99 protein-coding genes and 1 pseudogene (2 of these 100 cut by a window edge) are annotated in these 115,343 nt (G+C 73.0%); 59 read left to right on the top strand and 41 right to left on the bottom strand.

Translation table 11 applies throughout. The features are described 5' to 3' along the window. Positions 1-1,126 carry the 5' end (the start) of an ATP-dependent helicase HrpB gene (gene hrpB / locus ABT345_RS00780; protein WP_345083010.1) on the bottom strand. Its footprint begins 1,481 nt before the window's first position, so the window shows 1,126 of its 2,607 coding nt (coding positions 1-1,126); the start codon lies at positions 1,124-1,126; its stop codon lies off the left edge, out of view. Positions 1,127-1,183: 57 nt separating this feature from the next. After that, the gene (locus ABT345_RS00775) at positions 1,184-2,011 is read right to left on the bottom strand and encodes a class I SAM-dependent methyltransferase (RefSeq protein WP_345083008.1); all 828 of its coding nucleotides are present in this window, start codon (positions 2,009-2,011) and stop codon (positions 1,184-1,186) included. 371 nt (positions 2,012-2,382) lie between these two features. Here ABT345_RS00775 and rpsA point away from each other — a divergent pair, with 371 nt between their 5' ends. Beyond that, a complete protein-coding gene (gene rpsA, locus ABT345_RS00770) occupies positions 2,383-3,897 on the top strand; it encodes a 30S ribosomal protein S1 (RefSeq protein ID WP_345083006.1) in 1,515 nt (504 codons plus the stop codon). 164 nt (positions 3,898-4,061) lie between these two features. On the opposite strand, the gene ABT345_RS00765 is transcribed toward rpsA, so the two are convergent. Then, positions 4,062-5,051: a right-handed parallel beta-helix repeat-containing protein gene (locus ABT345_RS00765; protein ID WP_345083004.1), complete on the bottom strand. Its 990-nt coding sequence runs from the start codon at positions 5,049-5,051 to the stop codon at positions 4,062-4,064. Between the two features lie 442 nt (positions 5,052-5,493). Between ABT345_RS00765 and ABT345_RS00760 the strand changes: the two genes are divergently transcribed. The 3 genes from ABT345_RS00760 to ABT345_RS00750 all read left to right on the top strand — a co-directional run bounded on the left by ABT345_RS00760 (position 5,494) and on the right by ABT345_RS00750 (position 7,837). Next, the gene (locus ABT345_RS00760; RefSeq protein ID WP_345083002.1) at positions 5,494-6,441 is read left to right on the top strand and encodes a PAC2 family protein; all 948 of its coding nucleotides are present in this window, start codon (positions 5,494-5,496) and stop codon (positions 6,439-6,441) included. A 120-nt stretch (positions 6,442-6,561) separates the two neighbouring features. Continuing rightward, positions 6,562-7,152, top strand: a complete 591-nt coding sequence (gene coaE, locus ABT345_RS00755) for a dephospho-CoA kinase (protein WP_345082999.1) — start codon at positions 6,562-6,564, stop codon at positions 7,150-7,152. 277 nt (positions 7,153-7,429) lie between these two features. After that, entirely contained in the window at positions 7,430-7,837 is a 408-nt protein-coding gene (locus tag ABT345_RS00750) for a tetratricopeptide repeat protein (RefSeq protein ID WP_345082996.1), read from the top strand. Between the two features lie 95 nt (positions 7,838-7,932). Here ABT345_RS00750 and ABT345_RS00745 read toward each other — a convergent pair whose 3' ends face one another. Both ABT345_RS00745 and ABT345_RS00740 read right to left on the bottom strand, forming a co-directional pair. Beyond that, on the bottom strand, positions 7,933-8,247 hold the full coding sequence (locus ABT345_RS00745; RefSeq protein ID WP_345082993.1) for a DUF6343 family protein: 315 nt from the start codon (positions 8,245-8,247) through the stop codon (positions 7,933-7,935). 218 nt (positions 8,248-8,465) lie between these two features. Next, positions 8,466-9,972: pseudogene (locus ABT345_RS00740) on the bottom strand (UvrD-helicase domain-containing protein). Between the two features lie 402 nt (positions 9,973-10,374). Here ABT345_RS00740 and ABT345_RS00735 point away from each other — a divergent pair. The 4 genes from ABT345_RS00735 to ABT345_RS00720 all read left to right on the top strand — a co-directional run bounded on the left by ABT345_RS00735 (position 10,375) and on the right by ABT345_RS00720 (position 19,156). Beyond that, a complete protein-coding gene (locus tag ABT345_RS00735) occupies positions 10,375-13,344 on the top strand; it encodes an SCO1167/SCO6262 family helicase (protein WP_345085025.1) in 2,970 nt (989 codons plus the stop codon). Further along, a complete protein-coding gene (locus ABT345_RS00730) occupies positions 13,341-15,014 on the top strand; it encodes a hypothetical protein (RefSeq protein WP_345082990.1) in 1,674 nt (557 codons plus the stop codon). Before ABT345_RS00735 ends, ABT345_RS00730 begins: the two co-directional genes overlap by 4 nt. A 14-nt stretch (positions 15,015-15,028) precedes the next feature. Beyond that, on the top strand, positions 15,029-16,933 hold the full coding sequence (locus tag ABT345_RS00725; RefSeq protein WP_345082987.1) for a helicase-associated domain-containing protein: 1,905 nt from the start codon (positions 15,029-15,031) through the stop codon (positions 16,931-16,933). A 90-nt stretch (positions 16,934-17,023) separates the two neighbouring features. Next, the gene (locus ABT345_RS00720; protein WP_345082984.1) at positions 17,024-19,156 is read left to right on the top strand and encodes an ATP-binding protein; all 2,133 of its coding nucleotides are present in this window, start codon (positions 17,024-17,026) and stop codon (positions 19,154-19,156) included. A gap of 56 nt (positions 19,157-19,212) precedes the next feature. Here the strand turns inward: ABT345_RS00720 and ABT345_RS00715 are convergent, their stop codons facing one another. After that, a complete protein-coding gene (locus ABT345_RS00715) occupies positions 19,213-21,090 on the bottom strand; it encodes a CDP-glycerol glycerophosphotransferase family protein (protein WP_345082981.1) in 1,878 nt (625 codons plus the stop codon). Positions 21,091-21,397: 307 nt separating this feature from the next. Continuing rightward, a complete protein-coding gene (locus tag ABT345_RS00710; RefSeq protein ID WP_345082978.1) occupies positions 21,398-22,975 on the bottom strand; it encodes an FAD-dependent monooxygenase in 1,578 nt (525 codons plus the stop codon). A 714-nt stretch (positions 22,976-23,689) separates the two neighbouring features. Between ABT345_RS00710 and ABT345_RS00705 the strand changes: the two genes are divergently transcribed. The 4 genes from ABT345_RS00705 to ABT345_RS00690 all read left to right on the top strand — a co-directional run bounded on the left by ABT345_RS00705 (position 23,690) and on the right by ABT345_RS00690 (position 26,980). Next, positions 23,690-24,664: a quinone oxidoreductase family protein gene (locus tag ABT345_RS00705; protein WP_345082975.1), complete on the top strand. Its 975-nt coding sequence runs from the start codon at positions 23,690-23,692 to the stop codon at positions 24,662-24,664. 123 nt (positions 24,665-24,787) lie between these two features. Next, the gene (locus ABT345_RS00700) at positions 24,788-25,708 is read left to right on the top strand and encodes an IclR family transcriptional regulator domain-containing protein (protein ID WP_345082971.1); all 921 of its coding nucleotides are present in this window, start codon (positions 24,788-24,790) and stop codon (positions 25,706-25,708) included. Positions 25,709-25,859: 151 nt separating this feature from the next. Then, a complete protein-coding gene (locus ABT345_RS00695) occupies positions 25,860-26,300 on the top strand; it encodes a hypothetical protein (protein WP_345082968.1) in 441 nt (146 codons plus the stop codon). 41 nt (positions 26,301-26,341) lie between these two features. Beyond that, positions 26,342-26,980 carry a nucleoside/nucleotide kinase family protein gene (locus tag ABT345_RS00690; protein WP_345082965.1) on the top strand — a complete coding sequence of 213 codons (639 nt, stop codon included), beginning with the start codon at positions 26,342-26,344 and terminating at the stop codon, positions 26,978-26,980. A gap of 37 nt (positions 26,981-27,017) precedes the next feature. Here ABT345_RS00690 and ABT345_RS00685 read toward each other — a convergent pair whose 3' ends face one another. Next, positions 27,018-28,448: a WGR domain-containing protein gene (locus tag ABT345_RS00685; RefSeq protein WP_345082962.1), complete on the bottom strand. Its 1,431-nt coding sequence runs from the start codon at positions 28,446-28,448 to the stop codon at positions 27,018-27,020. 139 nt (positions 28,449-28,587) lie between these two features. Here ABT345_RS00685 and ABT345_RS00680 point away from each other — a divergent pair, with 139 nt between their 5' ends. Continuing rightward, positions 28,588-29,049, top strand: a complete 462-nt coding sequence (locus ABT345_RS00680) for a type II toxin-antitoxin system PemK/MazF family toxin (protein WP_345082959.1) — start codon at positions 28,588-28,590, stop codon at positions 29,047-29,049. A 102-nt stretch (positions 29,050-29,151) separates the two neighbouring features. Here ABT345_RS00680 and ABT345_RS00675 read toward each other — a convergent pair whose 3' ends face one another. The 3 genes from ABT345_RS00675 to ABT345_RS00665 form a co-directional block, all read right to left on the bottom strand. Beyond that, positions 29,152-29,694, bottom strand: a complete 543-nt coding sequence (locus ABT345_RS00675; RefSeq protein WP_345082956.1) for a DUF1697 domain-containing protein — start codon at positions 29,692-29,694, stop codon at positions 29,152-29,154. Positions 29,695-29,731: 37 nt separating this feature from the next. Next, the gene (locus tag ABT345_RS00670) at positions 29,732-30,310 is read right to left on the bottom strand and encodes a methylated-DNA--[protein]-cysteine S-methyltransferase (RefSeq protein WP_345082953.1); all 579 of its coding nucleotides are present in this window, start codon (positions 30,308-30,310) and stop codon (positions 29,732-29,734) included. A 91-nt stretch (positions 30,311-30,401) separates the two neighbouring features. Then, positions 30,402-31,286, bottom strand: coding sequence for a glycerophosphodiester phosphodiesterase (locus tag ABT345_RS00665; protein ID WP_345082950.1), 885 nt, complete (start codon positions 31,284-31,286; stop codon positions 30,402-30,404). A gap of 654 nt (positions 31,287-31,940) precedes the next feature. Here ABT345_RS00665 and uvrB point away from each other — a divergent pair. Together uvrB and ABT345_RS00655 are read left to right on the top strand one after the other, a co-directional pair. Continuing rightward, positions 31,941-34,076 (top strand): excinuclease ABC subunit UvrB, encoded by a 2,136-nt coding sequence (uvrB, locus tag ABT345_RS00660; RefSeq protein ID WP_345082947.1) that lies wholly within the window; start codon positions 31,941-31,943, stop codon positions 34,074-34,076. Between the two features lie 273 nt (positions 34,077-34,349). After that, a complete protein-coding gene (locus tag ABT345_RS00655; protein WP_345082944.1) occupies positions 34,350-35,333 on the top strand; it encodes a TerC family protein in 984 nt (327 codons plus the stop codon). A 96-nt stretch (positions 35,334-35,429) separates the two neighbouring features. On the opposite strand, the gene ABT345_RS00650 is transcribed toward ABT345_RS00655, so the two are convergent. From ABT345_RS00650 to ABT345_RS00640, 3 genes are all read right to left on the bottom strand, one after another. Continuing rightward, on the bottom strand, positions 35,430-36,086 hold the full coding sequence (locus ABT345_RS00650) for an MBL fold metallo-hydrolase (RefSeq protein WP_345082942.1): 657 nt from the start codon (positions 36,084-36,086) through the stop codon (positions 35,430-35,432). A 9-nt stretch (positions 36,087-36,095) separates the two neighbouring features. Beyond that, a complete protein-coding gene (locus ABT345_RS00645) occupies positions 36,096-36,827 on the bottom strand; it encodes a maleylpyruvate isomerase family mycothiol-dependent enzyme (protein ID WP_345082940.1) in 732 nt (243 codons plus the stop codon). Between the two features lie 252 nt (positions 36,828-37,079). Beyond that, positions 37,080-38,666 (bottom strand): FAD-dependent oxidoreductase, encoded by a 1,587-nt coding sequence (locus ABT345_RS00640; RefSeq protein WP_345082937.1) that lies wholly within the window; start codon positions 38,664-38,666, stop codon positions 37,080-37,082. Between the two features lie 75 nt (positions 38,667-38,741). On the opposite strand from ABT345_RS00640, the gene ABT345_RS00635 reads away from it, so the two are divergent. Both ABT345_RS00635 and uvrA read left to right on the top strand, forming a co-directional pair. Beyond that, positions 38,742-39,443, top strand: coding sequence for a TetR/AcrR family transcriptional regulator (locus ABT345_RS00635; protein ID WP_345082934.1), 702 nt, complete (start codon positions 38,742-38,744; stop codon positions 39,441-39,443). Positions 39,444-39,706: 263 nt separating this feature from the next. Next, complete coding sequence (uvrA, locus tag ABT345_RS00630) at positions 39,707-42,730, top strand: excinuclease ABC subunit UvrA (RefSeq protein WP_345082931.1); 3,024 nt, start codon at positions 39,707-39,709, stop codon at positions 42,728-42,730. 148 nt (positions 42,731-42,878) lie between these two features. On the opposite strand, the gene ABT345_RS00625 is transcribed toward uvrA, so the two are convergent. Beyond that, positions 42,879-43,847, bottom strand: a complete 969-nt coding sequence (locus tag ABT345_RS00625) for a carbohydrate kinase family protein (RefSeq protein WP_345082929.1) — start codon at positions 43,845-43,847, stop codon at positions 42,879-42,881. Beyond that, a complete protein-coding gene (locus ABT345_RS00620) occupies positions 43,844-44,941 on the bottom strand; it encodes a LacI family DNA-binding transcriptional regulator (protein ID WP_345082926.1) in 1,098 nt (365 codons plus the stop codon). The genes ABT345_RS00625 and ABT345_RS00620 overlap by 4 nt, the downstream gene beginning before the upstream one ends. Before the next feature lie 353 nt (positions 44,942-45,294). On the opposite strand from ABT345_RS00620, the gene ABT345_RS00615 reads away from it, so the two are divergent. After that, complete coding sequence (locus tag ABT345_RS00615; RefSeq protein WP_345082922.1) at positions 45,295-46,302, top strand: zinc-dependent alcohol dehydrogenase family protein; 1,008 nt, start codon at positions 45,295-45,297, stop codon at positions 46,300-46,302. 84 nt (positions 46,303-46,386) lie between these two features. Further along, a complete protein-coding gene (locus tag ABT345_RS00610; RefSeq protein WP_345082919.1) occupies positions 46,387-46,794 on the top strand; it encodes a Rieske (2Fe-2S) protein in 408 nt (135 codons plus the stop codon). A gap of 173 nt (positions 46,795-46,967) precedes the next feature. On the opposite strand, the gene ABT345_RS00605 is transcribed toward ABT345_RS00610, so the two are convergent. After that, positions 46,968-47,906 carry a hypothetical protein gene (locus ABT345_RS00605; protein ID WP_345082916.1) on the bottom strand — a complete coding sequence of 313 codons (939 nt, stop codon included), beginning with the start codon at positions 47,904-47,906 and terminating at the stop codon, positions 46,968-46,970. 237 nt (positions 47,907-48,143) lie between these two features. On the opposite strand from ABT345_RS00605, the gene ABT345_RS00600 reads away from it, so the two are divergent. From ABT345_RS00600 to pgi, 12 genes are all read left to right on the top strand, one after another. Beyond that, positions 48,144-48,773, top strand: a complete 630-nt coding sequence (locus ABT345_RS00600) for a papain-like cysteine protease family protein (RefSeq protein WP_345082913.1) — start codon at positions 48,144-48,146, stop codon at positions 48,771-48,773. A 4-nt stretch (positions 48,774-48,777) separates the two neighbouring features. Beyond that, complete coding sequence (locus tag ABT345_RS00595; protein WP_345082910.1) at positions 48,778-49,620, top strand: hypothetical protein; 843 nt, start codon at positions 48,778-48,780, stop codon at positions 49,618-49,620. Between the two features lie 132 nt (positions 49,621-49,752). Next, positions 49,753-51,837, top strand: a complete 2,085-nt coding sequence (gene uvrC, locus ABT345_RS00590; protein ID WP_345082907.1) for an excinuclease ABC subunit UvrC — start codon at positions 49,753-49,755, stop codon at positions 51,835-51,837. Next, entirely contained in the window at positions 51,834-52,796 is a 963-nt protein-coding gene (gene rapZ / locus ABT345_RS00585) for an RNase adapter RapZ (RefSeq protein ID WP_345082904.1), read from the top strand. The genes uvrC and rapZ overlap by 4 nt, the downstream gene beginning before the upstream one ends. Further along, positions 52,793-53,848, top strand: a complete 1,056-nt coding sequence (locus ABT345_RS00580; RefSeq protein ID WP_345082901.1) for a gluconeogenesis factor YvcK family protein — start codon at positions 52,793-52,795, stop codon at positions 53,846-53,848. The genes rapZ and ABT345_RS00580 overlap by 4 nt, the downstream gene beginning before the upstream one ends. Next, the gene (gene whiA / locus ABT345_RS00575; RefSeq protein ID WP_030282946.1) at positions 53,839-54,828 is read left to right on the top strand and encodes a DNA-binding protein WhiA; all 990 of its coding nucleotides are present in this window, start codon (positions 53,839-53,841) and stop codon (positions 54,826-54,828) included. Before ABT345_RS00580 ends, whiA begins: the two co-directional genes overlap by 10 nt. Positions 54,829-55,056: 228 nt before the next feature. Beyond that, positions 55,057-56,061, top strand: a complete 1,005-nt coding sequence (gap, locus tag ABT345_RS00570; RefSeq protein ID WP_345082896.1) for a type I glyceraldehyde-3-phosphate dehydrogenase — start codon at positions 55,057-55,059, stop codon at positions 56,059-56,061. A 140-nt stretch (positions 56,062-56,201) separates the two neighbouring features. Further along, complete coding sequence (locus ABT345_RS00565) at positions 56,202-57,413, top strand: phosphoglycerate kinase (RefSeq protein ID WP_345082892.1); 1,212 nt, start codon at positions 56,202-56,204, stop codon at positions 57,411-57,413. A 6-nt stretch (positions 57,414-57,419) separates the two neighbouring features. Next, on the top strand, positions 57,420-58,196 hold the full coding sequence (tpiA, locus tag ABT345_RS00560; RefSeq protein WP_345082889.1) for a triose-phosphate isomerase: 777 nt from the start codon (positions 57,420-57,422) through the stop codon (positions 58,194-58,196). Between the two features lie 158 nt (positions 58,197-58,354). Then, positions 58,355-58,591 (top strand): preprotein translocase subunit SecG, encoded by a 237-nt coding sequence (secG, locus tag ABT345_RS00555; protein ID WP_345082886.1) that lies wholly within the window; start codon positions 58,355-58,357, stop codon positions 58,589-58,591. Positions 58,592-58,747: 156 nt separating this feature from the next. After that, positions 58,748-59,083, top strand: coding sequence for an RNA polymerase-binding protein RbpA (locus ABT345_RS00550; RefSeq protein ID WP_078653942.1), 336 nt, complete (start codon positions 58,748-58,750; stop codon positions 59,081-59,083). Between the two features lie 210 nt (positions 59,084-59,293). Beyond that, on the top strand, positions 59,294-60,946 hold the full coding sequence (gene pgi, locus ABT345_RS00545) for a glucose-6-phosphate isomerase (protein WP_345085022.1): 1,653 nt from the start codon (positions 59,294-59,296) through the stop codon (positions 60,944-60,946). A 102-nt stretch (positions 60,947-61,048) separates the two neighbouring features. On the opposite strand, the gene pgl is transcribed toward pgi, so the two are convergent. The 5 genes from pgl to tkt are packed head-to-tail and all read right to left on the bottom strand — an operon-like array spanning position 61,049 to position 67,677. After that, positions 61,049-61,831, bottom strand: coding sequence for a 6-phosphogluconolactonase (pgl, locus tag ABT345_RS00540; RefSeq protein ID WP_345082880.1), 783 nt, complete (start codon positions 61,829-61,831; stop codon positions 61,049-61,051). Beyond that, a complete protein-coding gene (opcA, locus tag ABT345_RS00535; protein WP_345082877.1) occupies positions 61,828-62,892 on the bottom strand; it encodes a glucose-6-phosphate dehydrogenase assembly protein OpcA in 1,065 nt (354 codons plus the stop codon). Before opcA ends, pgl begins: the two co-directional genes overlap by 4 nt. Next, the gene (gene zwf, locus ABT345_RS00530; protein ID WP_345082874.1) at positions 62,889-64,421 is read right to left on the bottom strand and encodes a glucose-6-phosphate dehydrogenase; all 1,533 of its coding nucleotides are present in this window, start codon (positions 64,419-64,421) and stop codon (positions 62,889-62,891) included. The genes opcA and zwf overlap by 4 nt, the downstream gene beginning before the upstream one ends. 4 nt (positions 64,422-64,425) lie before the next feature. Next, entirely contained in the window at positions 64,426-65,544 is a 1,119-nt protein-coding gene (gene tal, locus ABT345_RS00525) for a transaldolase (RefSeq protein ID WP_345082871.1), read from the bottom strand. Positions 65,545-65,589: 45 nt separating this feature from the next. After that, positions 65,590-67,677, bottom strand: coding sequence for a transketolase (tkt, locus tag ABT345_RS00520; RefSeq protein WP_345082867.1), 2,088 nt, complete (start codon positions 67,675-67,677; stop codon positions 65,590-65,592). Positions 67,678-68,108: 431 nt separating this feature from the next. Between tkt and ABT345_RS00515 the strand changes: the two genes are divergently transcribed. Then, entirely contained in the window at positions 68,109-69,065 is a 957-nt protein-coding gene (locus ABT345_RS00515) for a heme o synthase (RefSeq protein ID WP_345082865.1), read from the top strand. Positions 69,066-69,183: 118 nt separating this feature from the next. Then, a complete protein-coding gene (locus tag ABT345_RS00510) occupies positions 69,184-69,561 on the top strand; it encodes a hypothetical protein (protein ID WP_345082862.1) in 378 nt (125 codons plus the stop codon). A 95-nt stretch (positions 69,562-69,656) separates the two neighbouring features. Here ABT345_RS00510 and ABT345_RS00505 read toward each other — a convergent pair whose 3' ends face one another. The 3 genes from ABT345_RS00505 to ABT345_RS00495 form a co-directional block, all read right to left on the bottom strand. Continuing rightward, positions 69,657-70,649, bottom strand: a complete 993-nt coding sequence (locus ABT345_RS00505; RefSeq protein WP_345082859.1) for a COX15/CtaA family protein — start codon at positions 70,647-70,649, stop codon at positions 69,657-69,659. Positions 70,650-70,795: 146 nt separating this feature from the next. Continuing rightward, positions 70,796-71,566 carry an ABC transporter permease gene (locus ABT345_RS00500; protein ID WP_345082856.1) on the bottom strand — a complete coding sequence of 257 codons (771 nt, stop codon included), beginning with the start codon at positions 71,564-71,566 and terminating at the stop codon, positions 70,796-70,798. Further along, positions 71,563-72,531: an ABC transporter ATP-binding protein gene (locus ABT345_RS00495; protein ID WP_345082853.1), complete on the bottom strand. Its 969-nt coding sequence runs from the start codon at positions 72,529-72,531 to the stop codon at positions 71,563-71,565. The genes ABT345_RS00500 and ABT345_RS00495 overlap by 4 nt, the downstream gene beginning before the upstream one ends. Positions 72,532-72,820: 289 nt before the next feature. On the opposite strand from ABT345_RS00495, the gene ABT345_RS00490 reads away from it, so the two are divergent. From ABT345_RS00490 to ABT345_RS00435, 12 genes are all read left to right on the top strand, one after another. Beyond that, the gene (locus ABT345_RS00490) at positions 72,821-73,657 is read left to right on the top strand and encodes a helix-turn-helix transcriptional regulator (RefSeq protein WP_345082850.1); all 837 of its coding nucleotides are present in this window, start codon (positions 72,821-72,823) and stop codon (positions 73,655-73,657) included. Continuing rightward, entirely contained in the window at positions 73,654-75,075 is a 1,422-nt protein-coding gene (sufB, locus tag ABT345_RS00485) for a Fe-S cluster assembly protein SufB (RefSeq protein WP_345082847.1), read from the top strand. The genes ABT345_RS00490 and sufB overlap by 4 nt, the downstream gene beginning before the upstream one ends. An 86-nt stretch (positions 75,076-75,161) precedes the next feature. Next, positions 75,162-76,343 carry a Fe-S cluster assembly protein SufD gene (sufD, locus tag ABT345_RS00480; RefSeq protein ID WP_345082844.1) on the top strand — a complete coding sequence of 394 codons (1,182 nt, stop codon included), beginning with the start codon at positions 75,162-75,164 and terminating at the stop codon, positions 76,341-76,343. Beyond that, positions 76,340-76,669, top strand: a complete 330-nt coding sequence (locus ABT345_RS00475) for a non-heme iron oxygenase ferredoxin subunit (RefSeq protein ID WP_345082841.1) — start codon at positions 76,340-76,342, stop codon at positions 76,667-76,669. The genes sufD and ABT345_RS00475 overlap by 4 nt, the downstream gene beginning before the upstream one ends. 7 nt (positions 76,670-76,676) lie before the next feature. Continuing rightward, complete coding sequence (gene sufC, locus ABT345_RS00470) at positions 76,677-77,441, top strand: Fe-S cluster assembly ATPase SufC (protein ID WP_345082838.1); 765 nt, start codon at positions 76,677-76,679, stop codon at positions 77,439-77,441. Between the two features lie 88 nt (positions 77,442-77,529). Further along, complete coding sequence (locus tag ABT345_RS00465; RefSeq protein ID WP_345082835.1) at positions 77,530-78,786, top strand: cysteine desulfurase; 1,257 nt, start codon at positions 77,530-77,532, stop codon at positions 78,784-78,786. A 54-nt stretch (positions 78,787-78,840) separates the two neighbouring features. Next, on the top strand, positions 78,841-79,299 hold the full coding sequence (gene sufU / locus ABT345_RS00460; protein ID WP_345082832.1) for a Fe-S cluster assembly sulfur transfer protein SufU: 459 nt from the start codon (positions 78,841-78,843) through the stop codon (positions 79,297-79,299). Continuing rightward, positions 79,296-79,637, top strand: a complete 342-nt coding sequence (locus ABT345_RS00455) for a metal-sulfur cluster assembly factor (protein WP_030282991.1) — start codon at positions 79,296-79,298, stop codon at positions 79,635-79,637. Before sufU ends, ABT345_RS00455 begins: the two co-directional genes overlap by 4 nt. 117 nt (positions 79,638-79,754) lie before the next feature. Then, a complete protein-coding gene (locus ABT345_RS00450) occupies positions 79,755-80,075 on the top strand; it encodes a DMT family transporter (RefSeq protein ID WP_345082826.1) in 321 nt (106 codons plus the stop codon). Then, a complete protein-coding gene (locus tag ABT345_RS00445; protein ID WP_345082823.1) occupies positions 80,075-80,614 on the top strand; it encodes a TetR/AcrR family transcriptional regulator in 540 nt (179 codons plus the stop codon). Before ABT345_RS00450 ends, ABT345_RS00445 begins: the two co-directional genes overlap by 1 nt. 173 nt (positions 80,615-80,787) lie before the next feature. After that, positions 80,788-81,777, top strand: coding sequence for a 2,3,4,5-tetrahydropyridine-2,6-dicarboxylate N-succinyltransferase (gene dapD, locus ABT345_RS00440; RefSeq protein WP_345082820.1), 990 nt, complete (start codon positions 80,788-80,790; stop codon positions 81,775-81,777). Between the two features lie 122 nt (positions 81,778-81,899). After that, positions 81,900-82,790, top strand: coding sequence for an EI24 domain-containing protein (locus ABT345_RS00435; RefSeq protein WP_345082817.1), 891 nt, complete (start codon positions 81,900-81,902; stop codon positions 82,788-82,790). 21 nt (positions 82,791-82,811) lie between these two features. Here the strand turns inward: ABT345_RS00435 and ABT345_RS00430 are convergent, their stop codons facing one another. Beyond that, the gene (locus ABT345_RS00430) at positions 82,812-84,659 is read right to left on the bottom strand and encodes a DUF8508 domain-containing protein (protein WP_345082814.1); all 1,848 of its coding nucleotides are present in this window, start codon (positions 84,657-84,659) and stop codon (positions 82,812-82,814) included. 220 nt (positions 84,660-84,879) lie between these two features. On the opposite strand from ABT345_RS00430, the gene ABT345_RS00425 reads away from it, so the two are divergent. The 3 genes from ABT345_RS00425 (at position 84,880) to ABT345_RS00415 (ending at position 89,607) form a co-directional block, all read left to right on the top strand. Further along, entirely contained in the window at positions 84,880-86,367 is a 1,488-nt protein-coding gene (locus ABT345_RS00425) for a hypothetical protein (protein ID WP_345082811.1), read from the top strand. Between the two features lie 694 nt (positions 86,368-87,061). Continuing rightward, complete coding sequence (locus tag ABT345_RS00420) at positions 87,062-88,516, top strand: alkaline phosphatase PhoX (RefSeq protein WP_345082809.1); 1,455 nt, start codon at positions 87,062-87,064, stop codon at positions 88,514-88,516. A gap of 59 nt (positions 88,517-88,575) precedes the next feature. After that, positions 88,576-89,607, top strand: a complete 1,032-nt coding sequence (locus tag ABT345_RS00415; protein ID WP_345082806.1) for an MsnO8 family LLM class oxidoreductase — start codon at positions 88,576-88,578, stop codon at positions 89,605-89,607. 48 nt (positions 89,608-89,655) lie between these two features. Here the strand turns inward: ABT345_RS00415 and ABT345_RS00410 are convergent, their stop codons facing one another. From ABT345_RS00410 to ABT345_RS00400, 3 genes are all read right to left on the bottom strand, one after another. Further along, entirely contained in the window at positions 89,656-90,885 is a 1,230-nt protein-coding gene (locus ABT345_RS00410) for a TerD family protein (RefSeq protein WP_345085019.1), read from the bottom strand. A 115-nt stretch (positions 90,886-91,000) separates the two neighbouring features. Continuing rightward, the gene (locus ABT345_RS00405; RefSeq protein ID WP_345082803.1) at positions 91,001-91,273 is read right to left on the bottom strand and encodes a GlsB/YeaQ/YmgE family stress response membrane protein; all 273 of its coding nucleotides are present in this window, start codon (positions 91,271-91,273) and stop codon (positions 91,001-91,003) included. Positions 91,274-91,425: 152 nt separating this feature from the next. Continuing rightward, complete coding sequence (locus ABT345_RS00400) at positions 91,426-92,235, bottom strand: NAD-dependent epimerase/dehydratase family protein (RefSeq protein ID WP_345082800.1); 810 nt, start codon at positions 92,233-92,235, stop codon at positions 91,426-91,428. A gap of 337 nt (positions 92,236-92,572) precedes the next feature. Here ABT345_RS00400 and ABT345_RS00395 point away from each other — a divergent pair, with 337 nt between their 5' ends. Together ABT345_RS00395 and ABT345_RS00390 are read left to right on the top strand one after the other, a co-directional pair. Next, positions 92,573-93,550: a 5-dehydro-4-deoxyglucarate dehydratase gene (locus tag ABT345_RS00395; protein ID WP_345082797.1), complete on the top strand. Its 978-nt coding sequence runs from the start codon at positions 92,573-92,575 to the stop codon at positions 93,548-93,550. Next, positions 93,550-94,758, top strand: coding sequence for a hypothetical protein (locus tag ABT345_RS00390; RefSeq protein ID WP_345082794.1), 1,209 nt, complete (start codon positions 93,550-93,552; stop codon positions 94,756-94,758). The genes ABT345_RS00395 and ABT345_RS00390 overlap by 1 nt, the downstream gene beginning before the upstream one ends. 67 nt (positions 94,759-94,825) lie before the next feature. Here the strand turns inward: ABT345_RS00390 and ABT345_RS00385 are convergent, their stop codons facing one another. Together ABT345_RS00385 and ABT345_RS00380 are read right to left on the bottom strand one after the other, a co-directional pair. After that, entirely contained in the window at positions 94,826-95,362 is a 537-nt protein-coding gene (locus ABT345_RS00385; protein ID WP_345082791.1) for a hypothetical protein, read from the bottom strand. A 498-nt stretch (positions 95,363-95,860) separates the two neighbouring features. Then, on the bottom strand, positions 95,861-96,631 hold the full coding sequence (locus ABT345_RS00380) for an IclR family transcriptional regulator (RefSeq protein WP_345082788.1): 771 nt from the start codon (positions 96,629-96,631) through the stop codon (positions 95,861-95,863). A gap of 120 nt (positions 96,632-96,751) precedes the next feature. Between ABT345_RS00380 and ABT345_RS00375 the strand changes: the two genes are divergently transcribed. From ABT345_RS00375 to ABT345_RS00350, 6 genes are all read left to right on the top strand, one after another. Then, positions 96,752-98,305, top strand: coding sequence for an aldehyde dehydrogenase (NADP(+)) (locus tag ABT345_RS00375; protein ID WP_345082785.1), 1,554 nt, complete (start codon positions 96,752-96,754; stop codon positions 98,303-98,305). Positions 98,306-98,371: 66 nt separating this feature from the next. Then, positions 98,372-98,866: a GNAT family N-acetyltransferase gene (locus ABT345_RS00370; RefSeq protein ID WP_345082782.1), complete on the top strand. Its 495-nt coding sequence runs from the start codon at positions 98,372-98,374 to the stop codon at positions 98,864-98,866. A 111-nt stretch (positions 98,867-98,977) separates the two neighbouring features. Beyond that, positions 98,978-99,574, top strand: coding sequence for a GNAT family N-acetyltransferase (locus ABT345_RS00365; protein WP_345082779.1), 597 nt, complete (start codon positions 98,978-98,980; stop codon positions 99,572-99,574). Between the two features lie 430 nt (positions 99,575-100,004). Continuing rightward, the gene (locus tag ABT345_RS00360; RefSeq protein ID WP_345082776.1) at positions 100,005-100,172 is read left to right on the top strand and encodes a hypothetical protein; all 168 of its coding nucleotides are present in this window, start codon (positions 100,005-100,007) and stop codon (positions 100,170-100,172) included. A 117-nt stretch (positions 100,173-100,289) separates the two neighbouring features. Next, a complete protein-coding gene (locus ABT345_RS00355) occupies positions 100,290-100,994 on the top strand; it encodes a DsbA family oxidoreductase (RefSeq protein ID WP_345082773.1) in 705 nt (234 codons plus the stop codon). Positions 100,995-101,076: 82 nt separating this feature from the next. After that, complete coding sequence (locus ABT345_RS00350; protein WP_345082771.1) at positions 101,077-102,144, top strand: aminotransferase class V-fold PLP-dependent enzyme; 1,068 nt, start codon at positions 101,077-101,079, stop codon at positions 102,142-102,144. A gap of 60 nt (positions 102,145-102,204) precedes the next feature. Here ABT345_RS00350 and ABT345_RS00345 read toward each other — a convergent pair whose 3' ends face one another. From ABT345_RS00345 to ectA, 5 genes are all read right to left on the bottom strand, one after another. Further along, positions 102,205-103,524, bottom strand: a complete 1,320-nt coding sequence (locus ABT345_RS00345) for an alpha/beta fold hydrolase (RefSeq protein WP_345082768.1) — start codon at positions 103,522-103,524, stop codon at positions 102,205-102,207. Between the two features lie 166 nt (positions 103,525-103,690). Next, complete coding sequence (thpD, locus tag ABT345_RS00340) at positions 103,691-104,590, bottom strand: ectoine hydroxylase (RefSeq protein ID WP_345082765.1); 900 nt, start codon at positions 104,588-104,590, stop codon at positions 103,691-103,693. Between the two features lie 80 nt (positions 104,591-104,670). Then, on the bottom strand, positions 104,671-105,087 hold the full coding sequence (locus ABT345_RS00335; protein WP_345082762.1) for an ectoine synthase: 417 nt from the start codon (positions 105,085-105,087) through the stop codon (positions 104,671-104,673). 58 nt (positions 105,088-105,145) lie between these two features. Next, a complete protein-coding gene (gene ectB, locus ABT345_RS00330; RefSeq protein ID WP_345082759.1) occupies positions 105,146-106,414 on the bottom strand; it encodes a diaminobutyrate--2-oxoglutarate transaminase in 1,269 nt (422 codons plus the stop codon). Between the two features lie 107 nt (positions 106,415-106,521). After that, positions 106,522-107,085, bottom strand: a complete 564-nt coding sequence (gene ectA / locus ABT345_RS00325) for a diaminobutyrate acetyltransferase (RefSeq protein ID WP_345082757.1) — start codon at positions 107,083-107,085, stop codon at positions 106,522-106,524. A 454-nt stretch (positions 107,086-107,539) separates the two neighbouring features. On the opposite strand from ectA, the gene ABT345_RS00320 reads away from it, so the two are divergent. After that, complete coding sequence (locus ABT345_RS00320) at positions 107,540-108,640, top strand: amidohydrolase family protein (protein WP_345082754.1); 1,101 nt, start codon at positions 107,540-107,542, stop codon at positions 108,638-108,640. 215 nt (positions 108,641-108,855) lie between these two features. On the opposite strand, the gene ABT345_RS00315 is transcribed toward ABT345_RS00320, so the two are convergent. Next, positions 108,856-109,800, bottom strand: a complete 945-nt coding sequence (locus ABT345_RS00315) for a bile acid:sodium symporter family protein (protein WP_345085016.1) — start codon at positions 109,798-109,800, stop codon at positions 108,856-108,858. Between the two features lie 418 nt (positions 109,801-110,218). Here ABT345_RS00315 and ABT345_RS00310 point away from each other — a divergent pair, with 418 nt between their 5' ends. Then, a complete protein-coding gene (locus ABT345_RS00310) occupies positions 110,219-111,415 on the top strand; it encodes an SCO1860 family LAETG-anchored protein (RefSeq protein WP_345082751.1) in 1,197 nt (398 codons plus the stop codon). 362 nt (positions 111,416-111,777) lie between these two features. Here ABT345_RS00310 and cobC read toward each other — a convergent pair whose 3' ends face one another. The 3 genes from cobC to ABT345_RS00295 are packed head-to-tail and all read right to left on the bottom strand — an operon-like array spanning position 111,778 to position 114,162. Then, positions 111,778-112,851, bottom strand: a complete 1,074-nt coding sequence (gene cobC, locus ABT345_RS00305; RefSeq protein ID WP_345082748.1) for an Rv2231c family histidinol phosphate aminotransferase CobC — start codon at positions 112,849-112,851, stop codon at positions 111,778-111,780. Then, positions 112,835-113,656 (bottom strand): sirohydrochlorin chelatase, encoded by an 822-nt coding sequence (locus ABT345_RS00300; RefSeq protein ID WP_345082745.1) that lies wholly within the window; start codon positions 113,654-113,656, stop codon positions 112,835-112,837. The genes cobC and ABT345_RS00300 overlap by 17 nt, the downstream gene beginning before the upstream one ends. Beyond that, complete coding sequence (locus tag ABT345_RS00295) at positions 113,653-114,162, bottom strand: cobalamin biosynthesis protein (RefSeq protein WP_345082741.1); 510 nt, start codon at positions 114,160-114,162, stop codon at positions 113,653-113,655. Before ABT345_RS00295 ends, ABT345_RS00300 begins: the two co-directional genes overlap by 4 nt. Before the next feature lie 128 nt (positions 114,163-114,290). Between ABT345_RS00295 and ABT345_RS00290 the strand changes: the two genes are divergently transcribed. Then, the gene (locus ABT345_RS00290) at positions 114,291-115,013 is read left to right on the top strand and encodes a ZIP family metal transporter (RefSeq protein ID WP_386461459.1); all 723 of its coding nucleotides are present in this window, start codon (positions 114,291-114,293) and stop codon (positions 115,011-115,013) included. Positions 115,014-115,033: 20 nt separating this feature from the next. Here ABT345_RS00290 and ABT345_RS00285 read toward each other — a convergent pair whose 3' ends face one another. Then, positions 115,034-115,343 carry the 3' end of a VOC family protein gene (locus ABT345_RS00285; protein WP_345082735.1) on the bottom strand. The gene runs 350 nt beyond the window's last position, so only the last 310 of its 660 coding nucleotides appear in the window; its start codon lies beyond the right edge, outside the window — the gene reads right to left on this strand; its stop codon occupies positions 115,034-115,036.

Raw genomic sequence — 115,343 nt, 5'->3', positions numbered from 1 at the left:
ACAGCTCCGCCACCTTGATCTCCGGGTCGGGGAACCGCGGCAACCGCCCGTCCTCCCCCTCCGACCAGCAGCGATACACCGCACCCGGCGCCTGGCGCCCGGCCCGCCCGGCCCGCTGCCGGGCCGCCGCCCGCGATGCCCGCACTGTCGCCAGCGCCCCGAGGCCCCGCGCATGATCCGTCCGCGGCACCCGCGCCAGCCCGCAGTCCACCACCACCCGGACCCCCGGAACCGTCAGACTGGACTCCGCGACCGCCGTCGCCAGCACCACCCGGCGCACCCCGTCCCCACCGGCCAGCACCGCGTCCTGCACCTCCGCCGGGGCCCGCCCGTGAACCTGCAGCACCTCCGCGTCCACCCCGGCCAGCAGCCCCGCCACCCGCCCGATCTCCCCGGCGCCCGGCAGAAAACACAGCACATCGCCCGACCGCTCCCGCAGCGCCCGCCGCACCACCCCCGCCACATGCGCCAGCAGCGCCGGATCCACCCGCATGCCGTGCGCCGGCCGCACCGGACGCTCCGGCGGCGCCCACACGACCTCCACCTCGTGGGAGGTGCCCTCCGCCGTCACCACCGGAGCCGGCCCCTGCGAACCGCCCAGCAGCGCCGCCCACCCCGCCGCGTCCGTCGTCGCCGACGCCGCCACCAGCCGCAGCTCCGGCCGCAGCGCCGCCCGCACGTCCAGCAGGAACGCCGCCGCCGTGTCCGCGTCCAGATGCCGCTCATGGCACTCGTCGAGCATCACCACATCGACGCCGGCCAGCTCCGGATCCCGCTGCAACCGCTGCAGCAGCACCCCGGTCGTCACCACCTCCACGGCCGTACGCGGCCCCACCCGCCGCTCCCCGCGCACCGTGAACCCCACCCGCTCACCGACGCGTTCCCCCAGCAGCCACGCCATCCGCCGCGCCGCCGCCCGCGCCGCGATCCGCCGCGGCTCCGCCACCAGCACCCGCCGCCCCGGGCCGCGCCCCACGAGCCCCGCCAGCTCCAGCGGCACCAGCGTCGTCTTGCCCGTACCGGGCGGCGCACACAGCACCGCGCTCCCCGGCCCCTCCAGGGCCTCACGCAGCGCGGGCAGCGCGGAACGGGCGGGCAGCAGACTCAGTACGTCATCGCGGATCACCCGCCCAGTCTGCCGCCCCGCCACCCGGACGGGCCCGCCCCCGTCAGCGCCGCCGACTCACTCCGCCACGCACACGAAGATCGCCGTCCCCGGGATCAGATACCCGCGCAACGGCGACCAGCCGCCCCACTCCTGCGTGTTCTCGTCCGGCCACTCCGGCTCCACCAGATCCACCAGCCGGAACCCGGCCGCCACCACGTCGCGCACCCGGTCACCCACCGTCCGGTGATGCTCTACGTAGACCGCGCGCCCGTTCTCGTCCTGCTCCACGTACGGGGTCCGGTCGAAGTACGACGCCGCCACCGACAGCCCCTCGGGCCCCGGCTCGTCCGGGAACGCCCAACGGATCGGATGCGTCACCGAGAACACGAACCGCCCGCCCGGCCGCAGCACCCGCCGCACCTCGCGCAACACCCGCACCGGATCGGCGACGAACGGAATCGCGCCATAAGCGGAGCACGCCATGTCGAACGCGCCGTCCCGGAACGGCAGCGTCCCCGCGTCCGCCTCCACCAGCTCCACACGGCCCGCGCCCGCACCGTCCGCCGCGTCCCCGATCCGCAGTGCGTGCTGCAACTGCCGGTGCGAGAGATCCAGGGCCACGGGGTGCGCACCCTGCGCCGCCAGCCAGCGCGCGCACTGCGCCGCGCCCGCACCGATCTCCAGGATCCGCAGGCCCTTCAGCCCCGCGGCCGGACCGAGCAGCCCGGCCTGCTCCTCGTCCAGCCCCTCCGGTCCCCAGACGAACCGGTCGTCCCCGAGGAACGCGCCGTGCTCGCTCTGGTACTCGTCGGCGTTCCGGTCCCACCAGCCGCGGCTGGCCTGGCTGCTTTCGGTTGCGGAGGCATGACGTCGGGTCGCCTCCGGCTCGTACTCTTGGTTCATCGCGCCCGTCGTCGTAGTCTTCGCTGAGCTTGCAGCAGTAGGGACGGCGGGGTCCTCTGGGCCCCGCGGAACATCACGCGTGCCGGTAATCGGGCGTTCTGCCCTGGGTGTGCGGCTTCGCGCATTGACCCTGCCCGGCTGCCCCCGTATGCTACAAGTTGCGCTGCGGGCTTGTGCGCCTCAGACGGAGCAGGTCGCGCTCGCATCTGTATGTATGTCCCCTCGGTTTTCGAGGCGTTTCGGTTGGCTCCGGTCTGTGCGGGGCTTCCGGGGAAATGCCTCTGACGCTGTCCGGCTTGTGCAGAAGCGATAACGGCTCTCGGCGTAGCAGTACCTACGACTTCAATGTCCGTACCGGAGCCCTTTCCCACATGACGAGCAGCACCGAGACCACCGCCACCACCCCGCAGGTTGCGGTCAACGACATCGGTAACGAGGAAGCCTTCCTCGCCGCGATCGACGAGACGATCAAGTACTTCAACGACGGCGACATCGTCGACGGCGTCATCGTGAAGGTCGACCGGGACGAGGTCCTGCTCGACATCGGTTACAAGACCGAAGGCGTGATCCCCAGCCGCGAGCTGTCGATCAAGCACGACGTCGACCCCAACGAGGTCGTCGCCGTCGGCGACGAGATCGAGGCCCTGGTTCTCCAGAAGGAGGACAAGGAAGGCCGCCTCATCCTGTCCAAGAAGCGCGCTCAGTACGAGCGTGCCTGGGGCACGATCGAGAAGATCAAGGAAGAGGACGGGATCGTCACCGGTACCGTCATCGAGGTCGTCAAGGGTGGTCTCATCCTCGACATCGGCCTCCGTGGCTTCCTCCCGGCCTCCCTGGTCGAGATGCGTCGCGTCCGCGACCTCCAGCCCTATGTGGGCAAGGAGCTCGAGGCCAAGATCATCGAGCTGGACAAGAACCGCAACAACGTGGTCCTGTCCCGCCGTGCCTGGCTGGAGCAGACCCAGAGCGAGGTCCGCCAGACCTTCCTCACCACCCTCCAGAAGGGTCAGGTGCGCTCCGGCGTCGTCTCCTCCATCGTCAACTTCGGTGCCTTCGTGGACCTGGGCGGCGTCGACGGTCTCGTCCACGTCTCCGAGCTGTCCTGGAAGCACATCGACCACCCCTCCGAGGTCGTCGAGGTCGGCCAGGAGGTCACGGTCGAGGTCCTCGACGTCGACATGGACCGCGAGCGCGTCTCCCTGTCGCTCAAGGCGACCCAGGAAGACCCGTGGCAGCAGTTCGCCCGGACCCACCAGATCGGTCAGGTCGTCCCGGGTAAGGTCACCAAGCTCGTTCCGTTCGGTGCGTTCGTCCGCGTCGACGAGGGCATCGAGGGCCTGGTCCACATCTCCGAGCTGGCCGAGCGCCACGTGGAGATCCCGGAGCAGGTCGTCCAGGTCAACGACGAGATCTTCGTCAAGGTCATCGACATCGACCTGGAGCGTCGCCGGATCTCGCTGTCGCTGAAGCAGGCCAACGAGTCCTTCGGCGCCGACCCGATGGCGGTCGAGTTCGACCCGACCCTGTACGGCATGGCCGCGTCCTACGACGACCAGGGCAACTACATCTACCCCGAGGGCTTCGACCCCGAGACCAACGACTGGCTGGAGGGCTACGAGGCCCAGCGCGAGGCCTGGGAGAACCAGTACGCCGAGGCCCAGCAGCGCTTCGAGCAGCACCAGGCGCAGGTCGTCAAGTCCCGCGAGGCCGACGAGCAGGCTGCGGCCGAGGGCGCTGCGGCGCCGGTGGCCGGTGGCGGCAACGCCGGTGGCGGCAACGCCGGCGGCGGCTCGTACTCCTCGGAGTCGGCGGACAACTCCGGCGCCCTGGCGTCGGACGAGGCCCTGGCCGCGCTCCGCGAGAAGCTGGCCGGCGGCCAGAGCTGAAAAGCTCCCCGCTAGGCACTAGCCGATAGGCGAAGGCCCGCCCCTCTTGGGGCGGGCCTTCGTCGTTCCCGCGACCGGCCGGTGACGGATGTCCGGGGCTTCGCGCACGACGGGTCCGTCGCGGCCGCGGTCCGGTCTCACCGCGAGTGTGCGGTTTCCGCAGGTCAGCCCACCGGAATGCCAGGATTGGCGACGCCGCGTCCGCCGGTCACGGTGTTGTCGCCCGCGATCGTCACCGGGCACTTCTTCGCGTCGTAGTTCGTGATGTTGAAGCCGTAGCGGCCCTCTCCGGAGGCACCGCTCAGGTCGGACTTGTTGCCCTTGAAGACCGTGCCGCATCCCCAGCCGGACTCCTGGGAGTGCGTCTCGTATCCGTTGTTACTGGTGTGGCGGCCGGTGTTCTTCTCGACCAGGACGTCGTTGCCCTTCACGTCGACCCAGGAGTCGTCGAAGTTCGCGCCGGTCAGTCCGCTGCCGTCGAAGGTGTTGCCGACGATCTTCGTCCCCGTCGTCCCTTCCTTCACATCGACGTTCTCGCCGCCGACGCCCGGACCGATGGTGTTGCCGAGGATCTGCACGTGATCACTGTGATCGTCCGTGCCGCCCGCGCTGCCGACGTACACGCCCTCGCCCATTCCGCTGCCGCCCTTGCCGGTGTCGCGGATCGTCGAGTTCTTGATGACCCCGTCCTTGCTGGACTTACGGAAGTGGACGCCCTCCATGTCCAGGTCGTGCACGGTCACCGAGTCGATCACGACGCCGTTCGCGCCGTCCATCATGATGCCCTTCTGCCCGCCGGTGACGGTGATGCCCTTGATCGTCCAGTACGAGGCGCCGTTCAGATGCAGCCCATAGCCGCCACCGGCGGTGAGGATCGCCTTGGATGATCCGGTGAGCGTGATCCGTGATCCGGAACTGCCCGCAGCCGACGTCTTGAAGTTGCCTTTGTACGTACCGTCGGCGAGTTGGATCGTGTCGCCGGGCTTCGCTTCCGCCAGGGCGGACTTGAGCTGCGATGCGTTCGAGACCTCGATCGTGCGGGTGGCGGAGGCGGTGGGCGATGCCGTGGGGGAGGCGCCCGCCGTGCCGGTCAGGGCCGCGCCGGCGGCCAGTGCCAAAGCGGCCGAGGCGGCGAGAAGGGGTCCGGTGCGCATTCATCTGCCTTTCCGTATATGAACGTGGGGCGGAAATGTGAATCGCGAGGGTGGTCGAGAAGCTAGGGGCGCGGCAGTTCGAGCGTCAAGGGTGCTGCATGGGCATGAACGAAGACGCGGTTCATAAGAGTGAACGCAAGGTGATGTGCGGGTGCACACGCGGTCTCGTGGTGCGCCTCATGGTGACGCAGGTACGCCGGGCCCCGGAAGGATGGGAGACTCAGGGCCGCCCAGGACCCCGCCGACCGTGTAGCTTCCCTGGCCGGGGCCCCGGACACCCGGACGCCGGAGTGCTGCGGCCCGACGGTTCGGAAGGACGGTCCCGCCAGGGCACGCCGGTGGGGAAATCCTGGCCGGATGCTGTCGGGCCCGCGGTCGCAACCGGGAATGTGGCATCCCGGCCGGATGTTGTCCCGGACGGACACACGAAGGAGCGGACACTGTGTTGGATCCCCAGGGGTTGTACGAATGGGAGCCGAGCGGGCTCGCCGAGGTGGAAGCCATCACCGCCGAGGACACCGCCGGACTGGTGCTGCTGTACCACTTCGACGGCTACATCGATGCAGGTGAGACCGGCGACCAGATCGTCGAGCGACTGCTGGACGACCTCCCGCACCGCGTCGTCGCCCGCTTCGACCACGACCGGCTCATCGACTACCGCGCCCGCCGCCCCCTGCTGACCTTCGACCGCCACCGCTGGACGGACTACGAAACGCCCCGCATCGAGCTGCGGCTCGTCGAGGACACCACCGGCGCGCCCTTCCTGCTGCTGTCCGGGCCCGAACCCGATGTCGAATGGGAGCGGTTCGCCGCCGCCGTCCGGCAGATGGTGGAACACCTCGGCGTACGACTCTCCGTCAACTTCCACGGCATCCCGATGGGCGTCCCGCACACCCGCCCCGTCGGCATCACCCCGCACGGCAACCGCACCGACCTCATGCCCGGCCACGCCGACGTCTTCGAGGAGGCAAAGGTCCCCGGCAGCGCCGAATCCCTGATCGAGTTCCGGCTCGCCGAAGCGGGACACGATGTGCTCGGCGTGGCCGCGCACGTACCGCACTACATCGCCCGGTCGCCCTACCCGGACGCCGCGCTCACCGCGCTGGAAGCCGTGACCGCCGCCACCGGCCTGGTTCTGCCCGGCGCCGCACACTCCCTGCGGACCGAGGCGCTCCGCACCCAGGAAGAGATCGAGCGGCAGATCTCCGAAGGCGATGAGGAACTGGTCGCCCTGGTCAGTGGGTTGGAACACCAATACGACGCGGTGGCGGGCGCCGAAACCCGCGGCAACCTCGTGGCGGAAGCGGTCGACCTGCCCTCCGCCGAGGAGATCGGCAACGAACTCGAACGCTTCCTGGCGGAACGCGAGGCGGACGGCGGAACCGCCTGACACCGGGTGCGTACGGGGCCGAGGTTCGGGGCGCGCCGCGAGTCCCGGTCCAGCCCCTGCGGGCCTCGGATCCGGGCGGCCCCTGAGCGGGTCGGCGAGGCCGGCGTATAGCGTGGGCTCATGGTGAAGGTCGGACTGACAGGCGGAATCGGCGCCGGCAAAAGCGAAGTCTCGCGACTGCTGGCCTCCTACGGCGCGGTGATCGTGGACGCCGACAAAATCGCACGCGACGTCGTCGCCCCCGGAACCCCCGGACTGGCGGCGATCGTGGCGGAGTTCGGCGACGGCGTACTCGCGGAGGACGGGAGCCTCGACCGCCCCAAGCTCGGCGGCATCGTCTTCTCCGACCCCGCCAAACTGCAAGCCCTCAACGCCATCGTTCACCCCCTCGTCGGAGCCCGCTCGGCCGAACTGGAAGCCGCAGCCGGGCCCGACGCCGTCGTCGTCCACGACGTACCGCTGCTCACCGAGAACGGCCTGGCACCCCTCTACGACCTGGTCGTCGTCGTCGACGCGACCCCCGAAACCCAGTTGGACCGGCTGGTACGCCTGCGGGGCATGTCCGAGGACGAGGCGAAGGCCAGGATGGCGGCCCAGGCCACTCGCGAACAACGCCTCGCCGTCGCCGATGTCGTCATCGACAACGACGGGCCGCTGGATGATCTGGAGCGGCAGGTGCGTGAGGTGTGGGAGAGGTTGGGGGAGGGGTGAGGACGGGGGGGCTCTTCGGGGCGGGGGCTCCCCCTCCCCCCTCCCCTCCCCCCCCGCCCCACCCCGCCCCGCCCCTCAGCTCTTTCCGCTCTCCGTGTCGCATCCGTTTCGGTTGTCCTGGCCTCGCGCAGGTCGCGAGCTGAGGCGACGGCGCCGTCACCTCGCCCGCCTACATCCCGTCGGGAATGCAGCGGCAGGCGTTGTCGTTGTGCGGTGAGTATCCGACCGGGTGGCCCCGACCAGGCGACCACCCGGTACCCGCCGGAAGGAGGCAGCCGTGCAGCAGCGCAGCCCCGCGACCTTTGTCATCGATTACCGCACCGCGGAGCAGTTGCTCGACATCCGTGACCCCCGTGGTGCGATCCGGCTGCTCGATTCGATCATTGCGGTGCACCCGGAGAACACCGCGGCGCGGCTGCTGCGTGCTCGCTCCTACTTCCTCGCGGCTCAACTCCGTCCGGCCGAGTTGGAGTTCCAGGTCGTGCTGGAGCGTGAACCGGACAACGCGTTCGCGCACTTCGCTCTGGGACGGACCTTCGAGCGGGCCGGCCGCCCGGAAGAGGCGCAGCGCCACTTCCGTCTCGCCGCGGCCCTCGAACCGAGGCCCGACTTCCTCGAAGCGGCGCGCTTCGGGACCGGTGCCGACGACGTCGGCCCTGATCTGCCGCCTGCGCCCGCTGCCTGATCCCGGTGATCCAGGAGACCGGAGGCGGGCCCGGCCTCGGGTCTGCCTCCTCTCCATGGGATGACGACGTGGACGGGATCACGAGTCCGGTGAGGCTATGGATGTGGTCGGCCCTGCGGCCCCGAGGGGCGGGGCCGGGCGAGGGCCTTGTTCCGGCCGTGGTCAGGCTCGTAGGGCGGTATGTCTTTGCCCGGTTGGTAGTGCGGGCCCTGATGGATGTGCCGGATGACCATGGCCAGGTCCATCAGGGTCACCACGGCCAGAGCGGCGCAGGCGGCTGCCCAGCCGGGCCTGCCGGCCATGACGAAAGCCACGGTTCCGGCGACGGTCCAGACCAGCCCCCAGACGATCAGTCCGAAGCGTATTTTCAGCGGACTGCGAGCGTGAAGGGGCTCATTTCCCGTGCGCATGGCCATCCATCTCCTGCCTCCATGGTCCTCCTGAATCGTGGGGCCGTCACTCACCGGTGCGTAGCTCCGCATCACCCTGCGTAGAAAGGGCGAGCCCGTGCGGGGGCGGCTGGCGAGATGCGAGCCGAGGCGCCTCCGTCAGCGATTCGGTCTCCTTCCGTCCGTTCTGGCTGTGCCCATCGGTCCGCGCTTCGTGTCCTGGTCGGGCGCGGATGTGGTCAGGGGCGGGGATCGCCTGCCGGGTGTCTGTTGATCCAGGACAGTCCGCCGATATCGAGCCGGGAGCGCGCTCGGGTCACCGCTACGTAGGCGAGGCGGGCCTCGTCGGGATCGACGGGGCCGGGGAGCGGTATCCCGCGGTCGTCGTGCTCGTCCAGATCATCGGGCTCCGTGAATCGTCGCCGATTCGTACGCTGTCCCATTCACGTCCCTTGGCGCGATGGGCCGTGGAGACGGTGACCTCGGCGTGCTCCTCGGGTGAGAGTTGGTCCAAGGTGGCCAGGACCGCCCCGCTTCCGTGGGTGTCGACGAGCTCCACCAGTGGCAGCAGATCCCGGCCCGCCGGGTCGTACTCGGCGTACTCGCGCAGCTCGCCCCACGAGGCGAAGAGCATCAGCTCCGGGTGTGCGGTGGACCGGCCCGATCCCAGATCGTGCGCGGCCTGGGCCAAGGAACGCAGCGGCCCGCTGCCGCCGGCGAGCGCCACCGTGCGGCCCGTCGCCAGCTGCCGTTCACCTCCCTCATCGCACCCGCGTTGGACCGGCAAAGGATCGCCCGAGGCGCATGGACCGCCGCGAGTTCTGTGGTGCGCCACGGCGCTCCGGTGAGGCGTAGGGGCGCGTTCGCCAGGGTCAGCCAGCGGTTCGCCTCATGAGCGAGTGCCGGGCCGAACCGGAACGAGTGGGAGAGGCGGAGATGCTGGCCGGGGGATCCGGTCATGATGTCGCGGGCCCCGCGCCAGCCGTAGACGGCCTGTGCGGAGTCGCCGACCAGCACCACCTGGGCGTGGTCCCGCTGTGCATCGAGGAGGTGTTCCACGACCGGGTTGGTGTCCTGGGCTTCGTCCAGGAGGAGGTAGTCGGTCGAGATGACGGGATCCTGCAGTGCCCACATCTTGAGGTAGTGATCGTGGAGGAACCGCACCGCACCCCGGTCCGGGTTCTGCAGATCGGCCCATGCCTTGCGTGCGTAGGGGAGAACGGCATCGGCGAGTCGGCTGTGCAGCGGCTCGGCCTCGGCTCCGCGCAACGGCGGAACATGATGGTGCGCGAGATCGGGGTCCGCGGACTGGCAGAAGCGGTTGACGGTTCGCAGGGCTGTGCAGGACAGGGCCCGGTTGGTGATCTTGCGGGGGCCGAGTCGTAAGGACATCTCCGTATCGATGCCGAGAGCTGCGCCGGTCCGCCATCCCGAGCGTCGGGGGGCGTCCATACGGGCCCGGTATTTTCTGCCGACTTCGGCGTAGGCGAGGGCGTGCGCGGTGGTGCAGGTGGTCTCTGCGGGGAAGTGGTGGGCGGCGTCCTTGGCGATGGATCTGTTGAAGGCGAGGTAGCGGCCGCGGCGGCCTTGGGCGCGCGCCTCATGCGCCAGCATGGCGAGGGTCGTGGTCTTTCCCGTGCCGGCACCGGCCTGGACGACGAGGTGTGAGCCGGTCCGGAATGCCTTCGCCGCCGCGAGCTGTTCGGCGGTGGGAGTGGGGTGAGTGGTGGTGCCGTGGGCGCGCATGAGCCTCTCCTCAACGAGACGAGTTGGTCACGGAAAGTGATTTCGTGACTCACTGTAATCCCTTCGCTGTCGATGTGCGAGACCTTTCGCGGGCTGTGGAAAACCCTCGCGAGAGACGAGGTGGCGAGGTGGGCGCGCGCGGGGACGCCGCGTGGAAGCGGATTGGAGAAGCTGCAGCTCAGGCGTGATTGTCAGTGGTGTCTGGTTTCATCGGCGGTGGATCGATCGCATCGATCCGCGGAGGGAGAGCGCTCGCGTCGGAGGGGCGGGGAGCGGAAACGGAGCGAGGGAGGAGGGGCAGTGCGGACGACCGTAGACTCGCAGGCTGGGGCCGTGCGGCGGAGGGGAGCCGCCGCACCGGCGAAGCATGTGACAGTGAGTGATCAGTGGGGAGAGGTGGGCATGGCGGCGGGCGGTGAGCGGGCAGGGCGTGCCGGTTCGGCCGTCGGTGCCTCGCCGAGTGCGCCTTCTGCTGCCGGGGTAGCGAAGCGCAGAGAGCTGGCGACGTGCGCTGCGATCTTCCTGCCCGGCTCGCCACCGCGGGCCGGAACCGTCGCGTTCTGGCGGCCGGACGGAGGCGCGTTGCCACGCCGGGAGGCCGACGGGCGCGGCGGCGGAGAACGACGGGCCGGGGCGGCGCCCGGCGACGATCCGTCCGACGGCACCGGAGAGCTGACCGTCGCCCGACGCCACGGCAACGGCGCACGGAGCCGCACGGTGCCCGCCGTACTCCTGCCGATCGCTGACGCGCTTCCCCTGCTGCTCGATGCCCGGGACGATCCCGGGGCGCATCCGGCGGCCGCCTGTTGGGGCGCGGCCGCCCGCCATGCGCTGCACCTCGTGGCGCGCGGACGGCTGCTGCCCGGCCTCACCGAACACGACGTCGATGCCTGGCGCGCGGGGCCGCTCGATCCGGACGACGCCGCTCACCTCGCCGCCATCGCCGCCGCCATGCCCGGCGAGGCATACGCGACGCCCCTGCCAGGCACCCGCCCTCTGCAGCTGCCCGATCCGGTCACGCTGGTCCGGCTCTTCGCCGACGCCGTCGCCGACACACTGCCCCGCACACCGGGCGCCGCGCTCCTCGCCGGGCCCGCCTACACGGCCCAGAAGCCGCAGGCGATCCCCGGCGCGCGGGAATGGGCGGCCGAAACCGCGGCCGGCGCGGACGCCGGAGTACGTCTCTCCCTCCGGCTGGACCTCGCCCCCCACCGGCTCTTCGACAGCCCGGACACACCGCCGTCCGCAGATGGACACGACACAGCGGGCTCGGCGCCCGAGCGGAACGCCGGTGCGGCCATCCTCCAGGTCCACAGCCTCACCGACCCCACCCTGGTGGCCGACGCGGCAGACCTGTGGGACGGCACGGGCGCCGACCGCTTCGGCCCCCGCGCCCGCGTCGACGCTCTCCTCGCGCTCCGCCGGGCCGCACGGGTCTGGGATCCGCTCGGCCGGCTCCTCGACCGGCCGGTCCCCGACGTCCTGCCGCTGGACGAAGATGAACTCACCGACCTGCTCGGCGCGGTGGCACCTCGGTTGAAAGCCGCCGGAGTGGCCGTCCACTGGCCCAGGGAGCTGGCCCGCGGTCTCACCGCCACCGCCGTCCTGCGCCCCGCCCCCGGCACCGCCGCCGACGGATTCGGCTTCTTCGACACCGACCAACTCCTGCAATTCCGCTGGCAGCTGGCCATGGACGGGGCGCCGCTCAGCGAGGCGGAGATGGACGAACTCGCCGAGGCCCACCGCCCCATGGTCAGACTGCGCGACCGATGGGTCCTGGTCGACCCCGCCCTCGTCCGTAAGGCCCGCAAGCGGGAGCTCGGCCTTCTGAAGCCGGCCGACGCCCTCGCCGCCACCCTCAACGGCACCACAAACATCGACGGCGAAGAGGTGGAGGTCGTCCCCCTGGGGGCGCTCGCCGCACTGCGCGACCGCCTCACCGACCCCACCCGCCACCTGCCGCAGCCACCCGCACTCCGCGCCACCCTCCGCGACTACCAGCTCCGCGGCATGACCTGGCTCGACACCATGGCCTCCCTCGGCCTCGGCGGCTGCCTCGCCGACGACATGGGCCTGGGGAAGACCGTCACCGTCATCGCCCTCCACCTCCACCGGCGCCCCACCGACCCGGTGCTCGTCGTCTGCCCCGCCTCCCTCCTGGGCAACTGGCAACGCGAGATCGAACGCTTCGCCCCCGGCACCCCCGTACGCCGCTTCCACGGAGCGGGCCGCAGCCTCGACGGGGCGGACAGCGGATTCGTCCTCACCACCTACGGGACGATGCGGAGCAGCGCCACCCAACTGGCCGACCACCCCTGGGCCTGGGTCGTCGCCGACGAGGCCCAGCACGTCAAGAACCCCGGTTCCGGCACGGCCAGAGCGCTGCGCGGCATCAAGGCACCCGCCCGCATCGCCCTCACCGGCACCCCCGTCGAGAACAACCTCTCCGAACTCTGGGCCCTCCTCGACTGGACCACCCCCGGACTCCTCGGCCCCCTGAAGACGTTCCGCGCCCTGCACGCCAGAGACGTCGAGGGCGGCGAAGTCCCCGGGGCAGCGGAGCGCCTCGCACGGATGGTGCGGCCGTTCATCCTGCGCCGCAGAAAATCCGACCCCGGCATCGCCCCGGAACTCCCGCCCAAGACCGAGACGGACCACCCGGTGGCGCTCGGCCGCGAACAGGCCGCCCTCTACCGGGCGGTCGTCCGGGAAACCCTCGCCGCCATCGAGGGCGCAGAGGGCATCGCCCGCCGCGGCCTGATCATGAAGCTGCTCACCGCCCTCAAGCAGATCTGCAACCACCCCGCCCAGTACCTCAAGGAGGCCGCACCGGGGCTCGTCGCCCGCTCCGGCAAGCTCGAACTCCTCGACGAACTGCTCGCCACCATCCTCGCCGAGGGCGGCGCCACCCTCATCTTCACGCAGTACGTCGAGATGGCCCGGCTGCTCGAACACCACCTCCGTACCCGGGGCATCCCGAACCAACTGCTGCACGGAGGCACCCCCGTCGCCCGGCGCCAGGAGATGGTCGACCGCTTCCAGTCCGGCGACGTCCCGGTCTTCCTGCTCTCCCTCAAGGCCGCGGGCACCGGGCTCAACCTCACCCGAGCCGGTCATGTGATCCACTACGACCGCTGGTGGAACCCGGCGGTCGAGGAGCAGGCCACCGACCGCGCCTACCGCATCGGCCAGACCCAGCCGGTCCAGGTGCACCGCCTCATCACCGAGGGCACCGTCGAGGACAACATCGCGGACCTCCTCACCGCCAAGAGAGCCCTCGCCGACTCGGTGCTCTCCACCGGGGAGACCGCACTCACCGAACTGTCCGACGCCGACCTCGCCGACCTCGTCTCGCTCCGGAGGCCCGCATGAGCCCCCGCCCCGCCTCCGGATACCCCGACCCGTTCGCCGCAGGTCCCCGCCGTCGCCCGCCGGGCCGGCAGGGAGCCCCGGGTATCGCGCCGTTCCGCGGCCGGCACGCCGACGCCGGGCGCAGAGCAGCCGCGGACCGCCTCACCCGCGCCGACCGCTCCCGCACCTTCCCGCCGCTGCCACCGCACACCACGGGCGAGACCTTCGCCACCACCTGGTGGGGCCGCGCCTGGCTCGACGCCCTCGAAACCACCGCCCTGGACCCCGCGCGGCTGGCCCGCGGCCGCACCTATGCCCGCGACGGCCACGTCGACACCGTCAACATCACCCCCGGGCGCATCCTCGCCACCGTCCGCGGCAGCCGACCCCGCCCCTACAGCGCCGAGATCCGCCTCCGCACCCTCCCGGACGAGGAGTGGGACACGCTCCTGGAGACCGTCGCCGCCCAACCGGACCAACTGGCCGCGCTCCTGGCCAAGAAGCTCCCCGAAACCCTCGCGGACGGCGCCGTTCCGCTGCTGCCGGGGCCCGGAGACCTCACGCCCCGCTGCTCCTGCCCCGACCACGGTCGCCCCTGCAAACACGCCGCCGCCCTCTGCTGCCATGTGGCCCGCCTCCTGGACGCGGACCCCTTCGTCCTCCTGCTCATGCGCGGCCGGGGCGAACGCGAACTCCTCGACGAACTCACCCGCCGCAGCGCCGTCCACACCGTCCGCGAGACCCACCCGGCCCCCGAGAACCACGAGGCCCACCGCGCCGATGCGCACCGGGAAACCGCTGAACCTCACCCCACGCGCCGCTCCCGCCCGATACCGCAGTCCCCGACCGGCCCCGGCACCTCCGGCGCGGCCGACCCCACCACCTCTACGCCGCGGCCTGCCCCGCGCCGAACGCCGCCGGACAACTCCGTCCCGGCAACAGCGGAGGCCGAGGCCTCACCCGCTCACGCGCTCCATTCCGGCCACCACCAGGACCCCGCATCCCGATCCGCGCACAGCCGGCGCGGGGTGCTCGCCCGCGAGGCCCTCGCCGACCGCCCTCGCCCACCGCTCCCACCACCCTTGCCGCTCCCCGACGCACCGGGATCCGCCCCGGCGCTCCCCGACGGCGCCGGCCTCCCCTTCGACCCCGCCGCCCTCGAATTCCTCGCCACCGACACCGCCGCCCGGGCCCACGCCCGCCTGACCGCCCTCGCGCAACCCACCGCCTGGCGCCGTACGGAGTCCGACCCAACCGCCGCACTCACCCCCTGGCAGGACGCCCTCCGCCTCGCGGCCACCGCACACCCCACCGCCGGGCTCACCTCCGCCACCCGCGCCCTCTTCCGCGACCTCGCCGCTGCCACCGGCCGCAGCACCGAGGACGTCGCCCGCTCCGTCGCCGCATGGCGCCAAGGAGGACGCGAAGGGCTGGCCCTCCTCGAAGCACCCTGGGACCCACCCGCCGGCGACTTCGACCGTGCCCGCAGCGCCCTGCTCGCCGCCGGCCACCCGCCGCTGCGCCCCGAACACAACCGCCTCACCGACGCCGCCCGCCGCCACCAGCTCCGTTTCGGCCACGACGGCCGCTGGTACCCCTACGAATCCGACCCAGGAGCCGAGGTCTGGTGGCCCACCGGCCCCGCCGACCCCGACCCTCTGACCGCCCTCCGCAACCTCCTCACGCGATGACTAACCTCCATACGGTGGAAGGACTCGACGCACTCACCCGCTCTCTCGCCCAGCGCACCCCCGAGCAGCTCGCCGCGCTCCTCACCCGGCACGCGGCCCCGCTCTCCCTGCGCCCCGCCGCCACCGGGCTACGGGACCTCGCCACCGCGCTGTGGTCGTACGAAACCCTCCACCTCCTGGTACTGCACCTCGACCACCCACAGCTCCAGGTCCTCGCCGCCACCGCCCGCATCAGCCAGGACCGCGCCCGCCAGGACGCCCCGGCCCCCGCCGCACCGTCATCAGGCGCCGACTACCAGTCCCTCATGGCACACCGGCTCTCCTTCGCCCGGCTGGCCAGCGCACCCGTCCCGCCCGACGTCACCTGCGCCGAACTCGGAGCCACCGCCGGCACCGCCCGCGCCACGGCCGAAGCCGCCCTGCGCTCCCTCTGTGACGACGGAATCGCCGCCCGCACCGAGGACGGCCACATCGTCGTCCCTCCCCGGACCGCACAACTCCTGGCAGCCGCACCCCTCGGACCGTTCACCGCCGAGCCTCCCCGCCCCACCCCGCACCCCGCCCGCCCCGGTACCGGCCCCCTCACCCCCACCTCCCTCCGCGACGAATCGGCCGCCGCGGCAGCCACCCTCGCCACCACCGCCGAACGGCTGCTTGCCGCGCTCGCCACCCAACCCGCCGCGCTCCGTAAATCCGGCGGCCTGACCGTCCGCGAGACCAAACGCCTCGCCAAGACCGCCGGAGCCACCGAGGCACACACCCGTCTCCTCCTCGACCTCGCCCTCGCCGCCGACCTGATCGCCCTGACCCGCACCCCCTCCGGTATCACCGCCCTCCCCACCGCCGCCTACGACGACTGGCTCACCCGCACCCCCGGCGAGCGCCTCGCCCCGCTGCTCACCGCCTGGTCGTCCCTGTGGGGCCTCCCCACCCACACCCCGTACGGCGAAACCCCGACCGCCCTGGTCCGCGGCCACGACCGGCACGCCCCCGCCCTCCGGTACGCGCTGCTGGCCGCGCTCGCCGCCGTCCCGCTCGGCAGCGGAGCCCCCCTCCCACCGCTGCCGGACACCTCGCAGACGGACGCCGACACCACCCCGCTGCGGGAACTCCTTGACGCCGCCCGATGGCACCGCCCCCTCGCCTTCGACGCCCAGCCGCAGATCGAGGACCGCGCCGTCCACACCCTTCACGAAGCCGCCTACCTGGGGCTCGTCGCCCACGGCACGCTCACCCCGCTCGGCGAAGCCCTCCTCGCCGGCCCCCGGCACCTCGACGCGGCACTCCACGACCTGCTGCCGGCCCCCCTCGACCACGCCCACTTCCAGGCCGACCTGACCGCCGTGGTCCCTGGCCGCCCCACCACCACCCTCACCGACCTGCTCGCCGCCACCGCCGACCGTGAATCCGAGGGCCACGCCGTCACCTGGCGCTTCACCCCCGCATCCGTACGCCGCGCCCTCGACGGCGGCCACCGCCCCGCCGACCTCATCGCCGCCCTCACCGCGGCATCGGCCGACAGCCGGCTTCCTCAACCCCTCACCTACCTCATCGAGGACACCGCGCGCGCCCATGGCCGGATGCGGGTGGTCCCCGCGGCCTGCTGCCTCCGCTCCGACGACGAGACCCTCATCGCCGAACTCGCCGCCCACCGCGCCCTGCACCACCTGGGGCTCCGCGCCATCGCCCCCACCGTGCTCGTCAGCAGCCGCCCGCCCGCCGACACCCTCGAAGCCCTCCGCGCGGCCGGTTACGCCCCGGCCCTCGAATCCGACACCGGCGTCACCGAGGTGGAGCGCCTCCCCACCCACCGCACCCGCACTCCCGTCCCCGCCCGCAACCCCGACGCCACGCTGGCCCTCGCCCGCCGTCTTCTCGGGACGCCCGACCCCGCCACCGAGGGTTGTCCACAGCCCTGACGAGCCGCTGCTTGCGTCAAGTAGCGTTTCACCGTACGGAGTCGAGCACGGCACAACGGGGAGGATGAGGCCGGAATGGGGACACACGGCGTGAGCGGCGGAAACGTGTCGAACGGCGTCTCGGGCAACGTCCAGGGCACGGTGATCCAGGCCGGAGTGATCGAGGGCATCTGGCAGGCCCCGCCACCCCCGAGAGCCCCCACCCCGCGCCAGGTCCCACCGGAGCTCGCCCAGTTCGTGGACCGCGAGCCGGTGCTGGAGGCCATCGACAGCTGGACCGGTGACCTCCACGGGGCGCCACGCGTCGCCGTCCTGAGCGGTATGGCCGGAGTCGGAAAGAGCACCACCGCACGCCGATGGGCACACCGCGACGAAACCCGCTTCCCCGGCGGCGCCTTCTACGTCGACTTCGCCGAGCTGCGAAGAGAAGCCGGAGGAGACATCTCGGCGGGGGTGAGCCAGTGCCTGCGGGCCCTCGGCGTGGAGGACCAGTACCTGCCACGCTCCCTGGGCGAGCTGTCCGCCATGTTCCGCAGCCGCACCGCCGGTGAACGCGTGCTGCTGGTGCTCGACGACGTGACCGAGCCCGCCCAGGTCCGTGCCCTGATTCCGGGCGCCCCCGGCAGCGTGGTGCTCGCGACGAGCCAAGGGCGGCTCGGCGAGCTGATGATGGACGGAGCCCAGCTGATGCCCCTGGAACCGCTGACCCCGCACCACGGCCTCCAACTGCTACGACGCCTGTGCGGAGAGGCCCGCATCGCCCCGGACGACGAGGACGCCCGGCGCATCGTGGAGTACTGCGGCGGCCTCCCCGTGGCCCTCCACGTCGCTGCCGCCCGGCTCGCGACCCACCCCCGGCTGACCACCACGGCCCTCGCCACCGAACTCGCCGACGAACACCGCCGCCTGCAGGCCCTGCGCATCGGTAAGGAACGCACCGTCTCCGCCGTCTTCTCCATCGCCTACGACGGCCTTCCCACGGAAGAAGCCCGGCTCTACCGGCTCCTGGGCCTGCACCCGGGCCGCAGCTGGGACGCCACCTCCGCCGCCGCACTCACCGGAACGACACCCGCCGAGGCCCAGGAACATCTCGACAGCCTGGAGCACGCGAGCCTGGTCACCGTCGCGCCCGATGGCCGCTACTCCTTCCACGACCTCGTCCGCCTCCACGCCCGCGAGCAGACCACCCACACCGACCCCGGCGCCGAACGCACGGAGGCGGTGCGGCGGGTGGTGGACCACCTCCTGGCCCGCGCCGCGCAGGCCGACCTTTCCGTGATGGCCACGAGGATGCGCATCGGGACGTACGTCGAGCGGCTGGACGGCACCGAGGGCGCCCCGCCCTTCGAGGACCGGCAGCAGGCCCTGGACTGGCTGGATGCCTGGCGCAGCGACCTTCTCGCCGCTCAGCGCACCGCCGCGGACCACGGCTGGCACCGGCCGGTCTGGGAACTCGCAGAGGCTCTCACCGCGCTCTACCTCAACAGGCGTTACCTCCACGACTGGGTCCGGTCCGGAGAACTGGGCGCCGCCCACGCCGCCGCCGACGGCAATCCGGCCGCCGAGGCCCGGCTGCGCGCCCTCCTGTCCCGCCCGCTGATGGACCGCGACGAACCGGAGCGCGCCCGTGGTGAGCTGGAGACCGCCATCGCCAAGGCCGACGCATCGGGCCACACCCTGCTCCGGGCCTCCGTCCGGGAGTTCTACGGCCGGTATTGGGACCGCTGCGATCCCGCCCGGGCCATCGCGACGTACGAGGAAGCGATGGTGTTCTACCGCGCCGCGGGAGACGCGCGGGGTATCGCCATCGGCCGCTACTTCATGGGGTGCGCCGAAGATGCCGCCGGCCGTACACAGCAGGCCCTCGGCACACTGCGGGACGCCTACGACCGGTTCATGACGCTGGACGACCGCAGGATGGGTGCCCGTGCCCTGGCGGCCATCGGCAGCGCCCAACACCGCCTCGGCCGGAGCGATGAGGCCGTTGCCGCGCTGGAGGAGGCGGTCGGCATGCTGCGGGAGCGAGGTGCCCTCCACTACGAGGCACCGGCCCGCGAGATGCTGGCCGCGATAGCCGAGGAGCGGGGCGACCGCGAGCTGTGGCGACGCCACCTGACCGCGGCACTCGCCATCTATGAAGCGGGCGGCGGGCCCCGCGCGGAAGAACTGCGCCGCCGCCTGGCCCACACCGAGGAGGAATCCGAGGAGCCGCCCCAGGGCTGACAGCACCTCTTCGGCCTCGTCGGCCACGAGGCCGTGGCGGCACGGCGCGGTTGTGCTCAGGGCCGGTCTGCGAACTCCCCGGTGATCGGCGCCTCCTGGCGGGCACCGAGTAGCGCGGCGGAGTCCGGGGCCGCCGTACCACCGCCCCGCTGGACGACGTGGAGTTCGGCGTCCCCGGCGAGATCGCCGATCGTGAAGGCGACGGTTTCCGGGGGACGCCCTGCGCGCAGCAACGCGTAGACGAGCGCTGCCGCGATCTCCGCGCCGGGGCGGTCGTCCGAGAGCGCTACCGCGACGGTCCGGCCGTCGCGGAGCCCCACCCGGCAACCCGCACCGGCGACGGCTGCCGAGGCGAGCAGACAGCCCGGGTAGCGGGAGAACACGTCCGTGATCCACCGGTCGGCGACGGCAACGGACCCGGCAGTGGCATCCCGGACCAGCACGGACGCGTTCTCCGTCAACTCACGGTCCCGCTCCAGATCGCTGCAGGACAGATGGCGGTACGTGTCGGCAGAGGACGACGGTCCCGCGGAAGGAGAACCGTCTTCGGCCCCGGGCGTGATCTCCGGGTCTCCCACGTCCGCGAAGTGACCCACCGCGGCGGGCGTCCGGCTGATGGCGACCCGCGGGCCGACGGGAGTGTCACGGACCTCGGTCGTCACGTGCACCGCGGTGATGTCCGGGAACGGGTCCGCCGGGCGCGGGTCCGCGGGGGCGGCACGCGGCAGGGGAGCGGGGCGTTCGGGAAGGGCGAGGCGGAGGAGGCCGTAGATCGCGGTGCGCAGTCGGTGCAGCGCGTGGCCCGGACGGATGAGGGCCTTCGCCCCGAGCCGGCTGAGGGAGTCGCTGTCGGCCGGTCCGGGGACGTTGCCGGTGGCCAGGGCGCGTTCGATCTGCGGACGGAGCGGAGCACCAGGGGCGAGGCGTGGCACCTGCCTGCCGAGTTCCGCCATGGGTGTGCCGGGCACCGCCTCTTCCTCGCTGAATGCGCCGAGCAGCAACGGCTTGCCCAGCGCGGCGCCGTAGAACGTCACTGAACCGTGGTCGCCGATCAGCAGGTCGCCGGCGATCAGCGTGGCCTGCCAGCCGTCCGTCGGCGGGATGCGCAACAGGCCCGCGCCCAGAGGGGAGGCGAGCAGGGAGCGGAGCTGGTAGACGCCGTGCGCGGAAACGATGTTGGGGTGGGTCACCAGCGCCACCGCGTAATCGTCCATCGGCAGCTCGGCGAGCAGCCGGGCGGGGAGCGTAGGGTTCTGCCCCAGAAGCGACCGGTCACGCCAGGTCGAGCTGAGCACGATCAGGCGGCGGTTTCCGGTGATCCCGAGGGCCTCGCGGTATGCGGCGCGCAGATCCACGCCGTTGACCAGTGTGTCGTGGCAGGGATCGCCGATGAGCAGCGTCCGGCCCTTGGTCAAGGGGTGAGCGGCGGCCAACTGCTCGGCCTGGTCGGGGTGGGAAACGGCGAGCCAGGCCCGGCCGCTGCGCAGCAACGCGTCAGGGACGACACCGGCCAGACGGTCCTGGTCACTCCGGGAATCCGGTACGACCTTGTGGAATCCGACGCCGTGCGGCAGCACGAGGACGGGAGCGGTGTGGCCCCCGACGGCGAGATCGGCGTTCTCGGTGGCCGTGATGACCAGATCGGGGGAGAGATACCGGTACTGGTGCCAGGGCAGCACCCGGGCGCCCACGGACCGGATCAGGTCGTGGACCCCGTCGTTGAAGGCGGAGCTGGGGTCGAAGGCGAAGACCAGATCGACACGGGACTCGTCACGGAAGACCGGCCCCAGGATGTCGAGCACCCGGACGGTGGAGGTGACGGTCCGGGCGATGACGACGACGGTGCGCTCCGTGGGGAGCGTCCGCCAGCGCTCGGGATCCGCGCCGACCGGCACCCGCAGCGGAGGTATCAGACCATGACTGGTGTCGAGCATGTCTCCGCACCGGCAGCCGCACGTCTCGCGGGTTCGCGGGTTCGCGGGTTCGCGGGTTCGCGGGTTCGCGGGTTCGCGGGTTCGCGGCCAGCCTGTCATTAGCGCCTTCCACCGGTCCCCGCAACCCCTGTCCGTTCCTTGACGCTTCCGTGAATCCACCACCGTAAGGCAGTGGCTTAGGCATCGTCGGGGCAGGTCCGTTCCCCTCCCGTGCCGGGCCACGCCAACGGGAACGGACCGGAAGACAGGCGGAACCGCGGGCGGGGGCCGGGGCGAGGCGGAAGGAAGACAGGAAGGCGCCCGTCCCTCACCGCTCCGCCGCGGGCTCGCCTCCCGGCCCCGAAGACGATCGCGGGGGCCGCTGCTGAGGCGGGCCCGGCGGAAGGGGCGGATTTCCGTCCGCCGACGACGGCGCCTCGCCGTCCGTGGTGCGCGGCCCGCCCGGGAGCGGATCGGTAGGGGAGACCGAACGGCCCGGTGGCAGAGCCGTTGACGGGAGGGACGACGAAGGCGGCGGCGTGATCAGCGGTCGGGGGGAGACGACGGGCAACCGGCCTCCGGACAGCGGAGAACGCCCCGGGCGGGTGCCGAGCGTGGCCGGAGGCGTGAGTTCCGGGCGGCCGTCGCGTGCTGAGGGGCGGTTCGTGGCCGAACGGAGCAGGCGGTGCACCGAGCCCCGGGTGAGGCGGGCGACGGCCGAGGAGCGCGGCCCCGCGGTACCGGGCCGGCGCACGTCCTGGCCGGTGGCGAGCGCCCACGGCGTGTGGACGAGACGGCCGACGGTCCGCTGCAGGCCCCGGGCCAGCGCCGGATCGTCCAGACCGTGGCGGTGCAGCCCGTCGCGCAACGCCACCGCGGCGCGCGCGGTGACCGACAGCCCCTGGTCATGCGTGGACGGGAACACGGCCGCGGCATCGCCCAGGACGACGAACCCCGTGGGCCAGGACTCCAGCTCCTCGTACCGGAGCCGGTGGCCGGTCGCCTGTGGTGAGACCCGCACCTCGCTCAACGGCTCGGCACCGGCGATCAGTTCCCCGATGGAACCGTCGCCCACCTCACGGGCGAAGGGAACGAACCGGTCGGCGGTGTGCGACGGCTCCTCGCCCGGCGCGCCCGCGAGCGTCACCAGCCAGCAGCCGTCCTCGATCGGAACCAGGGTTGCGTACCGGCCGAGCGCACTTCCGCCGGCGTCGTGGCCCGTGCTGAGCGCGGCGGTGTCGCTGCCGGAGGGGGCGCGGAAGACGCGGGTGGCGCAGGTGAACCCGGCGTCCACGACCAGCCGCTGGGCCTCCGGCAGCCCCAGGGCGACCAGGTGCTCCGCGGTCAGGGAACGCCGCCCCGTGGCATCCACCACCAGATCCGCATCGAGCCGCCGGGCTCTGCCGCTGAGCGTCTCCCGGATCCGTACGCCCGTGACGTCCTCCGGCGTGCCCGTCAGCCCCTCGGCCTCGGTCCCGTCGAGGAGGGTCACGCCGGGCAGGGTGAGCACCTGCTCGCGGATCACTCGTTCCAGCAGGTCGTGGGAGGAGGACAGGAGGCTGCCGGGTGGTGTCCGGCGCCGGATCCGGCTCGCCGCGGGGGCGAGGTCCGCGGCCGGCGGCAACCTGCGGGCGCCGACCTCCAGCAGCCGCCCGGTCACGCCGGGCAGCAACTCCTCGATCGTGTCGGCAACTGCGGTGGTGAGCAGCGAGGCCTGCCGCGGGTGAGGGAGCGCACGCCGCGACGCCGGTCCCCGGGACACGGTCTCCTCCTCGACCACCACCACATCGGCGTGCCCGGACAGCGCCGCCGCCGCGAGCATGCCCGCGACGCCGCCGCCCATCACCACGGCGAGATACGGGTGGGTGAAGTGGAGCCCGCCGCTCATGCCGTTCGGCGTGTTCATGGGCAGCCTCTTTCTCCACAGGTGCGCGCGATGGCCGGGCGGGCGAGGGGCGCCGGAAGGAACGGTGGCACCGCCGCCGGGCGCGTCCGTCGTCGTGCGGCGGCCAGCACGGCGCCGGAGACGGCCGTGAAGGAGGCCGACACCGACGGGAGGGCGGACAACCTCGCGCGCACGCGGCGGACCTGCGCCGCCAGGGGTAACTCCGGTTGCTGAACGTCCTGACACCGCGGCGCGAACGCCGGTACACCGACGGATTTCCGCATCATGACTCCCCCTCAGCCCGTGCACACCCCGCAACCCGCCCGGCGGTGCGCCCCGTCGTCCACCCGTCGCGCACCCGGTGGGCGGACACCGCCCCGTGGCGGAGTGCGCGCAACCCAGGGGAGCGCGGCCGTCCCGGCCTGGCGACGGCGGACACGACTCCGGATCGTAGGCCGCGGAGATCACATGCGATACCCACAAGTATCCGAGGGGCGGGCGGGAGCCACACCGCGGATACCGGCGCGTAGATCTGATGCAAAACGACGTAATGGGCAGAAAGCGTATGGGTAGTTTCTCGCGTGGAGAGATACCGCGGCATTCTTTCTCGTCTGCCGCGGCACAACGGGCCGGTAATCCCACCGGGGTTGGCGCGAAATGGTCGGACGGCCGCCCGAACACAGGCGGCGTGCCTACCCTGTCCGGGCACAGCACCGAGACCCTTGAGGGAGAGTCGTGCACGCGATCGTGATGCGGGAATTCGGCGGCCCCGAGGTGCTGCGGACCGAGGACGTCCCCGAACCCGAACCCCGTGCCGGGCATCTGGCGGTCGAGGTGAGCCTCGCCGGCATCAACTACGCGGACATGCACGTCCGGGGCAACACCTACCTGGCGCCGGTCGACCTGCCGTACATCCCCGGCAACGAGGTGATGGGGACGACGGACGACGGACGCCGGGTCGTCGGGCTGTCCCGGGGCGGCGGCTACGCCGAACGCGCACTGCTGCACCGCCGCGTCACCTGGGACGTCCCCGACACCATCGGCGACGAACAGGCCGTCGCCCTCGCGCTCCAGGGCAACAGCGCCTGGCACCTGCTCTTCACCACGCTGTGTGTCACCGCCGGGGAGACGCTGGTGGTGCCCGCCGCCGCGGGCGGGGTCGGCTCGCTGGCCGTCCAGCTCGCCGCGCACGCCGGGGTCAAGGTCATCGCCCTCGCCGGCAGCGAGGAGAAGCGGAAGCTCGCCGTGGAGCTCGGCGCCCACGCGGCCGTCGACTCCACCGCCGACGACCTGACCGAACGGATCCTGGACGCCGCCGGCGGGCCCGTTCGCGCGGCCCTGGAGATGACCGGCGGCGACACCTTCCACCGCACTCTCGACGCCGTTGCCCCGCGCGGCCGCCTCGCGGTCTACGGCTACGCGAGCGGAGAGATGGCGCAGGTGCCCACCCGCCTCCTGATGGAGCGGTCCCTGACCGTCTCCGGCTTCTGGCTGCCGCAGCTCTACGGCGACCGCAACGCCCTGCCCACCTCGATGCGGGCGCTGTTCGACGCGGTCGAGGCCGGCACCCTCACCCCGCTCACCGGTGCCCGCTACCCGCTCGACCGGGCGGCGCAGGCCCACCGCGATCTGGCTGCCCGTACCCCCACCGGGAAGCTCACGCTCGACGTCAGGCGCCGCTCCACCGCGGCCGAGGACAGCACGATCTGAAACCGGCCCGGGCGGCCGCCACCGGCGGGCCCCGCGGCACCCGGCGCCGCCCGGCGCCGCGGACGGTACCGCCACCACCGTGCGCCTGCGGGCGCTGATCACTGCCAGGGGAGAGAGCACACGATGGGCAACCACCTCACCGCGCCCGACGCCGCCGGGGCGGCGACCACCGCCCTGCCCACGGGCAGGGCCCCGAAGGGCACTCCCGTCCGCAGGAGGCCCGTGTGCCGTCCGCGCGACACCGCACGGGCGACAGGATCCGGCCATGCGGAGCGGGTTTTCCTCGTCCAGGCCGCCTTCGCCGAGCTCGGCGGCTCCGCCCACGGGCCCGGCAAGATCGCGGAGTTCACCGGCCTGGACGACTCCGTCGTCTACCGCATCCTGCAGTCCGGCATCTACCAGCGGATCTTCGAGCGCGTCGACCGCGGCCTCTACCGGCTGCGCACCTCGACGGCCCAGCTCGCCTTCACCGCCCTCGATCATCGCCTCGACGGCGCCGCCGCACAGACGGTGCTGCGCGAACTGCGGATGGCCACCGACGGCGGCCTGGTGTTCCTCTACATGGTGGCGCCGTTCTCGGGGGCGCAGCGGCAGTGCGTCGACATGGCCGTCGGCGACTCCGACCTCGCCGAACTCGGCATGACGACCCGCGATGTGCTGTCCGTGACGCGCTCGCTGCGCACCGGTGCCTCCGGCCGGACGATCCTCGCGTACCTGCCGCAGAAGGTGCAGCAGCGGGTGCTGGCCGAGCCCGTGCCCGACCAGGCCGGACCCGGTGTCTACCGGGACAACGACGCGCTGAGCGCCTCCCTGGCCGAGGTCCGCGACGTCGGCCACGCCCTGGGCTACGAGGAGTGCATGGCCGGGTGGAACTCCTGTGCGGCGCCCATCATCTGGGACGGCGCCATCATGGGGTCGGTGCTGCTGCTCAAGCCAAAGCCGGTGATGCCGGAGGCGCCGGAGGCCTACATCGAGGCGACGAAGGAGGCGGCGGCCGAACTCAGCCGCCACGGCGCGGCCCGTCCTTCGGCCGACGAGGCCTGAGCCGCCGCCCGGCACCACCCCGGGAAGTCGCGGTGCCGGCCCGCCGCCCGGCGGGCCGGATGCCGTGACGCGGGAGCGCGGCGCGGCGTACGGTCGGACGGCCGCCGTGCCGACGGCGGCACCGGAACGGCAACGGGGACAAGGGGAACCGATGGACGCGGAGTTGACGGCACTCGCGACGGCCGGGGCGACGGCGCTCGTACAGCAGATGGCGACCGACGGCTGGACGCAGGTGCGGGGGCGGTTCGCCGCCTTCCTCGCCCGGCGTCGCGGCACGGATGACGAGGAGACGCTGCGGGGCGAACTCGATGCGTCGCGGGACGATCTGCTCACGGCCCGGCAGGACGGGGACGAGGAGTCGGCCGCCGATGTCCTCGCCGCCTGGCGGGGGCAGCTGCGCCGCCTGCTGCGCGAGGATCCGGACGCCGCCGGGGAGTTGGCCGCCCTGGAGGAGGAGTGGCGGCCCGCGCCGGAGGGGGTGTCGGTCCGCGATGTGCACAACTCCATGAGCGGCACCATGCAGCAGGGCGTCGTGATCCAGGCCGGGGTGATCTCCGAGCTCACCAGCGGGAACGGGCCCTCCCCGCGCTGATCCCCGGGAGGCCGCGCCCCGTCGACATGCACAATGGCGGGGTGCGGCTCCAACCGATCACCTGGGAACGACTGACCGATGCGCTCGCCGAGCGCATCGCCGCCACCCCGGCGCCGGACGGCGGCCCCTGGCTGCGGATCGCCGTCGACGGCGCGCCCGCCGCCGAGCCGGAACAGCTCGCCGGACGGCTGGCAGAGGCGCTGCGGCTGCGCGGCCGGGCGGCCCGGTGCGTCGACGCCCACGGTTTCCTCCGCCCCGCCTCGCTGCGGCTGGAGTACGGGCACACCGACCCGGACGCCTACCACGACGAGTGGTTCGACCGGCGTGCCCTGTGGCGGGAGGTGTTCCAGCCGCTGGACGCCGGCGATACCGGGCGGGTGCTGCCGGATCTGTGGGACCCGGTCGCCGACCGGGCCACCCGCAGCGACTACGTGGCACTGCCGCCGGGCGGGGTACTGCTGCTGCACGGGCCGCTGCTGCTCGGCCATTGGTTCCCCTTCGATCTCACGGTGCACCTGGAGCTGTCCGCCGCGGCCCTCGCCCGCCGTACCCCGCCGGGGGAGCGGTGGACGCTGCCGGCCTTCGCGCGCTACGAGGACGAGACCCGCCCGGCCGATGCCGCGGATGTCGTCGTACGGGCCGACGATGCGCGCCGGCCGGCCTGGAACGGACCGGTCTGAGCCGGGCGCCGCGGGGTGCTCCGTGCCGGGGCCCGGCTCAGACCAGCTGCCGGATCTCGCCCCGCACGCGGTAGAAGCCCCCCGACGCCGGCGCGAGGCCGTCGACGACGTAGCGCGCTCCGGGGCGGCGTATGTGACGGGGGAACTGCACGTTCCAGGACGGTTCGAAGCCGTCCGACACGACGTGCACCCGCAGCCGCCCGCTCTCCTGGACGCACTCCACGACGATGCCGGAGGCGGCGGTGGCCGTCACCGTCTGCACCGCGGCCGACGGGGTGTAGGTGGGCAGCGCGGCGGCCGACTTCACGTCCCGGGCGACCGGGACCGTACCGGCCCGGGCGGCCGCCACGGCGGCGTCGCTCGCGTCCACGCAGACCAGCGAACCGTCGGTGGTCACCATGTACAGCTTCTCGTCGAGGTACTGCATCGACAGGGCGGAGCCGCCGCCGGTGCCGAGCTTCCACAGCCGGGTGCCGTCGGCGGCGAAGCAGTACACCGAGGAGGCCGAGTCGCCCGCGAAGACGTAGCGGCCGCCCGGCGCCGTGGCGCAGGAGTAGACGACCGTGTCGCAGGCGTACGTCGCCTCGATCGAGCCGTCCTGCTTCGCCAGCCGCTGCACCACGCGACGGTCGGTGCCGGCGTAGACCGAGGCGTCCTCCTGCCAGCCGAAGAGCACCGCGCCCTGGGTGGGCGTGTGCCACAGCTCCCGGCTGCCGTCGGCGGCGTACGCGGTCACACCGCGGCTGTGGCCGTGGTGGACGGCGCGGTCGTCGCGGCGCACCATCCAGGCGGCGCTGCCGCTGCTGCGGCGCGACCACTGGTACTCGTCCTCGTGGTCGATGACCGTCAGACCGCCGTCGCGGTCCGCGACATGGAGGATGCCCTCGCGGATGTCCAGCCAGAAGATGTCGACGTCGGGGGCGATGTCGTACGCGGCGAACGGCAGCTTCGAGGAGAGGTCGTACACCGAGCCGTCGTCGCAGCCCGCGTAGATCCAGAAGTCGTCCGCCACCAGGCACTTGACGCCCGCCGGGAGCTGATAGCGGGCCAGCACCTCGCCGTCGTGGCCCAGGGTGTGGACGTCGCCGTTCTGATTGCCGACCCAGCAGCGGTCGGCGTCGACGTGGATGCCGAACGCGGCGGAGCCGGTGCGGAACCGCCACAGGACGGGGGCGACCACACGCGCCGTCGACGGCGCCGAGGTGACCTGGCGGCGCGTCACCGGCCGGGCCGCGCGCTGCCCCTGGACCGCCGGGGCGTACCCCTTGCGGACCTTTTCGCCGATCTTCTTGGCTGCCGCCGCCTGTGCCTTCTCCACCGTCGGGAACGTCGAGCGCTGCGACTGACCTGCCGCGCCGATCCGCCCGTAGCGGACCGCGACCTCCGTGCCGCTCACCGACACCTCGTAGAACTTGTGGGCTCCGCCGCCCTCCTGGGACAGCTCCAGATACGTCGTGGATGCAGACATGGCGATCCCCTCCCCGGGCGGTCCCGCTGACCTTCCCCGCTGCTGAAAACCGTACGGCCGACCACTGACAACGGGCCCTGGCCGCGGCCTGCGCACGGCCCCTGACGGGTGTTCACGGGGCTGCCGTTAGCGTGAGCCCGTGACGTTTTCGAACCATGCGACCGGCGACAGCCCGGCGCTCCCCGGCAGCCACGGCCCTCACGCGACGACGGACGCCCTGCCCGCCTCCGTCGGCGCCGTACGGATGTCGTACGCGCCCGACCCCGACCGCGACCCGGACCCGGGCGAGATCGTGTGGACCTGGGTGCCGTACGAGGAAGGAGACGGGCGGGGCAAGGACCGCCCGGTGCTGGTGGTCGCCCGGGAGGCGGCGGGCACGCTGCTCGCCGTGCGGCTGTCCAGCAAGCCGCACGACCAGGACCGGGAGTGGATAGCCATCGGCGCCGGGCCGTGGGACCGCGCGGGCCGCGACTCCTGGGTCGACCTGGACCGGGTCCTGCGGCTGCACCCCGAGGGGATGCGCCGGGAGGCGTGCGCCCTGGACCGGGGCCGCTTCGGTCTCGTCGCACGGCGGCTGCAGGAGCGCTACGGCTGGCGCTGAACCGTTCGGGACCGCCGTGACCGGCCACGCGGCCGGCGGCCGGTCACGGCGGGCGGTGCCCGGTGCCGGCCCGGAATGACCGGGGCGGCCCGGAAGCGCAGGTCAGGCCCCGGTCAGCGCCAGGATCTTGGTCACGGTGTTCCAGTTCCGGGAGGTGGCGACGACACCGAGCGGGACCCGGCCCACCGCCTGTGCGAGCCTGGAGCGGCCGATGCCGTCCGGGCAGTGCAGATACAGCTCCCGCCCGAGCAGCCGGAAGCTGTCCGGGGCGAACGCCGCCTCGTCCAGGGCGTCCAGCCGCGAGGTGTCACCGGGCGCCCCGGACAGGAACGTGACGTGCAGGGTCCGCGGCTCCGCCACCGCCTGCGGGTACGGATTCGCCGCGACACTCGCGGCGAACTCCGCACCGGTGCGGACCACCACCGGCACCGTCAGTCCCAGATCGGCGAGGATCCGCTCCCGCAGCAGGCGTGCGGTCTCCTCGGGCGGCGTGCCCGGATCGGCGAAGACGAGGTTGCCCGTCTGCAGCAGGACGGTGACCTCCCGCAGCCCCAGCGACCGTGCCAGCTCCAGCTGGCGGGCCTTGGGGAAGGCGTTGTGCCCTCCGACGTTGATGCCGCGCAACAGCGCGATCTGCGTGGACATGGTGCCGCCTTTCGTGCGCCCGCTCGCGGCCGCTCGGTCAGAACAGGGGAGCGGGCAGGACGCCTTCCAGGGCCAGCAGGATGCGCTTGGCCTCCAGACCGCCGCCGAACCCGCCGATGCCGCCGTCGCTGGCCACCACCCGGTGGCAGGGGACGACGAGGGACAGCGGATTGGCGCCCATCGCCGCGCCGACCGCCCGCGCGCCGCCCGGCTCACCGACCCGGTCGGCGAGGTCCTGATAGCTGACGACACTGCCGTACGGCACGCCCGCGGCGAGCTCATGGAGTACCCGGGCGTTGAACCCCGAGGTCAGCGACCAGTCCAGCGGCACGGTGAAGGCCGTCGACGCACCGGAGAAGTACGCCGCCAGCTCCGCCACCACCAGGGGCAGATGGGATATCTCCGCGCGCGGCGCCGTGCCGAAGATCCCTTCCAGCCGGGCCAGGGTCCGCCGGGTCGTCCGCTCGCCGGCGTGGAGGGTCACCTGAGCCAGCCCCCGCTCCGTCGCGGCGAGCAGCAGCGGTCCGATGGGGGAGTCCGTCCGTGTCCACGCCCAGTCGCGCCGCGGGGTCTGCGCTGATTCCTGCGCTGCATCTTCGTGCGCTGCATCCGTCACGCCTTCAGCGTAGGGCGTGGCACCGACAACACGGCCGCGGGCGGATCCGGGAACCGCGTCCCGAATCCGCCCGCCGGGCCGTGCGAACAGGTCAGAGACCGTTCTTGCGCAGTGCGGCGCGGATGGTGTCCGCGGTGTTGCTGATGACGCCGTCCGCACCGGCCCCGGCGAGCTTCACCGCCGTGGCGGTGTTGTCGACGGTCCAGGTGTAGACCTCCATCGGGCGCCCGTGCGGCCCGCGCAGCGCGTGCACCGCCTTGATGTACTCCGGGGTGGTCACCGTGTACGAGGGGTTGATCTGGTCGCAGAACCGCGCGTACTCGGGCAGCTGGGCGACGGTCGGGTTGCCGAGGAACCCGGTCTTGATGTCCGGCCGCAGCAGGTGGACGGTCTTCACCGAGTCGCCGTTGAAGCTCTGGACGATCAGACGGTTCTTGACGTGGTCACGGTCGAGCCACCCCTGGCGGCGCAGCTGGGACAGGACCTGCAGCTCGATGCCCGGGTACAGCTCCGGGGACTTCAGCTCCAGCAGGAGCCGCTGGTGGTTGTGGGTGACCGCGTTCATGTACTGCTTGAGGGTGGGCACCCGCTCGCCGGTGAACTTCGCGTCGAACCAGCTGCCCGCGTCCAGCTTCTTGATCTCGTTGAGCGTGAAGTCGGCGACCTTCCAGGGCGCGCGGTCCGGGAACACCTTCTCGACGTCGGTCGTCCGGTTGAGCGTCGTGTCGTGCATGACGATCAGCTGACCGTCCTTGGTGCGCTGCACGTCGTTCTCCACCCAGCGGGAGCCGCGCCGGCGGGCCTCGTCGATGGAGGCCAGGGTGTTCTCGGGCGCGTGGGTGGGGGCGCCGCGGTGGGCGACCGTCACGGTTCTGTGGCCGGCGGTGGCTGCCTGTGCGGTGGCTGGGGGGAGGACGAGCGTGGACAGACCCAGGAGTGCGCCGGAGAGGGCGGTGGCGGCGGTGCGAAGACGCATACGGACTCCTCGTGGACGTCGTGGACGTGACCGGGTGTGAGGTGTGCGAGGAACGGGTGTGACGTGGCCTGACGCCGTGCCGGACGGCCAGAGGTTCGCAGCCGGGGGGTACGGAGAGGGAGGCGAGGGATGGACAGAGATTGAACGAGAAGTGGCCGGTGTTCCGTGTTTGAGACGCGCGGTGACAGGTTGTCCGGAATCGCCATGCAACAGATGGACGCTCCGGCGCCGTCCAACTTGCCGGAGTGACGGCGAACCCGCATCCCGGCCGACGGTTCGTCACCCTTCGTGCCCGTGACCGGTTTTGGTCTTCCCGGAACTCCGGAGCATGCGATTCCGGAAGCCGGGCGGGGAGCGGAGCGGCCATGGGGGCGGACGGGGCTCACGGGGCCGGACGGGCCGGCCCTCACCGCACGGCTCCGGACGGCTCAGGCGCCGGCCGTGCCCCTGCCGGTGCCGGTGCGCCTCCCCGCGGTCCGCCCCTTCCTCGTACGGGCGTGCGGCCGGGGCCGGAGGCACGCCCGGGCCCGATGATCACCCAGGCCCCTCCCCGGGCCCGGCCGCCTCCCGGCGCGAGCCGCGCCGAGCGGAAGAAAGTCCTGGTCGGACAGGTTTCCCGGCCGGATGTCAGTGGGGGGTCGTACGGTGGATTCCATGCGGCCCGTATCGAAGATCGAACGCACGGTGGCGCCTTTCGAGGTCGTCAGCCCCTATCAGCCCAGCGGCGACCAGCCGACGGCCATCGCCGAGCTGGAGCAGCGCATCCGCGGCGGTGAGAAGGACGTCGTCCTGCTGGGCGCGACCGGCACCGGCAAGTCGGCGACCACCGCGTGGATGATCGAGAAGCTGCAGCGCCCGACGCTCGTCATGGCGCCCAACAAGACCCTCGCGGCCCAGCTCGCCAACGAGTTCCGCGAGCTGCTGCCGAACAACGCCGTCGAGTACTTCGTCTCCTACTACGACTACTACCAACCCGAGGCGTACGTCCCGCAGTCCGATACGTACATCGAGAAGGACTCCTCGATCAACGAGGAGGTCGAGCGGCTGCGCCACTCCGCGACGAATTCCCTGCTCACGCGGCGGGACGTCGTCGTGGTCGCCTCGGTCTCCTGCATCTACGGCCTGGGTACGCCGCAGGAGTACGTCGACCGTATGGTCCCGCTCAAGGTCGGCGACGAGATCGACCGCGATCAGTTGCTGCGCCGCTTCGTCGACATCCAGTACACGCGCAATGACGTGGCGTTCACCCGCGGCACCTTCCGGGTGCGCGGGGACACCATCGAGATCTTCCCGGTCTACGAGGAGCTGGCCGTCCGGATCGAGATGTTCGGCGACGAGGTGGAGGCGCTGTCCACCCTCCACCCGCTGACCGGCGAGGTTATCAGCGAGGACCAGGAGCTGTACGTCTTCCCCGCCAGCCACTACATCGCCGGTCCCGAGCGCATGGAGCGCGCCATCGCCGGCATCGAGGCGGAGCTGGCCGACAGCCTCGCCACCATGGAGAAGCAGGGCAAGCACCTGGAGGCCCAGCGGCTGCGGATGCGCACGACCTACGACATCGAGATGATGCGCCAGGTCGGCTCCTGCTCCGGCATCGAGAACTACTCCATGCACATGGACGGCCGCGAGCCCGGCTCCGCGCCGAACACCCTGCTGGACTACTTCCCCGATGACTTCCTGCTGGTCATCGACGAGTCGCATGTGACGGTGCCGCAGATCGGCGCGATGTACGAGGGCGACGCCTCGCGCAAGCGGACCCTTGTCGAGCACGGCTTCCGGCTGCCGTCCGCCATGGACAACCGCCCGCTGAAGTGGGAGGAGTTCCTGGAGCGCGTCGGCCAGACGGTCTACCTCTCGGCGACCCCGGGCAAGTACGAGCTGGCGCGGGGCGACGGCTTCGTGGAGCAGATCATCCGCCCGACGGGGCTGGTGGACCCGGAGGTGGTGGTCAAGCCCACCGACGGGCAGATCGACGACCTGGTCCACGAGATCCGGGCGCGGACCGAGAAGGACGAGCGGGTCCTGGTCACGACCCTCACCAAGAAGATGGCCGAGGACCTCACGGACTACTTCCTGGAGCTGGGCATCCAGGTCCGCTACCTCCACAGTGACGTGGACACCCTGCGCCGGGTGGAGCTGCTGCGCGAGCTGCGGGCGGGCGAGTACGACGTCCTGGTCGGCATCAACCTCCTCCGCGAGGGGCTGGACCTCCCGGAGGTCTCCCTGGTCTCCATCCTCGACGCCGACAAGGAGGGCTTCCTGCGGTCCGGTTCCGCGCTGATCCAGACGATCGGGCGCGCGGCACGGAACGTCTCCGGCCAGGTCCATATGTACGCCGACAAGATCACCCCGGCGATGGAGCGGGCGATTGACGAGACCAACCGCCGCCGCGAGAAGCAGCTCGTCTACAACAAGGCCCACGGGATCGACCCGCAGCCGCTGCGGAAGAAGATCGGCGACATCGTGGCCACCCTCGCGCGCGAGGAGATCGACACCCAGGAACTGCTGGGGACGGGCTATCGCAAGGGCGACGCCGGGGCGCCGGCCAAGGCTCCCGTCCCGGAGCTGGGCGGCAAGGCGGCGAAGGGCGGCAAGCGCGCCAAGGCGGGCAAGGGCGCGACACCGACCGACCGGCCCGCCGCCGAGCTGGCCGAGCTGATCGAGGAGATGACCGAGCGGATGCGGGCGGCCGCCGCGGATCTGCAGTTCGAGGTCGCGGCCCGGCTCCGGGACGAGGTGGGCGAGCTGAAGAAGGAGCTGCGCCAGATGCGGGAGGCCGGGGTGAGCTGATCGCCGGGCGTCGCGCTGCCGCGTCGGGCATCCGCCGGCGTGGCAGCGCACCCCATCCCACCAGCAATTTTACCTTTTCATTTACTTTCCCTTGGCAGTGCTTTACTCTTGCTCCGCGGAGGGGAGTATTCCTGCCACGACGTCCCCGTCATCACGGATCACGAGTGTGACGAGATCCCGGGGCGTCGGTCCGGTGGCCTTCGGGCACCGGGCGGAAGAGACCTCCGGCAGCCACGACGCTGTTATGTGCCGTACGACTCTGCCGGAGGAGCAGTGGACGTTTCCCTGACCCTGTGGGCGCTGACCATCCTTGGTCTCGGCGCCCTGATCGCCGCCGATTTCTTCATCGGCGGCCGCACCCCGCACGAGGTCTCCCTCAAGGAGGCCGGAATCTGGACCGGCGTCTGGGTGACGCTCGCCGCGCTCTTCGGGCTCGGACTGCTGCTGTTCGGCGGCTCCGGTCCGGCCGGTGAATTCTTCGCCGGCTTCATCACCGAGAAATCCCTGAGCGTCGACAACCTCTTCGTCTTCGTCCTGATCATGGCGAAGTTCGCGGTGCCGTCGATCTACCAGCAGCGGGTGCTGATGGTCGGCGTGCTGATCGCGCTCGTGCTGCGGGCCGGATTCATCGGTGCCGGCGCCGCGATCGTCGCCAACTTCTCCTGGGTCTTCTACCTCTTCGGCGCGTTCCTCATCTGGACCGCGTGGAAGCTCGTCAAGGAGGCCATGGCGGATGAGGAGGAAGAGGAGTTCGAGGAGAACCGCTTCCTGAAGACCGTCGGGAAGCGCTTCCCGTCAACCGGTGCGTACCACGGCACGAAGCTGTTCGTCATCGAGAACGGCAGGCGGCTGATGACGCCGATGCTGGTCGTCATGCTGGCGATCGGCACCACCGACGTCCTCTTCGCCCTGGACTCCATACCGGCGATCTTCGGCCTCACCCAGGACCCGTACATCGTCTTCACGGCCAACGCCTTCGCCCTGATGGGGCTGCGGCAGCTCTACTTCCTGATCGGCGGACTGCTCAAGAAGCTGGTCCACCTCTCGTACGGCCTGTCGGTCATCCTCGGCTTCATCGGGGTGAAGCTGGTGCTGCACGCGCTGCACGAATCGGGGGTCGCGGTGCCGGAGATCAGCATCCCGGTCTCGCTGGGCGTGATCTGCACCGTCCTCGTCGTCACCACCGTCACCAGCCTGCTGGCCAGCCGGAAGCAGGCGGAGCGGGAGACGGAGCCGTCGGAGACCGCAGGCGTCTGACCGGCCGCGCCGTACGGGGGCGGAGCGCGACGGGGCCCGCCACCGGACGGCACGGCGGACCCCGCACTCCCGGGTGCGGGGCCCGCCGTCAGCCGGCTACCAGCCGCGCTCGCGCCACTCGGTGAGATGCGGCCGCTCCGCGCCCAGCGTGGTGTCGGCGCCGTGCCCCGGATAGACCCACGTCTCGTCGGGGAGTTGGTCGAAGAGCTTGTGCTGTACGCCGTCGATCAGGGTGGCGAAGTGCTGCGCATCGCCCCAGGTGTTCCCGACGCCACCGGGGAAGAGGCAGTCCCCGGTGAACACATGGGGGGCGCCGTGCGGGTCGTCGTAGATCAACGCGATGCTGCCCGGGGTGTGGCCGACCAGATGCCGCGCGGTCAGCTCCACCTGACCGACGCGCAGGACGTCGCCGTCCTCGACCGGCACGTCCGTGGGCACCGGGATGCCCTCGGCGTCGTACCGCCCGGCGTACGTCCGCGCGCCCGTCGCGTCGACCACCTCGCGCAGGGCGCCCCAGTGGTCGCCGTGCCGGTGCGTGGTGACCACCGAGGCGAGTCCGCTGTCGCCGATCAGGGTGAGCAGCGTGTGCGGCTCCGCCGCCGCATCGATCAGCAGCTGCTCATCGGTCGCCCGGCACCGCAGGACGTAGGCGTTGTTGTTCGTCGGACCGACCGCGACCTTCGAGATCATCAGGTCGGTCAGCTCGTGCACGTCGGCCGGTCCGCCGACCTTCACTGCTCCGCTGTAGGCCATGACGCCAGCTTAGAGCGGGGGTACGACAGGCAGCGCGCCGCCGTCGGCGGTCAGCTCGTCCCCCTCGGCGCGCCCGGTGAGCCACCCGAGCAGCGCCGTGGCCGGGCCCGTCACCACCAGCGGCGCGGTCCCCTCGGTGGTGCGACCGGTGCGCCGCGGGCGTCCGTCCGCGGTCCGCAGCTCCAGGGCCGGGAGCCCCGGGTGTCCCGCGAACTTCACACCGGTCAGGAAGTCCAGCTCGGCGGCGACGAAGGCGGCGGGCAGCCGGTCGAGGGTGTAGCCGATCCCCAGGTCGACGTGGTGCAGCTCCACCTCGCCGAGCCGCCGCAGCGGCAGCCGGTCGGCGCGCTCCACCACGCCGTTGCGCATCTCGACCCGGAAGTCCCGCCGGTCCGCCGGGAGCGCCCGTGCCGCGGCGGTGAACCGGTCCCCGCTCGCCCGCAGATCGTCCAGCTGCGCCGCCAGCGGGCGGCCCGCGTCCCGCCGGATGTCGGCGTCCCGGGTCGCCGCGTCGACGTACATCGGGGTGGGGACGTCCGTCCGGGCCCAGGTGAGGAGGTTGACCAGGGCGTCGGCGTTGCGGGACAGATGGGCCAGGACGTGGCCGCGGGTCCAGCCGGGGAGCAGGGACGGTTCGGTGACCGCGGCGTCGTCGAGACCGGCGACGGCGGTGAGCAGCCGCTCGGTGGCCTCGTGGACGGCGGCCACATCATGCGCGAAATCAGGCGCGGTATCGGTCATGCCCCTGACGCTAGCGCCGCAGGCGCGACTGCGGGAGACCACCGGAACCGGCCACACCGCGCCCCCGCGCGCCCCGGGACGAGACCGGTGCGCCCCGGGTGTGTGCCCGGCACCGTGAGACCGCGGCGCCACGGCCCACCAGGCCCGGCGCTCCTTCCGCGGCCGATCGGCCGCGGAAGGAGCGCCGCGCGCGGCGTACCGGAGTGCGCCCCCTTCCGAAGGGGTGCGCCCCGCCGGCCACCGGGTGCGCCGCTACATCGCGCCTTCACACGGCACGCCGAACCATCGGTGCAACGCGTCGTCCAGCCCGTCCAGCGGCGCAGCGGAGCCCGGAGCGGCGTCCACCGCCCATGCCGTGCAGCCGTCGGGGCGTATCAGCAGCGCGGCGGGGGCGGGCCCGGTGGGGCGGACGGTCAGCACCCGCAGCCGGTCCGCGTAGCCGGCGGCGCGGGCGCGCAGCGCGGAGTCGTCCGTCAGGTCGAGCAGCAGACCGCCCCCGGCACACAACCGGTCACCGAGCCGGGTGCCGTCGGAGAACTCCAGGTCGGGGGCGCTGCGGCCGATCAGCGGATGGTCGCCGGGCAGATCGAGGCGGTGCCGGACGCCGGAGATCCGCTTGACGAAGAAGGTGGTCGCGCCGGCGGTCCCGGCCAGCTCCGTGAGGACGGCGCGCAGCGCCCGGGCGTGCGACTCCGGCCGCATCAGCGCCACCTGGGCCCGCGTCCAGTCCAGCACCCAGGCACCGAGCGGATGCCGCTCCGCGGTGTACGTGTCCAACAGGCCCTCCGGGGCCCACCCCCGGACCGTCGCGGCGAGCTTCCAGCCGAGGTTGACGGCGTCGCCGATCCCGAGGTTCAGCCCCTGGCCGCCGAAGGGTGCGTGCACATGGGCGGCGTCCCCCGCCAGCAGCACCCGGCCCCTGCGGTAGTCCGGGACCTGCCGGGCGTTGTCGGTGAAGCGGGTCGCCGAGTGCACCTTGGTGACCGTGACGTCGACACCCGAGGTGTGCCGCAGCGACGCCTGCAGCTCCGCGGCGGTGACCGGCGCCCCGCGGTCGGCCGGCGGGCCGTCGAACTCCACGGTCAGGATCCGCCCCGGCACCGGCCCGTGCGCGTAGATGCCGGTGTCCGTGCCGTTCCACCCGGCCTTCAGCCCCTCGCCGCCGGTCATCTCGACGAGCGCCTGATGGCCGGTGATCTCCGGTGCGGTGCCCGGGAACGGGAAGCCCGCCAGGCGGCGGACCGTGCTGCGCCCGCCGTCGCAGCCGACCAGCCAGCCGGCGCGCAGCACCCCGTCGGTGGTGCGGACGGTCACCTCGTCGTCCGCGGCGTCGAAACCGGTCAGCTCCACCCCGCGGTGCACGGTGACCCCCAGTTCGGCGGCGCGCTCGGCGAGCAGGCGCTCCACGGCGTCCTGCGGGACGAACCCGATGCCGTCGGCGGGCCCGGCGGCGTGGAAGTCGGGGTCCTCGGCGTCCAGGAGATCGCCGCGGAGCATGATCCCTGCGAAGTGCCCGGCGAAGCGCGGCGCGGGTGCGACGCCGTCCGCGCCGTCGGCCGCCCGCTGCCGCAGGAACGACGCGAACCGCTCCAGGCCCGCACGTTGCACCTCCTCCAGCGCGGGCAGCAGCCCGCGCCGGTAGAGGGACTCCGCGGTCGGCGTGTTGATCGCCCCGGCCTTGATGGTGGTGTCCACCTCCGTCAGCCGCTCCAGGACCACGACGTCCACCTTCGCCAGCGCGAGTTCGCAGGCCAGCATCAGCCCCACCGGCCCGCCGCCCGCGATGACGACCTCCGCCTCCGTGCCCGGTCCGGTGACCGCTGTGGTGTCCGTACGCATGCCCCACCCCTGTCCGTGTCGCTGTCGAGGAAAGAATGTAGTCACTAAAAAAATATGGCAAGTAAAATATTGCGTATGAGTGCGAAGGAAGCAGCGGACCGGGGCGGGGCGGCGGGCGTGGACCCGGAGGAGGCGGGGCTCTCGCTGCGGGAGCGCAAGAAGCGGCGGACGCGGCGGCGGATCTCCGGCGAGGCGACCCGGCTGTTCGTCGAGCACGGCTTCGAGCAGGTCACTGTCGCCGAGGTGGCGCGCGCCGCCGAGGTCTCCGCGATGACGGTCTTCAACTACTTCCCGCGCAAGGAGGACCTCTTCCTCGACCGCGTCCCGGAGGCCGCCGAGATGCTCGTCCGCGCGGTACGCGACCGGGGGCCGGGCGAGACGCCGCTCGCCGCGCTGCGGCGGCTCGCCACCGGGCTGGTGGCGTCCGGGCATCCGCTGACGAGGGTGGGGGAGGGGTTCGGGCGCTTCTGGCGGACGGTCCTCGACTCGCCCGCGCTGCGGGCCCGGGGCCGTGAGGTGCTGGAGGAGCTGGAGGAGCTGCTCGCGGCGGAGCTGCGGCGGGCCGCCGGTGCGGCGCCCGGCGATCCCGAGCCCCGGATCGCCGCCGCGCTGATCGCCGCCGGCTGGCGGGCCGCGTATGCGACGGCGGTGCGGCGGCAGCTCGACGGTGACCCCGCGGAGGCGGTCGCCGTTGAGCAGGCGGCGGTGCTGGAGCGGACCTTCGACGCGCTGGAACGGGCCCTGCCGGTGCTCGGCCCGCCCCGGCGCCGGGGCTGACCTGCGGGGGTGCGGTCGGGGGACCTGTGCGGCGGTGATCGGGAAGGATTCGGCGCCGCCACACGTTCGGGTGAAGCGGGGCAACGACGACCGGAAATCGAATGCGCGTGCTATAGGCTCGTGTGTGGCATCACTCAGACAGTGCCGTGGCGGTCCCCATACCCTGGGAAGGGGTTCCGCTCCGCTCCGCCGCCTCTGCTCATCACCGAGCGGCGGACGCGGTACCGCGGCTCCCCGCCCACTCCAGAAAGGTGCCGACCGGCGTGGCCGACCGTCTCATCGTCCGTGGCGCTCGCGAGCACAATCTCCGTAACGTCTCGCTCGACCTCCCCCGCGACTCCCTCATCGTCTTCACCGGGCTCTCCGGGTCGGGCAAGTCCTCGCTCGCCTTCGACACGATCTTCGCCGAGGGGCAGCGGCGCTACGTCGAGTCGCTCTCCTCCTACGCCCGGCAGTTCCTCGGGCAGATGGACAAGCCCGATGTGGACTTCATCGAGGGCCTGTCCCCCGCGGTCTCCATCGACCAGAAGTCGACGTCCCGCAACCCCCGCTCGACGGTCGGCACCATCACCGAGGTCTACGACTACCTCCGCCTCCTCTTCGCGCGGATCGGCAAGCCGCACTGCCCCGAGTGCGGCCGCCCGATCGCCCGGCAGTCGCCCCAGGCCATCGTCGACAAGGTGCTGGAGCTGCCCGAGGGCAGCCGCTTCCAGGTCCTCTCGCCGCTGGTGCGGGAGCGCAAGGGCGAGTTCGTCGACCTCTTCGCCGACCTCCAGACCAAGGGGTACAGCCGTGCCCGGGTCGACGGCGAGACGATCCAGCTCGCCGAGCCGCCGAAGCTGAAGAAGCAGGAGAAGCACACCATCGAGGTGGTCGTCGACCGCCTGACGGTGAAGGAGTCCGCCAAGCGCCGGCTGACCGACTCCGTCGAGACCGCCCTCGGGCTCTCCGGCGGCATGGTCATCCTCGACTTCGTCGATCTGGACGCCGACGACCCGCAGCGCGAGCGGATGTACTCCGAGCACCTCTACTGCGCCTACGACGACCTCTCCTTCGAGGAGCTGGAGCCGCGCTCCTTCTCCTTCAACTCCCCCTTCGGCGCCTGCCCGGACTGCACCGGCATCGGCACCCGGATGGAGGTCGACCCGGAGCTGATCGTCCCGGACGAGGAGCGCTCGCTCGACGAGGGTGCCATCCACCCCTGGTCGCACGGTCACACCAAGGAGTACTTCGGCCGCCTGGTCGGCGCCCTCGCCGATGCCCTCGGTTTCCGTACCGACATCCCGTGGGCCGGGCTGCCGCAGCGCGCCAAGAAGGCCCTGCTCAACGGCCACCGCACGCAGATCGAGGTCCGCTACCGCAACCGCTACGGCCGCGAGCGCGCCTACACCACGCCGTTCGAGGGCGCCGTTCCGTTCGTCAAGCGGCGTCACAGCGAGGCGGAGAGCGACAGCAGCCGCGAGCGCTTCGAGGGCTACATGCGCGAGGTGCCCTGCCCGACGTGTGAGGGCACCCGGCTGAAGCCGATCGTCCTCGCGGTCACCGTGCAGGGCCGGTCGATCGCCGAGGTCGCGGCCATGTCGATCAGCGACTGCGCCGACTTCCTGCGCGACATGACGCTCAACGCCCGTGAGAAGAAGATCGCCGAGCGGGTCCTCAAGGAGGTCAACGAGCGGCTGAAGTTCCTGGTCGACGTCGGCCTGGACTACCTCTCGCTCAACCGCGCCGCGGGCACCCTCTCCGGCGGCGAGGCCCAGCGCATCCGGCTCGCCACCCAGATCGGCTCCGGTCTGGTCGGCGTCCTCTACGTCCTCGACGAACCGTCGATCGGCCTCCACCAGCGCGACAACCACCGGCTGATCGAGACGCTGGTCCGGCTGCGCGACATGGGCAACACCCTGATCGTCGTCGAGCACGACGAGGACACCATCAAGGTCGCCGACTGGGTCGTGGACATCGGCCCCGGCGCCGGTGAGCACGGCGGCAAGGTCGTGCACAGCGGTCCCATGAAGGAGCTGCTGTCCAACAAGGAGTCGATCACCGGCCAGTACCTCTCCGGACGGCGGTCCATCGCCACGCCGGAGATCCGCCGACCGGTCGACCCGGCCCGGCAGCTGACGGTGCACGGTGCCAAGGAGAACAACCTCCGCGACATCGACGCCTCCTTCCCGCTGGGCGTGCTGACCGCCGTCACCGGAGTCTCCGGCTCCGGCAAGTCCACGCTGGTCAACGACATCCTCTACACCCACCTGGCGCGCGAGCTGAACGGCGCCAAGGCGGTGCCCGGACGGCACACCCGGGTGGACGGCGACGACCTCGTCGACAAGGTGGTCCACGTCGACCAGTCGCCCATCGGCCGTACGCCGCGCTCCAACCCCGCGACGTACACCGGGGTGTTCGACAACATCCGCAAGCTCTTCGCGGAGACGATGGAGGCGAAGGTCCGCGGCTATCTGCCGGGGCGTTTCTCCTTCAACGTCAAGGGCGGCCGCTGCGAGAACTGCTCGGGCGACGGCACCATCAAGATCGAGATGAACTTCCTGCCGGACGTGTACGTGCCGTGCGAGGTCTGCCACGGCGCGCGCTACAACCGCGAGACGCTGGAGGTGCACTACAAGGGCAAGTCCATCGCCGAGGTGCTGGACATGCCCATCGAGGAGGCGCTGACCTTCTTCGAGGCGGTGCCGGCCATCGCCCGTCATCTCCGGACGCTGCACGACGTCGGTCTGGGCTATGTCCGCCTCGGCCAGTCCGCGCCGACCCTCTCCGGCGGTGAGGCGCAGCGCGTCAAGCTGGCCAGCGAACTCCAGAAGCGGTCCACGGGCCGCACGGTCTACGTCCTCGACGAGCCCACCACCGGGCTGCACTTCGACGACATCAGCAAGCTGATCACGGTGCTGTCCGGGCTGGTCGACAAGGGCAACACGGTCATCGTCATCGAGCACAACCTCGATGTGATCAAGACCGCCGACTGGATCGTCGACATGGGCCCCGAGGGCGGCAACGGCGGCGGCATGATCGTCGCCGAGGGCACCCCGGAGCAGATCGCCGCGGTCCCGGCCAGCCACACCGGCAAGTTCCTGCGGGAGATCCTCGGCGACCGGGCCGGCGACGCCGTCGACGCCGCCACCTCGGTCGCCCCCGCGGCGGCGAGGAAGGCGGCGGTCCGGAAGACCGCAGCCAAGGCCACCGCCACCAAGGCCACCGCGAAGAAGACCGCGGCGAAGACCACGGCCAAGAAGACCGCCGCGAAGAAGACGACCACCAGGGCCCGCCGGGCCTCCTGACGCCTCGTCGGCACCCGGGCCGCCGCCCTCGTCCGCTCCCCGGAGCGGACGAGGGCGGCGGCCCGCTGCGTATCGCCGCTCGGGGCCGGGCGGGCCGCCGCAGGGCCGGGCCGCCCCGTCCGTCACCAGGGGGCCGCCCGCATACGCGCTACCGCTCCAACTCCGCGGCCCACGGTGGCTCCGCCCCCGCGCGGGTGCAGGTGACGGCGGCCGCGCGGGCCGCGAAGGCGAGGATGTCGCGCCAGTCGTCCGCAGCGAGCGCGGCCACCGCCGGCCGGGAGAGCGCGTCATGGACGCCGAGCCGGTGCAGCAGCGCCGCGTTCACGGTGTCGCCCGCACCGATGGTGTCCACCACCGGGACCCGCACACCGGGCACCGACACCGCGGAGCCGTCCCGCGTCCGGACCGTCAGCCCGTCGGCGCCCCGGGTCAGCACCACCGCGGCGGGCCCGGCGGCCAGCCACTCCCGCACCGCGGACTCCACCACGGCACCGTCCCCGTCGGCGTGCCCCGCCCCGGCGCCCGCGAGCCACCGCGCGTCCTCCTCCGACAGCTTCAGCAGCGTCACGGACGGGAGCCAGGAGCGGAACCGGGCGCGGTAGGCCGCGGGGTCGGGGATCAGACCGGGCCGGATGTTCGGGTCCAGCGCGGTGAACACCCCGCGCCCGGCCTCGCGGCGCAGCAGCGTCTCGTATGCCGTCGCGCCCGGCTCCAGCACCAGCGAGCAGGTGCCGAAGGAGAGCGCGCGGACCGACGGCGGCAGCGCGTCCGGCACGGTGAACAGCCGGTCGGCGGTGCCCCCGGCGTAGAAGCCGTAGCCCGCCGAACCGTCCGTGCCGATGTCCGCCACGGCCAGCGTCGTCGGCTCGTCGCCGCGCTGCACCAGCCCGGCGTCCACCCCGGCCGCGGACAACCCGCCGAGCAGTGAGACCCCGAACGCGTCCCGGGAGATCCGTGAGCAGAAGCCGGCCGCGGAGCCGAGCCGTCCCAGGGCGACGGCGGTGTTGTACGGGCCGCCGCCGCGCCGGGGCAGCAGCGTGGGAAGCCCGTCCTCCGCGGCATCGCCCCGCGGCCCGGGGACGAGATCGATCAGTGCCTCACCGGCGACAACGATCACGGGGTGTTCCTTTCGTCCACGGGGATGTTCCCTTCCTCGGTGGCCGGAGCGGCCGGCGGTGCCGTGCCCGGTCGGGCTCCGGCGGCGCCGCGGGGGAGTTCGGGGCAGCCGCACGAGGTGCGGTGCACCAGCGTGCACGGCAGGCGCAGGGTGCGCGGCGTCCGGTCCGGATCGGCCAGCCGGTCCAGCAGCAGCCGGACCGCCGCCGCCCCGATCTCCCGGCCGGGCTGGGCGACGGCGGTCAGCCGGGGCGTGAACAGATCGGCCCAGGAGAAGTCGTCGAAGCAGGCCAGCGCCACGTCGTCGGGGACCCGCAGGCCACGGCTGCCCAGCGCGCGCAGGGCGCCGATGGTCATCGCGTTGTTGGCGGTGACCAGGGCGGTCGGCGGATGCTCGGCGCTCAGCACCTGATGGGTGGCGGCCTCGGCGCCCGCCGCCTCGGAGTTGCCGCCCGCCAGCAGCCCGGGGTCGTGGGGCAGTCCGCGCGAGCGCAGCGCCGCGCGGTATCCCGCGACGCGTTCGGTGGTGGTGCTCAGCCCCGGCAGCCCGGCGATCAGCCCGATACGGGTGTGCCCCAGATCGGCGAGATGTTCGACGAGTTGCCGCATGGGTGCCGTGTTATCCGCGCACACCTGATCGTGTGCGTCGCCGACCAGCCGGTCCAGGAAGACGGTGGGCACGGACCGGCGGGTCAGATAGCCGACCATCTCCGAGGGCTCGGCGGACGGCGCGACGATCATGCCGTCGACCCGCCGCTCGTGCAGCAGCTGGACGACCTTCCGCTCATGGCCGGGATCGTCGTGCGGATCGGCCAGGAGCAGGCCGTACCCCGCCTCCAGCGCGCCCGCCTCGACGCCCTGGAGGATCTCGGTGAAGTACGGGTTGCTGATCGCGGAGACCGCCAGCCCGATCGAGCGGGTCCGCGCGGTCACCAGCGAACGGGCCAGGGTGTTGTGGGTGTAGCCGAGTTCGTCGATGGCGCGGAGCACCGCGGCGCGGGTGGCCTCGCGCACCGGGCGGGTGTCGTTCAGGACGTGCGACACCGTGGCGACGGAGACCCCCGCGTGCCGCGCCACGTCCACCATCGTCGTCATCGGGCTCTTCCTTCCCCACATGCGGCGCCGCGGCCGGGTGCCGCGACGGTCCTGGTACGGCCGGGCCCCTACGGGACCGAGGGGGCGCGCGGCCGGGCTCCGGGCGCCCCGCAGGGGACGGCCCGTACGGGCTCCGGCCCCGGAACCGGCCGCTCGGCGAGGGCCGCCCGTCGCCGGGTGCCGCGGACCCCCCGGGCGTACGCCGCGGAATCCAGGGCGGGCGGCCACCGGAACGGGACCGCGCGCCCGCCCACCGTAGCCGTCCCGCCCGTGCGCGTAAACGCTTGCGCAAGCGTTTACGCGCGGGCTACCTTCCCGGCATCGAACCCGCACGACGTCGTGAGGAGGCGCCGATGCGCGCTCTTGTGGTCACCGAACCGGGCACCCCCGACGGCTTCGTCGTCACCGAGGTGCCCGATCCCCGTCCGGGGGCCGGTGAGGTGCTGGTGCGCGTCGCGTCCTGCGGGCTGTGCGGTACGGACATGCATCTACTCGACGGGGAACTGCCCGCCGCGCGCTATCCGTTGATCCCCGGGCACGAACTGACCGGCGAGATCGTCGCGTTGGGTGAGGGGGTGACCGCCCCGGCCGTCGGCACCCGGGTCGCGGTGGATCCCAACATGCCGTGCGGCACCTGCCATTACTGCCGGATCGGCCGCGGCAACCTCTGCGCCGACTACCGCGCGGTCGGCGTCACCCGCGACGGCGGCTTCGCCGAACTGGTGGCCGTCCCCGCGAGCTGCGCCTACGTCCTGCCCGACGGGCTCTCGGCGGCCGCCGCCGGGCTCGTCGAACCGCTGTCCTGCGCGGTTCACGGCCTGAGCCGGCTGCCCCGCCGCCCCGGGGAGCACTATCTGATCTACGGCGCCGGGACGATGGGCCTGATGATGGCCGCGCTCGTCCGGACCGCCGGCGCCGCCTCGGTGTCGGTGGTGGACCTCAACGCGGACCGGCTGGCCTTCGCCGAGTCGTTCGGCGTCGACGCGGCCGTGACCGACGCGGGCGCCCTGGGGCGGGTGCCCGGTTTCGAGGTGGTGATCGACGCCACCGGGGTCGTCGCGGCCATCGAGGACGGCCTCGGCCGGGTGCGGCGCGGCGGCACGTTCCTCCAGTTCGGCGTGGCCGACCCGGCCCGCACCGCGTCGTTCTCGCCGTACCGCGTCTACCACCACGAGATCGACATCCTCGGCTCGATGGCGGTCCACCACAGCTTCCAGCCGGCCATCGACGTGCTGGCCGCCGGGCTGGACCTCGACCCGCTGGTCAGCGACGTCCTGCCGCTCGACGACGCCGCCGAGGCGGTACGCCGCTTCCGCGCGGGCACCTGCCGCAAGATCCAGTTGGCGCCCGGGGCCGCCTGACACGGCCGGGCGGGAGGCGGCGCGGGGCTGCCGGTATGGTCGGGATCCGGCAGACGCCGACCCCGTGACCCCTCTGGAGCAGCCATGAGCCAGCCACCCGCCCGCCGAACCGTCCTGCGTGGCGCCGCGCTGGTGGGCGCCGCGGGCTTCGGGGTGGCGGCGTGCTCCGGCGCCGCCAAGAAGGACAACGGCGTGCCCACCGAGCCCGTCGAGCTGGGGGCCGCCGCCGACGTCCCGGTGGGCGGCGCGAAGCTCTACCGCGAGGACCGGCTGGTCGTCTCGCAGCCCTCCAAGGGCACGTTCAAGTGCTTCGGAGCCGTCTGTACCCACGCCGGATGCGTGCTCTCCACGGTGACGAAGGAGGAGGGCGACTGCTCCTGCCACGGCAGCCGCTTCGACGTCACCAGCGGAGAGGTGCTCCAGGGACCGGCCACCGAGCCGCTGCCGGAGGTCCCGATCAAGAACAAGGGCGGCAAGCTGATCGCCGGCTGAGACCGGGGCACCCGGCGGCCGGGGCGCACGGTCCCGGGTCGGGGGCGCGCGGCCCGACCGCCGGGTGCCCCGGCTGTCAGGGGCGCACGGCCTCGCCGCTCACGCCCCGCCGGACGCGGCCCACGACGCGTCCCGGCACACCGGACCCGGCGCCTCGGCGGCCCCGCCCCGGCTCACCCCCAGTCCCACACGATCCCCACGATCCCGGGCCGTACGCCCTGCTCCACCAGGTGCACGGCGCGGTGGCGGCCGCTCAGCGTCAGCTCCTGGCGGCCGCCGCGCGGGGCGCCCGCCGACGACTGGGTGAAGCGGCGGCACCGCACCGGGAGCGCCGTCTCGTCGAAGCGCACCTGGAGGACGTACTGCCCGCCGGCGAAGCGGAAGCCGCGGAAGTACTCGGCGCTGGGGCCGCCGGTGCCGTCCTCGAAGGCGTAGCCGAAGACGTAGGTGTCCCCGGCGCGCAGCCGGGTGTCGAACAGCAGCTCCGCGACCACCACCCCGGCCTCGGCGTCGCCGCGCACCCGCCCCAGCCGGCAGTTCTCCGCCGCCCGGACCGTCACCCGGGACGGATCGCAGCCCACGTCGCCGCGGTGGATGGCCACATAGCGGTCCACGCCGTCCCGGTGCGCCCGGACCACCTGGACCGATTCGCGGGCGCTCAGCTCCCGCCCGGCGCCGATGCGCACCCGCTCGTGGTGGCCCACGGTGTGCAGCCCGTCGTCGGCTGGTGTCTCCAGCTCGGTGAAGAGCTGGTGGAGCGCGTCTGCGGGCTCCACCAGCGTCCGGTACGAGCGCGCCGACGGCCGGTCGCCGTCCGGCCGGGCGCCGCCCTCCGGCACCAGCAGCCGGTGCAGCGACCGCTCCGGCAGCTCCAGCACCTCCTCCAGCGCCCGCACCGCCCGGAGCGACTCGGGGCGCTGCGGGCGCCGCGCACCCTGCTGCCAGTAGCTGAGGCTGGTCACCCCCACCTTGATGCCGCGCTGGGCGAGCTTGTGCTGCACCCGGTTGAGCGCCAGGCCGCGGACGCTCAGTGCGCTGCGCAACGCCAGGTGGAAGGGGCCGGTCTTCAGCAATTGCGCCAGCTCGGCCGCCTCGGGAGTGTTCCGTGCCATCTCTCAACCTCCGGCGCGCGGGTGAACGTTCACTACCGGATCGCACGGCGCGCGCCCTGCCCGTGAACTCACTGCAGTACGCCGGGCACCGGACGTTCACATCCGGGCCCGTTCGTCCACACCCCCATGTCACCCCGCATTGAAGCGTGTTGACCTGCCTGCGACAACACCCGATGCTCCTTCGCAGCATCCGGATGCGCTCCTCCGCACCCCACCGCCCCGTTCGGGAGGAACGCCATGCCCCGTCCCCGCACCGTACGCCGCAGACGGCTGCCGGCCGCGGCGCTCGCCGCCGCCGCGCTGACCGTCCTGCCCGCCGCCTCCGCCACCGCGGCGCCTGCCGCACCCCCCGCGCCCGCCGCGGCGCACCCGGCCGCCCCGCGCGCCACCGCGAACAGCCTGGACATCGCCATGCAGGCCCAGGAGAACAGCAACTGGTGCTGGGCCGGCTCCGGCAACACCATCGCCGCCTGGTACGGCCGCACCTACACCCAGAACCAGTTCTGCAACGCCGCCTTCGGGCGCCCCCAGAACACCGCCTGCCCCAACGACCAGGCCACCTTGGGCAACGTCCAGAACGCCTTCGCCTGGATGGGCCTCAACCCCGGCTCGTACGTCAGCGGCTACCTCGCGTACGACACCGTCCGCGGCGAGATCGACGCCCGGCGCCCCGTGGAGACCCGCATCCAGTGGGCCTCCGGCGGCGGCCACATGCACGTCCTCTACGGGTACGACGCCGACCGAGGCTGGGTGCGCTGGGGCGATCCCTGGCCCTCCAACAACCGCTACAACTGGGGTGATTACGGCTACTACGTCAACGGAAACGACTTCTCCTGGACCCACTCCCTCTACCGGACAGGAGCCTGAGGCCATGACACGGCGCACCGCCGTCCGGGCCGCCGCAGCCGGCGCCCTCGCCACCTCGCTCATCGGCCTCGCCGCCCAGAGCGCCTCGGCCGCAGGCCACCCCGCGGCCCCCGAGGCACCGCCCCGCGCGAGCGTCGCCGCCGCCCACCGCGCCGCCGCCGGGCCCGATACGCTCGCCACCCTCGCCCGCTTCTTCGCCCACGACGGGACGCTGACCCCGGCGCAGGCCGCCCCGCACGTCGACGACCGCACCGTCCCCGTCTACGGGCTGTCCCCGGACTTCGTCCGCGAGAAGCCCGGCGCCCCGGTGGCCCGGCTGGAGGCCCTCGCGACCAGGGCCGTCGCCTCCGACGGCCGCACCGCCTCGGTGTGGACGGTGCGCCGCGGCGGCTCCTGGAAGGTCGTCAACATCGCCACCGGCGACGACGAGACCCGCGCCGCGGCCGCCGGGGCCCGCCTCGCCGCCGGCGGCACCGTCTTCCACGAACCGCAGATCAACGCCTGGTACGTCCAGCAGGGCGACCGCGTCAGGCCGCTCGACGCGGAGGCGCGCAAGGCCGTCGGCGCCGGTGGCACCACCGTCGCCGCCTACCGGGAACGGGTCGCGAAGGCGTACGGCGACAAGCTCCCCGGCTCCGCCTACGACCGGCGCGGTGAGGCCGGCGGGTACGGCGGCCCCGGCGCGGAGCGGGCCGCGGGCCCCGCCGGGCGCCCCGTCGCCGCCACCGCGGTCACGGCCGACGGCGGCGCCCCGGTGGCCGCCGCCTGGGGCGTCGCCGGTGCCGCGGCGCTGGTCGCCCTGGGCCTGACCGGCACCGTCGCGCTCCGCCGCCTGCGCCGCCGCTGAACCGGGCCGCCCGCCCGCCGTCCGTCTCCCCACGGCGGGCGGGCCGCCCCGGGCCCGGGCCTTGCCGTCGGGAGTCGGCCCCGCCCCGCGCGAGCCCGCGGATTGTCAGTGGCGGTCAGTAGGGTGGTGGTCATGGCAGACCCCAGCAGCTACCGACCCAAGCCGGGACAGATCCCCGACTCGCCGGGGGTCTATAAATTCCGCGACGAGCACGGCCGTGTCATCTACGTCGGCAAGGCCAAGAGCCTGCGCCAGCGCCTGGCCAACTACTTCCAGGACCTGGCCGGTCTCCACCCCCGTACCCGCACGATGGTCACCACCGCCGCCTCCGTGGAGTGGACCGTCGTCTCCACCGAGGTCGAGGCGCTTCAGCTCGAATACAGCTGGATCAAGGAATTCGACCCGCGTTTCAACGTCAAGTACCGCGACGACAAGAGCTATCCGTACCTCGCGGTCACCCTCAATGAGGAGTTCCCCCGCGTCCAGGTGATGCGCGGCGCCAAGAAGAAGGGCGTGCGCTATTTCGGCCCCTACGGCCACGCCTGGGCCATCCGCGAGACCGTCGATCTGATGCTCCGCGTCTTCCCCGTCCGCACCTGCTCCGCGGGCGTCTTCAAGCGCTCCGCGCAGATCGGCCGTCCCTGTCTGCTCGGCTACATCGGCAAGTGCTCGGCGCCGTGCGTCGGCCGCATCTCCCCCGAGGAGCACCGCGAACTCGCCGAGGACTTCTGCGACTTCATGGCCGGCCGCACCGGCGCCTACCTCCGCCGCCTGGAGCGGGCGATGCAGGACGCCGCCGAGGAGATGGAGTACGAGCGCGCCGCCCGGCTGCGGGACGACATAGGCGCCCTCAAGCGGGCCATGGAGAAGAGCGCCGTCGTCCTCGCCGACGCCACCGACGCCGACCTCATCGCCGTCGCCGAGGACGAACTGGAGGCCGCCGTCCAGATCTTCCACGTCCGCGGCGGCCGGGTCCGCGGCCAGCGCGGCTGGGTCACCGACAAGGTCGAGGCCGTCACCACCGCCGGTCTCGTCGAGCACGCCCTCCAGCAGCTCTACGGCGAGGAGCGCGGCGACGCGGTGCCCAAGGAGGTGCTGGTCCCGGCGCTGCCCGAGCCGGCCGAGCCCGTTCAGCAGTGGCTCTCCGAGCGGCGCGGCGCCCAGGTCTCGCTGCGCATCCCGCAGCGCGGCGACAAGAAGGACCTGATGGCCACCGTCGGCCGCAACGCCCAGCAGGCCCTGGCGCTCCACAAGACCAAGCGCGCCTCCGATCTGACCACCCGCTCCCGCGCCCTGGAGGAGATCGCCGAGGCCCTCGGTCTGGACGCGGTGCCGCTGCGCATCGAGTGCTTCGACATCTCCCACCTCCAGGGCGAGGACGTCGTCGCGTCCATGGTGGTCTTCGAGGACGGTCTCGCCCGCAAGAGCGAGTACCGCCGCTTCCAGATCAAGGGCTTCGAGGGCCAGGACGACGTCCGCTCCATGCACGAGGTCATCGGCCGCCGCTTCAAGCGCTATCTCCAGGAGAAGCAGAGGTCGGGGGAGTGGACGGAGGAGCCCGCCGCCCCCGAGGGGGGCGACGGCGAGGCCGGCGCCGCCGAGCGCGCCGAGGCGGCGTCCCCGGAGCCGGACCCGATGGCCGGGCGCCCCACGGACGAGGAGGGCCGCCCCAAGCGGTTCGCCTACCCGCCGCAGCTCGTCGTCGTCGACGGCGGCGCCCCGCAGGTCGCCGCCGCCCGCCGCGCCCTGGACGAGCTGGGCATCGACGACGTCGCCGTCTGCGGTCTGGCCAAGCGCCTGGAGGAGGTCTGGCTGCCCGAGGAGGACGACCCGGTCGTCCTGCCGCGCTCCAGCGAGGGCCTCTACCTCCTCCAGCGCGTCCGTGACGAGGCTCACCGCTTCGCCATCCGCTACCAGCGCACCAAGCGCGGCAAACGGCTGAAGTCCTCGCCGCTGGACGCCGTGGCCGGGCTGGGCGAGAGCCGCCGGCAGGCGCTGCTCAAGCACTTCGGCTCGCTGAAGAAGCTCCGGGCGGCCACGGTGGAGGAGCTGTGCGAGGTCCCCGGCGTCGGCCGGAAGACCGCCGAGTCGGTGCTCGCCTCGCTGGCCGGTGCGACACCCGCCGGGCCCGCGGTGAACACCGCCACAGGAGAGATCATTGAGGATGACGGGGCCGCTCCGGCCGCGTCGCCATCCGAGCGGGGGCGGGACGCATGAGCACACCGCACCACACGCACGAAACCGAGACATCCGAGAAAGACGGTGCACAGGTGAGTACGGGCACGATGCGCGAGTCCGACCAGGGAGAGAGCGCCGCCATCCCCGAGCTGGTGATCATCTCCGGCATGTCCGGCGCCGGCCGCTCCACCGCGGCCAAATGCCTGGAGGACCTCGGCTGGTTCGTCGTCGACAACATTCCGCCCGAGCTGATCCCCCCGATGGTCGACCTCGGCGCCCGCTCGCAGGGGAACGTCGCCAAGATCGCCGTCGTCGTCGACGTCCGCGGCCGCCGCTTCTTCGACAACCTCAAGGAATCCCTCGCCACGCTCGACGACCGGAACGTCAAGCGCCGCATCGTGTTCCTGGAGTCCTCCGACGAGGCGCTGGTGCGCCGCTTCGAATCGGTGCGCCGCCCGCACCCCCTCCAGGGCGACGGCCGGATCGTCGACGGCATCGCCGCCGAACGCGACCTGCTGCGCGAGCTGCGCGGCGACGCCGACCTGGTGATCGACACCTCCAGCCTCAACGTCCACGAGCTGCGGGCCAAGATGGACGCCCAGTTCGCCGGCGAGGAGGTGCCCGAGCTGCGCGCCACGGTCATGTCCTTCGGCTTCAAGTACGGCCTGCCGGTCGACGCCGACATGGTCATCGACTGCCGCTTCATCCCCAACCCGCACTGGGTTCCCGAGCTGCGCCCCTTCACCGGTCTGAGTGAAGAGGTCTCCGACTACGTCTTCGACCAGCCCGGCACCAAGGAGTTCCTGGACGGCTACGCCGACCTGCTCCGCATCGTCGCCGAGGGCTACCGCCGCGAGGGCAAGCGCTACGTCACCATCGCCGTCGGCTGTACGGGCGGCAAGCACCGCTCCGTCGCGATGTCCGAGAAGCTCGCCCGCCGCCTCGTGGGCGAAGGGGTGGAAACCGTCACCGTCCACCGCGACATGGGGCGCGAGTGACCGGCCGCGCCCTGCGGCTGCGCCGGGTCCGCAAGCTCGTCCCCGGCGGCCGCCCGCACAAGGGCACACCCAAGGTGGTGGCGCTCGGCGGCGGCATGGGGCTCTCCGCGTCGCTGGCCGCGCTGCGCCGGATCACCGGGGATCTGACCGCCGTCGTCACCGTCGCCGACGACGGCGGCTCCAGCGGCCGCCTCCGCGACGAGCTGGGCGTGCTGCCCCCCGGCGATCTGCGCAAGGCGCTGGCCGCGCTGTGCGGGGACGACGACTGGGGCCAGACCTGGGCGCGCGTCATCCAGCACCGCTTCCAGAGCGGCGGCGAGCTGCACGACCACGCCGTCGGCAATCTGCTCATCGTCGCCCTGTGGGAACAGCTGGGCGATCACGTCCAGGCGCTCGACCTGGTCGGCAAGCTGCTCGGCGCGCACGGCCGGGTGCTGCCCATGTCGGCGGTCCCCCTGGAGCTGCAGGCCCAGGTCCGCGGCCACGACGAGGCGCGGCCCGAGGAGATCACGACCGTCCGCGGGCAGGCCACCGTCGCGCTCACCCGCGGTGAGGTGCAGTCCGTCCATGTCGTGCCGGAGGCGCCGCCGGCCGTCCCGGAGGTGGTCACGGCGGTCCGCGACGCCGACTGGGTGGTGCTCGGTCCCGGCTCGTGGTTCTCCTCCGTGATCCCGCATCTGCTGGTGCCGGAGCTGCGCGAGGCGCTGGAGGAGACCAAGGCGCGCAAGGTCCTCTCGCTCAACCTCGCACCGCAACCCGGCGAAACCGATGGCTTCTCCCCGCAGCGTCATTTGGAGGTTTTGGCCCGACACGCCCCTAAACTCGCCTTCGACGTGGTGCTGGCCGACCGGGACGCCGTGCCCGACATCGAGGGCCTGACGACTGCCGCCAAGCAGCTCGTCGGCAGCGAGGTCGAGCTGGCCGCGGTCGCCGCCCGGGGCGACGCCGCCCGCCCGGCGGGCGGCGCCCCCGACAGGCACGACCCCGAGCTGCTGGCCGCCGCGTACGACCGTATTTTTCGGATGCATGGAAGGATCGGCCCATGGCGATGACGGCAGCGGTGAAGGATGAAATCTCCCGGCTCCCCGTCACCCGGACCTGCTGCCGGAAGTCGGAGGTCTCGTCGATCCTGCGGTTCGCGGGCGGTCTGCACCTGGTGAGCGGGCGCATCGTGATCGAGGCGGAGCTGGACACCGGCATCGCGGCCCGGCGGCTCCGCAAGGACATCCTGGAGATCTTCGGCCACTCCTCCGACCTGGTGGTGATGGCCCCCGGCGGGCTCCGGCGCGGCAGCCGGTACGTCGTGCGGGTGGTGGCGGGCGGTGACCAGCTGGCCCGCCAGACCGGCCTGGTCGACGGCCGCGGCCGCCCGATCCGCGGGCTGCCCCCGCAGGTGGTGTCCGGCGCGACCTGCGACGCCGAGGCGGCCTGGCGCGGCGCCTTCCTCGCCCACGGCTCGCTCACCGAGCCGGGCCGCTCCTCGTCGCTGGAGGTCACCTGCCCCGGCCCCGAGGCGGCGCTCGCCCTGGTCGGGGCGGCCCGGCGGCTGGGCATCGGCGCCAAGGCGCGCGAGGTGCGCGGCGTGGACCGTGTCGTCGTCCGCGACGGCGACGCGATCGGCGCCCTGCTGACCCGGCTCGGCGCCCACGAATCGGTGCTGGCCTGGGAGGAGCGGCGGATGCGCCGCGAGGTGCGGGCCACCGCCAACCGCCTCGCCAACTTCGACGACGCCAACCTCCGCCGCTCGGCCCGCGCCGCGGTCGCCGCCGGCGCCCGGGTCCAGCGGGCCCTGGAGATCCTCGGCGAGGAGGTCCCCGAGCACCTCGCGGCGGCCGGGCGGCTGCGGATGGAGCACAAGCAGGCGTCCCTGGAGGAGCTGGGCGCGCTCGCCGACCCGCCGCTCACCAAGGACGCGGTGGCCGGCCGGATCCGCCGTCTGCTGGCGATGGCCGACAAGCGCGCCCAGGACCTCGGCATCCCCGGCACCGAGTCGAATCTCACCGAGGAGCTGGCCGACGGGATGGTCGGCTGACCCCGTCACAAAACCCGCAAAATCCCGCTGCGTTGCAGGTCAGGTGCGATGCGCCCCCGGTGTCCGAGGTGATGCCGGGGGCGTTTTGCGTCCGGTCGTGAGTGTGCGGTGGCGGCCGATGTCAATGTCACGTATGTCTCGCATTGGGGGTAGGGTCGAAGTCGGTCGGGGACATCCCATACAGCTCGCCGGTATCGCTGCCGGCGCACCAACGAGGAGATCGGTTTCGTGACGATCCGCGTAGGCATCAACGGATTCGGCCGCATTGGTCGCAACTACTTCCGCGCGCTCCTGGAGCAGGGCGCGGACATCGAGATCGTCGGTGTCAACGACCTGACCGACAACGCCACCCTGGTCCACCTGCTGAAGTACGACACCATCCTGGGCCGCCTCAAGCAGGACGTCAGCCACACCGACGACACGATCACCGTCGGCAACATGACGTTCAAGACCATGGCGGAGCGCGACCCCGCCAACCTCCCGTGGGCCGAGCTGGGCGCCGACATCGTCGTCGAGTCCACCGGCATCTTCACCAAGCGCGCCGACGCCGCCAAGCACCTCGCCGCCGGTGCCAAGAAGGTCCTGATCTCCGCGCCCGCCAAGGACGAGGACATCACCATCGTCATGGGCGTCAACCAGGACCGCTACGACGCGTCCAAGCACGACGTCATCTCGAACGCCTCCTGCACCACCAACTGCGTGGCGCCGATGGCCAAGGTTCTCCTGGAGAACTTCGGCATCGTCAAGGGCATGATGACGACGGTCCACGCCTACACCAACGACCAGCGCATCCTCGACTTCCCGCACAAGGACCTGCGCCGCGCCCGCGCCGCCGCGGAGAACATCATCCCGACCACCACCGGTGCCGCCAAGGCCACCGCGCTGGTGATCCCGGAGCTGGCCGGCAAGCTGGACGGCATCGCCATGCGCGTGCCGGTCCCCACCGGCTCCGTCACCGACCTCGTCGTCGAGCTGGAGCGCGAGGTCACCAAGGACGAGGTCAACGGCGCCTTCCAGAAGGCGGCCGAGGGCCAGCTCAAGGGCATCGTGGAGTACACCGAGGACGCGCTCGTCTCCTCGGACATCGTCAACTGGCCGGCGTCCTGCACCTTCGACTCCTCCCTGACCATGGTCCAGGGCAAGAGCGTCAAGGTCATCGGCTGGTACGACAACGAGTGGGGCTACTCCAACCGCCTGGTGGACCTGACCACCTTCGTCGGCGGTCAGCTCTGATCTCCACCGGCTGAGCCGGCGGGTGCCCCGTGCCACGGGCGCCCACGCACCGAGATGTACGGTCGGGGCTCGTACGACGCGACGACGCGTCGTACGAGCCCCGAGCCATGGCTGATCTGATGCAACGGAGTCATTCCTCAATGAAGACGATCGACGAACTCATCGCCGACGGGGTCGGGGGCAAGCGGGTGTTCGTCCGCGCCGACCTGAACGTGCCGCTCGACGGCGCGACCATCACCGACGACGGCCGCATCCGCGCCGTCCAGCCGACGATCGCCAAGCTCGCCCAGAACGGCGCCAAGGTCATCGTCGCCTCCCACCTGGGCCGCCCCAAGGGCGCCCCGGACCCGGCGTTCTCGCTGGCCCCCGCCGCCGCCCGGCTCAGCGAGCTGCTGGGCCGCGATGTCGCCTTCGCCACCGACACGGTCGGCGACCGTGCCCGCGACACCGTCGCCGCACTGGGCGACGGCGAGGTCGCCGTGCTGGAGAACCTCCGCTTCAACCCCGGCGAGACCAGCAAGGACGACGCCGAGCGCGGCGCCTTCGCCGACCAGCTGGCGCAGCTGGCCGACCTCTACGTCGGCGACGGCTTCGGCGCCGTGCACCGCAAGCACGCCTCCGTCTACGACCTCCCGGCGCGTCTCCCGCACGCCGCGGGCGACCTGATCGCCACCGAGGTCGCCGTCCTCAAGAAGCTGACCGAGGACGTCAAGCGCCCCTACGCCGTGGTGCTCGGCGGCGCGAAGGTCTCCGACAAGCTCGGCGTCATCGACCACCTGCTGGAGCGCGCCGACCGCATCCTCATCGGCGGCGGCATGGCGTACACCTTCCTCGCCGCCCAGGGCCACGAGGTCGGCATCTCGCTGCTGCAGAAGGACCAGATCCCGGCCGTCCAGGAGTACCTGAAGCGGGCCGCGGCCAAGGGCGTGGAGTTCGTGCTCCCCGTGGACGTGCTGGTCTCCGCGGACTTCCCCGACCTGAAGACCAAGGCTCCGGCCAACCCGGACACCGTCGCCGCGGACGCCATCCCGGCCGACAAGGAGGGCCTGGACATCGGCCCCCGCACCCGTGAGCTGTACGCCTCGAAGCTCGCCGACGCGGCCACCATCTTCTGGAACGGCCCGATGGGCGTCTTCGAACACCCCGATTACGCGGGCGGCACCAAGGCCGTCGCGCAGGGGCTGCTGGACTCGTCCGCCTTCACGGTCGTCGGCGGTGGCGACAGCGCCGCCGCGGTCCGTCAGCTCGGCTTCGACGAGAATGCTTTTGGCCACATTTCGACCGGCGGCGGCGCCAGCCTCGAATACCTCGAAGGCAAGACGCTCCCCGGCCTCGCCGCTCTGGAGGACTGAACCACCGTGACTGCTCGTACCCCGCTGATGGCGGGCAACTGGAAGATGAACCTCAACCACCTCGAGGCCATCGCCCACGTCCAGAAGCTCGCCTTCGCGCTCACCGACAAGGACTACGACGCCGTCGAGGTCGCGGTCCTGCCGCCCTTCACCGACCTGCGTTCGGTGCAGACCCTGGTCGACGGCGACAAGCTGAAGATCAAGTACGGCGCCCAGGACGTCTCCGCGCAGGACTCCGGCGCCTACACCGGTGAGATCTCCGGCGCCATGCTCGCCAAGCTCAAGTGCACGTACGTGGCGATCGGCCACAGCGAGCGCCGCCAGTACCACGGCGAGAACGAGGAGATCTGCAACGCCAAGGTCAAGGCCGCGTACAAGCACGGCCTCACCCCGATCCTCTGCGTCGGTGAGGGCCTGGACGTCCGCAAGGCCGGAAACCAGGTCGCGCACACCCTCGCCCAGGTCGACGGCGCCCTCAAGGACGTCCCGGCCGAGCAGGCCGAGTCCATCGTGATCGCCTACGAGCCCGTCTGGGCCATCGGCACCGGCGAGGTCGCCACGCCCGAGGACGCGCAGGAGGTCTGCGGGGCGATCCGCGGCCGCCTCGCCGAGCTGTACAGCCAGGAGCTGGCGGACAAGGTCCGCATCCAGTACGGCGGTTCCGTCAAGTCCGGCAACGTCGCGGCGATCATGGCGCAGCCCGACGTCGACGGCGCGCTGGTCGGCGGCGCGGCGCTGGACGCCGAGGAGTTCGTGAAGATCGTCCGCTTCCGCGACCAGTAGCAGCTATGACGACGGGCCCGGCCCGTCGTACCCTGTCGGGGCCGGTCCGGCGCTCAGCGCGCGGTCCGGCCCCGCACGATGTCGCCCGTCGTGGTGGTGGGGCGGCCCGTACCGGCGCCCGCGACACCGTCCGTCAGTCCTAGAGAGTTGGTCCAGCCGTGGTCATCGGGTTCTCGATCGCCCTCATCGTCTTCAGCCTGCTGCTGATGATGCTGGTGCTCATGCACAAGGGGAAGGGCGGCGGCCTGTCCGACATGTTCGGTGGCGGTATGCAGTCCTCCGTCGGCGGCTCCTCCGTCGCCGAGCGGAACCTCGACCGCATCACCATCGTCGTGGGTCTCCTGTGGTTCGCCTGCATCGTCGTGCTCGGTGTCCTGATGAAGCTCGGCAGCTGACATACCGTCGGGGACGCGGCCTATCATGGGGCGGCGTCCTCACGCGGGCGGTAACTCCCGCCGCGGGGCGCGCGTTGGGCCTTTCATAGACCGGAGCGCCCGCAGCGCAGCTGCCGCGCGATGCTGTGCAGCACCATTACGCAGGGAGTTACGACCGTGGCAAGTGGCAACGCGATCCGAGGAAGCCGGGTCGGGGCGGGGCCGATGGGGGAGGCCGAGCGCGGCGAGTCCGCGCCGCGTACCCGGATCTCCTTCTGGTGCGCCAACGGGCACGAGACGCAGCCCAGCTTCGCCGGTGACGCGCAGGTTCCTGACACGTGGGACTGCCAGCGCTGTGGCTTCCCGGCGGGCAAGGACCGCGACAGCCCGCCCGACCCGCCGCGCACCGAGCCGTACAAGACCCACCTCGCCTATGTGCGCGAGCGCCGCAGCGACGCCGACGGCGAGGCGATTCTCGCCGAGGCGCTGGCCAAGCTCCGCGGCGAGATCTGACGCCGCACCGCCTGGTCAACGGCCCGGCCGGGAAGGGAATATCCCTCCCCGGCCGGGCCGTTGACATTCCCGGAGCCATACGGCGCCGAGCGAGGCGCGCCGTACCGCCGCCCGCGTGCCGACAGTGGACAGACACCTCATATCGCGCGCCGACCAACTAAATTGGAGGGCGGCGGGGCCGGTACGAGACGAAGAAGGCTGATGTCCGAGATGAACGCAGAAGGCCGCAGCAGGCTCGATCAGATGCCTGAGTGGACGGCGCTGGGCGCACACCGCGCGCAGCTGGGCGATCCCCAGCTGCGCGATCTGTTCGCGCAGGAGCCGGAGCGGGCCGGGCGCTACACCCTTCGGGTGGGCGACCTGCACATCGACTACTCCAAGCATCTGATCACCGACGAGACACTGCTGCTCCTGCGCGAGCTGGCCGCGGCGACGGGCGTGGCCGAGCTGCGGGACGCGATGTTCCGCGGCGAGAAGATCAACGTCACCGAGGACCGCTCGGTGCTGCACACCGCGCTGCGCGCCCCCGGCTCCGCGGTGATCGAGGCCGACGGCCACAACGTCGTCCCCGCCGTCCACGCCGTCCTCACCAAGATGGCGACCTTCGCCGACCGGGTCCGCTCCGGCGACTGGACGGGCCACACCGGCCGCCGCATCAAGACGGTCGTCAACATCGGCATCGGCGGCTCCGACCTCGGCCCGGCGATGGCGTACGAGGCGCTGCGCGCCTACACCCGCCGGGACATGCAGTTCCGCTTCGTCTCCAACGTCGACGGCGCGGATCTGCACGAGGCGCTGCGCGATCTGGACCCGGCCGAGACGCTGTTCGTCATCGCCTCGAAGACCTTCACCACCATCGAGACGATCACCAACGCCACCTCGGCCCGCGCCTGGCTGCTCGACGGTCTGGGCGCCGGCCCGGAGGCCGTCGCCAAGCATTTCGTGGCGGTCTCCACCAACGCCGGTAAGGTCGCCGCGTTCGGCATCGACACGGACAACATGTTCGAGTTCTGGGACTGGGTCGGCGGCCGCTACTCCTACGACTCGGCGATCGGCCTGTCGCTGATGATCGCCATCGGCCCGGAGCACTTCCGGGAGATGCTGGCCGGGTTCCACCTCGTCGACGAGCACTTCCGCACCGCCCCCGCCGAGGAGAACGCCCCGCTGCTGCTGGGCCTGCTCGGCATCTGGTACGGCAACTTCTTCGACGCCCAGTCGCACGCGGTCCTGCCGTACAGCCACTATCTGTCGAAGTTCACCGCCTACCTCCAGCAGCTCGACATGGAGTCGAACGGCAAGTCGGTGGACCGCGAGGGCCGTCCGGTGCACTGGCAGACCGGCCCGGTCGTCTGGGGCACGCCCGGCACCAACGGCCAGCACGCCTACTACCAGCTGCTCCACCAGGGCACGAAGACGATCCCGGCGGACCTGATCGGCTTCGCCCGCCCGGTCGAGGATCTGGCGCCCCACCTCTTCGCCCAGCACGATCTGCTGATGGCCAACCTCTTCGCCCAGGGCCAGGCGCTGGCCTTCGGCAAGACGCCGGACGAGGTGCGCGCCGAGGGCGTCGCCGAGGAGCTGGTGCCGCACAAGACCTTCCGCGGCAACCACCCCACCACCACCATCCTCGCCGCCGAGCTGTCCCCGTCCGTCCTCGGCCAGCTGATCGCCCTCTACGAGCACAAGGTGTTCGTCCAGGGCGCGGTGTGGAACATCGACTCCTTCGACCAGTGGGGCGTGGAGCTGGGCAAGGTCCTCGCCAAGCGGGTCGAGCCGGCGCTCACGGACGGCGCCGAGGTGCCGGGCCTGGACGCCTCGACGGCCGCCCTGGTCGCCACCTACCGCGAGCTGCGCGGCCGCTGAGCCTCCCGGGCGGCGCGCCGACCCGCGCCGCCCGCCCGCGGCCGTACGACGAAGGGCTCCCGCACCGAGAAGAGGTGCGGGAGCCCTTGTGCGTGCCGTCTCTCAGGCGGAGGCCGGCGGGTAGAGATCGCGCGGCAGCTGGGAGGCGGCCGCCTCGTCCAGCAGCCACAGGGTGCGGCTGCGGCCCCGGGCACCGGCGGCCGGGGCCTGGATCTCCCCGGCACCGGACAGCGCCATGGCCGCGGCCTGCGCCTTGTCCTCGCCGGCGGCCAGCAGCCACACCTCGCGCGCCGCACGGATCGCCGGCAGCGTCAGCGAGACGCGGGTGGGCGGCGGCTTCGGCGCGCCGTGCACCCCGACCACCGTCAGCTCGCGCTCGCGCACCCCCGGCAGCTCCGGGAAGAGCGAGGCGACATGGGTGTCCGGGCCGACGCCCAGCAGCAGGACGTCGAACGACGGCACCGGGCCGTGGTCCTCCGGGCCCGCCGCGGCGGCCAGTTCGGCGGCGTACGCCTCGGCCGCGGCATCTGCGTCGTTGCCGTACGGGCCGCCGGCCGGGGCCATGGCGTGCACCCGCGCCGGGTCGAGCGGCACGGAGTCGAGCAGCGCCGCGCGGGCCTGCGTCTCGTTGCGCTCCGGGTCGCCGTCCGGCAGGAACCGTTCGTCGCCCCACCACAGGTCGAGCCGGGACCAGTCCACGGCGTCCCGGGCGGGCGCCTCGGCGAGGGCCGCGAGCAGCCCGTTGCCGTTGCGTCCGCCGGTCAGCACCACGGAGGCGGAGCCCCGGGCGGCCTGGGCGTCCACGATCTTCGTGATCAGCCGGGCCGCCGCGGCCCGCGCCATCAGCTCCTTGTCGCGGTGGACGACGACCTGCGGTGCGCTCACTTGGCGGCCGCCTTCTTCGCCGCGGACTTCTTCGGCGCGGGCTTCGCCGCCTCGTCGTCCTTCGCGGGCTTCGCCGCCTCTTCGACGTCCTTGGCGCCGTCCTTCGCGGGCGTCTGCGGCGCGGTCGTCCGCGCCGCCTCGCCCAGCCGGTTCACGCCGTATTTCAGCGCGGCGGCGAAGGTGTCGTCGGGGTCGAGGCGGCGCAGCTCCTCGGCGAGCAGCTCGGAGGTCTCCCGCCGCTTGAGCGCCACCGCGCGGTCGGGCTGGCCCTGCATCGACAGGGTGGCCAGCGAACCGTCCGGCCGGTCCAGCACGATCGGCCCGCAGGTCGTCTCCAGCCGCACCGCGGTCAGGCCCGGACCGGACGAGACCGTGCGCTCGACGGGGACGTCCAGCCGACTGGCGAGCCACATGCCCAGCAGCTCGCAGCTGGGGTTGAACTCCTCGCCCTCCACCACCGCGGAGGTGATCTTGCACGGCATCTGGTCCAGCGCCGCCGCGAGCATCGAGCGCCACGGCGTGATGCGGCTCCAGGACAGGTCCGTGTCGCCGGGCGTGTACGTGGCGGCGCGGTCGGTCAGCTCCTGGATGGGCTGCTCGGAGGCGTAGGCGTCGGTGACCCGGCGCTGGGCGAGCGCGCCGAGCGGGTCCTTCGCCGGGTCCAGCGGGCCGTTGACCGCCCACCACACGACGACCGGCGCATCCGGCAGCAGCAGCGGCAGCACCACCGACTGGGCGTGGTCGATCGCCTCGCCGTACAGCCGCAGCACGACCGTCTCACCCGTGCCGGCGTCGGCGCCGACCCGGACCTCGGCATCCAGCCGGGCCTTGGCGCGGTCGCGCGGGGTGCGGCTGACCCGCTTGATGACGACCAGGGTCCGCGAGGGGTGCTCGCGGGACGCCTCGTTGGCCGCCTTCAGCGCGTCGTAGGCGTTCTCCTCGTCGGTGACGATGACGAGGGTGAGCACCATGCCGACGGCGGGCGTGCCGACGGCGCGGCGGCCCTGCACCAGCGCCTTGTTGATCTTGCTGGCCGTGGTTTCCGACAGGTCGATCTTCATGGCCGGCGCCAGCTCCGTCCGTCTCGTGCGAGCATTTCGTCCGCCTCGGTGGGGCCCCAGGTGCCGGCCGGGTACTGCGCCGGCTTGCCGTGGCGGTCCCAGTACTCCTCGATCGGGTCGAGGATGCGCCAGGACTGCTCGACCTCCTCCAGCCGCGGGAAGAGGTTGGCGTCGCCCAGCAGCACATCGAGGATGAGCCGCTCGTACGCCTCGGGGCTCGACTCCGTGAACGACTCGCCGTACGCGAAGTCCATGGAGACGTCCCGCACCTCCATCGAGGTGCCCGGGACCTTCGAACCGAAGCGCACGGTCACGCCCTCGTCCGGCTGCACCCGGATGACCAGGGCGTTCTGGCCCAGCTCCTCCGTGGCGGTGTGGTCGAAGGGGGAGTGCGGCGCCCGCTGGAAGACCAGCGCGATCTCGGTGACCCGGCGGCCCAGCCGCTTGCCGGTGCGCAGGTAGAAGGGGACGCCCGCCCAGCGGCGGTTGTCCACCTCCAGCTTGATCGCGGCGTAGGTGTCGGTCTTCGACTGGGGGTCGATGCCCTCTTCCTGGAGGTAGCCGACGGCCTCCTCGCCGCCCTGCCACCCGGCGGTGTACTGCGCGCGCACCGTCTCCTTGCCGAGGTCGGCGGGGAGCCGCACGGCGCCCAGCACCTTGGTCTTCTCGGCGACCAGCGCGTCCGCGTCGAAGGAGGACGGCTCCTCCATGGCGGTCAGCGCGAGCAGCTGGAGCAGGTGGTTCTGGATGACGTCACGCGCCGCGCCGATGCCGTCGTAGTAACCGGCCCGGCCACCGATGCCGATGTCCTCGGCCATGGTGATCTGCACATGGTCGACGTACGAGCGGTTCCACAGCGGCTCGAACATCGTGTTGGCGAAGCGGAGCGCCAGGATGTTCTGGACGGTCTCCTTGCCGAGGTAGTGGTCGATGCGGAAGACCGCCTCGGGCGGGAAGACCTCGTGGACGACCTGGTTCAGCTCCTGGGCGCTCTTGAGGTCGTGGCCGAAGGGCTTCTCGATGACCGCGCGGCGCCACGAGCCGTCCTTCTGGTCGGCGAGCCCGTGGTTCTTGAGCTGCTTGACGACCGTGGGGAAGAACTTGGGCGGCACCGACAGGTAGAAGGCGAAGTTGCCGCCCGTGCCCTGCGCCTTGTCCAGCTCCTCTATCGTCGACTTCAGCGTCTCGAACGCGTCGTCGTCGTCGAAGTTGCCCTGGACGAAGCGCATCCCCTGGATGAGCTGCTGCCAGACCTCCTCGCGGAACGGCGTCCGCGAGTGCTGCTTGACGGCGTCGTGCACCACCTGCGCGAAGTCTTCGTCCTGCCATTCGCGGCGGGCGAAGCCGATGAGGGAGAAGCCCGGCGGGAGCAGGCCGCGGTTGGCGAGGTCGTACACCGCCGGCATCAGCTTTTTACGCGACAAATCGCCCGTGACGCCGAAGATGACCAGGCCCGACGGCCCCGCGATACGCGGGAGCCGTCGGTCCGCGGCGTCACGAAGCGGGTTCGCTCCATGAACTGCGGTCAAGGTGTCAGCCCTCCGAAGGAGCGAGGCGCTCAAGCTCCGCCTCGGTGGACTTGAGCAGGTCGTTCCAGGAAGCCTCGAACTTCTCCACGCCCTCGTCCTCCAGGAGCTGCACGACCTCGTCGTACGAGATCCCGAGCTTCGCGACGGCGGCGAGGTCCGCACGGGCCTGGTCGTAGGTCCCGCGGACGGTGTCGCCGGTGATCTGGCCGTGGTCGCCGGTCGCCTGGAGGGTGGCCTCCGGCATGGTGTTGACCGTGCCCGGGGCGACCAGCTCGTCGACGTAGAGGGTGTCCTTGTAGGCCGGGTCCTTGACGCCGGTCGAGGCCCACAGCGGACGCTGCTTGTTGGCCTGCGCCTTGTCGAGGGCGGCCCAGCGCTCCGAGGAGAAGACCTCTTCGTACGCCTCGTAGGCCAGGCGGGCGTTGGCCAGCGCGGCCTTGCCCTTGAGGGCCTTGGCCTCGTCCGTGCCGAGGGCCTCCAGCCGCTTGTCGATCTCGGAGTCGACGCGGGAGACGAAGAACGACGCCACCGAGTGGATCTGCGAGAGGTCCAGGCCCGCGGCCTTCGCCTTCTCCAGGCCCGTCAGGTAGGCGTCCATCACCTCGCGGTAGCGCTCCAGCGAGAAGATCAGCGTGACGTTGACGCTGATGCCCTTGGCGATGACCTCGGTGATCGCCGGCAGGCCCGCCTTGGTGGCCGGGATCTTGATGAGGGTGTTGGGGCGGTCCACCAGCCACGCCAGCTGCTTCGCCTCGGCGATGGTGGGCGTGGTGTGGTGGGCCAGGCGCGGGTCGACCTCGATGGAGACCCGGCCGTCCTGGCCGTCGGTGGCGTCGAAGACCGGGCGCAGGATGTCGGCGGCGTCGCGGACGTCCGCCGTCGTGATCATGCGGATGGCTTCCTCGACGGTGACCTTGCGCGCGGCGAGGTCGGCGACCTGCTGGTCGTAGCCGTGGCCGTCCGAGATCGCCTTCTGGAAGATCGACGGGTTGGTGGTCACACCGACGACGTGCTGCTGGTCGATCAGCTCGGCGAGGTTGCCGGACGTGATGCGCTGGCGCGACAGGTCGTCCAGCCAGATCGCGACGCCTTCATCGGAGAGGCGCTTGAGTGCGTCTGTCATGGGGGATTGCATCTCCTACTAGTCCTACTGGTTCGTGTACCGGCGTCAGCGCGCGGCGGCTTCCAGCGATTCCCGGGCGGCGGCGGTCACCGCGTCGGCGGTGAAGCCGAACTCGCGGAAGAGGACTTTCGCGTCGGCCGAGGCGCCGAAGTGCTCCAGCGACACGATGCGCCCGGCGTCCCCGACGTAGCGGTGCCAGGTCAGGCCCACACCGGCCTCGACGGCGACCCGCGCCTTGACGGACGGCGGCAGCACGCGCTCGCGGTACTCCCGGTCCTGCTCCTCGAACCACTCGACGCAGGGCATCGACACGACGCGGGTCGGCACGCCCGCGGCCTGCAGCTGCTCACGCGCCTCGACGGCGAGCTGCACCTCGGAACCGGTGCCGATCAGCACGACCTGCGGTTCGCCGCCATCGGCGTCGAAGAGGACGTAGCCGCCCTTGGCCGCGTCGTCGTTCGCCTCGTACGTCGGCACGCCCTGACGGGTCAGCGCGAGGCCGTGCGGGGCGCCCACGCCGAACTCCTTCGTGTAGCGCTTCAGGATCTCGCGCCACGCGATGACGGTCTCGTTGGCGTCGGCCGGGCGCACGACGTTCAGGCCCGGGATGGCGCGCAGCGAGGCCAGGTGCTCGACCGGCTGGTGGGTCGGGCCGTCCTCGCCCAGACCGATGGAGTCGTGCGTCCACACGTACGTCACCGGCAGGTGCATCAGCGCGGAGAGCCGGACGGCGTTGCGCATGTAGTCGGAGAACACCAGGAAGGTGCCGCCGTAGATGCGGGTGTTGCCGTGCAGCGCGATGCCGTTCATCTCCGCGGCCATGGAGTGCTCGCGGATGCCGTAGTGGATCGTGCGGCCGTACGGGTCGGCGCCCGGCAGCGGGTTGCCCGCCGGCAGGAACGACGAGGTCTTGTCGATGGTGGTGTTGTTCGAGCCGGCGAGGTCGGCGGAGCCGCCCCACAGCTCGGGCAGCACACCGCCCAGCGCGGCCAGCACCTTGCCGGAGGCGGCGCGGGTGGCGACCGCCTTGCCGGTCTCGAACGCCGGGAGGTGGTCCTCCCAGCCGGCCGGCAGCTCGCCCGCGGAAATGCGGTCGAACTCGGCGGCGCGCTCCGGGTTGGCGGTCCGCCAGGCGGCGAACGCCTTGTCCCACTCGGCGCGGGCGTCGCGGCCGCGGTCCAGCGCCTCCCGGGTGTGGGCCAGCACCTCGGGCGTGACCTCGAAGGACTGCTCGGGGTCGAAGCCCAGCACGCGCTTGGTGGCGGCGACCTCGTCGGCGCCCAGGGCCGAGCCGTGCGCGGCCTCGGTGTTCTGCGCGTTCGGCGCCGGCCAGGCGATGATCGAGCGGGCCGCGATGAACGACGGACGCTCGGTCTCGGCCTTGGCCGCCTCCAGCGCGCGGGCCAGACCGACCGGGTCCAGGTCGCCGTTGGGCAGCTGCTCGACGCGCTGGACGTGCCAGCCGTACGCCTCGTAGCGCTTGAGGGTGTCCTCGGAGACCGCGGTCTCGGTGTCGCCCTCGATCGAGATGTGGTTGTCGTCCCAGAGGAGGACGAGGTTGCCGAGCTTCTGGTGGCCCGCGAGGGAGGACGCCTCGGCGGAGATGCCCTCCTGGAGGCAGCCGTCACCGGCGATGACCCAGATGGTGTGGTCGAACGGGGAGGTGCCCGCGGGGGCCTCCGGGTCGAACAGACCGCGCTCGTAGCGGGCGGCCATCGCCATGCCGACGGCGTTGGCGACACCCTGGCCCAGCGGGCCGGTGGTGGTCTCGACGCCGGTGGTGTGGCCGTACTCCGGGTGGCCCGGGGTCTTGGAGCCCCAGGTGCGGAACGCCTTCAGGTCGTCCAGCTCCAGGCCGTACCCGGCCAGGAAGAGCTGGATGTAGAGGGTCAGGCTGGAGTGGCCGGCGGAGAGGACGAACCGGTCGCGGCCGGTCCACTCCGCATCGGCCGGGTCGTGCCGCATCAGCTTCTGGAAGAGAAGGTAGGCGGCCGGAGCCAGGCTCATGGCCGTACCAGGATGGCCGTTTCCGACCTTCTGCACGGAATCCATGGCCAGGACGCGGACGGTATCGACGGCCCGCTGGTCCAGTTCGGTCCACTCGATGTCTGTGGTGGTCGGCTTGGTGCTCACCCTGAGTCAGGGCTCCTCTCCACATGTCGAATGCCGCGGACGGTATGTCCGCCAGGCGGTGTCGAGCCTACCCCCGCCGGTGCGTCCGTCTTTTCGACGCGGAGTCGGCCGCGCCGCCCGGCAAAGGGCGCGTTGCCCCGGGCAACCGGCGCGCTCTCTCCGGCAATCCGGACGCGGGGGATGCGACCCCTCTTCCCCAGACTGACGGGAGCGGTCCGCCCTCGCCTCTTGTAAAGGGGAGCGGGGCGGCGGGGCGGGCGCCCGGCGGGCCCGCCGGGGAAGCCAACACGAGCGGACCCCCGCGAAGATCGCGGTATGGCCAACGTCTAAAGTGGCGTGGTACGCGCAAGCCTCGCGGCCGCCAGGGCCGGATGTGCTTGCTGGCCTTATCTCCGCGGCGAAAGCCGCTGATGTTACTTCCAGGGGTGTGCGTGACGGCCGTCGAATCCCGTCCTGCGGGGGCGCTCTCTCAGAGCCCCGGGAGTCCGAACCCCGGCCACCGGCCGTTCGGTGCCCGACTCAAGGCGTTCATCGCGCTCACCAAGCCGCGCGTCATCGAGCTGCTGCTGATGACGACGGTGCCGGTGATGTTCCTGGCCGCCGGCGGCGTCCCGGACCTGTGGCTGGTGCTCGCCACCTGTATCGGCGGCTACCTCTCGGCGGGCGGTGCCGCGGCGTACAACATGTACATCGACCGCGACATCGACGCGCTGATGGACCGCACCGCCCAGCGCCCGCTGGTGACGGGCATGGTCTCGCCGCGGGAGTGCCTGGTCTTCGCGACCGCGCTCGCCGTCGGCTCCACCGTGTGGTTCTGGTACCTCGTCAACCCGCTGTCGGCGATGCTCTCGCTGGGCGCGATCCTCTTCTACGTCGTCGTCTACACGATGATCCTCAAGCGGCGCACCAGCCAGAACATCGTCTGGGGCGGCATCGCGGGCTGTATGCCGGTGTTCATCGGCTGGTCCTCGGTGACCAACTCCGTCTCCTGGGCCTCGCTCGTCCTCTTCCTGGTCATCTTCTTCTGGACGCCGCCGCACTACTGGCCGCTGTCGATGAAGGTCAAGGACGACTACGAGCGCGTCGGCGTCCCGATGCTCCCCGCGGTCGCGGGCAACAAGGTCGTCGCCCGGCAGATCGTCGCCTACAGCTGGGTCATGGTCGCGGTGTCGCTGCTGCTCCAGCCGCTGGGGTACACCGGCTGGTTCTACACCGTGGTCGCGCTGGCCTGCGGCGCGTTCTGGCTGCGGGAGGCGCACGGCCTCCAGGCCCGCGCCAAGGCCGGGATCACCGGGGCGAAGCTCAAGGAGATGCGGCTCTTCCACTGGTCGATCACGTACGTCTCGCTCCTCTTCGTCGCCGTCGCGGTGGACCCCTTCCTCCGCTGACCTCGTACGTCCTCGCACCACGGCCCGTCCGGCACGCTCCGGGCGGGCCTTCGCGTTGGCCGATGCCAAGGGGCGGGCGCCCTCCCCAAGAGGCCTACCGGTGGGTAGCATCGGGGGTATGGCAGACACCAAGCAGGCGGACGAGCAGCCGGCGGCCGAGGAGCGGACGGACGCGCGGGCGGAGAAGCGGACCGGGCGGCACGCGGCGCGGCTCGCCAAGGAGATGCGGGCCTTCGCGGCCGCGCACGGCGGCAGCGCCGAGGGGCAGCTGGCACACATCGGCCGCGGCCGGATCCGCGTCGCCCTCGTGGGCGCCGACGGCGAGTGGGGCAACCTCGTCGCCGACTCCGAGCAGGAGGCCCGGGCGGGCGCCGGGCAGGCCGGTATCGCCCTCCAGGACGACTTCGACGGCGACCTCGCCGCCAAGGTGCGCACCGGCCGCTACGAGTGGACCCGGATGGCCGGAATCCAGGTCGGCGGCCCGGCCAACGGCTGAGCCCGCCGCGGCCCACGTGAAGGAGCCCATCAGGCGCGTGACCTGCACGCGCCCGATGGGCTCCTTCTCGTATGCGGTGCCCCCGGGGGCGCCGGTCAGCCGGCGGCGGCCGGTTCGGCGGGCCGGACCGCCTCGGCGTCGCCGCTGGGCTGCTCCGGCAGTTCCGGCAGCGGGCCGCGGTCGCGCATCGCCAGCACCACCCGCAGCGCCGCGATCCACACCAGCGTCGAGCCGAGCATGTGCAGCCCGACGACCAGCTCCGGCAGCCCGAAGAAGTACTGGACGTAGCCGACGACGCCCTGGAGGAGCAGGAAGACGACGAGGTCGCGGACGGCCCGGCGGGGCGCCTCGGGTGCCTTGACCGCGCGCAGCGTGAACCACAGGGCGACCGTCAGGCCGACGACGATGTAGACGAGGTCGACGTGCGCCTGGGTCACCTCCTGCCAGTCCAGCGGGATGCGGTGCACCTTCCGCGCGTCGCCCGCGTGCGGCCCGGTGCCGGTGACGAGGGTGCCGACCAGCGTCAGCGCGGCGGTCGCGCCCAGCAGCACCCACGCCAGCTGGCGCACCGGCCGTGCGACCAGGTCCCGCGGCTCCTCGTCCCCCTCGCAGGCCCGCCGCCAGGTCACCACGGCCACCGTGAGCAGCGCGGTCGCGAGCAGGAAGTGCGAGGCGACGATGTACGGGTTGAGGCCGGTCAGGACGGTGATGCCGCCGACGACGGCGTTGCCCATCACGATCCAGAACTGCGCCCAGCCGAGCCGGGTCAGCGACCGGCGGCGCGGGGAGCGGGCCCGGGCGGCGATGATGAACAGGCCGACCACCGCGCAGAGCACATACGTCAGCATGCGGTTGCCGAACTCGATCAGGCCGTTGACGCCCATCGCCGCCGTCGGCGTCAGGCTGTCCGGCGTGCAGCGCGGCCAGGTGGAGCAGCCCAGGCCGGACTGGGACAGCCGCACCGCGCCGCCCGTGACGACGATGATGACGGCCATCACGACGGTGGCCAGCGCGGCCCGTCGCACGAAGCGCGCGGAAGGCTGGCAGCTGCGGGCGATCAGCTCAAGGGGGTTCAGCGTTTTCGGCACGGGGGACATCGTAGGCGCCGCCTTGTGCAAAGTTTCACGAGGGGGGCACGGCGCCCGAGACGGTGCGTAGCGCGACGGAACGACCGGGGCGCCGGGCGCGGGCCCGGGCGCCGCGGGAGCCGCCCGCCGCGCCCGTGGCCCGTCCGCTACTCCCAGCGGAAGAACCGCGCCGCCGCGCCCAGTCCGAGCACCGCCCAGACGGCGAGGATGCCGAGGTCGCCCCAGGGGAGCGCGGCGCCGTGCTGGAGGACGGCGCGCAGCCCGTCGGAGAGCGCGGAGATCGGCAGCAGCCCGAGGACCGTCTGCGCCGCGTCCGGGAACTTCGTCAGCGGCACGATGACGCCGCCGCCCACCAGGAGCAGCAGGAAGACGAGGTTGGCGGCGGCCAGCGTCGCCTCGGCCCGCAGCGTGCCGGCCATCAGCAGCCCGAGCCCGGAGAACGCCGCCGTCCCCAGGACGAGCAGCGCGGCGACCGCGAGCGGATTGCCCCGCGGCGACCAGCCCAGCGCCAGCGCGACGACGGTCAGCAGCGCGATCTGGAGCACCTCGGTGACCAGCACCGCGCAGGTCTTCGCGGTCATCAGGCCCCAGCGCGGCAGCGGCGAGGCGGCGAGCCGCTTGAGGACGCCGTAGCGCCGCTCGAAGCCGGTGGCGATGGCCTGCCCGGTGAACGCCGTCGACATCACGGCGAGCGCCAGGACGCCGGGCGCCAGGAAGTCGACGGCACGGCCCGCGCCGGTGTCGATGATGTCGACGGCGGAGAACAGCACCAGCAACAGCGTCGGGATGACGACCGTCAGCAGCAGCTGCTCGCCGTTGCGCAGCAGCATCCGGGTCTCCAGCGCCGCCTGCGCACGGATCATCCGCACCAGCGGCGCGGCCCCGGGCCGCGGGGTGAACGTACCGGTCGCGGTCATACCCGCAGCTCCTTGCCGGTCAGGTCCAAGAAGACGTCTTCCAGGGTGTGCCGTTCGACGGCGATGGCGTCAGGCAGGACGCCGTTCTGGGCGCACCAGGAGGCGACGGTGGCCAGCATCTGGGGGTCGACGGTGCCGGTGACGCGGTAGCTGCCGGGGGCCGGCTCGGCGGTGGTGCTGTCCTCGGGCAGCGCCTTGCGGAGCGACTCCAGGTCGAGCCCGGGCCGCCCGGTGAAGCGCAGGGTGTTCTCCGCGCCGCCCCGGCACAGCTCCTCGGGGGTGCCCTGGGCGATGACCCGGCCGCCGTCGATGATCGCGACATCGTCGGCGAGCTGCTCGGCCTCGTCCATGAAGTGCGTGGTCAGCACCACGGAGACGCCGTCGGTCCGCAGTTCGCGGACGAGGTCCCAGGTGGCGTGGCGGGCCTGCGGGTCGAGACCGGCGGTCGGCTCGTCCAGGAAGACCAGCTCGGGACGGCCGACGACGGCCATCGCCAGCGCGAGCCGCTGCTGCTGACCGCCGGAGAGCCGCCGGTAGGTGGTGCGGCCGCAGCTGCCCAGGCCCAGCCGCTCGATCAGCAGCCCGACGTCGACGGGGTCGGCGTGCAGGGAGGCGGTGTGCCGCAGCATCTCCTCGGCGCGGGCGCCGCTGTAGACGCCGCCGGACTGCAGCATCACGCCGATCCGGGGCCGCAGCCGCGCGGCGTCGGCGACCGGGTCCAGGCCCAGCACGCGGACCGTGCCGGCGTCCGGGCGGCGGTAGCCCTCGCAGATCTCGACGGTGGTGGTCTTGCCGGCGCCGTTGGGGCCGAGGAGGGCGGTGACGCCGCCGCGCGCGACGGTCAGGTCGAGGCCGTCCACCGCGGTCTTGGGGGACCGGGAGCCGTACCGCTTGACCAGGCCGGCGACCTCTACGGCGGGCGCGTGGCCGGGGGTCCGGGGACTCCCCGGGGAGGTGCTGGGCATGCCCGGCAGTCTACGGAGCGCCCGGCGGAGGGCCGCCGCCGGGCCGGTTCTCCGGGGCGCGGGCGGGCGCGCGGGTGGCCGCCTACGGGCGCGGCGGTTCAGCGAAGATTTTTTCCGCGGTTTTCCGGGCGTCCGCGCGAAGATCGCCCTCCGCGCCCGTCCCGCTCAACAGAGGGCTTCCGGGCCTCCGGCCACCCCCTCGTTTAGGTAACCCTAAGTGATCGAGGACACCGTGGAGTGGCCCCGTCGAGGGTTGTCGCAGCTCGCGGAATTACGCAACAATGGCGTTGTGAAAAACGCGAGCGAGGAGCGGAAGGGATCCCCGGCCGGTACGGCCGCCGGGGCGCGCCCGGTCGTCTCCGAGCAGCCCGCCCGGGGCGGCGCCGCTCCGCAGGACGAGCAGCAGGGCACCCGCAACCGCGTCGCCCGCTCCATCCTCGATCACGGTCCGTCCACCGCCGCCGAGCTGGCGCTGCGCCTGGAGTTGACCCAGGCGGCCGTCCGCCGCCACCTGGACGCACTGGCCGCCGACGGCGTCGTCGAGCCCCGCGAGAAGCGGGTCTACGGCACCCGCGGCCGAGGCCGGCCCGCCAAGGCGTTCGCCCTCACCGACTGCGGCCGGGACGCCTTCGACCAGTCCTACGACGAGCTGGCCGCCGACGCCCTGCGCTGGATCGCCCGGTGCGCCGGCGGCGGCGAGGCGGGCGAGGCGGCGGTCGCCGCGTTCGCCCGCGCCCGGCTGGCCGCACAGGCCGAGGGGTACCGCCGGGCCGTCGAGGCCGCCGGCCCCGAGGGGCGCACCCGGGCCCTGGCCGAGGCATTGACCGCGGACGGGTACGCTGCTACGGCGCGCAGCGCGCCCAATTCCCAGCTCGGTGAACAGCTCTGCCAGCACCACTGCCCGGTCGCCCATGTCGCCGAGCAGTTCCCGCAGCTGTGCGAGGCGGAGACCGAGGTCTTCTCCCGTCTGCTGGGGACCCATGTACAGCGGCTCGCCACCATCGCCCACGGCGACGGGGTGTGCACGACCTTCATCCCGAAGGCGGGCGCGCACGGCACCACCGCGTCCGACACCACGAAGACCACCACAGCATCTGCAAGCACGGCCGGGAGGAACCCCGCATGACGCTCCCCACGGAGACTGCCCACCCCGAGCTCGACGGACTGGGCAAGTACGAATACGGCTGGGCCGACTCCGACGTGGCCGGCGCCTCCGCCAAGCGCGGTCTGTCCGAGGACGTCGTCCGCGACATCTCGGCCAAGAAGAACGAGCCGGAGTGGATGCTCAAGCTCCGTCTCAAGGGCCTGAAGCTGTTCGACAAGAAGCCCATGCCCAACTGGGGCTCCGACCTCTCGGGCATCGACTTCGACAACATCAAGTACTTCGTCCGCTCCACCGAGCAGCAGGCCGCCTCCTGGGAGGAGCTGCCCGAGGACATCAAGAACACCTACGACAAGCTGGGCATCCCCGAGGCGGAGAAGCAGCGTCTGGTCGCCGGTGTCGCCGCGCAGTACGAGTCCGAGGTCGTCTACCACCAGATCCGCGAGGACCTGGAGCAGCAGGGCGTCATCTTCCTGGACACCGACACCGCGCTCAAGGAGCACCCGGAGCTGTTCCAGGAGTACTTCGGCACGGTCATCCCGGTCGGTGACAACAAGTTCGCGTCGCTGAACACCGCGGTCTGGTCCGGCGGCTCGTTCATCTACGTCCCCAAGGGCGTCCACGTCGACATCCCGCTGCAGGCCTACTTCCGGATCAACACCGAGAACATGGGCCAGTTCGAGCGGACGCTGATCATCGTCGACGAGGGTGCCTACGTGCACTACGTCGAGGGCTGCACCGCCCCGATCTACAAGTCCGACTCGCTGCACTCCGCGGTCGTCGAGATCATCGTGAAGAAGGGCGGCCGCTGCCGCTACACGACGATCCAGAACTGGTCGAACAACGTCTACAACCTCGTCACCAAGCGCGCCGTCGCCTACGAGGGCGCGACGATGGAGTGGATCGACGGCAACCTCGGCTCCAAGGTGACCATGAAGTACCCCGCGGTCTACCTCATGGGCGAGCACGCCAAGGGCGAGACGCTCTCCATCGCCTTCGCGGGCGAGGGCCAGCACCAGGACGCCGGCTCCAAGATGGTCCACATGGCGCCGAACACCTCCTCCAACATCGTCTCCAAGTCGGTGGCGCGAGGCGGCGGCCGCACCTCGTACCGCGGTCTGGTCGAGATCGGTGAGGGCGCGGCGGGCTCCAAGTCCAACGTGCTGTGCGACGCCCTGCTCGTCGACACCATCTCCCGCTCGGACACCTACCCCTACGTCGACGTCCGCGAGGACGACGTGTCGATGGGCCACGAGGCGACCGTCTCCAAGGTGAGCGAGGACCAGCTCTTCTACCTGATGGCCCGTGGCCTGACGGAGTTCGAGGCCATGGCGATGATCGTGCGCGGCTTCGTCGAGCCGATCGCCAAGGAGCTCCCGATGGAGTACGCGCTGGAGCTCAACCGGCTGATCGAGCTGCAGATGGAAGGCGCGGTCGGCTGACGGCCACGGAACACCCCTGACCGACGCGGCGGCCTTCCTTGGGGAAGGCCGAGTATCGCAACCAGAAAGCGAGCACGACGACAGCCATGGCTGAGGCTCAGAACATCCCGGCGGGTTCCACGACCACCGGTTCCATCGCGGTGGCCGCGGAGTCCACCGTCGCCACCCGCATGAGTGCGCCGCCCTCCTACGACGTGGCGGACTTCCCGGTGCCGCACGGCCGGGAGGAGGAGTGGCGGTTCACCCCCCTCGCCCGCCTGAAGGGCCTGCACGACGGCACCGCGGTCACCGAGGGCAACGTCCTCTACACCATCGAGACCCCGGCGGGCGTCACCCAGGAGACCGTGGGCCGCGACGACCCCCGGGTCGGCAAGGCCGGCACCCCGGTGGACCGTGTCGCCGCACAGGCGTACACCTCCTTCGAGAAGGCGCACGTCGTCACCGTCCCCAAGGACACCCAGCTCACCGAGCCGATCCGGATCGGTGTGGAGGGCCGGGGCGGCACCGCCCTCAAGCACCAGGTCATCGAGCTGGGCGCGTTCGCCGAGGCGGTCGTCGTCATCGACCACACCGGTGACGCCACCTTCGCGGGCAACGTCGACTACGTCCTCGGCGACGGCGCCAAGCTGACCGTCGTCTCCGTGCAGGACTGGGCCGACACCGCCGTCCACGCCGGCCAGCACAACGCGCTGATCGGCCGCGACGCGAGCTTCAAGTCCGTCGTCGTGACCTTCGGCGGCGACCTCGTCCGGCTGCACCCGCGGGTCTCCTACGCGGCGCCCGGCGGCGAGGCCGAGCTGTACGGCCTGTACTTCACCGAGGCCGGCCAGCACCACGAGCACCGCCTCATGGTCGACCACGACACCCCCAACTGCCGCTCGCACGTCACCTACAAGGGCGCCCTCCAGGGCGACGACGCGCACGCGGTCTGGATCGGTGACGTCCTCATCCAGGCGGCCGCCACCGGCACGGACACCTACGAGCTGAACCGCAACCTCGTCCTCACCGACGGCGCGCGGGTCGACTCGGTCCCCAACCTGGAGATCGAGACCGGCGAGATCGTCGGCGCCGGCCACGCCTCGGCGACCGGCCGCTTCGACGACGAGCAGCTCTTCTACCTGATGGCCCGCGGCATCCCGGCCGAGGAGGCCCGCCGCCTGGTCGTGCGCGGCTTCTTCGCCGAGCTGATCCAGCAGATCGGCCTGCCGGACGTCGAAGAGCGTCTGATGAGCAAGATCGAGGCCGAGCTGGAAGCGGCCGCGGCATGAGCTACGTACGTGTGGCGACGCTGGGCGAGCTGGCGGAGGACACCCCGAAGCGGGTGGAAATCGACGGCGTCCCGGTCTCTCTCGTCCGTACCGAGGGCGAGGTGTTCGCGATCAACGACATCTGCTCGCACGCGAACGTCTCCCTGTCGGAGGGCGAGGTCGAGGACTGCTCGATCGAGTGCTGGCTGCACGGATCGAGCTTCGACCTGCGCACCGGCAAGCCGTCCGGCCTCCCCGCGACGCGTCCCGTCCCCGTTTACCCCGTCAAGATCGAAGGAGAGGGCCCGGAAGCCTCCGTGCTCGTCTCCGTCACCCAGGAGTCCTGAGTTCCCCATGGCAACGCTTGAGATCCACGACCTGCACGTCTCCGTCGACGCCGAGAACGGCCCGCGCGAGATCCTGAAGGGCGTCGACCTGACCGTGAAGCAGGGCGAGACGCACGCCATCATGGGCCCCAACGGCTCCGGCAAGTCGACCCTCGCGTACTCCCTCGCCGGTCACCCCAAGTACACGATCACCGGCGGCACCGTCACCCTCGACGGCGAGGACGTCCTGGAGATGTCCGTCGACGAGCGCGCCCGGGCCGGCGTCTTCCTCGCCATGCAGTACCCGGTTGAGGTCCCCGGCGTCTCCGTCTCCAACTTCCTGCGCACCTCCGCCACCGCCGTCCGCGGCGAGGCCCCCAAGCTGCGGCTGTGGGTCAAGGAGGTCAAGGAGGCCATGGAGCGTCTCCAGATGGACCCCGCGTTCGCCGAGCGCAACGTCAACGAGGGCTTCTCCGGCGGTGAGAAGAAGCGCCACGAGATCCTCCAGCTGGAGCTGCTCAAGCCGAAGATCGCGATCCTCGACGAGACCGACTCCGGCCTCGACGTCGACGCGCTGCGCACCGTCTCCGAGGGCGTCAACCGCGTCCGCGAGACCGGCGAGGTCGGCACGCTGCTGATCACCCACTACACGCGCATCCTGCGCTACATCAAGCCCGACCACGTCCACGTCTTCGCGGCCGGCCGCATCGTCGAGTCCGGTGGCGCCGAGCTGGCCGACAAGCTGGAGGCCGAGGGCTACGAGGAGTACACGAAGGGCGGCGCGACCCTGTGAGCGACGCACGCGAGGCCACCGGCCTGCGGACGACCTGCGAACCGCAGGTGCGCCTCGCGGGCGCAGCACCCAAGGAAGGGGCAGGGGCGTGACACACATTCCGGGCCTCCTCGACACCGAGGCGATCCGCAAGGACTTCCCCCTCCTGGACCGTCAGGTCCACGAGGGCAAGAAGATCGTGTACCTGGACAACGCGGCGACCTCGCAGAAGCCGCGCCAGGTGCTCGACGCGCTGAACGCCTACTACGAGCGCCACAACGCCAACGTCCACCGCGGGGTCCACGTCCTCGCGGAGGAGGCCACGGAGCTGTACGAAGGCGCCCGTGACAAGGTCGCCGCCTTCATCAACGCACCGAGCCGCGACGAGGTGATCTTCACCAAGAACGCCTCCGAGTCGCTCAACCTCGTGGCCAACATGCTCGGCTGGGCCGATGAGCCCTACCGCGTGGACCACGAGACCGAGATCGTCATCACGGAGATGGAGCACCACTCCAACATCGTTCCGTGGCAGCTGCTGTCGCAGCGCACCGGCGCGAAGCTGAAGTGGTTCGGCCTCACCGACGACGGCCGGCTCGACCTCTCCACCATCGACGAGGTCATCACCGACCGCACCAAGGTCGTCTCCTTCACCCTGGTCTCCAACCTCATGGGCACCATCAACCCGGTGGAGACGATCATCCGCCGGGCCCAGGAGGTCGGCGCGCTGGTCGTCATCGACGCCTCGCAGGCCGCCCCCCACATGGTGCTGGACGTCCAGGCCCTCCAGGCCGACTTCGTGGCCTTCACCGGCCACAAGATGTGCGGCCCGACCGGCATCGGCGTCCTGTGGGGCCGCCAGGAGCTGCTGGAGGACCTCCCGCCGTTCCTCGGCGGCGGCGAGATGATCGAGACCGTCTCGATGCACTCGTCGACGTATGCGCCGGCGCCGCACAAGTTCGAGGCGGGGACGCCCCCGATCGCGCAGGCCGTGGGCCTCGGCGCGGCCGTGGACTACCTCACCGCGATCGGCATGGACAAGATCGCCGCGCATGAGCACGCGATCACCGAGTACGCCGTCAAGCGGCTGCTGGAGGTCCCGGACCTGCGCTTCATCGGCCCGTCCACGGCCGAGGACCGCGGCGCGACGATCTCCTTCACGCTCGGCGACATCCACCCGCACGACGTCGGTCAGGTGCTCGACGAGCAGGGCATCGCGGTCCGGGTCGGCCACCACTGCGCGCGGCCGGTCTGCCTGCGGTACGGAATTCCTGCGACCACCCGTGCGTCGTTCTATCTGTACTCCACCCCGGCCGAGGTCGACGCCCTGGTCGAGGGGCTGGAGTACGTCCGCAATTTCTTCGGTTAGACAGACAGAGCGGTAGACCACGCACAGCGGATGAGGACGAGGACTGACTGAGCCGTGAAGCTGGATTCGATGTACCAGGACGTCATCCTGGACCACTACAAGCACCCGCACGGGCGCGGTCTTCGGGACGGCGATGCCGAGGTGCACCACACCAACCCGACCTGCGGGGACGAGATCACCCTGCGGGTGCGGCTGGACGGCACGACCGTTGCGGACGTGTCCTACGACGGCCAGGGCTGCTCCATCAGCCAGGCCAGCGCCTCGGTGCTCAACGACCTGCTGGTCGGCAAGCAGCTCGGGGAGGCGCAGCAGATCCAGGAGACCTTCCTGGAGCTGATGCAGTCCAAGGGCAAGCTGGAGCCGGACGAGGCGATGGAGGAGGTGCTGGAGGACGCCGTGGCGTTCGCCGGCGTCTCGAAGTACCCGGCACGGGTGAAGTGCGCCCTGCTCAGCTGGATGGCCTGGAAGGACGCCACGGCCAAGGCCCTTTCCGAGGAGGCGAAGACCGCATGACCGACACGCCCGAGAACACCCTGACCAAGCCGGCCTCGGAGGAAGAGGTCCGCGAGGCCCTGTACGACGTCGTCGACCCCGAGCTGGGGATCGATGTCGTCAACCTCGGCCTGATCTACGGCATTCACATCGACGACGCCAACATCGCCACCATCGACATGACGCTGACGTCCGCGGCCTGCCCGCTGACCGACGTCATCGAGGACCAGGCGAAGTCCGCCACGGACGGCATCGTCAACGAGCTGAAGATCAACTGGGTCTGGATGCCCCCGTGGGGTCCCGACAAGATCACCGACGACGGCCGCGAGCAGCTGCGCGCCCTGGGCTTCAACGTCTGACCGACGCCCCGTCACCCCGTACGGCCGTGCCTTCCGAAGACCTCGGAGGGCACGGCCGTCGGCGTGTACGGGACCCCGATGTGTACGTCTGTACGCATCGCCGGTTACGCTCGCGCCATGGCCTATCTGACGCTGGCCGGGGCGATCCTCTCGGAGATCCTGGCGACCACCGCGATGAAGTACAGCGACGGCTTCAGCCGGCTGTGGCCCTCGCTCGCCACCCTGGCCGGCTACCTCGTGGCCTTCACGCTGCTCGCCCGGACCCTGCGGACGATGAGCGTCGGCACCGCGTACGCGATCTGGGCCGGGGCCGGTACGGCGGTGATCGCGGCGATCGGCATGGTCTTCCTCGGCGAGAGCACGAGTCCGCTGAAGATCCTCGGGGTGCTGCTGGTCATCGCGGGGGTCGTGGTGCTCCACATGGGCGGTGCGCACTGATGGCCCGGCGGCACGACCCCGAGCGGCGGCAGCGGATCATCGACGCGGCGATCGGCGTGGTCGCGGGCCGGGGCATCGCCGGGCTCAGCCACCGCGCGGTCGCCGCGGCCGCCGATGTGCCGCTCGGCTCGACGACGTATCACTTCGCCACCCTCGACGATCTCCTCGTCGCCGCGTTGGAGCAGGTCAACGCCGGCTGGCTGGCGGACTTCGGCCGCTGGGCGGACGGGCTGGAGGGCGACGTTCCGGCCGCCGACGACGTGCTGCGGCTGGTCGCCGACACGCTCGCCGGGGACCGGACCCGGGTGACGCTGGAGTACGAGCTGTATCTCGCGGCGCTGCGCCACCCCCGGCTGCGGCCGCTGGCCGCCGACTGCCTCGACGCGATGGCCCGTCTGCTGGCCCGGCGCACCGGCGATCTGCCCACCGCCCGTGCCCTGGTGGCCTTCGCCGACGGGCTGATGCTCCAGCACCTGCTGACCGGCCGCCCCTTCGAACCGGAGGCGCTGCGGGAGGGGTTGACGGCGGCGCTGGTCTGAGGGCGGGGCCGTGCGCTGCGGGTGGCCGGGTGCGGCTGCGGCCCGCGGACCGGCCGGGCGCCGGCCCCGCGCCGGGCCGCTCCCGGGGCGCCGGGCCGGGCGGGCTCCCGCTGCCGGGCCCGAGCGATGAGACCGGTTCGCCTCGGCGGGGGCCCTCCGGTTAGGTTTTCGGCATGACCGATGCTGCTACCTCCCGTACGACCGGCGCCGTCGCCGCCGGGCTCGCCACCGTCACGCCCGACGGCACCGTCCTCGACACCTGGTTCCCCGCGCCTGCCCTGGACGCCGCGCCCGGCCCGGCCGGTACCGAGCGGCTGACCGCCGAGCAGGCGGCCGAACTGCTGGGCGAGGCCGCGCCGCAGGCCGTCGGGCCGGACCCGGTCCGCGGTGTCGAGGTCGTGGCCGTCCGCACGGTCATCGCCTCGCTCGACGACAAGCCGCTCGACGCGCACGACGTCTACCTGCGCCTGCACCTGCTCAGCCACCGGCTCGTCAAGCCGCACGGCCTGAGCCTGGAGGGCCAGTTCGGACTGCTGGCGAACGTCGCCTGGACCTCGCTCGGCCCGGTCGCCGTCGACCGGGTGGAGACGGTCCGCCTCAACGCCCGCGCCGCCGGCAAGCACCTCCAGGTCACCAGCGTCGACAAGTTCCCGCGGATGACCGACTACGTCGCGCCCGCCGGGGTGCGGATCGCCGACGCCGACCGGGTGCGCCTGGGCGCCCACCTCGCGGCCGGCACCACCGTCATGCACGAGGGCTTCGTCAACTTCAACGCCGGTACGCTCGGCACCTCCATGGTCGAGGGCCGCATCAGCGCGGGCGTCGTCATCGGCGACGGCTCCGACATCGGCGGCGGCGCCTCCACGATGGGCACCCTCTCCGGCGGCGGCAAGCAGATCATCGCCATCGGCGAGCGCTGTCTGCTCGGCGCCGAGTCCGGCATCGGCATCGCCCTCGGCGACGAGTGCGTCGTGGAGGCCGGCCTCTACGTCACCGCCGGGACCCGCGTCACGCTCCCCGACGGCCAGGTCGTCAAGGCCCTGGAGCTGTCAGGCGCCGACAACATCCTCTTCCGCCGCAACTCCACCACCGGAGCCGTCGAGGCCCGCCCGAACAAGGCGACGTGGGGCGGCCTCAACGAGGTGCTGCACAGCCACAACTGACCGGCCCCGGCCGTGTGCTGAGAACGCCCCCGTACCGACCGCGTACGGGGGCGTTCGCGCGTTCGCGCGCAGTTTTCCACAGGCCTACCGGCCGGGCGCGGGCCGAACGTAGGGTTTGCGGTATGCGTGATCTTGCAGCGGGGATGCGGTATCTGGCCAGGGGACAGCGGTGGGTCGCCGGGCACGGGCGGTGGTGGGGGTTCGGGATGATCCCGGCGCTCATCGCCCTGGTGCTCTACGGCGCGGCGCTGACCGTGCTCGCCCTCTTCTCGGGCGACCTCGCGGCCTGGGCCACGCCGTTCGCGGACGGCTGGGGCGCGCCGTGGCAGGGGCTGCTGCGCGGCCTGTTCGTGGCGCTGCTCGTCGCCGGCGGGCTGATGCTCTCCGTGCTGACGTTCACGGCCGTGACGCTGCTGATCGGCGACCCGTTCTACGAGTCCCTGTCGGAGCGGGTCGAGGAGTCCGAGGGGCACTGCCCGGGCGCGCCGGACCGGTCGCTGTGGCGGGAGATCTGGATCGCGCTGTGCGACAGCGTCCATGTGCTGCTGCGCGCGGCGCCGTTCGGCATCGCGGTGTTCGCGCTGGGCTTCCTGCCGTTCGTCGGGCAGACCGTCGTCCCGGCCGTCGGGTTCTGCGTCTCCGGATTCTTCCTCGCCGTGGAGCTGACGTCGGTGGCGATGCAGCGCCGCGACATACCGGTGCGGGAGCGGCTGCGGCTGCTCGGCGGCCGCAAGGCGCTCGCCGTCGGCTTCGGCACGCCCGTCGTCCTGCTGTTCCTCATACCCTTCGCCGCGGTCTTCCTGATGCCGGGCGCGGTGGCCGGGGCGACGCTGCTGGTACGCGATCTGGTGCCCGAGGAGGGTGCGCCGGGCGCGGCGGACGGACCGGTCGCCGAGGTGCCGGTCGCCGCCGGGCCGGTGGGCGCGGGCGCGCCGCCGGCGGCCGGAGCGCCCGGCCCGGGCGGCGGGTTCGGGCCGCCGCCCGCGCCGTTCACGCCGGGCCCGGGAGCCTGACGGAGCCCGGGCCGGGGCGGCTCAGGGGCGGATCCGCAGCGCCTGCGGGTCGTGGTCGCTGGCCTGGTCGGCGTACTCCGCGTTGAGGTGCACCACGTCGTAGTCGGCGTCGCTCAGCCCCGGGCTGGTGAGCATGTGGTCGAGGACCTGGGAGTTGCCGGCGTAGACGTAGCCGTACCGCTGCGCGCGAGGCAGGCGGTTGACCTGGTCGGTGAGGACGCCGCCCGCGGTGAGGGTCTTCAGGGCGGGGGAGAACTGGTAGTCGTTGAGGTCACCGGCGACCACCACCTCGGCCTCGGCGTCCTTGGCCAGCAGGTCCTTGACGAAGCCGTTCACCAGAGCGGCCTGGGCGGTGCGTTGCTTCTCGGAGCCGCGGGCGGGCTGCTGGAAGCGGCTGTCGAGGCCCTGGTCGCCGCCCTTGGAGTTGAAGTGGTTGGCGACGACGAAGAACCGGCGCTCCGGCCGGCCCTTGACGGCGAACTGCCCCACCAGCGGCTTACGGCTGTCCTGCCACGCCGGGTCGGCCGGCGCGATCCGCCCGGGGGAGGCGGAGAGCGTCGCCCCGCCGTGGTCGGCGCGGGGCTCGACGGGCGTGGTGGCGTCGCCGCCCGGGATGTCGGTGAAGTCCACCGTCGCGGGGTTGTAGAGGAACGCGACGCGGATGTTGCCGCCGGGCTGCCCGCCGTCCTTGTCGTTCTCCGGGTCGATCTGCCGCCACTCGTAGGCGGGGCCGCCCGCCGCCCGGATGGCGTCGGTCAGCTTCTGCAAGGTGGCGTCCGCGGCGACCGTGCCGTCGTCGGTGGGCCCGTTGTCGTCCTGGACCTCCTCCAGGGCGACCACGTCGGGCGCGGCGAGGTTCTTGACCAGCCCCTTCGCCAGCCGGTCGAACTTCGCCTGCGGGGTGGCGGGGGAGAGGTTCTCGACGTTGTACGTCGCGACGGACACCTCGCCCGGGCGGGAGGCGCGGGTGGTCTCGGGCGCGGGGGCGTCGCCGGCGACCTTCCCCAGCGCCGTGGCCTGGAGGGTGTAGCCGCCGAAGTTGTCGTAGTCCAGCGGGCCCTCGGTGGTGCCGCCGAGGGTGGTGCCGACGTCGGCCACCGGGAAGGGGTGGGTGTCGAGCGGCAGCAGCGAACCGATCTTGATCCGGGCCGGGTTGGGGTCGGCGTACGAGCCGTAGAGGACGCCGCCGCGGGCGGTGCGGGAGTGCTTCGGGTCGGCGGTCACCCACAGTTCGTGGTGAGCGTTGGTCGGGCCGACGACGGGCGCGTCGGCGACCGAGACCCGCATGCCCTCCAGCGACTCGTACAGGTCCAGGGCATAGGAGCGGGGGCGCAGTGGCAGTGACTCGATGCTGCCGCCGTCCGCGTCGGGGGCGTAGGCGCCGGGTATCGCGGCGGCGTCCAGGCGGACGGGGGCGGGCAGCGGGCGGCCCGCCGCGGTGACCTGCCAGGTGGCGCCGGTCAGCTCGGTCACGGACTGGAGCCCGGCGTCCTTGCCGCCGGGGTAGTACTCCTCGACCGTGCCGTCGAGGGTGACCGCGTCACCGACGGTGACCTGCGGTGTCGTCTTCCCGGTGAAGACGAAGAGCGCCTCGCTGGTGGCGGGGTCGTCGTCCGGCTGCGGGTCCTGCACCCAGAAGCCGCGGGCCGAGCCGAAGGTGCGCAGCGCGGTGACGACGCCGGGCACACCGGAGACCTGCTTGCCGGCGAGCGGGGAGAGGCGGGTGGTGCCCTGGATGTCGTGGATGCGGGTACCGGCGGCGTGGGCGGTCTGCGGGAGCACCACCAACCCGGCGGCGAGGGCGGCGGCCACCGCGGCGGCGACGGTGACCGGTCTGCGGAGCGGGCGGCGGTACGGCGAGGACGGCATGGTGGCGCCTCCGGAGGGGGGAGAGGGCGGGTGCGGAGTGGGGGGTGAGGCGCGTGATCCGCGCCTTCTACGCGCGTCAATCTCTTGTGTGCCCAGGGGAGTTGTCAAGGTGTTCCGGGTGACCGGGAGGGGGCCGCGGGGTGAACCGTCCGGCATGCGGGGAATTCCGTCTACGCTGGGGCGCGCACGAGCCGAAGTCCTCCGAGGAGCTGAGCCCCAGATGTCCGCAGACCGCCCGACCCTGCCGCCGGTGCGGCTGCACTCCGATGCGGAACTGGCCCGCGATGCGCTGAGCGCCCCCCTGATGGCGCGGGCGGCGCGGCTCGCCCGCTGGGCCGAGCGCGGCGTCCCCGTCGGCGTCGGCGGCGAGATCCTTCAGGAGTCGCTGGGCGCCGCCACCGAGCACCTCGGGCTCACCGCCGACGAGGACGGCCCCGGGCTCACCGCCGAGGCGTGGCAGCTCGCCGTCGACACCGGTCTCGTCGAGGTCGAGGAGAGCGAGGAGACCGGCGAGGAGGACGACGCGGCGGACGGCGCTGCCGTCGGCCTGGCCAAGCCCGGTGAGGAGCTGGCGCAGCTCACCGGCGGCAGCCCGCAGGACGTCCTCGACATCTGGCTCGCCGGCATGGAGACGGTCCTCGCCGACGCGGTCGCCCCGGACCTCGCCGACCTCGCCGATCAGCTCGCCGACGGCGGCGAGCTGGACCTCGACGCCCTCGACTGGAACCCGGAGGAGGAGGCCGAACTCCTCGACGGCATCCTCGGCAACCTCTACCTGCTGACCGCGCTTGGCGACGAGCCCGGCCAGAGCGTGCCGCTGCCCGCGCTCGCCGCCTCCATGATCGTCCCCGATGACATGGACGAGCCGACCGACGACATCCTCGAAGAGGTCTCCGAGGCGATGATGCGCCTGGACGACCAGTTCCGGGTGCTGGAGCCCATCGGCCTGGTGGCGTACCAGCCGGTCGACGAGGCGCTCATCGAGGAGCTGGACGACGCGGGCGACACGGTCCGCGCCGCCGAGCCGCTGACCGACGAGGACGTCACCCGTTACGGCATGGTCCGGCTGACCCCGCTCGGCGTCTACGCGGTCCGCGCCCGGATGCAGGAGGCGGGCGTGTACGCCCCGGCCGTCGGCGATCTGCGGGACGCCGCCGCCGGAACGCTGCTGGACGCGCTGCCCGACTACCCCGACGACCTGGCGCGGGAGGAGTCCGAGCAGTGGCTCGCGCCCCGGACGCCGTCGGCCGGCGCGCAGGAGCTGCTGGCGGCGGCGCGCGGTGACGACGAGCGCGCCCCGCTGCGTCGGCTCGCCGCGCAGCAGACGCTGGCGCTGGTCGGCGCGGAGGCGGAGCCGGCGCTCCGGGAGGTGCTGGACGACCGGCAGCTGGGCGGGCTGGCCCGGGTCTGGCTGGCCGAGCGGGGGTTCGCCGACATCCCCGAGCCGTCCCAGGACATGATCTTCTGGCTGACCGTCGACACCATCGCCGCCCAGCTGGGCACGGCGGAGGAGGACACCGAGGAGCTGCGCGACCTGGTCGTGGGGCTGACGGGGCAGCACAGCGGCTTCTTCGACGCGGTCTGGCGGGTGGACCACCCGGCGACCGCCGACGTCCTGGAGGCGATGGGCCGGCTGCACCCCGACCGGAAGGCCGCCAAGGAGGCCCGCAAGGCCGCCTACAAGGCACGTTCGCGCGCGGGGAACTGACGCACGGCGGCACCCGGCACGGCGGGCGGCGCGGGCACCGGGGTGCCGGCGCCGCCCGCCGGCGTGTCGGGCGGAAGGCCGCGTGCCGGCGGACCGGGAGACCCGCGGCGGGCGTGCCCCGGGCGAAGCCACGGCAGGCAGTCCCCGGGCCTCGCGACGGGGCTGAGCCGGGCGAGTCTCCGGCGCCTCGCGGTGCGCCGTGCCGTGCGGTGCCGGGCCGGGCGCTGCGTGCGGACCGGTCGGCGTGCGGACCGATCGGTGGGTGGACCGGTCAGCGTGTGGACCGGTCGCCACGCGGCCCGGTCGGTGGGCGGCGGGCGCGGGCCGGAGGCACCCTGGACGTAGGGGCGTCCGCAAATTCCGGCCGGCGCGCCGGCGAACGACGGGACTTCACGGACACCCCTCGGAGCCACGACCGGTCGCCCCGGGGCCCACGCCGGGCCGCCCGGGCCTCGCGGCCTGCGATGCCGGGCGCTCCTCCTGGCTCGCGGCGCGCGGAGCCGCCCCGACCGGGCCCCGGCCCACCCGGCCGGGCCCGCCCCACCCGGCCGGGCTCCCCGCGCCGGCCGCCGACCGCACGCGCCGATGTCCGGCTCCCGGCCCGTCGGGCTGCGTTCAACTGGTGTTCGCGGGCGGGCGGGAACGTGTGGCCGGTAGCCGTACGGGACCGAATCCGGCCGTCCAGGAGATGACCATGCCGCTGACCCGGAGAGACTTCGCCAAGCGTTCCGCCGCCACCGGTGCCGGGGTCGCCCTGGCCGGGAGCGCGGGGGTGCTGGCCACCGCACCGGGGGCGGTCGCCGCCGCGGCCGCCGGGCCCGCCACCGGCGCCGCCGAGCAGGGGCCGGGCTACGGCCCGCTCCTCCCCGACCCGGACGGCATCCTCGCGCTGCCCGCCGGGTTCTCGTACCGCATCGTCACCCGCACCGGCGTCACCACGCTCGACAGCGGTGAGCCCACGCCCTCGAACCACGACGGCACCGGCGCCTTCGCGGGGCCGCGCGCCACCACGCTGCTGGTCAACAACCACGAGCTGAAGGGCCCGCGCGCCGACTGGCCGCACCCGGTGCCGCTCGCCGAGGGGCTGGTCTACGATCCGGCGGCGGCCGGGGGTTGCACGGTCGTGGAGGTGGCGAAGGACGGTACGCCGGTCGGTGAGCGGGTCGGCATCGCGGGCACGTCCACCAACTGCGCGGGCGGCGTCACCCCGTGGGACACCTGGCTGACCTGCGAGGAGACCGAGGACAAGGCCGGCCGGCGGGGGATGACCCGGGACCACGGCTATGTCTTCGAGGTCGATCCGCACGACCTCGCCGCGGGCCGCGACCCCCGGCCGCTCAAGGCGCTGGGCCGCTTCGCCCACGAAGCCGTCGTCGTCGACCCGCGCCGCGGCCACCTCTACCTCACCGAGGACGCCGACACCCCCAACGGCCTGCTGTACCGCTGGACGCCGCCGTCCGGCTTCCGGCACGGCCGCGGCCGTCTGCGGACCCTCGCCGACGACGCGGGGGTGCTCGCCGCGGTCCGCTGCTACGACTCCGGCGGCCGGTTCGTCGACGACCTCTCCCGGGCGACCCGGCCCGGCACGGTCTACGGCGTCGACTGGATCGAGGTCCCCGACCGCGACGCCCGCACGGTCTCGGTGCGCAAGCAGTTCGACGACGGGGAGATCACCCGCGCCCGGAAGCTGGAGGGCATGTGGTGGGCGGACGGCGGTGCGTACGTCGTCTCCTCGTACGCCCGTGAGGAGAGCCCCGTGCGCCACGACGGGCAGGTGTGGTTCCTCGATCCGGGGCGCCGGACGCTCACCCTCAAGCTGCGGTTCGGCGTCAACCCCGACCCGGAGCACGGCGGTGCGTTCGACGGGCCCGACAACATCAGCGTCTCGCCGCACGGCGGGCTGATCATCGCCGAGGACGGCGAGGGCGTCCAGCATCTCTTCGGCGCCACCGACGACGGCCGGACCTACCCGATCGCCCGCAACGAGCTGAACATCGGCACCGCGGAGGAGCCGGAGTACAGCGAGTTCACCGGCCCGGTCTTCTCGCCGGACGGGCGCACCCTCTTCGTCAACATTCAGGAACCCGGCCTGATGGTTGCCGTCACCGGCCCCTGGCGCCGCCAGGACCGCCCCGGCCACCGGCGGTGACCACGGGGTGACCACCGGGCGCGGCGGAATCCTGGGCGCCCGCGGGTGTTGAAGGAGAGATGAGCCCGACGACACGGACGACCCGCTTCTCGGTCCTGGACCGCTCCCGCACCCGGCAGGGGCACCCCGACGCGGCGGCGCTGCGCGACACGGTGGAGCTGGCCCGCCACGCCGAACGCCTCGGCTACCACCGCTTCTGGGTGTCCGAGCACCACGGCGTGCCGGGCGTCGCCGGTTCCGCGCCGACGGTGCTGGCCGCCGCGGTCGCCGGGGCGACGGAGACGATCCGGGTCGGCACGGGCGGCGTGATGCTCCCCAACCACCGGCCGATGGTGGTCGCCGAGCAGTTCGGGGTGCTGGAGGCGCTGTTCCCCGGCCGGATCGACATGGGTCTGGGCAGGTCGCTCGGGTTCACCGACGGCATCCGCCGCGCCCTGGGCGCCGACAAGGCGGCCGGGGCGGACTTCGCGGCGCAACTGGCCGAGCTGATCGGCTACTTCGACGGCACCCAGCGCGCCCATCCGCAGGTCCGGGCCCGCCCCGCCGAGGGGCTGCGCGTCCCCGCGTTCGTCCTGGCGACGGGCGCCGGGGCGCGGGTGGCGGCGGAGGCGGGGCTGGCGCTGGTCATCGGGGAGGTGCGCGGCCGGCGCCGGATGCGGGAGGCGATCGACGGCTATCGCGCGGCGTTCCGGCCGTCGGCGCTGTGGCCGCGGCCGTACGTCGTGGTGGCCGCGACGGTCGCGGTGGCGGCCACGACCGCGGCGGCCCACCGGATGCTGCTGCCGGAGGCGCACGCCATGGCCCATGCGAAGACCCGCGGCGTCTTCCCGCCGCTGCGGCCCGCGGCCGACGCGGAGGCGGCCGCCGCGACGATGGGCGCGCGCGAACGCGGTTATGTCGAGGAGGAGTTGCGGGGCCGGATCCACGGGACGGAGGAGGAGGTCGCCGAGGCGCTGGGGACGCTGATCGAGGAGACCGGGGCGGACGAGGTGCTGGTGAGCACGAGTACGTACGAGCGCGGTGCGCTGCTGGAGTCGTACGCCCGGCTGGCGCGGCTGGTGGGTCTGCCGGAGCGGGTGGCGGCGGGCTGACCGGCCCGGCGGCGGGCGGGCGGGTCAGCCCGCCGCCGGAGCCTGGGCTCAGAGCGCCGCGCCTCCCGGCTTGGTCATCCCGCGGACCGTCCGCGCGTCGACGAACTCGCCCAGCGCCGTCATCTCCCACTCGCCGGAGTACTGCCGGATGAGCTTGGCCATCAGGACGCCGGTGCGGGGCTCGGCCGAGGTGAGGTCGAAGCGGACCAGCTCCTCGCCGGTCCGGTCGTCGGTGAGGCGGCAGTACGCCTTGGCGACGTCGGTGAACTTCTGGCCGGAGAAGGAGTTCACGGTGAAGACCAGGCCGGTGACCTGCGGCGGGATGCCGCCGAGATGGACGGTGATGGTCTCGTCGTCGCCGGAGCCGTCGCCGGTGAGGTTGTCGCCGGAGTGCTGGATGGCGCCGTTGAGGACGGAGAGCTTGCCGAAGAAGCAGTTGTCGATCTTCTTGCGGTCGGGGCCGTAGGCGATGACCGAGGCGTCCAGGTCGATGGACTTGCCGCGGAACGCGGGCTCCCAGCCCAGCCCCATCCGGACCGAGCTGAGCAGCGGGCGGCCGCCCTTGACCAGCGAGACGGTCTCGTTCTTCCGGAGGCTGACCCGGCCCTTGTCCAGATTGATCTTCCCGGCGGTGGGCGGCGGCGGGGGAGTGACGCCCGGCGGCGGGGCCAGCGGGGCGGGGGCGCCGGTCGGCGGCGCCCACTGACCGGCGGGCGGCGCGGGCGGGGCGGGCGGCGCCGCCGGGGGTGCGGGAGCGGCGGCCGGAGCCGCGGGCGCCGCCGGTTCCTCGACGGTGACGCCGAAGTCGGTGGCGATGCCGGCCAGACCGTTGGCGTACCCCTGGCCGACGGCGCGGACCTTCCAGGCGCCGCCCCGGCGGTAGATCTCGACGACGACCAGCGCGGTCTCCGGGCCGAGCCCGGGCGGGGTGAAGGAGGCGAGGACGGCGCCGGTGTCGGCGTCGCGCACGGTGCCGGTCGGCTCCGTGCCGGCGAAGGTGGCGCCGGGGGCGTCCGGGCTCGCGGTGACGACGATCTTCTCGATCTCCGCGGGGATCGCCGTGGTGTCGACGGTGATGGTGTCGCCGCCACCGGGTGCCCCGGCGCCGTGGGTCACCCCGGGGCCGCCGCTGGGCTGGTTGTAGAAGACGAAGTCGTCGTCGGAACGCACCTTGCCTGCGGCGGTGAGCAACAGGCCCGAGACGTCCAGCCGCACGGGGGCGGTGACGTCCACCGCCACCCGCGCGGCGCCGAGCGGGAGATTCGAGCCAGGAGTCATTGCGGTCATGCCAGCAGTAACGAACGGCTCGCCTTTGCGGTTCCATTACCCGGCCCGTCCGGGGGAGGGCCGGCTCCGCGGGCCCCGCCGGAGTCCGTTCCGGCGGGGCGGCAGGTCAGCGGCGCTCGCGGGAGTTGCCGAAGAACAGCCGGTAGAGGATCAGCAGCACGAGGGAGCCGGCGATGGCCGCGACCCAGGTGGACAGGTCGAAGATGTCCTTGGGTATGGGCCGGTCCAGGATCTTGACGGACAGCCAGCCGCCGACGAACGACCCGACGATGCCGGTGAGCGTGGTGCCCACCAGGCCGCCCGGGTCCCGGCCCGGCAGCAGGATCTTGGCGATGACGCCCGCGATCAGCCCCAGGACGATCCAGCTGACGATACCCATGGTGTGTTTCCTCGTTCCTGCGCGCCGTGGCGCCGGTGTGACGTGCGGTTCTTGTTGTCTGACGTGTCGCCCTCAAGGACGCCGTGGAGGGGGCGCGAGTTCCCTCCGCCGGCGGATCGGACGGCGGCCGCCCGACCGTACGCGGATCCGGCTCAGTGCGGCCAGCGCGGCGGGTCGGTGCAGAACGCGCCGCCCAGGTGCGCATGGGCCGCGTCGTCCGGGTCCAGCTCCCCCTCGGCGGCGATCAGCGCCGCCGCGTACGGCTCGGAGTCGTCCTGCGGGCGGTAGCCCAGGGCGCGGGCGGTCGACAGGTCCCACCACAGGCGGGTGTTGGCGGACGAGGCGTAGGCGACGGTGTGGCCGACGTTCTCCGCGGTGAGGGCGGCGTGCAGCAGCCGGGCGCAGTCCGCCGGACTCAGCCAGATCGACAGCATCCGCACGCTGGTCGGCTCCGGGAAGCAGGAGCCGATGCGCAGCGAGACCGTCTCGATGCCGTGCAGGTCGTGGTAGAGGGAGGCGAGGTCCTCGCCGAACCCCTTGGACAGGCCGTAGAAGGTGTCCGGGCGGCGCGGGGTGTCGATCCCGATGGCGGCCGAACCGTCGGGCGGGCGCGGGGTGAAGCCGACGGCGTGGTTGGAGGAGGCGAAGACGACGCGGCGCACGCCCTCCTCGCGGGCCGCCTCGTAGAGCTGGTGGACGCCCTCGATGTTGGCCCGCAGGATCTGGTCGAACGACGCCTCCAGGGAGATCCCGGCGAAGTGGATGACGGCGTCGCTCCCGCGGACCGCCGCGCGCAGCGCCTCGCGGTCGGCGAGCGGTGCGGTGATCGCGTCGGGCGCGCCCGGCACCGGCCGCTCGTCGAAGAGGCGCAGCCGGTAGCCGTACGGGGGCAGCAGCTCGCGCATCAGGGTGCCGAGACCGCCTGCGGCGCCGGTGAGCAGGACGGTGCGGGGTGCGGGCATGGGCGGATCCTCCGGCGGAACGGCGCGGCCCCGGAACGCCGACGCATACGGATGGCGTTCAGAGGTGTGGACACGATCGTCAGCACCGTAGGGAGCGTGATCGGCGGTGGTCAATACGCCGGTGGCGGCCGCGTGTTCGGGGTGCGCGCGGGCCGGTGCGGTCCTCTTGACCGGGCGCCGGGCGCTGCTCTAGCGTGGCGCCGTTCAGAGATATGGACGCTGGTCAGAGACGTGCACGACGGGGTGGCCGGTCGCCGCGTCCGCGACCGGATCCGCAGTCCGCCGGCGCCGCGGGAGCCCTCGCGCCGCGGTACGCCCCGCACGCCAGGGAGAGCCCGTGACCTCAGCCTCGCCGCTCGCCGACCGCCTCGACGGAGTGCTGTTCTTCCCCGTGACCACCTACGCGCCCGACGGCGAGGTGGATCTGGACGCCTACCGCGCCCATGTCCGGCGCGGCGTCGAGGCCGGGGCGGGCGCCGTCTTCGCCTGCTGCGGCACCGGGGAGTTCCACGCCCTGACGCCCGAGGAGTTCACGGCGTGCGTCGGCGCGGCAGTCGAGGAGACCGCGGGGCGGGTGCCGGTGCTCGCCGCGGCGGGCTACGGCACGGCGCTCGCCGTCCGCTTCGCCCGCCTCGCCCGCGAGTGCGGCGCCGACGGACTGCTCGCCATGCCGCCCTACCTCGTCAACGCGGGTCAGCAGGGGCTGCTGCGCCACTACCGGGCGCTGGCCGCCGCCACCGAGCTGCCGGTCATCGTCTACCAGCGGGACAACGCCGTCTTCACCCCGGAGACCGTCGTCGCGCTCGCCCGCACCCCGGGCGTCATCGGCCTCAAGGACGGGCTGGGCGATCTGGACCTGCTCCAGCGCATCATGAGCGCCGTCCGCACCGAGGCCGCCGGCTCCCGCTTCCTCTACTTCAACGGCCTGCCCACCGCCGAACTCACCGGCCCCGCCTACCTGGGCCTGGGCGTGCGCCTGTACTCCTCCGCCGTCTTCGCCTTCGCCCCCGAGATCGCCCTCGCCTTCCACCGCGCGCTCACCACCGGCGACCGGGCGACCGTCGACCGCCTGACGGACGGCTTCTACCGCCCCCTCGTCGAGCTGCGCAACCAGGGCCACGGCTACGCGGTCTCGCTCATCAAGGCGGGTGTCGGGCTGCGCGGCCCGGACGCGGGCGAGGTCCGGCCGCCGCTCGCCCCGCCCGACCCCCGGCACGTCGAGGAGCTGCGCGCCCTGCTCGACCACGGGCTCACCCTGCTGCCCGACGGCGGCGGTGACGGCTCGGGCGCCCCGGTGGACGGGGACCGCGCCTGATGCGCGCCGCCGCCTTCCTCTACCCCTGGGACGTGGCCGGCGACCCGGAGGCCGCGCCCCGCCTCGCCGGTCTGGGCATCCGTCAGGCCACCCTGGCATCCGCCTACCACTCCACCCGCGCCCTGACCCCGCGCCACCCGCACCACCGCGTCGTCACCGCCCGCCACTCCGCCGTGCTCTACCCGCCCGACCCGCGGCGCTGGGCCGGCCGGGCGCTGCGCCCCGCCGTCCAGGACTGGATGCCGGGCCCCGACCCGTACGGGGAGGCCGCGGCGGCGCTGGCGGACGCCGGGATCGAGGTGCACAGCTGGGTCGTCCTGGCCCACAACTCCCGCCTGGGCGAGGAGCATCCGGACACCTCCGTCCGCAACGCCTACGGCGACCGCTACCCCTGGGCGCCGTGCATCGCCCGTCCGGAGGTCCGCGACCATCTCGTCACCCTCGCCGCCGAGGCCGCCGTACGGCCCGGCGCGCGCGGCACCGAGCTGGAGTCCTGCGGCTGGTACGGCATGGCGCATCTGCACGCCCACGACAAGGTCGGCGGCGTGGCACTGTCCGGGGCCGCGCAGTACCTGATGTCGCTCTGCTTCTGTACGGAGTGCCGCCGCGGCTACGCCGGGCTCGGCCTGGACGCGGAGGAGTTGCGCGGTGCGGTGCGCCGGGCGCTGGAGCCGGTGTGGGCCGGGGCGGCGGCGCCCGCCGCGGCGGACCGGACGGGGGAGTGGGCCGGCGTCGAGGCGCTGCTCGGCGCCGGCCGGGCCGCCGTGGTGCGGGACTGGCGGGCACGGGCGGCCGGGGGGCTGCGGCGCGCCGCCGTCGCCGCCGTCCGGGAGGCCGCCGCCCCCGGCTTCCGGGTGCTGCTCCACGCCGACCCGGCCGCGCACCGCTGCGGCGCCAACGCGGGCACCGACCCCGCCGGGGTGTTCGGGTACGCCGACGGCGTGGTGGTGCCGTGCGGCCCGGACGCGGCTCAGCGGGCCGCTGCGCTGGCGCCGTTCGCCGCGGCGCCGGATGCGGCCGGCGCCGTCCTCGCCGCCAACTTCCCCGTCGTCTCCGGCATGGGCGGCAGCCCCGCCACCCTCGCCGCGGACGCCGCACACGCCGCCGCGCTGGGCGCCGGGGAGCTGCGGCTCTACCACGCGGGCCTGGCGAGCGACCGGGATCTGGCCGCCGTCGGCGCCGCACTGGAGGCGCTGGCCGGGCGCTGACGCAACGGCTGGACCGGGGCGGCTCCCGCGGGCCGCCCCGGCCGTCTGTGGCCCCCCTGGGTGGTGGCTATCCGGTGCCGACGGGCGGGGCGGACATACCGCCGCGCTCCGCGTCCCCGCAGGTCAGCCGGTATATCCCCGGCCGGGCGGCCGGGCCTTGGGGGAAGTCGCCGAGGACGGCGTCCCGTTCCCGGGGCCCGGCCGCGCCGGCGGCGAGGAGCGCGCCGGGGCCGTCCGCGCGGCACACCTCGGCGCTGCCGCGCGGCGGCAGCGCGGCCGGACCGGCCGCGGCGCGCCAGAGGGCGACGGCCGTGCCCGGGCAGCCGGGCGGGACCCCGTCGCGGTACCGGCCCGTCGTTACGGGCCGGTGGGCGGGCAGTGTCCGGAGCGCGTCGCGGGTGTCGTGGCCGGGGCCGGCCGGCGGGCCGGCGGCCTCGGCGGCCGGTATCCGGAAGCGGACCGGCGGGGCGGCGTCCCGGGCCGCGGCGGGCGCCGCCGGGCCGCCGGATCCCTGGGCGGCGGGCGGCCGCTGCGGCGCGGTGGTCCGGGCGCCGACCGCGATCAGCCACCCCCCGGCGCCCACCGCGGCGAGCGCCAGCGCCACCGATCCGTTGCCCGTCCCGCGCCGTCGTCTCCCGGGTGCGGTCCCGGGCGCGCCGGACATCGTCAGACCCGCCCGGCGGCGCGGCGGAGCGGCCCGCGGGCGGCGGGGCGCCCCGGTGCGGCCGTACGGCGCACGGCGTCAAGTGCACGCCCCGGGCCGGCGACGGCCGGGGCGGCGCCTATGTGCGGGCGGCTGGCGTACACGACGAACCTCCGTGAGGTACGGACGCGGCGCCCGTGCGCCGCCGGAACGTCGAGTTCCGTACCTGCTCACTCCGAGATAAACCGCCCGGCGCGTCGCGAGCCTGCTGACGTCTTGTCAGAACGCCCCCGGCCGACCCGCCCACCACCCGCCGCATCCGGAATCTTCGCAGGTCGGACGGTGTGTCAACGGCGTGTCGAGGCCGCCTGGGCGCGCTGCGAAGAACGGGTGAGCCGCCGCGGGGTGCCGACGGCTCGCCCCGCAGGTGGCACGGCGTGGCGCGCCCGGCGGCCGCGCTCAGAGCCGGCGGGTCGCCAGCAGCAGCCGGTCACGGGCGTCGAAGAGGGTGTCCTTGAGCAGCTGCTCGTGATCGGGCGTCAGCCGCGCCACCGGCACCGAGCAGCTGATCGCGTCGCGCGCCGGGGTGCGGTAGGGGATCGCGACGCCGAAGCACCGCAGCCCCAGCGTGTTCTCCTCGCGATCGACCGCGTACCCCTGCTCGCGCACCGTGTGCAGCTCCTCGATCAGCTGCTCGCGGTCGGTGATCGTGTGCTCGGTCAGCGCCGCCAGCTTCGCCGGGAGCAGCTCGCGCACCTGCTCGTCCGAGTGGGTGGCCAGCAGCGCCTTGCCCAGCGAGGTGGAGTGCGCGGGCAGCCGCCGCCCCACCCGGGTGAAGGGCCGCAGATAGTGCTGCGACTGACGGGTCGCGAGGTAGACGACGTTGACGCCGTCCAGCCGCGCGAGGTGGATGGTCTCGGTGGTGTCGTCCGAGAGCCGGTCCAGCGTCGGCCGCGCCGCCGCGACCACGTCGTCGCCGTCGATGTACGACGTGCCGACGAGCAGCGCGCGGACCCCGATGCCGTACCGCGTACCGGTCGCGTCCGTCTCCACCCAGCCCAGCTCGACGAGGGTGCGCAGCAGCATGTAGAGACTGGACTTGGGATAGCCGACGGCTTCCTGGACGGAGGCGAGGGAGTGCATACCGGGGCGGCCCGCGAAGTACTCCAGCAGCTCCACCGTCCGTACCGCGGACTTGACCTGCGCTCCACCCGTCTCCGCAGCTGACATCGCCCTTGACCCCTCAGTTCGGCCCGCCCTAGAGTCCCAGGGATTCAACATCCGGGACGCTGTTCACCATATCGAACGGTGTCCGGCCTGCGGCAAGAGCGCGCTCGGGAGGAATACGTGGTGGCCACAGCGGCGGCAGCACCAGTCTGGAGTGTCGACCCCCGAACCGGGAAGCGGCGCGAACAGGTCGCGGTGGAGGCCACCGCGGCCGAGGTGGACGCGGCGGTCCGCGCCGCCCACACCGCCCGCCCGGCCCTCGCCGACCGCACCGCCCGCGCCGCCCTGCTGCGCCGCGCCGCCGATCTGCTGGACGCCACCGGCGCCCGCGTCATCGAGGCCGCCGACGCCGAGACCGCGCTCGGCCCCGGCCGCCTGACCGGCGAACTGGCCCGCACCACCCACCAGTTGCGGGCCTGCGCCGACGCCGTCGACGAGGGAGCCTTCCTCGACGTACGGATCGACCACGCCGACCCGTCGCTCACCCCGCCCCGCCCCGACCTGCGCCGCCACAAGATCCCGCTGGGGCCCGTCGCCGTCTACGCGGCCAGCAACTTCCCGCTCGCCTTCTCGGTGCCCGGCGGCGACACCGCCAGCGCCCTGGCCGCCGGCTGCCCCGTCGTCGTCAAGGCCCACCCCGACCACCCGGCCACCTCCGAACTGGTCGCCGCCCTGCTGCGCCGCGCCGCCGCCGACACCGGGCTGCCCGAGGGCGTCGTCGGTCTGGTCCACGGCTTCGGTGCCGGGGTGGAGCTGGTCCGCCATCCGCTGATCGCCGCCGCCGGCTTCACCGGCTCGGTCCGCGGCGGCCGCGCCCTCTTCGACGCGGCGGCCGCCCGCCCGCACCCCATCCCCTTCCACGGCGAGCTGGGCAGCCTCAACCCCGTCGTCGTCACCGAGGCCGCGGCCGCCGAACGCGCCGAGGAGATCGGCGCCGGGCTCGCCGCGTCGATGACGCTCGGCACCGGCCAGTTCTGCGTCAAGCCCGGCCTCGTCCTCGTCCCCGAGGGACCGGCCGGCGACCGGCTGCTGACCGCGCTCACCGCCGCCGTCAGCGACACCGAGGCGGGCGTCCTCCTCGACCACCGGATGCGCGACGCGTTCGTCGACGGCGTCCGCGCCCGCGCCCAGCTCCCCGGCGTCCAGGCGCCGGTGACGCCCGGCGCGGGCGGCGAACACACCGTCGCCGCCGGCTTCCTGACCCTGCCCGCCGCCCGCCTCCTCGACGACCCGGACGGCTACGCCCTGCTGCTGGAGGAGTGCTTCGGCCCGGTGACCGTCGTCCTGCGCCACGCCGGTGACGACGCGGCCGGCGCGGTCCTCGCCCACCTGCCCGGCAACCTCACCGCCACCCTCCACCTCTCCGCCGGGGAGAGCGCCGGAGCGGACCCGGCGGGCCGCGGCGCCCGCCTGCTCGCCGAGGCCACCGCGCTCGCCGGACGCGTCGTCGTCAACGGCTGGCCCACCGGCGTCGCGGTCGCCCCCGCCCAGCACCACGGCGGCCCCTACCCGGCCACCACCTCCACCGCCACCTCGGTCGGCGCCACCGCGATCGAACGCTGGCTGCGCCCGGTCGCCTACCAGGACACCCCGCCCGCGCTCCTCCCGCCCGAACTGCGCGAGGAGAACCCGCTCGGGTTGCCCCGCCGGGTGGACGGACGGCCCGAGACGGGCTGAGGCGGCCTCGTGAGCGTCGGGGACGGGACGCTTCCCGGGCCGGCGGGCCCCGCCGGAGCCCGCACCGTGACGATCCGCCCGGGCGGCGCCGCGGACCTGGAGCCCGTCGCCGTGCTGCACGCCCGCGCCCGCGCCGCGTACGACCGGGCCCGCCACCCGGGCGCCGACCCGGACCCGGACACTCACCGGTCCGCGGCCTGCCGCGCCTGGCGCCACGCGCTGGCCGGGCCGGACGCCCGGATGCTCTGCGCCGAGCGGGACGGCACCGTCGTCGGCGCCGCCTGCCACGGCCCGGCCGCCGCGCCCGGCACCGTCACCCTCCTCCAGCTCCACGTCGACCCCGCCCACTGGGGCACCGGCGTCGGCCACGCCCTGCACGCCGCCTGCCTGCGGGCCTGGCACGCGGCCGGACACACCGCCGCCACCCTCGACGTCCTGTGGCACAACCGCCGCGCCCGCGCCTTCTACGCCGCCCGCGGCTGGCACCCCGACCCCGCCCGGGCGCCCGCACCGGACGCCGGCCATCTCACCTTGACGCTGCGGCTCGGGAACGGCGGCTGAGGGATCCACCGCGGAATCGCGCCGTCCGCCCGGACGCCCTTTCGCCGGACGGGACTTCGCGTACCGGACCCCGCCGTCACATCCAAGATCAACCCGTGCAGAATGGCCCGTATGCCGATATCGAACGTGCCGTTGGCGGCCACCCTCGACGATGCCCCGCTGGTCAGCCGGACGCTGGTCCGTGCCTTCGACGACGACCCGATGATGTGCTGGTTCTTCCCCGACGACGCCACCCGTGAGGAGTCGCTGGGCCGGTACTTCACCACGCTCTTCACCCGGCAGTACGCCCACGCCGGACTGTGCGAGCGGACCGGCGCGGCGGTGTCGTTCTGGGTGCCGCCGGAGGCGCAGGACCGGGCCGTGCCCGATGCGGAGACCATCCAGGAGCTGACGGCCATCCTCGGCGACCGGGCGGGCCTGTTCGGCGAGGCCGTCGAGGCCGCGGCCGCGCACACCCCCGCCGAGCCGCACTGGTCCCTGGCGCTCCTCGGCGCCGATCCGGCCGTCCAGGGCAAGGGCCACGGTGCCGCCCTGCTCCGCTCCGGCCTCGCCAAGGCCGACGCGGCCGGTCAGCCCGCCTACCTGGAATCCTCCAAGCCGGCCAACCTCCCCGTCTACGAGCACTTCGGCTTCACCGTCCGCGACGAGTTGAGCCTCCCGGGCGGCGGCCCGACGCTGTGGACGATGTGGCGGGAGCCGGCGACGTAGCGGTCCGAGCCCGCCGGGACCGCCGCCGAACCCCGTTGCGGCTCCCGGACGCGGGATCCTTGCGCCACATCCGCATGCTCCCGCCCGTGCGGCCCCTTTCCGCGAAAGGGGCCGCACGCGTTCCCGCCGCCGTCACCCGTCAGCCGAATCCCCGAGGGGAAAAGCGAATTCCGCACCAGGGCCCGGAGCGCATCGCGCACGGCGGCGCCGGGACTGCTGAATACGGTGGAAAAACGGTGGGAAAAACGGTGGGAAAGCCGCCCACGGTGCGGTGCGGAAACGCCCCCACACCGGTGAATTCACGTATGGCGAGGGCGTCTTGAGGGCGGCCGGGATCCGCGCAATGCGCCGTCGACACAGCAGCGTCGACGCGCAGACGGGGAATCGGAATGCGGAAATTCCAGCGTCCGGATGCGGCCCTCGCCTCAGGGTGGCCGGCATCTCCTTCACCACCGTCGCCCTCTGCCTGACCGGCGCCGCAGGCGCCCGGGCGGCGACCGGCGCTCTCACCGCCAACCGCGAAAAGATGATCGACCCGCACGACGGCGCATGTTTCTCCTGGCCGAAGCGGGGCCTGGACATCGGCAACAAGAGGTGACCCGGCGCCGGGCCCCGCGGCCCGGCGCCTTTCCGTACGCTCCCGCCCGCCCTCGGAATAACCCACCGTTCCTCCCGGTTGTGCCGAGTCCGGTCCCCGTACGAGGAAAGTCACTCCATGCGCGTCGAAATCTGGTCCGACATCGCCTGCCCCTGGTGCTACATCGGCAAGGCCCGCTTCGAGGCGGGGCTCGCCGGGTTCGCGCACCGGGAGGGGGTCGAGGTGGTGCACCGCTCCTTCGAGCTGGATCCGGCGGCGCCGGCGCCCACCGACGTCCCGGTGCTGGAGATGCTGGCCACCAAGTACGGCGTCAGCCGGGAGCAGGCCGAGGCGATGGAGGCGCGGGTCGCCGAGGCGGCGCGCGGCGAGGGCCTCGGGTACCGCTCGGACCGGGTCCACGGCAACACCTTCGACCTCCACCGGCTGCTCCACCTCGCCAAGGCGCACGGTGCGCAGGACGCGCTGCTCGGCGTGTTCTACCGCGCCAACTTCGCCGAGGCGCGCCCGCTCGGCGACCGGGACACCCTGGTGGCCCTCGCCGCCGAGGCAGGCGTGCCCGCCGAGGAGGCCGCCCGGGTGCTGGCCGATCCGGACGCCTACGCCGACGCGGTGCGCGCCGACGAGCGCGAGGCGGCCGAACTGGGCGCCACCGGCGTCCCGTTCTTCGTCATCGACCGCCGCTACGGCATCTCCGGCGGCCAGCCCGCCGAGGTCTTCCGGCAGGCCCTGGAGCGCGCCCACCAGGAGGGCGCGATCCAGCAGCTGCCGGCCGGCGACGCCGGGGTCTGCGGCGACGACGGCTGCGCGGTGCCCTCCGCGTAGCCGCGCCCGGGCCCCCGCCGCAGGGGCCCCGCAGCCCGGAGTCGCCATGGACGCGGCGACCCGGGCGGCGCACAGTGGTGTCATGCAGCGACTCACGTCACTCGGCGGAGCCGAGTTCGCACCCGGGACCCCGTACCTCAACACCGCCTCCGGCGGGCTGCTGCCGGCCCGCTCGCGCGCCGCCGTGTGCGAGGCCGTGGCGGACGCCGCCACCTACGGCACGATGGGACGCGACTACTTCGGCCCGGCGGAGGAGGCCCGGCGGGGCTTCGCCCGCCTGCTGGGGACGGACGCCGAGCGGGTCGCCGTCGGCAGCTCGGTGGCGGTGGCGTCCGCGTTCGTCGCCACCACCCTGGAGCCGGGCGCGGAGGTCCTGGTCCCCGAGGGCGACTTCAGCTCGCTGGTCAACCCGCTCGCCGCCACCCCCGGCATCACCTTCCGCACCGCCCCGCTCGACGCGCTCGCCGAGGCCGTACGGTCCACCACCGCGCTGGTCGCCTGCAGCGCCGTGCAGTCGCTCGACGGGCGGATCGCCGACCTCGACGCGGTCCGCGACGCCGCCCGGGCGCACGGGGCCCGCACCTTCCTCGACGTCACCCAGGCCGCCGGCTGGCTGCCGCTGCGCCCCGCCGGCTTCGACTACGTCACCTGCGGCGCCTTCAAATGGCTGCTCTGCCCGCGCGGCACCACCTTCCTGGCGTTCGGCGAGGACGCCCTCGCCGACGACGGGCCGCGGCCCCGGCACGCCGGGTGGGTCACGGGTCAGGACCCGGGCGCGTCCTGCTACGGCCCGGTCGACCGGCCCGCCGCCACCGCCCGCCGCTACGACGAACCGCACGCCCTGCTTCCCTACGTGGGCGCCGCCGCCTCGCTCACGCTGCTCGACGAGATCGGCGTGGCCGCGGTGCACGCCCACAACACCGCGCTGGCCGACCGTTTCCGTGCCGGCCTGATCGCCCGGGGGCTCGATCCCCGCCCGGCGCCCGGCTCCGCGATCGTCTCCGTCGCGGCCCCGCCCGGCGTCGCGGAGCGGCTGGCCGCCGCGGGCATCCGGGTCGCGGTCCGCAGCGGTCTGCTGCGCGTCTCCTTCCACCTCTACAACGACGCCGACGAGGTCGACCGCGCCCTGGAGGTCATCGGCGGCGCCTGAGCGGACGGGGGGGCCGGACCGCCCGCGCGCGATCCGGCCCCGCATCCGTGGGCGTCGCCCTCACGCCTCCCCGCGCACCATCCGCAACAGCCGGTCCAGCACCGCCCCGTCGCTCACCCGCAGGCCGTCGTGCTCCCACTCGTTGGTCACCCACACCCGCAGGCCGCGGATGCGCTCCGCCGTCGCCAGGGAGTGCGCGGTGTCGACGTACATGTCGTCGAAGTAGACCGCCGCGGCGGCCGGCACGGCATTGGCCGCCAGCGCGCCCGCGTCGTACAGATCCGGCCAGTCACGCCGCTCGGCCAGCTCCTGCGCGGTCTCCTTGAGCGGGCGCAGCGCCGGATCGGTGTCGAAGAGCCACGGGTACATCATCTCGCCGGTGAAGTAGAGCGGCCCGGCGCCGTCCAGCACGGTGTCGACGTCGAACTGCGGATACGCCGTCAGAGCGTCCCGCACCCGCTGCGCCGCCCACGCCGTCGGGCCCGGATCCACCGACCGCTGCCCGTAGATCGCCTCGTGCACCACCGCGAACAGCGGCGCCGCCGCATGCGACAGCTGCGCCCGCACGCCCTCCAGGAACGCATCGCCCAACTCCCGCCCGGCCGGGCCCGTGACCCAGGCGTCGGCGAGCAGATGGTGCAGGACGTGCGAGCCGGTGCCGCTGCCCAGCAGCATGCCCAGCGCCTGGAACGCGCGCGGCGTCAGCGTCCCGCCGCCCGGCAGCCGTACCTCCTTCTCGCGCAGATACGCCGCGATCTCCCGCGCCGCCGCCACGTCCTGCGGATACCGGGCGTAGTGCGCGGCGTTCTTCCGGGCCACCCGCGGATACGCCGCCCGGTAGACGTCCTCGGCGCTCGCGTCGAGACCGGGCAGCCCGCCGGTCACCAGCGCCTCGCGCAGCCCCTCGGGCGCCCGGGAGAGATAGGCGACGGTGCAGAAGCCGCCGAAGCTCTGCCCCAGCACGCTCCACGGGGTGTCCGGGCCGACCAGCCGGCGGCGGAAGAGTTCGGCGTCCCGCACGATCGCGTCGGCGCGGAAATGTGCCAGGTACCCGGCCTGTTCCCGGGGCCCGCCGCGCAGCGGCAGCGTCTGCCGGTTGGCGGGCGTGGAGCGGCCGGTGCCGCGCTGGTCGAGGAGGAGGACCCGGTAGTCCTCCAGCGCCCGGCCCAGCCACGACTCCCGCCCCAGCGGCCGCGGCGCGGCGTTGCCCGGCCCGCCCTGGAGGAACACCAGCCACGGCAGCGCGGCGCCCTCGCGGCCGGCGGCCACCACCTCCCGGCCGTAGACCTCGATCCGTTCGCCGCCCGGGTCGTCGTGGTCCAGCGGCACGTCCAGCACATGGTCGGTCAGGGTCACCCCGGGCAGCCGGTCGACGTTCATGGACCCGTCCTCACTCCCTGTCAGCGGTGCGCCCGCCGCCACCGACGGGCCCGGACACCCCGGTCAGGCTAAGAGGTGACGGTGCGCCGGGGGAGCCCCGGCCACGCACGGCGCGGCCGCCGCACAGACCAGGCTGTGCGACGGCCGCGCGTGGGTCGCCGGGGAGTCAGCGCACCGGCGTGAACTCCCGCGCCCCGATGTACTCCGGGCGCGGCACCGGCGCCGCGAACGGCTCCACCGCGGCGTTCTCCACGCTGTTGAAGACGATGAAGACATTGCTGCGCGGGTACGGCGTGATGTTGTCACCGCTGCCGTGCATCGCGTTGCAGTCGAACCACGTCGCGGAGCCCGCCTTGCCGGTGAACAGCCGGATGCCGTGGTCGTCCGCCATCTTCGTCAGCGCCCCGTCCGACGGGATGCCGGCGTCCTGCATCTGCAGCGACCGCTTGTAGTTGTCCTTCGGCGTCTCCCCCTCGCACCCCACGAAGTGCCGGTGCGAACCGGGCATGATCATGAGACCGCCGTTGGTGTCGAAGTTCTCGGTGAGCGCGATCGACACCGACACGGTCCGCATGTTCGGCAGCCCGTCCTCGGCGTGCCAGGTCTCGAAGTCCGAGTGCCAGTAGAAACCGGACGCGCCGAAGCCGGGCTTGACGTTGATCCGCGACTGGTGGACGTACACGTCGGAGCCGAGGATCTGACGGGCCCGGCCCACCACACGAGGATCGGAGACCAGCTTCGCGAACACCTCGCTGATCTTGTGCACTTCGAACACGGACCGGATGCTCTGCGACTTCGGCTCGACGATGGAGCGCGGGTTCGCGCGCATCGCCGGGTCGCTCACCAGCCGGTCAAGTTCGGTGCGGTACACCGCGACTTCATCCGCCGTCAGCAGTTCTCCGATGGCGAAGAAACCGTCGCGTTCGAAGTCGCTCAGCTCGGACGGCAGGAACGGGCCCGCCGCGCCGGGCTGCGACCACACCACCGGGTCCTTCCGCGGGGTGATCACCTCGGAGGTGCCGCGGGTCGGGTACAGGTCGGCGGTGCGCTCGGGTGCGATGGTCATGGTGTTGCCTTCCTCTCCTCTCGTACGTGCTCCGTGGATGCCGGGGTCCGTCCGTCAACTACCGGACGCGAGGGCGCCGTTCACGCCTGGGGGGCGTCGGTGCCGTCCTCCGTGAGCAGGGGGTAGACGCCGTTCTCGTCGTGGTCCTCGCGGCCGGTGACCGGCGGGTTGAAGACACAGACGCAGCGGAAGTCCGTCTTGGGCCGCAGGGTGTGCTTCTCGTGGCCGTTGAGCAGGTACATCGTGCCCGGCGCGATCCAGTGCTTCTCGCCGGTCTCGTCGTTGGTCAGCTCGGCCTCGCCCTCCACGCACAGGACCGCCTCGATGTGGTTGGCGTACCACATCGACGTCTCGGTACCCGCGTACAGCGTGGTCTCGTGAAGGGAGAAGCCGACGCGCTCCTTGGCGAGCACGATGCGCTTGCTCTCCCAGGTGCCGGAAGCCGCCTTGACGTGGCGGTCGGTGCCCTCGATGTCCTTGAACGAGCGAACGATCACGGTGAGTCGGTGCCTTTCTGTGGAACGGTGACGAAGGGGTGCCGGACGCGGCGCGCGGTCAGACGCGGTCGCGGACGGCGCGGGCGAGGATCCGCAGACCCTCGTCCAGCTCTTCGGGGGTGGTCGTCAGCGCCGGGAGCAGCTTGACGACCTCGCTCTCCGGCCCGGAGGTCTCGATCAGCAGACCCAGGTCGAAGGCGCGCCGGGCGATCTTGTTGGCGAGGCTCTTGTCGTGGAACTCCATGCCCCACACGAGCCCGCGCCCGCGGTACTCGGCGACGGCGTCCGGGTGCTCCTCGGCGATGGCCTTCAGATGCGACTCGACGATCTCACCGCGGGCCAGCGTCTGCTTCTCCATCTGCCCGTCGGCCCAGTACGTGTCGAGCGTCGCGGCGGCGGTGACGAACGCCGGGTTGTTGCCGCGGAAGGTGCCGTTGTGCTCGCCCGGCTCCCACAGGTCCAGCTCCGGCTTGAAGAGCGTGAGGGCGAGCGGCAGTCCGTAGCCGCTGATGGACTTCGAGACGGTGACGATGTCCGGCACGATGCCCGACTCCTCGAAGGAGAAGAACGCACCGGTGCGGCCGCAGCCCATCTGGATGTCGTCGACGATCAGCAGCATGTCCTGCCGGTCGCACAGGGCGCGCAGTTCGCGCAGCCACTGCGGGCGGGCGACGTTGATGCCGCCCTCGCCCTGCACCGTCTCGACGATGACCGCGGCGGGCTTGTTCAGGCCGGAGCCCGAGTCCTCCAGCAGCCGCTCGAACCAGAGGAAGTCCGGGGTGGCGCCGTCGAGGTAGTGGTCGAACGGCATCGGGGTGCCGTGCACCAGCGGGATGCCGGCGCCCGCCCGCTTGAAGGCGTTGCCGGTCACCGCGAGCGAGCCGAGCGACATGCCGTGGAAGGCGTTGGTGAAGGAGACGATCGACTCGCGGCCCTTGACCTTGCGGGCCAGCTTGAGCGCCGCCTCGACGGCGTTGGTGCCCGTCGGGCCCGGGAACATGACCTTGTACGGCAGGTCACGCGGGCGCAGGATGATGTTCTGGAACGACTCCAGGAACGCCCGCTTGGCGGTCGTCGACATGTCCAGGCCGTGGGTGACGCCGTCGCGCTCGATGTAGTCGATCAGGGCGCGCTTGAGGACGGGGTTGTTGTGGCCGTAGTTGAGCGAGCCGGCGCCGGCGAAGAAGTCCAGGTAGGTGTGGCCGTCCTCGTCGGTCATACGGCTGCCCTGCGCCCGGTCGAACACGGTCGGCCAGCTGCGGCAGTAGCTCCGTACCTCCGACTCGACGGTCTCGAAGACGCTCAGGTCGGGCTGGGTGATGGTCACAGCATGCTCCTGGGAGATGAGTGGCGTGGGGTCTTGCGAAGTCCGGGGTGCGGGCGCCGCCGGGCGATGGCACCGGGTGCCACCGCGGGGCCCGCGGGGTGGTGCGGTCAGAGACAGGGGGCGGGTGCGGCGAACGGGCCTATGAGGTGCAGGACCTCCGGCTCGTGCCCCTGCTCCGGGAAGAGCGCCGCGTCGAAGAGCACTTCGCGGCGGTGGGGGGCGCCGTGGCGCTCGGCGAACGAGGCGAAGAGGCGGTTGGACGCGGCGTTGTCCGCCGTGATCGTCGTCTCCAGGCGGTTCACGCCCAGCTCTCGCGCGATGCGGGTGGTCAGCCCGTCCAGCAGGGCGGCGGCGAGGCCGCGCCCGCGGTGCGCGTCGTCGACGGCCACCTGCCACACGAGCAGGGTGTCCGGACGGTCGGGGCGGATGTAGCCGGTGACGAAGGCGGCCGGCGCTCCCTCGGCGTCGCGGGCGACGACGGAGGTGGCGGCGAAGTCACGGCACCACAGCAGGTAGCTGTAGGAGGAGTTCAGGTCCAGTGTCCGGGAGTCGCGGGCGATTCGCCAGATCGCGGCTCCGTCCTCCACGCGTGGGGCGTCGAGCTTGAAACCCTCCGGCAATTCCCTGATTTCGCTTCGGGCACGTGCATGGTCTGCTTGTGCGGCGGTCATGGAAATTAAATTTACCGAGGGAAAAAGCAAATTGCATCGCGGGCAGGGGTTACGCCGCCAGGGTCTTTTGTGTTATCGCGCGGGGGCGCCCGAGCGCGCGGAAGCTCGAAGAGATGTATGCTTTTGTACCGGATATCTCGGGCGAAGCGGGCGGCATGTGGAGTCGGTCACAGCTCCGTAACGTCCCCGAGATCGCTCCGAATTCTGGCTTGTGGCACTAGCGGAATCTTGGCGTTTGAGGTCGGGAAAAGCGGGAAGGAGAATACGGGAAGCTGGCATCCAAAGAATTGGAAATTTGCCAGCGGAAGGTTCTTCCCAAAGGTGCCTCAGGCATCGCGGGAGAGGCCGCGGGGAAAACATGCGAGGCACTTCCGTTTACAGAAATCCACCGGCGTGCGCCGCTTCGCGCGGGCGCGCGGCGGAGCCGGCGTACGCCTGCGCATAAAGTGCCGTCATGACGTCGAAGAGTGAAGGTGCGGCGCTGCACCTCAAGGGGCGGATCCTGATCGGGCCGGACGACGTGCGCGACGAGATGTGGGTCGTCGGCGGCCGCATCACCTATGAACGCCCGCGCATCACCGGTGAGTTCACCACCGTCGAGGGCTGGGTGCTGCCCGGTCTCGTCGACGCCCACTGCCATGTCGGGCTCGACGCCCACGGCCCGGTCGACGCGGCCACCGCCGAGAAGCAGGCGCTCACCGACCGCGACGGCGGTGCGCTGCTGCTGCGCGACGCCGGCTCCCCGTCCGACACCCGCTGGATCGACGACCGCGCCGACCTGCCCCGGATCATCCGCGCCGGACGCCACATCGCCCGCACCCGCCGCTACATCCGCAACTACGCCCACGAGATCGAACCGGCGGACCTCGTGGCCTATGTGGCGCGCGAGGCGCGGCGCGGCGACGGCTGGGTCAAGCTCGTCGGCGACTGGATCGACCGCGCAACCGGTGACCTGGGGGTCTGCTGGCCGCCGGACGAGGTCGCCGCCGCCATCGCCGAGGCGCACCGGCTCGGCGCCCGCGTCACCGCGCACTGCTTCGCCGAGGAAACCCTCGCGCCGCTGGTCGAGGCGGGTATCGACTGCATCGAGCACGCCACCGGACTGACCGAGGAGACCATCCCGCTCTTCGCCGAACGGGGCGTGGCGATCGTCCCGACCCTCGTCAACATCGCCACCTTCCCGGACCTGGCGGCGGGCGGCGAGAAGAAGTTCCCGCGCTGGGCCGACCACATGCGCCGCCTGCACGCCCGCCGCTACGACACCGTCCGCGCCGCCTACGACGCCGGCGTGCCGGTCTTCGCCGGGACGGACGCGGGCGGCTCGCTGGCGCACGGACTGGTCGCCCAGGAGGTCGCCGAGCTGCGCCGGGCCGGACTGCCGGCGGTGGCCGCGCTCTCCGCCACCACCTGGGGCGCCCGCGACTGGCTGGGCCGCCCCGGACTCACCGAGGGCGCCTCCGCCGACCTGGTCGTCTACCCCGAGGACCCGCGCGCCGACGTCCGGGTGCTGGCGGCGCCGCGCCGGGTGGTGCTGCGCGGGCAGGTCATCGGCTGAGCGGTGGCACCGGGTGCCGCGCGCGAGCGGTGGAGGCAGGGCGCGCGCGGCGCCGGACGGTGCGAGGGGCGGGTCCGTAAGGCCCGTCGTCAAGCCCCGTCGTCCGTCCGGAGGGCGTCGCGCGCCGGGCGGAACCCTGCGGAGGCACGCCCCGGGCGGTGCGGTGCACACCGCCCGGCCTCGCGCGCGGCAGGCCCGGCCGCCCCGTCCCGCCGCTACGCCTGCGCCTCGTCCCGGCGTCCCGTGCGCGCCATCCACGCGGCGACCAGCGCGCCCGAGATGTTGTGCCACACCGAGAACACCGCGGCGGGCAGCGCGGCCGCCGGGCTGAAGTGCGCGGTGGCCAGCGACGCCGCCAGGCCGGAGTTCTGCATGCCGACCTCGAAGGCCATCGCCCGGCTCGCCGGACGGCCCAGCCGGGCCAGCTTGCCGGCGCCGTAGCCGAGCGCCAGGCCCAGCCCGTTGTGCAGCAGCACGGCGACGATCACCAGGAACGCCGCGTCCTTGATCGCGGCGGCGCTGCCGGAGACCACGGCGAGCACGATGGCGGCGATGGTCACGGCGGAGACCCAGGGCAGCGCCCGCAGCACCTTGTCGACGAGGCGCCCGGCGACCAGCCGCACCACGAGCCCGGCCACCACCGGCGCCAGCACCGTCTTCAGGATGTCGGTGACCATCACCCCGGCGTCGACGTTCAGGAACTGCCCGGCGAGCAGCAGCGTCAGCGGCGGGGTGACCAGCGGGGCGAGGACGGTGGAGACGGTGGCGACGGAGACCGACAGCGCCACGTCGCCGCGGGCCAGGAACGTCACGACGTTGGAGGCGGTGCCGCTGGGCGCGCAGCCGACCAGGATCACACCGGCCGCCAGCTGCGGCGGCAGATCCAGCACGGTGGCGATCAGCCAGCCGAGCCCCGGCATGATCACGTAGTGCGCCACCAGGCCCAGGCCCACCGCCCAGGGCCGCTTGGCGACGGCCGTGAAGTCCGGCGGCGTCAGCGTCAGCCCCATCGAGAACATCACCACGCCGAGCAGCCACGGCACCGCGGGCGCCCAGCCGGTGAAGTGCGACGGCCACAGCAGCCCCACCGCACCGGCGGCGATCACCAGCAGCGGGAAGACCGTGACGGCGCGCCGGGCCGCGCGGTCGGACGAGGGCAGATCGCCGTGGACCGGCGCGGAGCCGCCGTCCGGCGACGGGGCGACGGCGTCCGCGGCGGGCCGCCCGCCTGCCTCGCCGGAAGGATCTCTCGGGGGATTCGTCTGCTCGTTCGACACGGCGGCACTGTAGCCGCCGCCTGCGTGTACCGGGCAACGGATCCGGATGGTGGACGGCGGCGGGCCGTGCGCCCGCGGCGCCTGTGCGTGAGGCCTCGCCGGCGGCCGTGACGCGAGGGCCCCTTGCGTCAGGAGATTCGAAGGGGGATCCGAACGTCACTCATAGGAATGAACTCACCATTCGTGGCTGACCGTTCACCCTCCGTGCGTACAGTATGGACGGGTCGAGGTCACCGGCCGTCGCGATGTCCCCCATTGGCGCGGGCGGTGGCTCCATTCCTCTGTGGGGGGTTCCACACACGTGTCCACCAGCTCCATCAGTCCGTCCGGCCTGCCCGCGTCCCTGCGGACCGGACCCGAGTCCCCGGCGCCGTCGCACCGTCCCGCGCGCCGCCTCGCCGCCGCCGCGGCCGCCACCGCGCTCGCCGCCGGCCCCGCGCTCCTCCTCGGCGCCGCCCCGGCGCACGCCGCCGACCACGGCGCCGCCGGCGCCTCCGTGCTCCGCACCGGACTGGACGTCAGCCTGCTCAACAAGGCCGTCACGCTGCCGCTCAACGTCACGCTCAACGACGTGCACGCCCCGGCCGACGCGAAGAAGACGGCGCTCAGCGTCGACCTGGACGGCGTCGACGGCGGCAAGCCCTTCTCGGTGCTGCGCGCCGATGTCGCCACCGCGCGGGCCACCGCCGACGCGGCGAAGGCCGAGGGCTACAGCAACCTCGCGCACGCCAAGGTCAACGTCCCCGGTCTGCCGCTGCTCTCCCTCATCGAGGTCGAGAAGGTCACCTCCCGCGCCGTCTGCACGGCGGGCGAGCGGCCCACCGCCACCTCGAACGTGCTCGGCACCGTCAAGGTCCTCGGCAAGACCGTCACGCTCACCGCGGGCGGCACCACCGAGGTCAAGGTCCCTGGTGTGGGCGAGGTCCGCCTCGATCTCTCCAAGAAGCAGACCACCTCCAAGGCCGCCGCGGCCACCGCGCTCGACCTCCAGGTCTCCGTCAACCCGCTGAAGCTGAACGTCGCCGAGGTCAACGGCCGCGTCCGGCTCGCCGAGGCCAGCTGCACCACCCCCGCCCCGGACCCCGGTCAGGGCAGTGCGGGCGGTTCGACCACCGGCGGCTCGGGCGGCGCCACGGACGGCGGTGCCACCGACGGCGGCGCCGGCACCGGCGGTTCGGGCACCGGTGGCCAGAACGGCGGTGCCACGACGGGCGGCAGCGGCGGGGCCACCGGCGGCTCCGGCGGACACGACGGCGGTGCCTCCGGCTCGGGCGGTGCCTCCGGCTCCGGCGGTCAGGACGGCGGCGCCGCGGGCTCCGGTGGCTCCGGCTCCGGCGGTTCCGACCCGCGGCCCCAGGGCGGCGGCGACGGCAACCTCGCGGAGACGGGCAGCAGTTCCGCCACCCCGTACCTCGCGGGCGGCGCCGCGGTGCTGGTCCTCGCGGGGGCCGGTTCGGTGGTCTACTCCCGCAAGCGCAAGGCCGCGGTGAGCGGCTGATACGACCCCGTGTGCCGGGCCGGTGCCGTGGGGGCGCCGTCCCGGTGTGCGGTCGGGCGCGGTCCGCAACCCCGTGCCCGCCTCGGTCCGTCTCCCGTCTCCCGCCCGCAGCCCGGGCGGGAGACGGAGCGGCCGCCCGGGCGGGACGGACGGCGCCCGGTGCGGGGCCGGCCAGGTGGCGGCCGGCCCCGCACCTTTTTCTTGGCGGCGGGGCGGGCGGCCCGGGCTCCTGGTCGCGTTCGTATTCCTACGAAGGGCCTCCGGCCCCGCTCGCTCCCCGGGGCGGACTTCCGGGCGGCGTTCGCCCCCGGCGGGCTTCCTGCCGCGCCCGCCCCCGCGACGGGCCCCCGGCTCACCCCCCCTCACCCCAGGGCGCGCCCCGCCGCCACCTTCCCCATCGCCTCCACCAGCGCATCCGTGAAGCGGTCCGTCGTCTCCCGGTCGCGGACCGCCAGCCGGAGCCAGTCGGGGCCCAGGCCCGGGAACGTGTCGCCGCGGCGCACCGCGAAGCCGTTCGCCCGCAGCGTCTCCCGTACCGCCGCCGCGTCCGCCAGGCGGATCAGGACGAACGGGCCCTCGGCCGGGCCGGCGACGGTCACGCCCGGGAGGGCGGAGAGCCGCGCCACCAGATGGGCACGGTCCGCCGCGGTTTGCCGGGCGGCGGCCGCCGCCTCCGCCAGCGCCGCAGGCCCCGAGCACGCCCGCGCCGCCGCCAGCGCGGGCGACGACACCGGCCACAGCGGCTGCGCCCGCTCCAGCTCCGCCACCGTCACCGGATCCGCCAGCACATAGCCGATCCGCAGCCCGGCCAGCCCCCACGTCTTCGTCAGGCTGCGCAGCACCACCAGACCGGGCAGATCCGTCCGCCCGGCCAGCGACTCCCGCTCCCCGGGCACCGCGTCCATGAACGCCTCGTCCACGACCAGCGTCCGCCCCGGCCGCGCCAACCGCGCCAGGACGCCCGCCGGGTGCAGCACCGACGTCGGATTGGTCGGATTGCCGACGACGACCAGATCGGCGTCGTCCGGCACCGCCGCGGGATCGAGCCGGAAGCCGTCCCGTTCGGCGAGCACCACCCGCTCCACCGTGTGCCCGGCGTCCCGCAGCGCCGCCTCCGGCTCGGTGAACTGCGGATGCACCACCACCGGACGGCGCGCCCGGACCGCCCGCGCCAGCAGCACGAACGCCTCCGCCGCGCCCGACGTCAGCAACGTCCGCGCCACCGGCAGCCCGTGGCGCGCCGCGACCGCGCGCCGCGCCGCCGTCCCGTCCGGGTACGCGGCGAGCCCGTCCAGCGACGCGACCAGCTCAGCCTTCAGCCAGGCCGGTGGCGTCCCCGTACGGACGTTGACCGCAAGATCCGTCAACGCGGCGGCGTCGCCCCGCACTTCGGCGTCGCCGTGGTGGCGCAGATCGGGTTCAGCGGACGGTGACACGGTGTTCCTCCTCGGCTCGGACCGCTTCCCGGTAGCGCGCCACCACCGCGTCGGCCACCTCCGGGGCGGCGCCGACCGGTTCGGCGCACACCACCGCGGACTCCGGGTGCGCCGCACCCCAGCCCTCGGCCTGCAGCCGCAGCCGCTCCTGCTCGTCACCGGGGAGCGGGAAGCAGGGGAGCACCACGATCCGGCCCGGCGCGTCCGGCCCGGGCACCGCCGCACCCAGCACCCGGCAGCGCTCCAGCCCCGCCGGCACGTCCGGCGCCGCGTACGACAGGAACGCGGTCTCCACCCCGGCCAGGCCCCGGCCCTCCCACAGCAGCCGGGCGGCCCGCGCCACCTCGGCGTTGGCGTACGGATCGCCGGAACCGCCGCCCACCAGCAGCACCGTCGTACGGGCCCGGTCGCGCGGGCGCCGCGCCCCGCCGCCGCCCAGCGCCTCGTCCAACCGCCGCTCCCACGCGCCCAGCAGCAGCGGATGGCCGTCCGGGGCTTGCCCGCGGACGAACGACAGCCCGGCATGGCGCGCGGCGGCGGCCGTCAGCTCGGCGGTCGGTCCGCGCCGCGCCGGGCCCTCGGATATCAGCGGCACCGTGACGATCTCCGTCGCGCCCCGGGCGGCGAGGTCGTCGACCGCCCCGGCGAGCGGCAGCGCCGACGGCGCCCGCCCGGTGAATCCGGCCGCCGCCGGCACCTCGGGGCAGCGCGCGGCGACTTCGGCCAGGAGCGTGCGCAGGGTCTGCGCCCCGCCGTCGTCGCGGTCGCCGTGACCGGCGATGAGCAGGGCGGGAGGGGTGGTCACAGAATCTCCTTGGGGGCCGTGCGTCGGCGGGGCCGGTCCGGGGCCGGGCCGGATGGCGAAGGGACGACGATAACCGAGGGGCGGCCCCGCGCCGCGCCGTGGTGGCCGGTCGCCGCCGCCACCGCGCAGGTGGCCCGCGACGGGCCCTCGGACGGCGCCGACTTCCGCTTCCCGACGAGCAGTTGGGCGCCCGGCCCGGCCGCCAGCAGCGCCGCCGCCTCCGCCACGCTCGGCGTCCCGACGGCGTCCCGCGCCACCGCCGAGCCGCCGCCCGGCACCGGCACCGCGGACAGCTCCCTGGCCGAAAACGTGTGCAGCGCCACGCCCAGCCGCCGGGCCGCGCCGACCAGCCCCGGCTCGGCCGCCTTCGCCTCGGCGGTCGCCAGCGCCGCGACCGTCCCGCCCGCCTCGGCCAGCGCGCCGCGGACCAGCGCCAGCACCTCGTCCGCCGCGACGCCCCGCCGCGCGCCGACGCCCACGTACACCGCGGGCCCTGGGACGCTCATGCGGCTCCCGCCGGGCGCCGCGCGAAGGTGCGGGCGCGGCGGCGCGTCAGCAGGAAGGGGGCGGAGCCGGCGGCGGACCGGCGGGAAGGGGGGCGGTGCCGGCCCTCATCGCGTGCGGGGCGGTCTTGATGACGCTGCTGGGCGGCTGGGTCGCCCAGCGCGTCACCGACCGCCGCCATCTGGTGCCGGGGCTGGCCGGCGGGCTGATGCTCGGCGTCGTCGGGCTCGATCTGCTGCCCGAGGCGCTGGACGCCGCCGGGCGCCCGGTCTTCGGCGTCCCGCTCGCGCTGCTCTGCTTCGTCCTCGGCTTCCTCGCAGCCCACGCCCTCGAACGCCTCCTCGCGGTGCGCCGCGCCGCCCGCGGCAGCGGACCGCCGGGCGCCGCCGGAGCCGTCGCGCCCAACGGCGGCCGCGTCCCGCAGGTGGGGCTGACCGCCGCCACCGCGATGGTGCTCCACAGCGTCATGGACGGCTTCGCCATCGGCCTCGCCCTCCAGGCGGGGCACGGCATGGCCACGGGGGTCGCGATCGCCGTCAGCGCCCACGACTTCGCCGACGGCTTCAACACGTACACGGTCACCAGCCTGTACGGGAACGCCCGGCGCCGGGTGCTGCTGATGCTCGGTGCGGACGCGGTGGCGCCGCCGGCCGGGGCGGCCGCGACGCTGGTGGTCACCCTTCCGGAGCAGTGGCTCGGCGGCTGTCTCGGGTTCTTCGGCGGCGTCCTGCTCCACCTGGCGACCTCCGGCATCCTGCCCGAGGCGCACCATGCCCACCCGGCGCTGCCCACCCTGGCCCGCACGGCCGCGGGGGCGGGCGCCATCCGGCTGGTCGTCGGCCTCGCGGGCTGAGCCGCCCGCCGCCACCGCGCTCATACCGCGACGGCCCCGTGCCCGAGGCGTACCGCCCCGCGCGGGCCCCGCACCACGGCGGTGAGCCCGGCCGGTCCGGCGGTCGCCGGGGCGTCCGGCCAGCCGCCGCCGAGCGCCGTCAGCCGGGCGGTCGCCGCCGCCGGATCGGGGTCGGACGCCGCGAACGCCTCCAGCGTCAGCACGGGCAGCCCCGCGGCCGTCGGATGCGGGGTGGCGCCCCAGTCGAGGAGGAACGGCGTGGCGCAGCCGCCCGCGCACGGCGGCGTCAGCTCCCAGGAGATCCGCCGGCCGTCCGGCGTGCTCCGGCCC

Origin of the sequence: Streptomyces sp. NPDC000404 (assembly GCF_040300365.1) — a bacterium.
GTDB lineage: Bacteria > Actinomycetota > Actinomycetes > Streptomycetales > Streptomycetaceae > Streptomyces > Streptomyces ramulosus.
Note: the sequence above shows the minus strand (reverse complement) of the source record. Positions and strands in the feature narration are given on the sequence as shown.

Excerpts from the sequence above, each read along its gene's own strand:
- ABT345_RS00730 (WP_345082990.1), top strand. The coding sequence starts at position 13,341 with ATGAGCCCCCGCCCCGCCTCCGGATACCCCGACCCGTTCGCCGCAGGT.
- ABT345_RS00685 (WP_345082962.1), bottom strand. The coding sequence starts at position 28,448 with ATGTCTGCATCCACGACGTATCTGGAGCTGTCCCAGGAGGGCGGCGGA.
- ABT345_RS00600 (WP_345082913.1), top strand. The coding sequence starts at position 48,144 with ATGCCCCGTCCCCGCACCGTACGCCGCAGACGGCTGCCGGCCGCGGCG.
- ectA (WP_345082757.1), bottom strand. The coding sequence starts at position 107,085 with ATGACCGCCGCACAAGCAGACCATGCACGTGCCCGAAGCGAAATCAGG.
- ABT345_RS00650 (WP_345082942.1), bottom strand. The coding sequence starts at position 36,086 with ATGGCCTACAGCGGAGCAGTGAAGGTCGGCGGACCGGCCGACGTGCAC.
- sufB (WP_345082847.1), top strand. The coding sequence starts at position 73,654 with ATGACGCTCCCCACGGAGACTGCCCACCCCGAGCTCGACGGACTGGGC.
- ABT345_RS00745 (WP_345082993.1), bottom strand. The coding sequence starts at position 8,247 with ATGCGCACGGGAAATGAGCCCCTTCACGCTCGCAGTCCGCTGAAAATA.
- ABT345_RS00415 (WP_345082806.1), top strand. The coding sequence starts at position 88,576 with ATGAGCCCGACGACACGGACGACCCGCTTCTCGGTCCTGGACCGCTCC.
- dapD (WP_345082820.1), top strand. The coding sequence starts at position 80,788 with ATGACCGATGCTGCTACCTCCCGTACGACCGGCGCCGTCGCCGCCGGG.
- ABT345_RS00455 (WP_030282991.1), top strand. The coding sequence starts at position 79,296 with ATGACCGACACGCCCGAGAACACCCTGACCAAGCCGGCCTCGGAGGAA.
- ABT345_RS00510 (WP_345082862.1), top strand. The coding sequence starts at position 69,184 with ATGGCAGACACCAAGCAGGCGGACGAGCAGCCGGCGGCCGAGGAGCGG.
- tal (WP_345082871.1), bottom strand. The coding sequence starts at position 65,544 with ATGACAGACGCACTCAAGCGCCTCTCCGATGAAGGCGTCGCGATCTGG.
- ABT345_RS00450 (WP_345082826.1), top strand. The coding sequence starts at position 79,755 with ATGGCCTATCTGACGCTGGCCGGGGCGATCCTCTCGGAGATCCTGGCG.
- ABT345_RS00635 (WP_345082934.1), top strand. The coding sequence starts at position 38,742 with ATGAGTGCGAAGGAAGCAGCGGACCGGGGCGGGGCGGCGGGCGTGGAC.
- ABT345_RS00615 (WP_345082922.1), top strand. The coding sequence starts at position 45,295 with ATGCGCGCTCTTGTGGTCACCGAACCGGGCACCCCCGACGGCTTCGTC.
- ABT345_RS00495 (WP_345082853.1), bottom strand. The coding sequence starts at position 72,531 with ATGCCCAGCACCTCCCCGGGGAGTCCCCGGACCCCCGGCCACGCGCCC.
- ABT345_RS00390 (WP_345082794.1), top strand. The coding sequence starts at position 93,550 with ATGCGCGCCGCCGCCTTCCTCTACCCCTGGGACGTGGCCGGCGACCCG.
- rpsA (WP_345083006.1), top strand. The coding sequence starts at position 2,383 with ATGACGAGCAGCACCGAGACCACCGCCACCACCCCGCAGGTTGCGGTC.
- coaE (WP_345082999.1), top strand. The coding sequence starts at position 6,562 with ATGGTGAAGGTCGGACTGACAGGCGGAATCGGCGCCGGCAAAAGCGAA.
- opcA (WP_345082877.1), bottom strand. The coding sequence starts at position 62,892 with ATGAAGATCGACCTGTCGGAAACCACGGCCAGCAAGATCAACAAGGCG.
- ABT345_RS00620 (WP_345082926.1), bottom strand. The coding sequence starts at position 44,941 with ATGACGACGATGGTGGACGTGGCGCGGCACGCGGGGGTCTCCGTCGCC.
- sufC (WP_345082838.1), top strand. The coding sequence starts at position 76,677 with ATGGCAACGCTTGAGATCCACGACCTGCACGTCTCCGTCGACGCCGAG.
- ABT345_RS00365 (WP_345082779.1), top strand. The coding sequence starts at position 98,978 with ATGCCGATATCGAACGTGCCGTTGGCGGCCACCCTCGACGATGCCCCG.
- ABT345_RS00345 (WP_345082768.1), bottom strand. The coding sequence starts at position 103,524 with ATGAACGTCGACCGGCTGCCCGGGGTGACCCTGACCGACCATGTGCTG.
- ABT345_RS00320 (WP_345082754.1), top strand. The coding sequence starts at position 107,540 with ATGACGTCGAAGAGTGAAGGTGCGGCGCTGCACCTCAAGGGGCGGATC.
- uvrB (WP_345082947.1), top strand. The coding sequence starts at position 31,941 with ATGCGGCCCGTATCGAAGATCGAACGCACGGTGGCGCCTTTCGAGGTC.
- ABT345_RS00765 (WP_345083004.1), bottom strand. The coding sequence starts at position 5,051 with ATGCGCACCGGACCCCTTCTCGCCGCCTCGGCCGCTTTGGCACTGGCC.
- ABT345_RS00605 (WP_345082916.1), bottom strand. The coding sequence starts at position 47,906 with ATGGCACGGAACACTCCCGAGGCGGCCGAGCTGGCGCAATTGCTGAAG.
- ABT345_RS00295 (WP_345082741.1), bottom strand. The coding sequence starts at position 114,162 with ATGAGCGTCCCAGGGCCCGCGGTGTACGTGGGCGTCGGCGCGCGGCGG.
- ABT345_RS00475 (WP_345082841.1), top strand. The coding sequence starts at position 76,340 with ATGAGCTACGTACGTGTGGCGACGCTGGGCGAGCTGGCGGAGGACACC.
- pgi (WP_345085022.1), top strand. The coding sequence starts at position 59,294 with ATGAACGCAGAAGGCCGCAGCAGGCTCGATCAGATGCCTGAGTGGACG.
- ABT345_RS00735 (WP_345085025.1), top strand. The coding sequence starts at position 10,375 with ATGGCGGCGGGCGGTGAGCGGGCAGGGCGTGCCGGTTCGGCCGTCGGT.
- ABT345_RS00400 (WP_345082800.1), bottom strand. The coding sequence starts at position 92,235 with ATGCCCGCACCCCGCACCGTCCTGCTCACCGGCGCCGCAGGCGGTCTC.
- uvrC (WP_345082907.1), top strand. The coding sequence starts at position 49,753 with ATGGCAGACCCCAGCAGCTACCGACCCAAGCCGGGACAGATCCCCGAC.
- rapZ (WP_345082904.1), top strand. The coding sequence starts at position 51,834 with ATGAGCACACCGCACCACACGCACGAAACCGAGACATCCGAGAAAGAC.
- ABT345_RS00350 (WP_345082771.1), top strand. The coding sequence starts at position 101,077 with ATGCAGCGACTCACGTCACTCGGCGGAGCCGAGTTCGCACCCGGGACC.
- ABT345_RS00500 (WP_345082856.1), bottom strand. The coding sequence starts at position 71,566 with ATGACCGCGACCGGTACGTTCACCCCGCGGCCCGGGGCCGCGCCGCTG.
- ABT345_RS00445 (WP_345082823.1), top strand. The coding sequence starts at position 80,075 with ATGGCCCGGCGGCACGACCCCGAGCGGCGGCAGCGGATCATCGACGCG.
- ABT345_RS00420 (WP_345082809.1), top strand. The coding sequence starts at position 87,062 with ATGCCGCTGACCCGGAGAGACTTCGCCAAGCGTTCCGCCGCCACCGGT.
- whiA (WP_030282946.1), top strand. The coding sequence starts at position 53,839 with ATGGCGATGACGGCAGCGGTGAAGGATGAAATCTCCCGGCTCCCCGTC.
- ABT345_RS00565 (WP_345082892.1), top strand. The coding sequence starts at position 56,202 with ATGAAGACGATCGACGAACTCATCGCCGACGGGGTCGGGGGCAAGCGG.
- ABT345_RS00380 (WP_345082788.1), bottom strand. The coding sequence starts at position 96,631 with ATGTCAGCTGCGGAGACGGGTGGAGCGCAGGTCAAGTCCGCGGTACGG.
- ABT345_RS00710 (WP_345082978.1), bottom strand. The coding sequence starts at position 22,975 with ATGAACACGCCGAACGGCATGAGCGGCGGGCTCCACTTCACCCACCCG.
- thpD (WP_345082765.1), bottom strand. The coding sequence starts at position 104,590 with ATGACCATCGCACCCGAGCGCACCGCCGACCTGTACCCGACCCGCGGC.
- ABT345_RS00595 (WP_345082910.1), top strand. The coding sequence starts at position 48,778 with ATGACACGGCGCACCGCCGTCCGGGCCGCCGCAGCCGGCGCCCTCGCC.
- ABT345_RS00700 (WP_345082971.1), top strand. The coding sequence starts at position 24,788 with ATGGGCAACCACCTCACCGCGCCCGACGCCGCCGGGGCGGCGACCACC.
- ABT345_RS00355 (WP_345082773.1), top strand. The coding sequence starts at position 100,290 with ATGCGCGTCGAAATCTGGTCCGACATCGCCTGCCCCTGGTGCTACATC.
- ABT345_RS00775 (WP_345083008.1), bottom strand. The coding sequence starts at position 2,011 with ATGAACCAAGAGTACGAGCCGGAGGCGACCCGACGTCATGCCTCCGCA.
- sufD (WP_345082844.1), top strand. The coding sequence starts at position 75,162 with ATGGCTGAGGCTCAGAACATCCCGGCGGGTTCCACGACCACCGGTTCC.
- ABT345_RS00645 (WP_345082940.1), bottom strand. The coding sequence starts at position 36,827 with ATGACCGATACCGCGCCTGATTTCGCGCATGATGTGGCCGCCGTCCAC.
- ABT345_RS00435 (WP_345082817.1), top strand. The coding sequence starts at position 81,900 with ATGCGTGATCTTGCAGCGGGGATGCGGTATCTGGCCAGGGGACAGCGG.
- ABT345_RS00675 (WP_345082956.1), bottom strand. The coding sequence starts at position 29,694 with ATGTCCACGCAGATCGCGCTGTTGCGCGGCATCAACGTCGGAGGGCAC.
- ABT345_RS00410 (WP_345085019.1), bottom strand. The coding sequence starts at position 90,885 with ATGACTCCTGGCTCGAATCTCCCGCTCGGCGCCGCGCGGGTGGCGGTG.
- ABT345_RS00610 (WP_345082919.1), top strand. The coding sequence starts at position 46,387 with ATGAGCCAGCCACCCGCCCGCCGAACCGTCCTGCGTGGCGCCGCGCTG.
- ABT345_RS00290 (WP_386461459.1), top strand. The coding sequence starts at position 114,291 with ATGACGCTGCTGGGCGGCTGGGTCGCCCAGCGCGTCACCGACCGCCGC.
- ABT345_RS00695 (WP_345082968.1), top strand. The coding sequence starts at position 25,860 with ATGGACGCGGAGTTGACGGCACTCGCGACGGCCGGGGCGACGGCGCTC.
- ABT345_RS00425 (WP_345082811.1), top strand. The coding sequence starts at position 84,880 with ATGTCCGCAGACCGCCCGACCCTGCCGCCGGTGCGGCTGCACTCCGAT.
- ABT345_RS00640 (WP_345082937.1), bottom strand. The coding sequence starts at position 38,666 with ATGCGTACGGACACCACAGCGGTCACCGGACCGGGCACGGAGGCGGAG.
- ABT345_RS00405 (WP_345082803.1), bottom strand. The coding sequence starts at position 91,273 with ATGGGTATCGTCAGCTGGATCGTCCTGGGGCTGATCGCGGGCGTCATC.
- ABT345_RS00430 (WP_345082814.1), bottom strand. The coding sequence starts at position 84,659 with ATGCCGTCCTCGCCGTACCGCCGCCCGCTCCGCAGACCGGTCACCGTC.
- ABT345_RS00665 (WP_345082950.1), bottom strand. The coding sequence starts at position 31,286 with ATGCGTCTTCGCACCGCCGCCACCGCCCTCTCCGGCGCACTCCTGGGT.
- ABT345_RS00715 (WP_345082981.1), bottom strand. The coding sequence starts at position 21,090 with ATGCTCGACACCAGTCATGGTCTGATACCTCCGCTGCGGGTGCCGGTC.